This is a genomic window from Aquimarina litoralis, from assembly GCF_019295435.1.
In the GTDB taxonomy this organism is placed as follows: Bacteria; Bacteroidota; Bacteroidia; order Flavobacteriales; family Flavobacteriaceae; genus Aquimarina; species Aquimarina litoralis_A.
In genome coordinates, this window is the sequence record NZ_WEKL01000005.1 from 1 (window position 1) to 115,343 (window position 115,343).

The following is a 115,343-nucleotide window of genomic DNA, read 5'->3' on the forward strand; positions in this document are numbered from 1 at the left end:
GTTCCTTACTCAGATACTGATAAAATTATCTGGTCTATATTATATTTTGAAGAAATGATCAAAAAAATGAGACTAGGTAAGGACGGAAATATATAAAGCAATAAAACTATCGATTAAAAACAAAAAAATACGATAAATTTTATTTTACAAAACTTTTTTATCTCATATTTAAAATAAAACACTCTTATAAATACGGGAAAATTGTAAAACTCCCTAAAATTTAAAAATATCACAAAAACCTGATTATCAGTTTTTTAAATAATTATCGATATATCGTAAATAAAAAAAATCTAAATAAAAACAGTTTTGTTTATATTTTTGCAAAAAAAAGTAAACAAAACATAAATAACTGATAATCAGTGTCATTTTTTTAATAAAAGTAGGAAATTTACTCTTAATATTTTCATAAATAAATACATTTTGACGACGAACGTACAAATATTACGGTAAACACGTAACCGACTTTAGCAAAAGTGTATTACTTTAGTATCGCTAAAAAAGAAGAAAGAAATTTCTTCTAAATCGATAACCCCAAAATAAGCTTTTATGAAACTAAGATGCGCCCTAATTACGTCTACGTTATTTTGTTTTTTATCTTTCAATTCAAACGCTCAAGATTTTAATACCAACGATAGTAAATGGATAAAAAGTTGGGCTAACTTCACACCGAATTCAACAGAATACCCAGAAGCAGATGAAATTATTCCAAACATAATCACGGAAGACACTTATTTAAGTAATGATTCTGTATATCTTTTATCTGGAGATGTATATGTTACTGCAAACGCCATCCTAACGATTCAAGAAGGAACAATAATTAGAGGAGATCATGAAAACCCAGCTAATCTTATCATTRCGAAAGGTGCCAAATTAATAGCTGTGGGATCTGAAGCATATCCAATTGTATTTACTTCCAATAAGGCTTCTAAGTCAAGAGCTAGTGGTGACTGGGGTGGAATTATCATTGCCGGTTCTGGTAAAGTCAATTCAGTATCTGGAAATTCATTAATTAAAGGAAAATTTAATCCACAATACACTGTTTATGGTGGCAACAAAGAAGATGAACAAACCGCAGTAATGAGATACGTTCGTATTGAATTTCCTGGTAATAAGAATCACGGTACTGAAAGTATCAATGGTTTATCTTTATTTGGCATTGGAGCGGCTACGATAATAGATCATATTATGGTGAGTTATTCTGCTCAAGATTCTTATAGTTTCGCTGGTGGAAAAAGTAATATCACAAACATACTTTCGTATAAAGCCGAAGATGATGATTTTCAAATTTCAGAAGGTTTTAAAGGTGATTTAGATCATTTTATGGCAATACGTCATCCTTATATCAATAGTCCTAAAGGATCTTACGCTCTAGAAATAGATGGATATAATAAAGAGCAAGGTTTCTTAAAGCCAAGTGCTATTACAGATGTTACCATTACCAACTCAACATTTGTAAATTTATCTGATAATACTAACTATATCCATACTTCTTCAGCAATTTCCGCTACGAATTCTGCAATGATATATTTACATAATTCTAAAATATCTGGATTTTCTAATGTGGTAAAATTTGATGAATCTTATACCTCTTTAGCAGTTCTTGAAAGAGCTTTCAAAATGGATAACAGCTTCTTTAATATTCACGGAGAAGGTGTAGAAGTTAGTTATAGACCAAACACCGGAGTTTTAAATATCCTTAAATATAACAGATTTACAAAAGATTTTGTAAGTGTTGATAAACTGTTTGAAGATCCAACAAGTAAAACAATTCCAAGATTTCAACTTAAGAAAGCAATGAATAATTATATGGTAATGCAATAAAATATTTACCACTTTAATAAAATACCCTTTTTTTGAGCCCTTAATCAGCCCCAAACCTGATAACTGAACAAATACGATCATTTAAATTATGCTAAAATCACAATTTCTAATAGGCTTTATCTTTTTTCTATTCATTCAATATTCTTATGGCCAGAAAAAAGATGAAGCCATTTTTTTTAACAAGAAAGATCAAATCACTAGATTTCATACTATTAGTGATCTAGAAAATCTAAAGAAAGGACAACTCATTAAGCTTTACCAAGATAGAATAAAGGAGATCGTAACAGTTCTCCCTTTTCTATCTTTAACAAACGAACCTGATGTACGGCTTTCAGATTTAGGAATCAAAGAAGATTCTAATCATATAAAATCTCTCAAAAAAAGCACAGAAGCTTCTCAAGAAGCCATTACTGCATTCCAAACCTCTGTAGAAGAACTTGTTCCTTATGCAGATACAGAAAAAATTATCTTAACTATATTATATTTTGAAGATATAATCAAAAAAATGCGAATAGGAGTTACTAGAAGTCTTTAAAACTATTATATTTTCCAAAAGGTCTCTTATGATAAGTCTCCTTATGGGAAGAAAGTCTGGAAAATTACAAGGACTTATATGTAAGGGTGAAATAGAATTTACTACTAACGAGACATGATTACTTTCTATCTTATTCTCGGAATTTTGATTTCTACAATTGGTGCACTTCCACTTGGAGCGGTTAATATTGCAGTTATTAATACCACCATCAAAGAAAACACCCAAAAAGCATTTCGTATTGCATTAGCAGCAGGTATTGCAGAAGTATTGCTAGCTCTTTTTGCACTTCACTGTAGCATGGAATTGACTGGTTTTTTTGAAAAAAACCAATGGATCCAGATGATTACGATTATTGCATTTCTAACTATTGGGCTTTATTTTCTGATATATAAAAAAGATAGTCGTCCTTCTAAAAAACAAACTAAAATTAAGTTAGGAAAATCGAAGTTTCTTACCGGTTTTTCACTAGCATTTTTAAATCCACCTGTAATTCTTTACTGGATTATTGCAATTTCACTTGTTAACAAACATTTCTTTGAACTTTCTTTACAAACCTCATTAGCTGCGCTATTTTTATTCTTTTTTGGAATATATCTAGGTAAAATCAGCACATTATATTTATACAGTAGATGGGGAAATCGAATGGCAAATAAATCTGGAGATTCCAAATCCAAGTTATTTCGCATTATAGGAATTGCATTAATTGTTATTTCATTGGTTCAAGGATTAAAATTAGTCGTTTCTTAATAAAAGATTAGTTTAAATACTTTTTTTATAACCAAATTTACTAGTACGAACAATTAAAAACCTAATACCTTTGCAATTGATTTCTATAAAAAATAAATATGAAAGAAAAGGATCTCAATGCTAAGTTGCAATTATCTAAAGAAGATATGAAACAATATGGTTATACTATTATAGATCATATTGTAGAACATTTTGAGAATCAAAATTCTAAAAAACCCGTTGCAATTGCCTCCAGAGAGGAGATGGATCATTTACTTACTGAAAACATTCCGCATACATCTTCAAAACCTCAAGATGTACTTAATTTTGTAATGGAACAAGTAATACCTCAGAGTACTATTGTTACCCATCCAAAATCATTTTCTTTTGTGCCAGGACCAAGTAATTACATAAGTACAATGGCAGATACCATAGCTACCGGATTTAATATTTTTTCTGGTGGTTGGGCTGCATCTCCTGGCGCAGCAGAATTAGAAATCCTTACCATGAATTGGTTACTTGAAATCTTTGGTTTTGGAAAAAAAAGAGGTGGAGGAATCTTCACCAGTGGTGGATCCATGGCTAATTTAACAGCATTAGTAACTGCAAGAAGAATAAAATGTGGAGATGATTTCTCTAAAGCCGTAATTTATTTATCGGATCAAGCTCATTCTTCAAATATAAAAGCAATTAAAGTAATCGGTTTTAAGAAGAGTCAAATAAGAATCATACCTACAGATTTAGAGTTTAAAATTTCATTAAACAAATTAAAAAACGCTATCGCCAAAGATCGTCTTCAAGGCTTAGAACCTTTCTGTATTATTGCGTCTGCCGGAACTACTAATACTGGTACGGTAGATCCATTAAATGAAATTGCCAAAATTTGTAAAGACGAAAAACTATGGTTTCATATTGATGGAGCTTACGGTGGCGCAGCGATATTAGCAAATAATGGAAAAAAACTTCTAAAAGGTATTGAAAAAGCAGATTCTTTAACCGTTGATCCCCACAAATGGTTTTTCCAGCCTTATGAGATGGGCTGCCTGTTGGTTAAAAATCATAATTGGCTAAGCGGTACGTTTAGAGAAAAACCCGAATATTTAAGAGATGTAGAAGGAAACCAATCGGAAATCAACTTTTATGATCATGGAATTCAACTAACGCGTCGTTTCAGAGCATTAAAATTTTACATGTCGCTAAAAACATTTGGTTTAGACTCATTTAAAAAAGCGATTCAATATAATATTGAATTAGCAGAAAAAACAGAAGCCATTTTGCGTAAAAGCTCTAAATGGGAGGTAGTTTCACCTGCAACACTTGCTGTAATCAACTTTAGATATAATCCTATAGAAAAGAATCTTTCTGAAAAAGAAATTGATGTAATTAATCAGCAAATTTCTGAAAAAATGATGCAATCTAGAGAAGCCCTATTAGTCACTACTGTCCTCTTAGGGCAAGTTGTTTTAAGAATGTGTTTGATTAATCCAAGAACTACTTTAGATCATATTAAAGAAACCATTACTCAATGCGAAAAATATGGGCAAGAATTATTGAAATAAGACTTTTTAGTTAGACATTGTTAATTGAACGACATAGCCTTCATTATTTCTAACATTAAAAACAGTATTATCTTCGAATATTAGATATTGACCTTTAATACCTTTTAAAACACCAGTATATTCTGGTGTTTTTTCTAGATTTAAACTTTTCAGTTTATTTGGGTATTCTAATACAGGAAAAGTTAGTTCAGTTTCAGTATTATTCTCAATAAAATATTCCTTCGCCTCATCAGGAATATAGTGCTTTAATCTTTCTCTATACTCAACTAAATTTTCATCTTCAATCTCATTTTTAAGCATTTTCCTCCAATTGGTTTTATCTGCTATATGCTCTTTTAATGCTACTTCTGTTATACCTGCAAGATATCTGTTTGGTACTTCTACTATTTCAATAGCTTCATGAGCTCCTTGATCTATCCATCTGGTTGGAACTTGTGATTTACGAGTGACTCCTACTTTTACATTACTGGAATTCGCTAAATAAACAATATGAGGTTGTAATTGTACTTTCTTTTCAAAATCCAAATCCCTATCCTCTATTCCTAAATGCGCTTTACTTAACTCAGGTCGCATTACCCAATCACCGACTTGAGGTTGACTATAAAAATGTTCGTAACAATACCCTTGTCGATAAATTTTAATGTTTTCTCCACATGCTAAACACTGATATCCTACAAATTTTATGGTAAGGGTTTTATTTAGTAGTTGATTCACGTGTATAAAATCAGAATCAAACACCAAATAGTACTGAATTGGGTCTCCAATCTCCGTTTGCATCTTCGTAAGAACACCTTGATATTGCATGAAAAGTTTAGTTATAAAGTTAAATCTATAAAAAAAATGTAATTATTTTTATTATTTTAGTTTCCAACGAAAAGTAATTACACAATCATTTTATATTAATTAAAGCTCAAAGATACATCAAAAAATGCCAATCCCTTTAGTCAATTCTATAGCTAGCTGGTTTCTGAAAAAGCGTTTTCACCAGATGGAGCTTTTTTTGAAATATCCAAATGAAGTACAATTGGAATTGTTGCACGTTTTACTTGAAACGGCAAGAAATACCGAATTTGGAAAACGTTACGACTTCTCCTCTATTCATAATTATGAAACGTTCAAAGAACGTATACCGATTAGATCCTATGAAGATTATGAAGAAATGATTGAACGAAGTAGACTTGGAGAACACAATATTTTCTGGCCTACTCCTATCAAATGGTTTGCAAAATCTAGCGGAACCACTAATGCTAAAAGCAAATTTATTCCTGTAAGCCAAGAATCATTGGAAGATTGTCATTATGCAGCTGGAAAAGACCTGTTGTGTATGTATCTAAATAATAATGAGAATTCAAAGTTATTTACAGGGAAGAGCCTTCGTTTAGGAGGAAGCAAAGAGTTATATAAAGAAAATGGCACTTCATTTGGCGATTTATCTGCTATTATTATAGACAATATGCCTTTTTGGGCCGAATATAGCTCTACGCCTAGCAATGAGGTTTCTTTAATGAGTGACTGGGAAACCAAAATGATCGCCATAGTTAATGAGACAATACAAGAAAACGTTACTAGTTTAGCAGGTGTGCCCTCTTGGATGCTTGTTCTATTAAATCAAGTATTGGAAACAACAGGTAATGAAAATTTATTTCAGATCTGGAATAATATAGAAGTATACTTTCATGGAGGTGTAAGTTTTGAACCTTATCGGGATCAGTATAAAAAAATATTTCCTCGTGATTCTTTTAGATATTATGAGATTTATAATGCTTCTGAAGGCTTTTTCGCCATTCAAGATCAAAATGACTCTTCTGAGTTATTATTAATGCTTGATTATGGAATTTTCTATGAATTCATCCCAATGGACACCTATGGTACCAATGATCAAAAAGTAATTCCGTTAAGTGAAGTTGAAATTGGTATAAATTATGCTGTTATTATTACTACAAACGCAGGTTTATGGAGATACAAAATAGGTGATACTGTAAGATTTACTTCTACAAATCCGTACCGAATCAAAGTTTCAGGAAGGACCAAACACCATATCAATGTTTTTGGTGAAGAGTTGATTATAGAAAACGCAGAAGAGGCATTACGTAAGACAACTAAAGAAACCAATTGTGAAATCGTTGATTATACCGTAGCGCCAATTTTTATGAAAGACAAGGAAAAAGGAGCCCATGAATGGATTATAGAATTTAACAAGCATCCTGAAGACCTTGAACTATTCACTAATTTGTTAGATCAAAATTTGCAAAATATCAATAGCGACTATGAAGCCAAACGATATAACAATACTACATTAAATATATTGCGAATTAATAAAGCAAGACCTCATCTCTTTTATGATTGGCTTAAAAAGAATGGAAAATTAGGAGGTCAACATAAAATACCTAGACTTTCCAATTCTAGAAAATATATGGATGAATTACTGGAGTTAAATAAGATAAAATCATATACGTTATAACTTTTTTTATAAGAAAAATCTTGTCGAAAAAACAATAAATCCCCCCAGTTTAAAATTTAAATTTTACGGTAAAACCGTAAATCTATTACGTAAGAATTTCTTTTTTTACTCAAAAAATGAGTATTTCATCGATTAAAAAAAACGATTTATCTAAAAGTTTAAAAATAACTTTCTTGAGGGTCTTTTTCATATTAAATTTGTTACCAGATAGTTACAACTTCTAAATGTCCCAAAATATGAAAAAGTTTATACTAAGCGTTGTTTTTATTTGTTTCTTTGGAGCAATTTATGCTCAGGAAACAACTTCAAATTCCATTCATGAAAAACAAAACAATTCTTCAGCTGAAGTTGTATCAAAAAACACTAAAAATTTACAAAGTAATACTAGCAACCGATTAATCAATGAAGCAAAAGTTTGTTATAGCGAAACTTCTAAAACAGCTTTTTATGAAGTATTGATTTCTAATAATGGTTTTAATATTGATCTCAAGAATAGCACTGACCTTGTTATCAAAAACACAGAAGAAATAATCTCGAAGAAAAGGGATGAAGTATTATATTCAGAAAAAGACGAATAAAACTTCTGTACAACTAAAGAAGGCATTCGCAATATGCTTTTTTAACCATTAACTCTAAAATAAAAAGCTCATTAGAAAATACTAATGAGCTTTTTACTTATATATAGGTTCTTCGATTACGAAACTGCTTTTAACTTATTTATTGTTGCTTTATTAAGCTTTTTCTCAGCATAATCTTTAGTAACTCTTAATTCAGTTTCTTCACTCTCTGGCAATTCATACATAGCATCTGTAAGTATAGCTTCACATAAAGAACGTAGTCCTCTCGCTCCTAGCTTATACTCTACTGCTCTTTCTACAATATAATCCAAAGCTCCAGGTGTAATCGTAAATTCGATATTATCCATCTCGAACAACTTCTTATACTGCTTTATAATTGCATTTTTTGGCTCTGTTAAAATTGCTCTTAATGTATGATTATCTAGCGGATTCATATGCGAAAGAACTGGAAGACGACCAATTATCTCAGGAATCAACCCAAAATCCTTCAAGTCTTTTGGTATGATATATTGCAATAAGTTATCTTTTTCAATAGTATCTTCTGTTTTAGAAGCACTAAAGCCCATTGCTTGCATATTAAGTCTTTTCTGAATAGAACTTTCAATTCCATCAAAAGCTCCTCCAGCAATAAAAAGAATATTCTCAGTATTAACTTCAATAAATTTTTGGTCAGGATGCTTTCGTCCTCCTTTAGGAGGTACATTAACTATAGTTCCTTCTAATAATTTTAATAAAGCCTGTTGCACTCCTTCTCCAGAAACATCTCTGGTAATACTTGGGTTATCGCTTTTTCGAGCTATTTTATCAATCTCATCAATAAATACAATACCTCTTTGCGCCTTTTCCAAATTATAGTCCGCAGCTTGCAAAAGACGTGTCAAAATACTCTCCACATCTTCACCAACATATCCAGCTTCAGTAAGTACTGTAGCATCAACAATAGCTAAGGGCACATTAAGCATTTTAGCAATAGTTTTTGCAATCAATGTCTTACCAGTACCAGTCTGACCAACCATAATGATATTACTCTTTTGAATTTCGATATCATCATCTGTACTCGGTTGTAAAAGTCGCTTATAATGGTTATAAACGGCTACAGACATTACTTTCTTCGTAAACTCCTGACCGATTACATATTCGTCCAAGAATTTCTTGATTGCCATAGGCTTACGAAGCATCAATTCAGAGCTTAACTCTCCCGTTTCTTCATCTCTCGCTTCTTCAACAACAATTCCGTGCGCCTGAACAATACAACGATCACAAATATGAGCATCTAAACCTGCTATAAGCAGATTAGTTTCCGATTTTTTTCTTCCACAAAACGAGCATTCTAATTCTTCTTTCGGCATAATTATCTATTTCAAAAATTAGTCTATTTTTTTTTACAAAAACAGACATTCTAGGGGGCGCAAATTTACTATTTGCTATTATTACTTTACTAAAATTATTCTCTTGTTAATATTTCATCAATCATCCCATATTCTAAAGCTTTATCTGCCTTCATCCAATAATCTCTATCACTATCTTCATACACTTTATCATAGGTTTGCCCAGAATGCTTTGCGATAATTTGATACAATTCTTCTTTTAAGGTTAAGATTTCTCTCGCAGTAATTTCAATATCGCTTGCTTGTCCTTGCGCTCCACCAAGAGGTTGATGAATCATAACTCTACTATGTGGTAATCCTGAACGCTTCCCTTTTTCTCCAGCACATAATAATACCGCACCCATTGATGCAGCCATACCTGTACATATAGTAGCAACATCTGGCTTTATAAACTGCATGGTATCGTAAATTCCAAGGCCAGCATAAACACTACCACCTGGAGAGTTTATATAGATCTGTATATCTTTTGAAGAATCCACACTTTCTAAAAATAATAATTGTGCTTGTATAATATTGGCTACCTGATCATTAATACCAGTACCTAAAAAGATAATACGATCCATCATAAGACGAGAGAATACATCAAAAATAGCAACGTTCATCTGTCGCTCTTCGATAATATTTGGTGTCATTCCTACTGGATACATACTACTAATAATTTTATCATAGTAGTTACTATTGATACCATGATGCTGTGTAGCGTATTTTTCGAATTCTTTTCCGTAGTTCATATGTTCTTCTTCTGAAATTTTATTTTTATAAAAAAAGGCGTTAACCAAACCTTGGTTTAACGCCCTAAATATAAGTATAAATTCCTTATAAGTTTGTGTTGATTATTTGTAAACTTCTTTTACAAAATCATCAAAACTCACTTCTTTTTCCTTTAATTTAACATTCTCTTTGTAATAACCAAGTAATTTCTGACTCATTAGTTGTTCAGAAATTCTTTTTACCTCATCTTGATTAGATAAAATTCTAGCAGCAATCTCTTCTAACTCCTTATCTTCAGGGGACATTTGTCCAAACTGTGCCATTTGACCTTTGATTAGATCCTTTGAAAAATCTTTCAACTCTTCAAAAGTCACTTGTAAATTATTATCACTAATAATTTTACCTTCGATCAACTGAAAACGCAATCCTTTTTCACTTTTTTCGTATTCATCTTTAGCTTCATCCTCAGTTAATGGCTTCTCTCCAGTAGCTTGAATCCATTTCTGCAAAAACTCAGCTGGTAAATCAAACTTAGTATTTTCTAAAACACTTTCAGTAACATCATTAAGCAACTGCTGATCAGATTGTTGTACAAATTGACGATCTGCATCCTGTTTGATTTTTTCTTTAAGCTCAGTAACAGTCTTTACTGCATCTTTTCCGTACAACTTATCAAACAATTCCTGATCTAAATCAGCTAATTCCTGCGTATTGATTTCAGAGATCGTAAAAGTTACTTCGATCTCTAAACCATCAGCATCTTCTTCGCTAATTTTTAAAGCACTTATCAGATCACGTTCTTCAGAGAACAATCCTTTTGTTTTCAATGTAAGTACATCTCCAACCTTAGCTCCAATAAATTTATCTAAATTTCTTTTACCTTTTATTTTATCTAAAGAAATAGTAGTTTGATTATCTATCTCTTTTTCTTCGTTAACAAAAGAACCACTGATCAAATCATCCTTTTCAGCACTTTCTTTAGCTACTAATTTACCATATTGCTTCTGTATAGTTTTGATCTGATTATCAATCATCTCATCACTAGCTACAATCTTATAATGTGTAATAGCTTTTTTACCATTCAATTTAATCTCAAACTTTGGTGCTAAACCAAGTTCGAATTCAAAAGAATAGTTATCAGCATCCCAATCAAAATTTTCCTGTTCCTTTGGTAATGGATTTCCAAGAACATCTAATTTCTCTTCAGTTAAATACTTATTAAGAGCCTCTTGTAACAGTTTATTTACTTCATCCACTAAAACTGCTTTTCCATATTGCTTTTTAACCAATCCCATTGGCACATGACCTTTTCTAAAACCAGGAATATTAGCGTTTTTGCGATAATCCTTAAGAATAGTATCTACCTTATCACTGTAATCTTCTTTTGCAATATCTACTGTTACTACAGCATTTAAATCGTCTAATTGCTCTTTTGAAATATTCATTATCTCTACTTTTTTGTACTAAAAATCGGGTTGCAAAAGTAATACTTTTTTACAACTCAACAAAGTTTTAACTCACTGAAAAACAGTTAGCTTTTATCTTTCTTCAAAATAGAGTATAATATAGATTGAAACACCGATAATAAAATACTAAAAATTAATGCCCATAACCATCCGTTTACTCCAAAACCGGATACAAAATGATCTGCAATCAAAATAATTGCGGCATTGATAACCAACAAAAACAATCCTAAAGTAATAATAGTAACTGGCAACGTTAATATCACTAATAAAGGTTTAACTACAGCATTCAAAATAGCCAAAAGCACTGCTACAATAAGTGCGCTTATATAACTATCCACACTAACTCCTGGTAGAATCTCAGCCAATACTAACACTGCAATGGCACTGAGAATCATTTTAATTAAGAATTTCATTATAAATTGGTTTAGGTAGTCTTGAAATTACTAAAAACAAAGCAATAAAAAAACCTGCTATTCAAATAATAGCAGGTTTTTTAAATAGTATCTAAAAAATCTTAGTTTACTTCGTTACTAAATGTTACCGTTCCATAATCACCAGGATTTACAGAAGGCAATGTTGCACCATACTTACTTTCTATAGCTTCTAGAACTGCATTAGTTACAATAGCATGTGCTCTTGGAGAAGGATGCACCCCATCCAGTGAAAATCCTCCACCTGTTACAAAATCTGAAGTTACTAATCCTGCATCAAATGGAATTCCTCCATTCGCTGCTTGTTGTAAAAGTGATTTAACATCTACAAATGCTAAATCATTGGCAAATGCTAACTGACCGATAGTTGTATTAAAAGCTGCTTGCGCATTTGCTACTGCCGTTTGCTCAGCTACTGTTAACACATCTGCATCACCTAAAGGTACAGAAACACCAGTAATTAACGTTCCGTCTCCTGTTAGATCAACACCTATATTCCCTAAAGAAGTTAATGGAATCAGATCTGAAGAAGTAGCTTGTCTCAACTGCCCTAAAAGCCCAGCTGTTTGAGGGTCTAAGTTAAATGGAGGCCCTTGGATTATTGCAGTAACATCTGTTAAATCTTCGTCTACAATAGTTACAAAATTTTGACCTGCCACAAAATTAATTTGTCTTTGTGCTGCTTCTGCAGCAGTAATAACACTTGCCTGAACTAATCCAGGAAGTACTAAATTATTATAAGCAGCGAACTGAGTATTTAAAACATTAGCCGTAGGAGCATCTAAAGGCACTGCATTTGTTGGTACCGTTGTAAAGAAAGGTAGCGATGTAACACTTGGCAAGTTTAATAATACACCTTTAGCTCCATTTGCTGTAAGTGCTGCCACTAGATTACTGTAAACTGATGCAAAAGTGTTACTATTTGTAATATCAGTACTTCCATAAGTTGAAGGATCGATATTACCTGTAATATTATGATCTTCACCAACTCCACCTGAAGTTGCATAACTAAGAATATCATTATTTCCTATCCACAAACTGAAGAACGTTGGGTTTTGAGCCACTGCATCTCCAATTACTGTTGCTTCAGCTGCAGAAGCAAATCTTGCAAAGTAAGGATTTGCTAAACCTGCTGCTACGCCAGCAACATTTCCATATCCAGGTGCTGCTAAATGATAACTTTTCGCTCCAGGAACTCCCATATTATTAAAAGAACCTCCTAGATTATTAGAAATCTCAGTCGTTGGCATAGCCCCAGTATAGGTAGCTGGTCCAGGATTACCATCAGCATCAACAGCCAAAACCAAACGATTACCTAAAATCTGCGTACCACCCAATAAAGCTCCACCAGCATTATCCGCCATAAGAGGTTGTGTAAAATCTCCACCTCCAGCTAATTCAAACTGTTGGGATAAAATATTAGGATAAGAATTTTCTTGTCCTGTAATATACAAGGCATTATCTGCAAAACCAGCTGTTAGAGAATTCCCTAAAGCAACATAGTTAGAAAAATCTGCCTCACCACTAGTATATACTCCTGCTTCATCAATTGGATTATCAAATTCTGGCTCACATGCCACTAAGCCTAATGCCAGAACTGCTAAATATTTTATATTGTTTTTCATCTTCAAATTATAATTTATAAGTTAAACCAAGTCCTGGCGCAAATGCGCTTGATTTATAAGTCCCTCCAAAAGAGGTAACAGCTCCTGTTGCTGGATCCACAGCAAAATCATAAGAAGCATCAACTTCTTCGAATCTTAGATAGAAGAAAGAAGCATCGATTGCCAATTTTGGAGTAATTGCAAAGCTTAAACCACCTGAAAATCCATGGGAATCATTACGTGGTGTCTCTGGTGCAAAAAATCCAGGTTGCACGGGAGATTCATCAAAATAATAACCAGCTCTAAGCGATATTTTAGAAGTAGCATCATATTGTAAACCAAAACGGTATACAGAAGAATTCTTATAATTTCGAGGATTGATAGAAGTAGTACCAYTTCCGAATTGAATATCTAGAGATTCATACACATCCCAGAATTGTCTGTTATAATCAAATGCAAACAACCACTTTTCATGAAATTGGTATGAAAGTCCTAGTGTTAACTCCGCTGGCAACGGTAATTCAGCATCAAAGGTAGTAGTTTGATTAGCCGGTGTTAAAGGAGAATTTGGGAAATTAGCAAAAGTCGCTTCTCCTCCTTCAGCTTCTAATATAATTTCGCTTCGGTAACTAAATCCTAGTCTAAAGTTTTCAGTAGGATTAAACATAGCACTAACACTCCATCCCCAATTAGTAACTCCAGAATCATCGACTGTAATATTTGAACGATTTCCATCAATATCAGTCAATGTTCTATTCAAGTTTCTATTAAAGTTAACAGAACCCGTTACAAAAATAGGTCCACCACCAATACTAAATTGGTCTGATAATTTGATGGAAACAACAGGCTGGATGTATATTGCTGCTAATTCTATATTATTTACTAAATGTGAACCAGCCCAATCTGTAGGCCAAGTCACTTCACTACCATAAGGAGTATATACTCCAAGACCAAGAGCTAACCAATCATTAACTTTATAAGAACCATACAAGTTAAGAGGAGTACCTACAGAACTATCGGTTTCAGAAGAAATTCCAAGGTCAGAATTTTGATAAATTACATCTGTAAAAATACCACTTGCTCCGGCACTTACATTCAATTTATTTTCCAGATATACCAGACCCGCTGGATTAAAGAATACTAGCTCTGCACTATTTACCACAGCCACACCCGTGTGCCCCATAGCCATTGCTCTCTGTCCTTGCACACTAACTCTATATCCACCGGCATAGGTGACAAAAGTCACTGTGGCGAATAGAACTAATAATAGTAGTTTTTTCATAATAAATTAAAATTGTTTTTGTTTTTATTAGAATTTTGTAAAAATCAAGCTTCAAATTTAGCAGAAAATACCAATTATCCAACTAAATCATTAAAATATTATGCATACATAACATTTTTTCTTCATTTTTTAAGAAATTCCAACAAAACTGAAAAAAACTCAGCTGGATTTTCTGCATGCAGCCAATGTCCAGAATTGGAAATTTCCCTAATTTCAGCATTTGGAAATTGCATCAAAATTGATTTCTCATCTTCTTCTAGAATATAATTTGATTTATCACCTTTCATGAAGAGTGTATTTCCTTCATACACAAAATCTTCAGGAAGCTCTACTCCTATTTCAGAAGAATTTGCTATCAAACTATCCAAGTTCATCCGTAAACCTAATTTTCCTTTTTCTTTCCAGAATAAGTTCTTCATCAAAAACATCCGGACTCCTGGATCTTTTACATAATCACTTAAAGATTGATCCACTTCTGATCTGCCTTTTAAAATCTCAAAATCCAAAGCACCTAGCCCATCCAAAATATCTTGATGGTGAAGAGGATAATATTTTGGCCCAATATCAACAATTATTAATTTATCTATCATTTCTGGATAGTTCATTGCAAAAAACATAGCTGTTTTACCACCCATTGAATGACCAAGTAGAATAATTTTTACAAGATTATTATCCTTACAATAATTGTATACATCTGAAGCTAATAGTCCATAATTGAAATCATCGCTATGTGGGCTTCTACCATGATTCCTTTGATCTACTAGATGCATTTGATATCCTTGCTCCGAAATCTTCTTAGCCAGCGTTTTCCAATTGTCCCCCATACCTAAGAAACCATGCAGAACAATAATAGGGGTTCCTTCTCCAAAAACATTTGCGTGTAATTTCATAATCAAAACTATTTAAGTCTGTGTAAATACATATTCACCACATTTTCCAAACCAAGATATATGGATTCACTAATAAGTGCATGTCCTATGGACACCTCTAGCAATCCCGGAATATTTTCCTTAAAAAACTGAATATTATCTAGCGAAAGATCATGACCTGCGTTTACTCCTATTCCTAGATCGATTGCAAGTTGTGCGCACTCGGCATAAGGTTTAATAGATGCTGTATTGCCTTTTACATATTCGGAAGCAAAAGTTTCTGTGTATAATTCAATGCGATCCGCTCCGGTATCTTTAGCACCCTCTATCATTTTTTCGATTGGATCCACAAAAATTGAAGTTCTAATGCCATTGCTTGCAAACTCCGAAATTACCTCTTTCAAAAAGCTTTTATGTGTTATCGTATCCCAACCCGCATCACTAGTAATAGCATCCACTGCATCTGGAACCAAAGTAACCTGCGTTGGTTTAACAGCTTGAACTAATTCTATAAAATTAGGTATTGGATTTCCTTCTATATTATATTCAGTGTGTACAATACTTTTTAAATCATATGCATCTTTATATTTAATATGTCTTTCATCAGGTCTTGGATGGATAGTAATCCCTTCTCCTCCAAATTTTTGAATATCTGAAGCTACTTTTAACAGATCAGGAGTATTTCCACCTCTCGAATTACGTAAAGTTGCAATTTTGTTGATATTTACACTTAACTTTGTCATAGTTTTTGATATAACTTTTAATAAATAACAAAAATACGAACTTGATAGAGCCTCGGTTACATATTTTTGATTAATTTGCATAAAAAGCCCCGGGAATTATGAAGACAAGCTTATACATTATAAACGAAATAGAGCCGCTTACCACCTCGGCAAAAGTTGGGGAGGCACAGCTTTTATTTAACGAACTTACGTATACACATTTTCCAGTTTTGAATGGCAAAACCTATATTGGGTGTATTGCCGAAGCCGATGTTAGATGCTTTGAAACTGAAAAAAACCTGGAATCTTATTTATATGCAATGGAAGGTTTTTTTGTGAGGGACGATGCCAATTGGTTAGATATATTAGAGTCTTTTGCACAAAATCATTCGAACATAATGCCTGTTTTAGATGATTCTAATAATTATCAAGGGTATTTTGAACTAAGAGATATCATGAATCTCTTCAATGAAACGCCTTTTCTTAGTGAGCCTGGTAATATTCTAATTGTAGAAAAAGGAGTCTTAGATTATTCTTTTAGTGAAGTCTCACAAATTGTAGAATCAAATAATGCTAAGTTACTTGGACTCTTTATATCGAATATGGAAAATGATGTAGCTCAAATTACTTTAAAAGTAAATGATAGCGACATCAACAATATCGTACAGACTTTTAGAAGATATAGTTATAATATTGTATCCAAACATCATGAAGATTCGTTTTTAAACAACTTAAAGGAAAGATCTCAGTATTTAGAAAAGTATCTAAATATCTAGCTTACCCTAATTTATAATTAATACAAAATAACCGAAGTCATAATGAAGATAGGTATTTACGGCCAGTTCTATCATGAAAATTCTGGAGTATATATTCAGCAGTTGTTAGAAGCACTGGACAAAAATAATATCGAAGTAGTTATAGAAAAGAACTTTCTTGAACTCATAGAACTTCATGAAGATATCGATAAGAGCTACTCTCATTTTAGCACTTTTGAAGAGCTAGATCACTCTTATGATCTCTTTTTTAGTATTGGAGGAGATGGAACAATCTTAAGAACCATTACTTATGTAAGAGACCTAGGGATTCCTATAGCTGGAATTAATACAGGTCGTTTAGGTTTTTTAGCAACCATTCAAAAAGAAGAAATCAAAGACACTATCGATCTTATTTTAGACAAAAAGTATTACATTTCTCCTAGAACAATTGTAACTATTGATACAGCACCACCTTCTAATGAATTTGGTGTTCTCAATTTTGCAATGAACGAAATTGCTGTAAGTCGAAGAAATTCCACATCGATGATCACTGTGCATACTAGTCTTAACGAAGAATTTCTCACTTCATACTGGGCAGATGGATTGATTGTATCTTCACCAACGGGTTCTACAGGTTATTCATTAAGTTGTGGAGGACCTGTTATGATGCCTGATGCGGAAAGTATGGTATTAACACCTATCGCTCCTCATAACCTGAATGCAAGACCACTAGTCATTCCGGATAGCAAGGAAATTAAGTTGCAAGTTTCCGGAAGAGAAGATTCATATTTAGTATCTCTAGATTCACGAGTACACACCTTACCCAATGAAACCACCGTGGTGATTAAAAAAGCTCCTTTTAAAATTAACATGGTAGTTTTGGAGGGAGATAGTTTCTTAAAAACCCTAAGAAAAAAGATGCTTTGGGGTGAAGATAAGCGTAATTAAACAATAAAAACTGCTAAAAAGTGTTTTTTAAACCATACTATTTTACTCAAATTCTTGTGTAGTAAAGTTAATTGTTATATTTGCAAACTTTTGAAAATCTATGAGATACTTAGCATCCTTTGTATTAATTTTGTTTTTTGGGCAATTTATGAACTCCCAAACCTATGAGGTTGGATTAATGGTTGGTGGCTCTAACTATATTGGAGATGTAGGATCTACCTACTATATATCGCCAAATGCTTTGGCAATTGGTGCCATTGGAAAGTGGAATAGAAGTAAGCGACATGCTTTTAGAGCTTCTTTTCTATACGCTAACCTTAAATCAAATGATTTAAATGGAGATGATAGAAGAGTTCAAAGAGGTTTTAGTTTTAACAACTCTGTAAAAGAATTATCTTTAGGATTAGAATATAATTTCTGGGAATGGTATTTGTATGATGGACAGCCACAATTTACCCCATACCTTTATACAGGTTTAACCGGTTTTAATTATAGTGCTAAAGCGGTAGATCCAAATAATGGTAATCAAATTAGCTCATATAGTGAAAAATGGAGTGTAGCCATACCAATGGTTGTTGGTATTAAAAAAACCATCGGAAGACATTGGGTTTTGGGTGCTGAAATTGGTGCAAGATATACATTCACTGATAATTTGGACGGAAGTGATCCAGACAGTGCATTTGGAACTGGATTTGGAAATTTAAACAATAATGACTGGTATGTATTTACTGGGATAACATTATCTTATACATGGGGTCGAATTCCATGTTATTGTGCATTTTAAAAAAATGATTAATAAAGAACAACTAAATTCTAACATTCCGGAACACCTTGCCATTATTATGGATGGCAACGGAAGGTGGGCAAAAAAGAAAGGATTCTTTAGAGCCGTTGGTCATGAAAATGGTACTAAAGCTGTTAGAGAAGCTGTAGAAGCATCAGCAGAAATTGGCATAAAATACCTTACGTTATATGCTTTTTCTACAGAAAACTGGAACAGACCTAAGTTAGAAGTTGAGACTTTAATGAGACTTTTAGTCAATTCTCTCAAAAAAGAAATTAAAACTCTTCAAAAAAATAATATTCGATTAAACGCTATCGGAAACCTTCAAGCACTACCAGAAAAAGCAAGAAAGGAATTGCTGGAAGTTATTGAAAAAACTAAGGATAACACGCATATGACCCTTTCATTAGCACTTAGTTATGGCAGTCGTGAGGAGCTTATAAAAACTATTCAAGAAATAAGTAATAAAGTTAAAAATAATGTACTTTCGCCACATCTTATAAATGAAGCAGTCATTAATGAGCATTTGTATACCAACAACCTGCCTGATGTAGACTTATTAATACGTACTAGTGGAGAACAACGTATTAGTAATTTTTTGTTATGGCAGATTGCGTATGCAGAATTATATTTTACTGAAATATTATGGCCTGATTTTAAAAAAGCAGATTTATTTGAGGCCATTTTAAATTATCAACAAAGAGAAAGAAGATTTGGAAAAACTAGTGAGCAGCTTAGTTAAAGAGATGACAAAAAAATTACCTATTACGTATTTTGCATTCCTTGCATTTTTATTAAATACAGTATTACTTTCGGCGCAAAATTTACCTGGCACTTCTGGAAAAGAATATATTATTGCGGATATCAAAGTAACTGGGATATCTACCTACAATGAAAATACAATTATAACTTTTACAGGGCTTAAAAACGGTCAACGTATTGCTTTGCCTGGGGATCGAATTAGCCAAATAATTAAGAAGCTATGGGATCTAGAATTATTTAGTGATATCAACTTTTATATCACTAAAGTGGAAGGAGACAAAGCATATCTTGAAATAAACATTCAAGAAGTTCCTGAGCTAAGTCAAGCAAGAATCGAAGGTGTAAGAAAACGGAAAGCCGAAGATTTAATAAAAGATAACAGTCTTAATCCCGGAACTAAAGTTACCGAAAACCTTATTACCACTACTCGAAATTTTATTACGAACAAGTATCGTAAAGATGGTTTTTTGAATACCAAAGTTATTATCAACACTACTCCCGTAAAAGATACAGTTCCTACAAATAAGGTCAATATGTTGGTGCGTATTGATAAAGGTGACCGTGTAAAAGTTGATAAAATCAGAATTAACGGGAATGAACAGTTTTCTGATGGTAAGGTAAGATCCGCCATGAAAAACACTAAACAGAAAAAATTCTGGAGATTCTGGAAACGTTCGAAGTATATCAAAAACGATTATCAAGAAGATAAAGAAAGTATCATTAGTAAATACAAAGAAAAAGGATATAGAGATGCAAGAATTACATCTGATTCCTTAATCGTTGAAGATGATAACAGTGTTTCTCTTAACCTTTCTATTGAAGAAGGAAACAAATATTATTTTGGAGATATTAACTTTTTAGGTAATAGCGTTTACTCTGACAACCAATTAGCACGACAATTGGTTATTAAAAAAGGTGATGTATACAACGGTGTTTTATTAGAAAAGCAAATTGCTGATAATACCAAGCCTGATGCGAATGACCTAACAAATCTATATCAAAATAACGGATATTTATTTTCTACAATAGATGCTGTAGAGACTGATGTAAAAAATGATACCATAGATTTTGAAATAAGAATTCGTGAAGGAAAGTTGGTACGATTTGATCACATTACTGTATCTGGAAATGATAAAACAAATGATCATGTGGTTTATAGAATTCTAAGAACCCAACCTGGTCAAATATATAGTAAAGATCTTGTAGTAAGAACAGTGAGAGAAATAGGTCAGTTAGGATTTTTCGATCCAGAACAATTAGAACCTCAATTCAAGAATGCTGATCCACAAGCAGGAACCATTGATATCAATTATCCAGTAGTAGAAAAAGGTGCAAGTCAGATAGAACTACAAGGAGGTTTTGGARGCGGTGGTTTCGTTGGAACGCTTGGTTTAGCTTTTAGTAACTTCTCCATTCGAAATATTTTCAAAAAAGAAGCTTACAGCCCACTTCCAATGGGAGATGGACAAACCTTAAGAATTCGTGCACAAGCAAGTCAATTCTTTCAAACCTATAGTCTTTCGTTTGTAGAACCTTGGTTGGGCGGAAAAAGACCGTTCCAGCTTTCTACATCATTCTCGCATACCATTCAATTTTTATTTAACAATAGAACACGTGACGTAGATAGAGACAGTAAGTTCTTAATTACTGGTGGTTCTATAGGAATTGCTAAAAGATTAAACTGGCCAGATAATTACTTCACATTATCTCAGGCAATAAGCATACAGCATTATAATCTTAAGAACTATAATACTCGATTATTTACCTTTGGTAATGGATCATCCAACAACCTTGCATATACCATTGGTATTAATAGAAATAATACTGCAGTAAATCCGATTTTCCCAACTTCTGGATCAGAATTCAACTTGGTTGCAAAGTTATCTTTACCATACTCGTTATGGGATGGTACAGACTATGGAGCTTTAGCTGATCAACGAGCAAACTTATTAGCAGAACAAGAGGACTTAGTAAACACGGATCCTACTAATGATAGAATTGGAGAAATAAGTACTGAAATAGGAGAAATAGACCAAGAACGTTTTGATTGGTTAGAATATTACAAACTTAAATTTGATGCTACTTGGTACACTACTCTTACGAAAATCGGTAAACAACCATTAGTTTTACGTACAAGAGGAGAATATGGTTTTCTAGGTGCCTATAATAACAATAGAGGAAATATTCCATTCGAAAGATTTTTTGTAGGAGGAGATGGATTAGGAGCCACTGCACTTGATGGAAGAGAAGTTGTAGCCCTTAGAGGATACCCAAATCAGTCAATAATTCCACTAAGTAGAGCAAATGATCCAGATTTTGTTGAAGATGGGGCAACAATTTATAATAAATATTCGTTAGAACTTCGTTATCCAATAACTCTAAAACCATCGGCATCTATATATATGCTAGCGTTTTTAGAAGGAGGAGCTTCTTATGATAGCTTTAGAGGATTCAATCCTTTTCAATTAAATCGTTCTGCTGGAGCAGGTTTACGTATCTTTATGCCAGCCTTTGGACTGCTGGGTATTGATTTTGGGTATGGTTTTGACCCAATTCCGGGTACGACAGGAAATAATGGATGGGAAACTCACTTTATCATTGGACAACAATTTTAATTTTGGCACGATTATTTCTATAAACAACACAGAATCATGAAAACAAGAGTTCTTTTAGTATTAGCAGCTATTCTTTGGGCATCTTTCTCCAATACAGCTGAAGCTCAAAAAGGTATTAGAATTGGTTACATTGATATGGATTATATCCTAGAAAATGTACCAGAATATAATGAGGCTTCCGCAGATTTAGAGAAAAAAGTTCAAAAATGGAAAGTAGAGATAGAGGCTGAATTAAAAGAGGTTGAACAAATGAGAAAAGATCTCAACAATGAACGTGTTTTGCTTACAAAAGAATTGATCGAAGAAAGAGAAGAAGACATTTTCTTTAAAGAAAAAGAGATTCTTGAATATCAGCAAAAAAGATTTGGACCTAATGGAGATTTGTTTATCCAAAAAAAGAGATTAGTTCAACCGGTACAAGATCAAGTTTTCGTTGCAGTACAGGAAGTAGCTAAAAATAAAAAATATGATTTCATCTTTGACAAGTCAGCAGATCTCGTGATGCTTTATTCAGCTGATAGACATGACATCAGTGATCAAATATTATTAAGGATCAATCGAGCTTCCAAAAGAAAACAAGTTAATAGCAGAAAAGAAAAGAAAGCGCTTGAAAGAGCTGAAAAAAGAAATGCTGAACAAGAAAAAGAAGTAACCGATAGAGAAAAGGCTAATGCAAAAAAACAATCGGAAAGAGATCGATTATTAGCCGAAAGAAAAGCAGCTAGAGATTCAATAAGAGCTGCTAAGAAAAAAGAATTTGAAGAAAGAAGAGCTAAATTATTAGCCGCTCAAAAGAGAAGAAAAGACTCTATAAAAGCATTAAAAGAACAATTGAAAAATGATACTCAGTCTAACGAAAATGAAAACAAAGACGGAGAGACTGAAGAAAACGGAAATAACTAGAGAAATTAATTTTTAAATTTATAACACACTTAATATTATTAAAATGAAAAAGTTTAGAACCCTATTAGTAGCTTGTGCATTAGTTTTAGGAGCATCAAGTTTCGTAAATGCGCAATCTAAAGTTGCTCATATCGCGTCTCAGGAGCTAGTAGAAGCAATGCCTGCTTTTAAAGCTGCCAAGAGCGAAATTGAGAAACTAAACAAGACATATGAAGCTGAAATCAGAAATATGGTATTAGAATTACAAAATACCATGAAAAAATACCAAGCAGAGGCACCTTCTAAAACTGAGGAAGAAAATGCAAAAAGAGCGCAAGAAGTTCAAGCTACTGAGAAAAGCATAGGTGATTATAGACAGAACGCTTTACAAGATCTTCAGAAAAAAGAAATTGAATTATTAAAGCCTATCTATGAAAGTGCTCGTGTATCTATCCAAAAAGTTGCAAGAGCGCAAGGTTTCCAATATGTATTAGATTCTACTACAGGTACAGGAGTAATTTTAGCAGATGGAAAAGATCTAATGGCAGATGTAAAAAAGGATTTAGGTATCTAAAAAATTACCTTTATATAATTTAAAAAAGCAATGAACTCTAATAAGTTTTCATTGCTTTTTTTATTTTTGATCACCGTATTTTCGTATTAATGAATAATCAAGCTATAGGTATTTTTGATTCTGGTATTGGAGGAACTTCAATTTGGAAAGAAATTGCCACTACCCTTCCAAATGAAGACACCATCTATTTAGCCGATAGTAAATATGCCCCTTACGGAAAACGAAGCAAGGAGGAAATTATAGCCCTAAGCATTAAGAACACAGAAAAACTATTAGAACTACAATGTAAAATAATTGTAGTCGCATGTAATACCGCTACTACTAATGCTGTAAAAGAGCTTAGAAAAAGATATAAGATTCCATTTATTGGTATTGAACCTGCTATAAAACCAGCTGCATTACAAACAAAAACTAAAAAGGTTGGTGTACTTGCAACTAAAGGAACATTAACCAGTGAGCTTTTTACAAAAACTTCAGATCTTTACGCTCAAAATATAGAGGTTATTGAAGTGATTGGTACGGGATTAGTAGAACTCATTGAAGAAGGAAAAATTTATACTCCTGAAATGACTACCTTACTTACCTCTTATATACAACCTATGCTCGAAAAAGATATTGATTATCTGGTTTTAGGTTGCACGCATTATCCTTACTTAGTACCTATTTTAAAACAAATACTCCCTAAGCATATTATAATTATAGATTCTGGTGAGGCTGTTGCTAGACAAACAAAAGTTATCCTAACAAAAAACAATCTACTTACAAAGAATATACAAACAGGAACTCACCATTTCTTCACCAATGGTAAACTATCTATCTTACAAGATATCCTTAAAGCTAGTAATATTCCTACTGTTTCAAAATTGCTAGACTTTTGATTTTGTAAGAATAAAGCTTCTAGTTTATTAAATTCTGTTAAAAAAAATACGTTTTGTAGTTTTTTTAACACCACTCAGCCATTTTGTAATAGTTTTTTGCCTTTATTTGATAACTATTTGATTACAAAACACTTAAAATCAAATAGTATTAATAATCCTAATTACCCCTAATATTGATAATTATGAAAAAAAGCTTTATTGCGCTTTTTGGATTGTTTTGTATAACCTTTTCTTCGGCTCAAAATGATGTTAAAATAGATGGTAGATTAAAACCTCATTTAGACAAGTTTTTTGAGTACTGTAAGCAATATGATATTGAGTATCACGACAAACTTTTTAAACTTAAAAATATAGACATCGTAGATACATTAACCATTTCTCAGAAAGGATCTACTTTGGGGATGCTTACAAGAGATAAAAACAATAAAGTAGAAAATATAGTAATTAATTGGATTGTATTATTGGATCAGGAAATACTCAAAGTAGTAGCATTTCATGAATTTGCTCATTATTTCTTAGAATACAAAAAACATATCTGCCATGATTGTGGTCAGATTATGGCAGTTGTAAATAGTAGTTATTTTGACATTATAAAAGATTGGGATCATCAAGTTAAAACTTTGTTTGTTGACTCTCCAGCATATAAAAAACAAAAAAACCTTTTCTTGCCATAATCACCAAAATTTAAGTACACTAATAGACTGATGTTTTATTATTTAAAATAATCTAATAAAGTTCCTTTTTTAGAGGAAGAAACCATAAGCTCCTTGCCAGAAGTCAATTGCACACTACCCCCTTTTCCCTTTTTATATCTAACGATCATATTCACATTTACTAAATAGCTTTTATGAATTCTAACAAAGCCTTGATCCTTTAATGAATCTTCAAAATACTTTAAAGTTTTACTAACTAATTTTTGACCTTGATTGAGAAAAATTTTCGTGTAATTATCATCCGCTTGACAATACAAAATTTCGGAAATTTTTAATACTTCAAAACCATCTTGTTGTGGTATTGTAATTTTACCATCTATTGTTGCCGAAATTTTTGGTGTAAGCACTTTATCTTGTAATTCTTTTTCCCGCTCCTTAATATGACTTACATGATCTACGGCTTTAATCAAATCATCTATAGCAATTGGTTTCAAAAGATAATAGGTCGCTTGTGCATTTAACGCATCTACAGCATAATGATCGTATGCAGTAACAAATACCGTTTCGAATGTTCTATCAGGTACCTGTTCCAACAAATCAAAAGCATTCCCGTAAGGCATTTCTACATCCAAAAATAWCATATCTGGATTTGTAGACTCCAAAATTTTCAGAGTTTCCTGAACGCTAGCAGCCTCTCCTAGTACTTCTACTGTTGGACAATATTTTTGTAAATAATTTTTTAGAATCGCTCGGCTATTCGCCTCGTCATCTACTACAATTGCAGTTAATTTCACAGTCTTGAATTAATTTAATTTATTAGTAAGTTTACTTTATCGTATAGCAATTACTATGTATCTTTTTTAAGTAATAACTTCACTTGAGTTCCAGTTGCCTCATCATCATTAGTAAGATCAGAAATAAAAACATCAACTTTATCTTTATACATTGTATTAAGTATCTGAATTCTTTTCTTAATATTACTCATCCCTTGAGACTTCTGCTTTTTCTGGTTTAATGTTTTTAAAGCCTTTGACTTTTCCCTTCCAATACCATTATCCGAGATAGCTATTTCAATGGTACCGTCGGTCGTTTTTAAAAATTTTATAGAAAGTAATCCTTTTTCAGATTTATAACGTAATCCATGCCAAACAGCATTTTCAACATATGGTTGCAATAACATTGGTGGAATCATATACTGTTTTACATCAATTTCAGGATCTACTTCTATCTTATATTCGAATTTATCCTGAAACCTAAAATGCTCTAATTGTACATATAGTTCTAAAAGCTCTATTTCTTTTTCTAAAGGGATAAAATCTTCTTCACTATTTTCTAAAACTGCTCTCATAAGCAATGAAAAATCTGTAAGATATCTATTGGCGGCTCTTTCATCACTAGTGGCAATAAAGGTATTTACCGAATTTAAAGCATTGAAAATAAAATGAGGATTCATCTGGGAACGCAATGATTTTAAGGCTAATAAATTATTAGCAAATCGTTGTTGCTTTATATTCCGAAACATCAAGTACGCAACCAGTAACAATAGGACAGACAACCCGATCAAAGAGTAAATAATAATTTTTTGCTGACCCGCAAGTTCTTGAGAAGCAAATGCTAATTTATACCTGCTTTCATTCAACTTTCTATCTTGTTCTAAAGAAGTAATACGGTTAGCTCTTAACGCAAGTTCTCTACTAAGTCTCTTTGCCTGAGAGATTTCCTGTTCTTTTTGAATATATAATTTGTCGATTATTACTTCGTACTCTTCGAAAGCTTCGGATGCCTTTTTTAATTCTCCTTTCTCTCGGTATACTTCTCCTAATTTCCGAGTAGCATCTTTTTGTACTACCAAGTCATTCTCTGAGGCTGCTTTTTTAATACTTTCTTCTAAATATGGTATTGCTGCATCATATTCTGATTGCGCTGCAAATGCATTCGCTATTTTATAGTTTTGTACCTGAGACGTTATTGCTCTATCTTCGATACTATTCAAAACTCCAACGCTATCCGATACTATGGGTCTAGGACTCATCGCTTCATTTTCTTCTATCTCCTGAATATCTTCCAACGCTTCTTTCCGCAATTGTATCTCCTTATCAAAACTATTATTCTTATTGTAAAAATCCGCTGCCTTAGCACGCTGTCGCGCCGATGACTTTTTGCTCCTTCTACTCGCTAGTTGTACTGAATTATCTAAGTATTGTTCGGCGTCATTAAGATTTCCTTGAATCTGGAATATCTCTGCTAATTTAGAGTTTAACTCTATAACGATATCCTCTGATTTGTTTTTTTGGGCAAATGATAATGCTATATTATAGTTCTTACTGGCATTCTCGAAATCATTTTGACCTTTATAACTATCTCCTAAACCTTCATAGACCTGTATCCGTTGAACAGCATTCAACTTTGATTTTTTAAGTTGATTGAATGTTAAAAATGAGGATTGATAATCTTTATTTTGTAATTGAGCATTTCCTAATTTAATTTTTACATCAGTGCTATATTTATTAATTATACTAGTTTTATAATTACTTTCTGCTAAATCAGGTTGATCGTGATATGCATAAATATCTCCTAAAGTTTCAAAAAGCTCGGCTTTTTTTTCATCTGCAAAAGTGTCATCCTCTTCGACAGTTTCTAAGGCCTTAGTAACATAATCAATACTTATAGCTGCATCCTTTTTCATTGTATTTCTGGCTGCTTTCAGATTTTCTCCATATGCCGCAGATAGTTTCTTTTGCTTCCTATCTTTTTTTGAAATAAATCCTTCTGTATCTTCTTGGACTTTTACATCAATCCGATCACTACCCGTAATTGTATGATAAATAGTATTAAAATCATCATGACTGATAATAATCTCATCACCGATTCTGGCTCTTATTCTGAAATCTCCTAAACGATCTGTTTTATAAGTCTGACCTCCAACAACACGGATTTCTACATTTCGTACTGGTTTAAGGGTATTATCTTCCTTTACAGTACCACGTATTTCAATAAGCTTACTACGCTTATCTGTCCTACCTTTTTCTAATTCTCTTGAATCTTGTTGCCCGAAAAACAAATTCGGCAAGAGCAACAATACCAATAGCAGACAATATTTATTCATTATATAATCCATAAGTCAAGGTAAACTTAATCCATTTATATGGGATAATAAAATTGGAATTTACTGGTAACCTCGATTTTAGAGGTTTTCTACTCCTCTAAATGCAACTTACCTAAATGAAAAGCCATTTTCACTCATTCATGAACGTTCATTCCTCATTTCAAGTTTTTACACAAAAAAGTTCATCATAGTTTTATGTAAAATTTAAAATTGTAATACTTATGAAAACAATATATGCATATATAATTATGGTCTGTTTTTTAATAGTTCCTCTTTCCTGTAAAGCGAAAAATGATAGAAATGGACAATTAGCTATTCAAACAGAGGAAACTTTGGAAATTTACACTTCTAGAACGGATCCTGACACCAAAAATATTCAGGTAGCATTATTATTAGACACTAGTAATAGTATGGATGGTCTTATTGATCAAGCAAAAGCGCAACTCTGGGAGATCGTTAATGAATTATCCTATGCAAAATGTGGTCATTATAGTATAAAGTTACAAATTGCATTGTATGAATATGGTAATGATCGTTTACCATCTCAAGAAGGGTATATCAGACAAGTTCTACCATTTTCAGATGACTTAGATGAAATATCAAAAGAACTATTTGCATTGACCACCAATGGAGGAAACGAATATTGTGGTAAGGTTATCAATACCTCTATCAATCAATTAGATTGGAAAAAAAATAATGAGCATCTAAAACTAATTTTCATAGCTGGTAATGAACCTTTCACTCAAGGTCCATTAGATTATAAAGATGCAGCCATCGATGCGAAAGAGAAAGACATCACGATTAACACAATATTTTGTGGCAATTATAAGCAAGGTATTTCTACAAAGTGGAAAGATGGTGCAGATTTAACAAATGGAGAATACAGTGCTATTGATCATAATAGGGAAACAATTCATATCGCTACACCTTATGACGACATCATTTTACAACTAAATAGAAAATTGAACAACACCTATATCTATTACGGAAACGAAGGTTCTAAAAAAATTAGTTTACAAGCAGAGCAAGATCGCAATGCAAGATCATACAGTGAAGCGAATGCCGTAAGCAGAGTAGTTAGCAAAAGTTCTGGTTTCTACAAAAACAAAAGCTGGGATCTTGTTGATGCCATAGAAGATAAAGACTTTGAATTAGAGGAAGTAGTAAAGGAAGAATTACCAATAGAATTAAAAGAAAAATCTAACACTGAATTAAAGCAATACATCACTGAGAAAAGTAATGAAAGAAAGAAGATTCAAAATGAAATTCAAGAGTTAAATAAAAAACGTCTGGCATATATTAAAAATAATAGCAAAAAAGATGACGCTAATCTAGAAGCAGCACTAATTAAAGCAATTAAGACTCAAGGACAGAAAAAATCTTTTAACTGGGAAAAATAATACTGAAATCCTTGATACATTATAAAACAATAAGAGAACCGATGAAAACATATTTAATTTTAATAATACTACCAATAACGATGTTTGCTCAACAACATAAAGAATTACCTAAATCAAAAGTAGATTATAATGCGTTTGCTGATATTACAGAAGAAGTCTTAGCATATCGACAACCAAGATTGATTTCTTTAGAGACCTTTTTAGAATTTGCTAAAGACTCTAATACGATATTATTAGACACAAGATCAAAATCAGCTTATGATAAAAAGCACTTAAAAGGCGCTACACATCTTAATTTTTCAGATTTTACTGAAAAGAAATTAGTCAAATTGATTCCTGATAAGAAAACCAGAATTCTTATTTATTGTAATAATAACATTGACGGAGATGCTTTAAACTTTCCAACAAAGAGTCTTCCGTTGGCTTTAAATATACCAACGTTTATAAACCTATATGGATATGGATATAAAAATGTATATGAGTTAGAATCTTTAGTTCCAGTAAAAGATAAACGTCTTCGATTTAAAGGAACTGCAGTGAAGTAATTAAAAAAATGGCAAGCTCAAAAGAGCTTGCCAATCGTTTATATTAAAAATTATAAAATTTCTTTAATTATTTACGGCAGGACAATGACAGTTCCAACGTTCTTTTCGTTTTCCAAAGTCATAACCTACTGTTAATTGATGAAAACCTCCATTACTTAATACTACCGAATTAGATTGATAGCTGTAAGTGTATCCTACCATCCATTTTTTGTAATTAATTCCTAAAAACGGAGTTATATACTGTAATTTTTGGCTTTCAATTTCTAAACCTGTTTGAGAAAATTCTGCACCATCAAAACTTCTTCTGTAGGATAGACCACCCCATAAAGTAACTCGCTCTCCAAAACGTCTATACACTTTTAGGTTTGCATCTACGGAACTTTCTTTAGTTTGATCTGTAGCTTGGTACAATATAGAAGGTTCAAGACTCCATGGCCCATTACCTAGCCCAAACACATACCCTGTTGAAAAAATGTATCTTCTTTGGTTATTAGAATCACGTATAGTTGCTCCAATATCCGTATTATCAAAAATGTCACGTGCAGTCGGCAAAACATTTTTAACAGTAAAATGAGCATACCAATCCAAATAGTTATAAGACATTCCAATATCTACGTTAAAATAAGCGTCCTTTTGTAAGTTACCTCTTAAAACCGGATCTGGATCTGCAGGATCATCCAATCCTCTTCCATCCACATTAGATTGTATAAATGCTCCACTCATACCAAATGACAACATATTAAGATCTGTTCGATCACGCGAAAACAATAAATGATATGCAAAGGTTAGAAAAGCTCCTGTTTGAGTAAAACGTCCATTCTCATCTCTATACACAATTGCTCCTAAACCTACCTTATCACCAGTTCTGAAATTTATATTAGCAGATTGCGTACTTGGTGCATTGTCCACATCAAACCATTGCTTTCTTGCCGTAAGCCTTATTTTATTAGCATTCGAAGCTCCTGCCATTGATGGATGCACCAAATATAGATTATCGGAAAGATAATCTGCAAAAACCGGAATTCCTTCCTGAGAAAAAATAAATTGTGAGGTCAGTATAGCAAGCAACAAATAATATTTCTTCAAATTCATTAGAGGCTTTATGTTAAAAAAAGGAAAAACTAGGTTACTTATTTCAATATAAACTCTTTAATTCAGCTTATATTGTGGGGCTTTCATATTTCTTTCCCAAACTAAAATATTACTTCGTGCCAGCTCCAAATATATAAATTTTTACAAAAACATACGTTTTATCCTACATATTAAAACAATCTTAATGTTAAAGGACAAGTATCAGTTGGATTTACTTTTTAGTAAATTTGCAAAAAATCTGATTATGGAAAAGAAATTTGAAATAAAAATAGAGCCCACTTCAAACCCTAGCATCATTAAATTTGAAGCTAACTTTTTTTTGACACAACATACAAGTTATGAATTTGAGAATATAGATCATGCTAAAAACTCACCATTAGCACAACAACTCTTTTATCTTCCTTTTGTAAAAAGAGTATTCATTGCCCAAAATTTTGTTGCCATAGATAAATTTGAAATTGTTGAATGGAGTGATGTTCAAGATGAAGTTGCTGAACAAATTAAGGAGTACCTTAATAGTGGCCAACCAGTAATTAACGAAACTGCCACTGTCAAAAAGACCGCAATAACTATTTATGCAGAAAGTACACCAAATCCTTCAGTACTTAAATTTGTTGCAAATAAAAAATTAGTAACTGCTGGTCATGAGTTTAAAACTATTGATGATACTAAAGAAGCACCTTTGGTTGAAAAACTATTTAATTTTCCGTTTGTAAAAGAAGTATATATAGACGAGAATTATATTTCCATTCACAAATATGATATAGCAGAATGGCAAGATATTACTTTGGAATTGAGAGAGTTTTTAAGGAATTACTTAGAAGAAGGGAAAGAAGTTTTATCTGCAAATGCAACAGTTTCAAAAAGTCAAGTTGAAAAACAAGCTGACGTTGATTTCGAAAAACTGGATGATACTTCAAAGGATATTGTAAATATTATTGAGGAATATATCAAACCCGCGGTGGCAAGTGATGGTGGAAATATCATGTTTGATTCGTATGATCCTGAAAGTAAAGGTGTAAAAGTTATTTTACAAGGAGCTTGTAGTGGTTGTCCTTCTTCTACATTTACACTTAAAAATGGCATTGAAAATATGCTAAAGGAAATGCTAAAAGATAAAGTAGCATTTGTGGAAGCTGTAAATGGGTAGTTTGTCGATTTTTTTTTGATCATATCGAAAACCCATTAAAATAGCATTGGTGAATATTAAAAACGACCTAAGTATCTCGTATCTTAGAGAATAAGATAAAATATTAACCAAAAAATTATTAAAATGGCAATCGTTAAAGTAATAGAAGTAATCGCAGCTTCAGAAAAAGGTTGGGAAGATGCAGCTAAAAATGGAGTGAAAGAAGCATCAAAAACCCTAAAGAACATTAAATCTGCTTGGATTTCAGATCAAAAGTTAATCATTGATGATGGCGAGATAAAAGAATACAGAGTGATTCTTAAGATATCTTTCGAAATAAGTTAAAACGCTTCTAACTTACATAAAGCAAAAACATCTCATAAAATTGAGATGTTTTTGCTTTATGTAAGTATTTTAAAAATTTTATTTATTTAGAATAAAAGGGTTCTTAACATCTGTTTTACAATAATATAGTTTTCAATTAGTTTGGTACTAAACCAAGGATATAACAAATAACAGGTGCCCCAAAATATTTGTTGATACAAAAAATGTTAGAAAAAAGAAAATCAGAGTTTTACAGTACTTTATGAAGTTTTTTCTTACAAATTATATCGTTTTCGATAATATATTTACGGTTTTACCATAAATATATTATGTCGATATATCAACAAAAAACATCATTTCTCATTAATACTTTGTAAAAAAGCCACAAGTTTTGAGGAATAAATAAAAATAATACATTAAAACATGATTTTTTGCATTTAAAACTGCATTTTATTAAATTTAATACACCTAAATCAACATGTCGTGAGAAAAATACTACAATTACTATTCTTATTATTTTCGCCCTTATTATTTGCACAACTTCCGCAATCTTTAATTCAACCTGCTGAAGAAACGCATATGTTCGATGAATATGATGGGTCCATCTATAAGAGTATACGATACAAAGATGCAAGTGTTATAGATGAAAAATCTGGAACCTTTGATGCTAAACTAAGATATAATGTATATTCAGACGCCTTAGAGTTTAAAAAAGGTGAAGATCTATTTATGCTTTCAAAAAATCCCACATCCCATGCTAGGATTGATGGAGATTATTTTTATTACTGTAATTTTAAAACGCAACGAGGTTTAAAAAGACATGGTTATTATGTGCTTGTTGAGTTACATGAGAAATATAGAATCTATAAGAAATATCATTTAAAGGTAAAAGAACCTAGTAAAACGGGAGCTGCAAATGGAAATAATACTGCGGGAAGAGTTCAGATTAAGACAAAATACTATCTAGAAGAGCGTGGTACTATCATGGAACTCCCAATGAACAAAAAAGAGCTTTTGGCTACGCTAAGTGACAAAGAAGAAGAATTAAAAAAATACATAAAAAAAGAACGTATTAAAGTTAAGAAAGAAGAAGACCTAATTCGCCTCGTATCTAGATATAATGCTTTGAAAAGTACGGATGGAAATAGATCTAGAAGCCTACTAACTAGAAGAAATTAATAGCACTGATTACTAATAGTATAATAAAAAAACATCTTAAGAAACGTTTCTTAAGATGTTTTTTTATTCCTGGTGAAGTTTTATATAATACATCTAAAAGTATTAAATAAAGCTTCTAAATCCGTTTATTTCAAACAAACATATGTATTTCATATATTGATGATGTTCTTCATTAAATTTCATAACACCAATAAAGAATATTCAGAATTTATAGAACATTCTAAACTCTTCAATCCATAATCTAAAAATTCCCCTAATTATAATGCATTAAGTTATTGAACTTCTTTATCGTAACAAAATCAGTTTACTAAGTAATAATTTGAAGTTATTTCCTACAAATTAAAACGTTTTCGAACCGTATTTTACTGTTTTACCACAAAAAAATGATGCTATATTTTCAGTGAAATATAATATTTGCCATTAATAAATTGACAATCATTACAATGTATTGACAAATCGATAAAAATATAGTATTAAAACCTAAATTTTTGTATTTAATCCTGTGTTTTATTAAATTTATTTCACCTAAATCAATATGCCGTGAGAAAATTATTACAATTATTATTTTTATTGATATCACCTCTTTTATTTGCACAACTTCCGCAATCTTTGCTGAAACCAACTAAAAGAATTACTAGTTTTGATGAATATGATGGATCTATTCATAAAAGCTTAAGATATAAGGACGCAAGTGTTATAGATGAAAAATCTGGGACATTTGACACCAAACTACGCTACAATGCTTATACAGATGCATTAGAATTCAAAAAAGGAAGTGATTTATTCGAACTTCGAAAGAGTCCTACAGCACATGCAAGAATAGATGGAGATTATTATTACTATTGTAATTTTAAGACACAACGTGGTTTAAAAAGACCTGGGTATTATGTACTGGTAGAGCTGAATGAAAAATATAGAATCTACAAAAAATACGCGGTGAAAATCACAAAACCTGATCCTAAAGGTTCGGTAAGTGGTACAGCTACACCTGGTAAAGTACAAATCAAAACAAAATACTTCCTTGAAGAGCGTGGTACGATCATGGAGCTTCCTATGAACAAAAAGGAAATTCTAGCAACTTTAAGCGATAAAGAGGATGAATTGAAAGCTTACATAAAAAAGGAGCGTATTAAGGTTAGAAAAGAAGAAGATTTAATTCGTTTAGTTTCTAGATATAATGCTTTAAAAAGCACTGATGGAAGTAGATCAAGAAGCTTATTAAGCACCAGAAGTAGAAGGGACTAAATTTTACAATACCTCAAGAAAAAATTTTCCACAAAACAAAAAAGTCATCTCCATTTAAAGATGACTTTTTTATGTTTTACTATAATTCTGATATTGATTTTGATTACGATAAAAACACTCTCACAAAAACAAATACTGTCGTATTAACCAGCAATAAAATCCTTTAAATAATAAGGCTCAAAATAACTTACATCCTCAAAATCACTGGTTATATATTTCTGATAGCTTAACATAGCCATTTCTTTCGATGATGGTAATTTTTCTAGGACGAATACCGCATTTTCATGTTCACAAATTTCCTTGAACTTATCTACTCCATTACCTATAAAATAAACTTTGTTATTCTTTAAATATGTATCATAAGATTCACTGGTCAAAATCTCTGCATCAATAGCTCTTTCTTGAATATAATCATTGGAAAAAATTGTTGAATACACTTCCATTCTTCTGGCATCTATCATAGGAACTATGTACCCTTTGTTGCATTCTAATTGTAATGCTAGTGCATGCAATGTACTTATAGAAATTAGTGGTATTCCTAGGCCATAGCAGAGTCCCTTTGCCGAAGAAACCCCAATTCTTAAACCGGTATATGAACCAGGACCTTTACTAACCGCAACAGCATCCAATTCTTCGAATGCTATTTTAGCATCTTCTAAAACCAATTTTATAAATTGATGTAGGCGCTCTGCATGGGAGTATTTGACATCATAGTCTTCTTTTAAACTAATTACTTCTCCACTTTTACATAACGCAACTGAACAGTTCGTTGTTGAAGTTTCCAAACAAAGAATATAGGCCATCCCTAAAAATTTATGCAAAGATACCCCTTAATATCTTATTCTTCGTCTGCTTTCTCTTTCTTTTTAGAAGTAACCCTATCTCCTGTTTTCAATGTTTTCGTAACGATGTTGTATGGCCCAGTAATTACATCCTCTCCTACTTCTAGTCCTTCTGTAATTTCGATATTACTATCATCTTGGATACCTGTTTTGATAACTCTTAATTTTGCTGACCCTCCATCGTTAATAAATACACATTCAAATTTTTCGTCAGATTCTTTTATTTTCTCCTTTGTATATGTTCTCTTAGCTTTACTAGAAGTATCACTTTTTATCACAATAGCGCTAATTGGCACTCCAATCACACTTTCTCTTTTATTAGTGATAACATCTACTGTTGCTGTCATTCCAGGTCTAAAAGGCGAATAACTTTCCGGTTTACCTTCCGTTAGATCTTTATAAGAATCTTCTAATATTCGTACTTTAACCTTGAAATTCGTTACCTGATCAGCACTTAAAGTACTTTCTGCAGAATTAGCAATCTCGGTAACTAATCCTTTAAATTCCTTTTTAAGATAAGCATCTACCTCAACCAGTGTAGAATCGCCTAAAGAAACCTTAACAATATCATTTTCATTGACATCTACCTCAACTTCCATATTACTTAAATTAGCAACTCTAACAATTTCAGTACCTGCCATTTGTTGAGTTCCAACAACTCGCTCACCTAATTCAACTGATAATTTAGAGATTGTACCGCTCATTGGTGCATAAATGGTTGTTCTGCTAAGATTATCTTTTGCCTCGTTTACCGTTGCCTGAGCACTTTTAACATTATAAAATGCTGATTGTTTTGCAGCTTCAGCAACTTCATATGCAGATACTGAGGTATCCCATTCTGCTTTAGAAATAACGCCTTTATCGAACAGCTCTTTGTTACGTTCATAGCTCAATTTAGCTTCTTTAAGACTTGCTTCTGCTTGTTGTAATCCCGCTCTAACATTTTGTAATGCCGCTTCGGATCTATTTAATCCAGATTGTATAATATCAGGGTTTATTCTAACTAGAAGATCTCCTTTTTTTACTTGTTGTCCTTCTTTTATTGGTAAGTCAATAATCTCTCCGGAAACTTCAGAAGAAAGTTTAACTTCAACTTCTGGCTGGATTTTTCCTGTAGCGGAAACAGTTTCTATAATATCAAGTTTTTCAATTTTTGATATCTCTACTTCCTTTAAATTAGCGTCTTTACCAAACCATCCCGCCTTTTTACCAAAGACTAGTCCGACAACTAAAATACCTACAAAGATTAAAATGATTAGTAAAGTTTTTCTACTCATGACTTACTTTAAAAATTAGTTCTATAAAATGAAATTACAATTTCACTGGCTTACAGTTCAATTAGAATGTAACTAAAATTATAATTTAATATCAGCTATTTTTATTCCAAAAAAAAGTTCTAACACTTTAATCTTGAAAATATAATCAAATTTTGCCTGCACCTCATTACTTTGTGCATTTTCTAGTCTAAATTTAGATTGACTAAAATCAAACGCATTTGTTCTTCCCACATCATATCTATCCTTAGCATATGCATAAGCTCTTTCTTGTGCTTTGACAGCCACTAATGAGGCTTCATATGCTTCGGCAGCTCCTTTAGCATCCACATATGCTTGATATACGTTACTATCCAAATCTAATTCTGCTTGCTCTAACTGAAACTGTGTTCTCTTGACATTAATTTTATTACGTTTCACATTATTTCTAGTAGCGAAACCATTAAAAATCGGTACTGAAAGAGATAAACCATAAGAAAGAGCATCATTGTTGTATAACTGTTCAATAAATGGTGTTGGCCCTGCTTCTTGTATCAAAAAGTTTGGCTGCGTTTGAAATACTTCTTCACCAGTAGTTCCTACAAAACCAATTGGCAAATCTACCGTTGGGTTATCTGGATCAAGTGTTCTATTGAATGTATTATTCCCAACTTCACTTGTATTATACCCAAAAGATCCACTTAGTGTAGGATAATAAGCTCCTTTAGCAATTTCCAAATCTTTCTCTGCGATTAACTTATTTTGTTCTGCGATTTGAACTTCATATCTAGCTTGCCTTGCACTTGCTCTAATCTCATCTACTGATTTATTTAATATGGAAGATGAAGGCACTAAATAATCTTGTTCAGCAATGTCAAAATTTTCATAATCCTTGATTAGTAATGTTTGTGCCAATCCTACGCGAGCAATTAAAACTGCATTTTCTGCTTGCACAATTCTGGTTAGTTCATCTGCCGATGTCGCTTCGATTTCCAAAAGATCTCCTTGAGGCAAAACTCCTGCATCCACTAAATCTTTTGTTCTTTTTAATTGTTCAAGCGTAATTTCATGTTGCTTTTCTATTACTTTTAAAGACTCCTTATTCAGTAAAACCTGTAAATAACTATTTGCTATGAATAATGCAATATCATCTTTTGATTTTCCTAGATTGTATTGACTTAATAACTTATTTAGTTTTGCTCTTTGAAACTGTTTTACATTTCTTAAACCATCAAATAAAGTAATCCCAACGTTGATACCATATGAGGAACTTCTAAAAGTCGCTGTACTGTTGGTATTTGTAATTGGATCTGTTGCCAGACCTGATCTCCAGAAATTCGAAGCTTGTGCATTTAAGGAAGGTAAAAAGTTACCCAAAGCATCTTTTTTATCTATTGCTGCATTTTCTACGTTAAGAGCTGACTGCTTTATAGTTATATTATTTTCTAAAGCATATTCCACGCACTCTCTTAATGTCCATTTTTTTTCCTGCGCTTGCATGGATAGCATCCCAAAAAGGATACAACAAATAATTGAAATTTTAACTTTCATCCGTTTTTCATTATTTAAGAGGTCAGTTGGAAACTTACTAAACACCTTCATTATTTTATAAAAATGTTATTTGATTTGTTTCACAATACCTATTTGTATACTATTGATTATTGTTGTTACACTTTTTTTGAAAAAAAATTAATTACTGAACTCTGATTTCTTAATTTGATTCCAAACTTTTATTTTATCTTCTTTTGTAATTCCACTTTTTATTTCAACATTGATCCCATCACTAACACCCAATTCTACATCTCTATTTTCGAACTGCTGATCTCCTATAGCAACCTCTACAAAAGGTTTTTGTGTTTTTGAATCGTATTGAATAAGTGATTCTTTTAAAGCCATTACATTATCTACTTTTGCTAAAATAATCGATGCATTAGCACTAAGACCAGCTCTAATGAAAGTGGTGTCTTTTTTATTTAATGTTCCTTTAATTTCAAATTGGATGGCACCATTTTCTTCTTTTCCTTTTGGAGCAATATAGTCTAAAACAGCATCAAATTTCTTGTTTTCGATAGCTCCAACCGTAATTTCCAATGGAAGATTTTCTTTAATCTTTCCCACTTCACTTTCATCTACATTCCCTTCAAAAATCATTTGTCCCACGTCTGCTACTGCAGCAATCGTAGTTCCATCATTAAAATTATTAGATTCGATTACCTGATTTCCCTCTTTTACCGGAACTTCTAATACCATTCCGGAAACTGTAGAACGAATCAATGTATTTGCTGCACTCCCCAATCCTCTAGTAGTTCCTGTTTTCACAATCTGATAATTTTGTTGTGCAGCTTCGTAGTTTTGTTTTGATTGTTTGTAAGTCACATCAGAACCGTCAAACTCATTTGCAGATATTACTCCTTTATCAAACAATTCTTTTTGTCTTCTAAAGACTTTTTCCTGATTATCCAAATCAATTTTAGCCGTTTGAACTGCATTTTTAGCACTCTGCAATGAAGATACATTTGGTATTACCCTAATTTTAGCAATTAAATCTCCGGACTTGATCTGATCTCCTGCTTCAATGTAAATTTCTTCTATAATTCCGGAAATATTTGGTTTGATTAAGACCTCTTCTTTAGGCACAATGCTTCCTGTGGCAACCGTCTTTTTAATAATTGTTTCTACCGTACTTTGTTCAGTCTTATAAGTAACTGGATCTTCTTGATTTTTTTGATACAAATAATACAATGCTCCTCCAAATATCATTACTATTAGAAGTAGGATAATAACTGTGATTGTTTTTTTCATTTTCCGTATTTATTGATTTTTTACTATTAAAAACAGTAAGTTTTGATTGATTTTATGTTATTCTGCTCGCAAAGCATCTATAGGTTTGGTTTTTATTGCAACTTGTGCGGGTATTAAACCAGCTAAAAGCCCACTGGTAATTAAAATAAATAAAGCTACAAAAACCACGGTAAGATCCACACTTGGATTCGCAAACATGGTTTCATTATCAGCTGGAATACCATCCAAAATTTTATTTACTAATAATATAACTCCCGTAGATACCGCTATACCTGTCATACCTGAAATTATGGTAAGAAAAATAGATTCTAATAGAATCTGACCTCTTATGGACCATGGTGAAGCTCCAAGTGCCCTTCTAATTCCGATTTCTTTGGTTCTTTCTTTCACCACTATAAGCATGATATTACTAATTCCGATAATACCAGATAGTAATACCAAAACTCCTACAAAATATGCAACACCTCTCAATGCTATAAAAAGTCCATTGATTTTGCTAAACTCTTGATATAAATCGAAATTTCCTATTGCTCTATTATCTTCTGGATGTATCGTGTGATTAGTTTTCATCACATCTATGATATTCTTCTTTAACTTGGTAATAGATTGATCATCTTGGGCTGTTATAGCCATCCAACCTACATTATCTGCCTGATTAAAAGCTTGAGAAAAAGAAGTAAAAGGAACAAAAATTTCATTCTGACCTTGCTCTCGATCTCCATTATTAGATTTTTTCATGTAAGTACCTATTACCATAAAATTTACCCCTTTAATTTTTATGTATTCTCCAATAGGTTCTTCTCCAATCTTGAATAATTCTTTTTTAACGCCTTCTCCAATTACAGCAACTTTTCGACTATTATCAATATCCCCATAATTAATAAATCTACCGGAAGTAATTGTAATAGGATCCTGATTAATAATCTCGGGATAGTCTCCATAGACATTGAAAGCTCCTGTATTTAATCCTCTTACTACATTATCCGTTCCTCCAAAACCTCCAAGCTGATTTCTAGGTGATATATATAATAATCCAGGAACCTTTTCTCTTATAGAAGTTACATCATCAATTTTAAAGTTAAATCTTCTTCCTTTAGGTAATCCTTTATATGGTTTTGAAGCCACTTGCGTCCACATGAACATGGTATTTGTTGCAATATCTCCAAAACCCTGTTTAACGCCATTTTCCAAACCTTTTCCAGCGGCTAATAATATTACTAAAATAAAAATCCCCCAACATACTCCAAAAGCAGTTAGTAATGTTCTAAACCAATTGGCAGTAAGTGCCTCTATTATTTCGTTCCATCGATCTCTACTAAACATACTATTCGTCTCTAAGTGCTACAATAGGTTTAATTTTTGCAGCTCTCCAGGCAGGAAAGAAACCTGCAAGTGCTCCTGCAATAATCAAAATAAATACAGTGGTAATCGCTATATTAAAATTCACTGAAGGATTTGATATAAAATCTGTTTTAACCATTGGACCTACGATTTCCAATAAAACCAATCCAAAAATCAATCCTGTAAACCCAGCTATTGCAGTTACAAATATAGCTTCATGTAATATCATTCCAATAATAGAAGATGGTAATGCGCCAATGGCTTTTCGAATACCAATTTCTTTCGTTCGCTCTTTAACAATGATGAGCATAATATTACTTACTCCAACAACTCCTGCAATAATTGTACACACTCCAACCCACCAGAAAAAGGCCTTGATCATAAAGATTAGGTTATAAAATCTTTTTGCCTGCTCCAGAGAATTTCCAATTCCTATAGCCCTTTCATCTGTTGGAGCGATTACATGCTTATTTTTTAAATATCTTGTTATAGATGCTACAAACTCTTCAGATTTCGCAACTGCCGTTTCAAAGTCTTTTTCTGGCTTTAGCGTATAAGATAGATTATTAATATTTTGCCCTCTATTAAACACCTGTTGAGCTGTAGTAGCGGGAACAGATACTTGCTCTTCTTCTCGATCCCCTCCTTTATCCTTATAAACACCTACTACCTTAAAAGGAATACCTCTAAGTTTAATATACTTCCCTATCGGGTCTTCATCATTTTTAAATAAAGCTTCTTTTACTTTATTACCAATAGCTACAATTTTCCCTTTTTCATTAATATCCTGTTGATTAATAAACCTCCCTGATACCATTGACTGATTTTCAATAAACTGAAATCCTGGAAAAACACCTTCTATCCTATAATTACCTGACTCTTTTTTATAGGTAATGACTGCGCCCCATATTCTTACTCTAGAAGACTCGTACTCAATTGCATCTTCATTAGTTTTATGAATGAAGTCAAAATCTTCATTCGTCATGCTAAAAAATCTACCTGGATTTAACCCTTTATACTCTACAGAAGTTGGTCTGGTCCAAACCCATATGCTATTGGATGCATCGCCTTCAAACTCTTGGGATATTCCATTTTGCATTCCCTGCCCTACTCCAAGAAGTATTACAAGTATAAATATCCCAGAAGCAACAGATAATCCTGTTAGAAACGTTCGTAATTTATTTTTACGAATCGTTTCAAATATTTCTTGCCATCTCTCAATATTAAACATACGATTTCGCTCTAACTTGTTCTACAATGCCATCATCTATAATAAGACCATCTTTAAGATTTACAATTCGTTTGGTCATATGTGCAATATCTTCTTCATGAGTAACAATAAGTATCGTTTTACCTTCGTCATTAATCCCTTGAATTAATTCCATTACTTCATAAGAAGTTTTAGTATCCAGCGCTCCTGTGGGTTCATCTGCCAATAACACTTTCGGTTCTGAAGCCAAAGCTCTGGCAATAGCTACACGTTGTTTTTGTCCTCCAGACAATTCATTTGGTAAGTGAGTAGCCCAATCTGCCAATCCAACTTTTTCAAGATAATGTAACGCTTTATCGGTTCTTTCTTTTCTTTTAATACCTTGATAATACAACGGCATGGCTACATTATCTAAAGCGTTCTTATAATTGATAAGATTAAAAGATTGAAATATAAATCCGAGAAACTTATTCCTATATCTGGCTGCAATTTTTTCATTAAGGTTTTTAATCGGAATATTATCTAGAAAATAACTTCCTGAATCGGCCTCATCTAACATTCCAAGAATATTAAGCAATGTAGATTTTCCAGAACCAGAAGATCCCATGATAGCTACCAATTCACCTTCATTAACATTAAAATTTATTCCTTTTAAAACATGTAGGGAGTTACTCCCCATCTGGTAAGATTTATGCAAGTCTTTGATTTCAATCATACTACTTAGATTAAGATGATGAGACACGATATAATGTCTACATTACTAAAACTAAGACTTACACTCTAATACAATAATTCTATAAGTTGTTTTCTAGTTTCCCCTCTAGAAATAAATTCGATCGGTTAGTGTAGTCTTATTACATAAGACTTATCCTACAGCAGTTTCGTTACACTTCAATGTGTTATGAAAATGTTAAACCTTAAATTATTAAGACAAAGGTGTTTAATGGCTTTTGGAGGCTTTCTTCTTATTGCGGTAAATAAAATACCCTACAGTTCCTATGAGAATATATGGAATGATCATTAAATATACGATACCATTATTAATTCCTTTAGCGGTTTGTTGCCCTTCTTCGCTCTCAAGAACAGCTCTACACATTGCACATTGCGCTTCAATTGGAAGCGTAAAGAGCAACATTAAAACTAAAATCCATACATATCTTAATTTCATAAACAAGCTATTAATGTTTGTAACTACTAAAACTAATAATAAGGAGAAATCATCAAATAAACGACAACACCAGTTACTGCCACATAAAGCCAGATAGGAAAGGTAACTCTTGCGATTTTACGATGTCTATCAAAACTTTTTGATAATGCTCTAACATAGGTAATTAAAACAAAAGGAATAACAACAATAGACAACACAATATGTGTGATTAAAATAAAATAATACACATAACGTATCATTCCTTCTCCTCCAAATTTAGTAGAATCACTGGTCATATGATAAGCTACGTACATCACCAAAAATAAAACTGAACAAGCAATAGCAGTTTTCATGAGGTTTTCATGTAATTTCACTTTTTTATTTTTTATCGCCCAAAATGCTACGATAAGAATTGCGGCTGTTATCCCATTTATGGTTGCATAAATCGGAGGTAAAAAAGTTAATGGCTCTACATCAAAACCCAACTTTCGAAGATTTACTCCAAACAGTGCTGCAACAGCTAATGGAATAGCTATAGACAATATAACGATCCATTTATTATATTTACTTTCGGTCTCTGTAATAGTCTTATTCATCCTCTTCTAATAATTTCTTGATATCTTTTAATAAGATCGTAATCTGTTCTTTCTCTCCATTTTCATCTTCCTTTTCTTCTACACCGATAGTTCCTCTATAATATATAATTGGATTTCCTGAAGCATCATATCGCGACCGAACATATCCTTCCTGATCTATCAGCGCGAAATAACCATTATGCTCAAATCCACCAGGAACATCTGGATTCTCTGCTGCATATATATTAAATCCTTCATTTGCTAAATCATACAAATCTTCACGCTCTCCGGTTAGTAAATGCCAATCAGGATTTGTTATTCCATAGTTTTCTGCATATTTCTTAAGCATACTTGGTGTATCACGTCTTGGATTAATGGTAAAAGATGCAACACCAAAATTTTCATAATCCTTCAACTTATTTTGTAAATACACCAAATTCTTGGTCATCTTTGGGCAAATGGTTGGACAACTTGTAAAGAAAAAATCCACAACATACACCTTGCCTTTAAAATCATGATTTGTTATCAATAAACTATCTTGATTTAAGAAGGCAAAATCTGGAACTTTCTTAGGCTTTCCATCAATTTTCATATAAGAAAGCTTTTGATTTACTACAGGGTTACTAGCGCTCATTCTATCATTCTCGACTATAGAAGCATTTTTTATTCTATTAACTATTCTTGGAATAAAAATTATTCCAAAAATCAGAATAACAAACGATATACCTACATATGAATATTTCTTCATCTCTTATTTTTCTTTTCGGTCTGCTTTATATTTTTTCAACGCCAAACGATATTCCGCAAGAATGACTTTTACATCATCCACCATCACATTATTCAGATCAGCCACAGAACTCGTATCATACCCATACACTTTAATTTCGTTTTTCTCTCTATTCTCTTCCCTTCCTCTTAGATTAACCTGCTTATCGATTATAAATACAAAATCAGTAGCGTTCTTTTCATCTAAATTATATGGTGTTTTAAGATCATTAAAAAAGCTTTTAATGCTTTCTGGAGTACCAAAAACAAAATTCCATCCAGATACATCTGTTAACTTACTAAGCTCTTGCAAAAGCTTTTTAGCTTCGTTTTCACTTCCATAAGGGCAAACTATTACAAACTGGAAATCTCGAAACTCATGGTTCTTTTTATAGATCTTTTGATTGAGATTAAATGCATTACCTCTCTTACTAAGAATGTCTTCTCCAAAAAAGCCTAAGATGGTAATCTTATCTTGCAACTTTATCCCTTTTTTAGAAAGACTTTCGAACTTATTAAGACTGCCCACCGATTCTACTAAGACAGGAAGTTTGGAAAAATTATCGACTGCAGAAGCGAAGAAAAGATATGCTACTATCGGCAGAATAAATAGTATTCCTAGAACTAAAAACTTTTTCATTAAATTGACAACTTAACTTATTTGCAAAAATAAAAAAGACGGTTGAAAACAACCGCCTTTTACTATATTTTATTACGCTTTTAACGTGGGCATAAGCTTATTAAAAGTCCCAGCTTTTGTGACCTGCTTTAAACACTTCATAAATATAGTCTCCTTCGGTTAGCAAAATAAAAATTAAATAACTAATAAGGAAAACTGCTGTCCAAACAACCGCTCTTCGAAGACCTTTGGTCTCTCCTTCCATATGCATAAACGCCCAAGTGATATAATATGCTTTGTATATCGTTAAAATAATAAAGATCCAGTTTAGTAATTTCATACTAATTACTGTGGTCTCCATTAAAAATGCAGGTTTTATAATACCTAGAATCACTTCTACTATCGTAACAACTGATAATAAAACAAATACATACCATATTCTTTTGGTATTTGATTCGTGATGTGCTGTATCGTGTCCCATATCTATTCTAAATTCTTTTTAATAATTAAACTAGGTAGAAGAATGTAAATACAAATACCCAAACTAAATCTACAAAGTGCCAGTAAAGACCAACTTTTTCCACCATCTCGTAATTCTTTCTTCTTTCATAAGTTCCTAATATCACATTAAAAAATATGATGATATTAATTACTACACCAGATAATACGTGAAATCCGTGAAATCCAGTAATGAAGAAAAAGAAATTAGCAAATAATGGTGTTCCATATTCGTTATGGATCAAGTTTGCTCCTTCTACAATACCTATAGCATCTGTATTTAATCTCTTTAAAGACTCTTCTCTAGACAAAATAGTTTTCTCTCCTTTTTCTGTAAGTATCTGAGTTCTTATTAAGAGATTACCTTTTTTAGCAAAACCTTCTCTTATTTCTTCGATAGTATATGTAGGCAAAGCTTTTTCTGACTCATACCAAACTCCATTTTTACTTTGGTGTTGTGCTCTATCTTTATGCGTATTGACTATAGCTATATCATGTAATGCAACTCTATGACCTTCTTGGTCTACAAATTGTAATATCTGACCACCTTTAGTTTCTACCGCCCCATATTCTCCTTTTATAAAGTTTTTCCATTCCCAAGCTTGAGAACCAACGAATATTGCTCCTCCAATAATCGTAAGAAACATGTAAAGGATAACTTTCTTCTGCTTCATTTGATGTCCTGCATCTACCGCAAGCACCATAGTTACTGAAGAAAATATTAATATAAATGTCATCAATGCCACATAGTACATTGGTGCATCTACACCATGAAGAAACGGAAAGTGATTAAACACTTCATCCGCGATTGGCCATGAATCTATAAATTTAAATCTTGAAAAACCGTAAGCAGCAAGAAAACCAGAGAATGTAAGTGCATCAGATAGGATAAAAAACCACATCATCATCTTACCATAACTCACTTTCAGTGGTTTGTTACCTCCACCCCAAGTTTTACCTTCTGTACCTGTATTAGCAACAGTTGTTTCCATATAAAGAATTTGGTATTGTTAAATTTTCCACAAAAGTAATCAATTTTATTATCTAACGAAATATAAAAATAAAAAGAGATAAACCCACAAAACATCTACAAAATGCCAATACATAGCACCGAGTTCTAAACCAAGGGTTTGCCCTCTTTTATACTTTTGTTTAAAATGATTATAAATTACGACTAAAAGTACGATCAGCCCAACAATTACGTGGACTATATGTAATACTACTATGATATATAAAAATGTAGGAACAATATTTGCAGACGGTCCTGTAAAATTATACCCTTGATCCATGATATCCGCAAACCCTTGAAATTGCATAAAAACAAAAAGACCTCCTAATGCCAATGTTGTCAACAATAACAAAGTAGCCAAGCTTCTATTCTCGTTTTCGATCGCTCTTTTAACCAAATAAAAAGAAGCACTACTAGCAATTATAATAAACAAACTAATTAAAAATGCATTTGGAAACACTAGGTCTGTTAACCAATCTTCTCTAGTTTTACTTACTACGTAAGCACTAGTTAAACCAGCAAAAGTCATGGTCATACTTACCATAGCAAACCACATCATGGTTTTTTTTGCTCTTCTTTGTTTTTCAATTGTTGTTCCTTGTGTTAAATCCATGCACGAATAAATTTATCTGCCACATAAATGATTTGCAATAAAGTAATATAAGAAACACTTGCCAGCATTAATTGCTTTGCTGTTTTAGCATCTTTGATCTTATATAAACGAATTGCATATCTAAGTAAAAACACACCTAGCACAAGAATAAGAATTCCTGAAACAGGTGTAATATATAATTGCCCAGTAACTCCAAAAACTGGTATTAGTGATGTAACTACTGTCCATACGGTATAAATCACTACTTGAGTTGCTGTACTTTTATCTCTTTTTCCTGTAGGTAGCATAAAAAAACCACCTTTCTTATAATCATCAAACAAGAACCATCCAATTGCCCAGAAGTGAGGAAATTGCCAAAAAAACTGAATCATGAATAATGTTCCAGGTTCAATACCAAAGTCATTTGTTGCTGCTACCCAACCTAACATAAACGGAATAGCACCAGGAATAGCACCAACAAAAACCGCTAAAGGTGTTTTTGTTTTTAATGGGGTATACAAACTCACATAAATAAAAATGGAAATTGCACCAAACATAGCAGTTTGCGGATTGATCACATACAATACTGCAATACCTAATATTGTAAATAGAGTAGCAATAATGAATGCTGTACTCACCGACATTCTTCCAGAAGGTATAGGTCTATTCTTCGTACGATCCATTAGTACATCCAGATCTCTTTCTATTATCTGATTAAAGGCATTCGATGCTCCAACCATAAAATACCCTCCAATAGAGAGAAGAAACAAGGTAGTCCAAGAAATCGTTTCGACTCCCAGCAAATAACCTGCTACTGAAGAAAATACTACGCTTAATGCTAAACGCATTTTAGTAATTTCTTTAAAATCCTGAATAACAGAAGTTTTGACAGTATCTACTTGGGTTAAACTCAAATTTTGCACGTTTACTAAATTGCTTTTTAAAAAAGTTGTGCAAAGATATGCCTTAAAAGCATTATAGGCAACTTATAACTATTTATAATTCACCTTTTAACAACTGTTCTACAAATTAAGCGTCATTTAGCTGAACTAAAAGCATGTCTTAACACTTACGAATCATTCCAAAAAATATTAAAAAAGTCTATCCACTTATGAGGATAGACTTTTATCACTATTCTTAGCTATTATTCTTGTATTTTAAATTTAATTGGTAAGAAATATTTCACATTTACAGCGTCCTTACCAATCTTTCCTGGTGTCATCCTTGAAAATTTTCTTACGACTCGTCTGGTTTCTTTTTCCAAAGCCGGATGTGGCGCTCTTACTTTAACATCATTTATTGACCCATCTTTACTTACCTGAAACTGAACATGAATTCTTTGTATTCCTTTAAGACCATACTCAGCACCTAAATCAGTATTGAATTTATAAGAAACTATTTTCTTAATCTTACTGGATAAACAAGCAATTCTTTCATCATTACTGGATAATCCTTCACATCCTGGATAAATTGGAGCCACTGTAACTTTGCTAATATCATAAGTAATATTTTCAGTTTCAACAATGTCTAAAATTGAATCCACAGGAACAGATTTAGCTTTCCCTTTTTTGCTTATTGCACCAAGTTCTTTTGTCAGCTTATCAACAACCGACTTTTCTTCAACTTTTTTTAGCTCCACCAACACCTGTTTCTTTACTTTTCTAACCTCAACTAACTGCTTTTCAATTTTTGGTTTCTCTACTCTAAAAACATCCATTGTAAAGCTAACATCCTCTATATTATCAACCTCTTCATCYGGTGGTGCGATTACCGAAATAGAAGTATAGGTTTCAAACATCACAAAAGTGAATAATAGGCTTGCTATTAGCCCAATCTGAAAGTTTACCAATGTACTTTTTCGTACATTAGCATCGTGCTTGTTACTCATATTATTTAGTTTTAACGTTACAATTAAAATTTAAATCAACAAGCATACCAAAAAGGAATCCCGTTTACGATCATCGTAACGGGATTCTTATATTTAAACAAACGATTATTTTCTAATCCTGAACTTTATACACTATAGGAAGTTGATACTTTACTGTTACAGGTGTTTTACGTTGTTTTCCAGGTGTCATGGTTGGAAATAAACCAATTACTCTTTCCGCTTCTTTTTTAAGTTTTGGATGTGGTGCTCGGACTTGCACATTCTGAATGGTTCCATCTGAACTAACATCAAATATTGTATAGATTCGTTGAATACCACTTAGACCATAATCACTTCCGATACTTGTATCAAACTTTCTGGAAATAATCTTACCAATCTTTTCAGAAAAGCAAGCCGCTCTTTCTTTATTAGTTTTCAACTTTTCACAACCTGGAAAAATAGGAACATCTTCTACCAATGTAAAAGGAACATTTTCTGGTATCTCCTCTTCTTCATCATCTGCTATAGCATCTGGATTGAATGGAGCAGTTTCAATAACAGGTTCTTTACTCTCATACTCTTCCTTCATATCATCCAGAACAGCATCATCTTCCACTACTTCAAAATCTGTAGGATCCGGAATTGGCGCTGGTTGTTTTTGTGCTACCACTTTTTGTTCTGGTTCCTGATACACTTCAAAGGTTCCATCCCAAACCAAGGGTTCATCGTCAATGACCACAGGTTTATCTGCGATCTTTTTAATCGGTTCTGAAGTATACACTTCGAACATTGCATAGGTAAATAAAAGACTTGCAATAAGCCCAATCTGAAAGTTTACTAATGTTCCTTTTCGAACATTAGCATCATGCTTGTTACTCATATTACTTAGTTTAAACGTTACAAATAACTAAGCACAACAAGCATACCAAAAAAAATCCCGTTACATTGTTGTAACGGGATTTTATATAAAATAATATTATTTTGTTCTAGTCCTGAACCTGGAATACAATTGGTAAAGAATATAATACACCTACTGCCTTACCTCTTTGTTTACCTGGAGTCATTTTAGGTAACATTTTCACTACTCTCTGTGCTTCTTTTTCTAATCTTGGGTGTGGCCCTCTTGCTTGCACACCTACAATATTTCCGTTTCTATCAATTTTAAAACGAACATAGATTCTATTTACACCAGAAAGACCAAGCTCACTACCTAATTCAGTATTAAATTTACGGTTCACAAATTTCTTAACCTTATCACTCATACACTTCTTTTTTGCAGCATTACCAGCTTCTTTTTCACAACCTGGAAAAACAGGCACGTTTTCAATTACTGCAAACGGTACATCGGCGATCTCTTCCTCTTCTTCAACATCTTCTACTTCTTCAACCTCAACGATCTCTTCTTCCTGATTTGTTTCAGTAGATTCAATTATTGTTTCCTCAACTTCTTCTTCATCCTCAACAACATCGATAATTTCCGGAGCTGGTGGTGGAGGTGGTGGAGGTGGTGGAGTATTTAAGTTCTGTGTAATTGGAACTTCTTCTTCTTCCAATTCATCAAGATTTACCTGACCTATATCAATATTACTACGATCATAGGTTTTATACTCGATTGCTTGCCATGTTACAAAAAGCACTAATATTAACCCAAGTTGTAAAAACAACGCACTTTTTTTGGTTAAATCTGCTTTTGGATTTTTCTTTGGTTCCATACTACAATGTTATTATATGATTGCTAAAATAGCTAATTTCTTTTGTAATTTCCAACTAAACCATAAAATGTGAAACAAAAAACACCATTTTTAACTTTTGTAATCATACCTAAGTGGTGCTATTAGAAAAAAAAAAGCTACTTTGTTTTACTTTAATTTATAGTTTAACTTTATATCTAACTAACTTGTTTTTAAGTATTATCAGCAAAAATACCGCCAAAATGATTCCACTTGTATTCGCTAAAGCATCTTGCCAATCAGGACTCCTATAGCTAGTCAAGATTGCTTGTAAAAATTCCATCAAATTCCCAAACAAAAATCCAAAAGTAGCTGCCCAAGTCCAACTTGTAATAAACTTCCTAGATTGTTTTTTGGAATAAAAGAAAAATGCGAACCATACAATCGTAAAAACAAAATAAGCCAGAAGATGCCCTATTTTATCGCTTCCTTCAACCTTTACATTTATCGGAATAAAAACTTTTGCCAGCGAAAGCCAAGTAATAATACTTGTATACAAAACTGCAAAAGCCAATAGGGTTTTATGCCCCAATAAGCTCTTTATAATCATCTGCAGATAAAAGTCCTTCTACTTGAGAAGCATCAGCTATTTTTATTTTTACCATCCATCCTTCTCCATAAGGATCATTATTCACTAACTCTGGATCACCTTCCAAAGTCTCATTAAATTCAGTAATTTCTCCTGTTAAAGGCAAAAATAAATCCGAAACCGTTTTTACAGCTTCTACTGTACCAAAAACTTCTTCTTGCTCTAATTCTTCTCCAACGGTTTCAACCTCTACATAAACGATATCACCTAATTCACTTTGAGCAAAATCAGTAATTCCCACCGTTGCTACGTCACCATCTATTTTAATCCACTCGTGATCCTTTGTATATTTTAATTCTGAAGGAATATTCATTCGAAATAGTATTTATGAGTTCTTATTAATTTAGAAGACGAAAATAAATTTATTTTATCAAATTTTAGAAAAACAACCATAAAATTTATCAAAAATTAATTCTAACTCAAACTAATTAAAAAACGTTAATACCTATACGATTACTTACTAGTTCCCAAAATTATAACGAAGGGTAAATCCTCCTCGTATCGTTGTTTGCGGAAAGGCTGTAGAAATTGAGTACTGCGAGAACGTATGATCATAAAACAATAACGCAGTCAAGTTTTTACTTAAGGCATAATCTGTAGTAAATTTAATACCATAAATATCTTGCCCAGCAGTTACCTGTGTATTATCGATATCAAGGTATCTAATGATTGTTTCATTTTGACGTAATGATAAATCTGCTCTAAAATTCAGATCACTCTTAAGCGTTGTTTTCTTACCTGCAATTCGGGTAACAAATGTTAAGTCCTGGATTCTATACCCTAATCCGATAATATATTCATTTCCTTGAATTTCTGTAAGAAGGTTGTTATCAAAACTCAACGATAAAGCTCGGTCTTTTTTCCATTCTGCTAAAATCTTAATAGAGTTTTTCATTTCCATATCCAATCTTATCAAAGGACTAAACTGTTCCGTAAGATTAACGTTTGCATATAGCTCTGGATTTTTGAAATTATCTCCTTGATCTAATTCATCAGGGTTATTAGGATTAAACTCCAGATTCGTTTGGAATTGATTTATCGTATAGTTTGCACGATACCCATGTGCCATCGAGAATCTTTTAAAACGCTTCTTAAACCATTTCAGATTCATTAAACCGGTATATTTGATATCCCAATTTGGTAAAGGAACATCTCTAAAAGCACCTTTTTGTACACTTTGCGGATCCGCCCCAGTATATGCTGCAAGAAATGCTGGTAAAAGTACGGCTTGATTTGTAGGACCTAAACCAACTGGAAATTCATCTCCAGTACCAGGATCTATTCCACGCTCTAGAGCAAGACGCCTTGCAATAATCAGTCTGTTTTCTCTAAATTTATCGAAGGTTTCTGACGTAAACTCATCACTTTTCTTAAAAGCTGTCTTAATTAATAATGTAGAAATTGTATAATTACCAAAAGTATTTGGTGATAATGAAAAATACGGCTGATCAATATTTATTCCTAAATCGTTAAGATCTCCTGGATCTCCATCTGTATTTACTCTAAAATTCTCGTTATACGTTTCAGAATAGTTTCGATTAGCACTGATATCTATTTTTAAATCTTTCAGTAAATCTACAGAAGCCTGAACATTCAACTGTCTACCTTCTACCTCTCTATATTGTTGATTGAAATCATCATATAATGTCAACCAACCGTTTCTAGCAGCCAAATCTCTTATTTCGGACTGACTTCCGAAGGTAAAACCAACGGYTGGTTTTAATGTTCCTACGAATCCAGGCTCACGCACATAACCTGGTAAGAAAATACCATTATCCTGCTGATAATTAATATTCACCTTTTTTACAGCCGTCACCAGACCTATCGCAGTATTCAAGATTTTATCTCCAACTGTAAGCTTACTAGATCTCTTTTTTGTTTTCTTTTTAGCATCTGCTACGGCAGTCTTGTCTCCTCCTTTTTCATCTCCTTCTTTTGCTCTTTTCTTTTTAGCTACTTTTCTTCTACCTGGTTTTTTCTTTGTTAATCCTATATATTTATATAGCGTTCCCATATCCAAAGAACCATTTACGGTATGGACATTTGCATTCTGCACTGTATTTCCTAAATCCGGAATACCTTCTAAGTTCTTTAAAGCCTCACTTCCTTTTGTCCACTGAAAGTCCGCAGAATACGAATACGTGGCTCTCATAAATTTAAACAAAGGAACCTTATTAAATGGAATTTCATAGTTTACTTGTAATTGTTGACTATGAAAGTTAGGATCACCCACATCAAAGATACCACTCCACACACCAATTGACTCATCAACAACTCCTTGATTATCGATAAAATTCTTTACAATTCTATTATTAGCTGTATTGAAACTAAAATTAAGTGACTTTGTTAAATTGTAAYTGATACCAAACTGCCAATCGAATAAGAAATTACGTTGGGTAAGTGCTGGCAGAATACTTCCTGATTCTAACGTAATATCCCTGAATATTTGTTCACTGAACTGCCTATTGATATTTGAATTAACCGAAATACTTGTTGGTAATAGATTAAAATTAAAATCTTTTACTAAGTCGAAGTATTTACTTCTTCCTAAGAACTTAATCTTTTTAAAAGGTTCTATTTCTTTAGGCTGGAAACTAAAATCATAAGTACCTCCTAAACGCACTGTTTGTTCTAAAGATTTTTCTATTTCAAAATCACGATGATCCGTTTGATTATAAGTTCCAGAAAATGCAAAATTCTCCACATCATAAGGCATAGGTTTTGAATCACCAGTTCTATCTTTTCTTAGCCCAATTACATTAAAGCTTTGTCTTTTAGTATAATCTGTAGATTGTTTTAATATCCTATCTTTTTCATCTGAATCTGTTTCTCGATCTAATCGATCCTGAAGTTCCAAATCCAAAAATTCCGGATCATATTGAGGAGTAATTAACTCTTCTCCTCTACTATAGTTAAACGGCACCTGAATACCCCATTTTTTAGGCAATAATTGCCCTAAATTCACATTGGTGGTTAAATCATATTGTTTAACATCTTCAATACTTCTTTCATTTGGACCTTGTTCGATTCCTCCAAAACCAATAGTACTTATTCTACCTGAAGCACTGAATGTTGCAAAGTCGGCAATATTAGCATCCATACTACCTACTGCTGCCCAACCACCTTGGTTTTTAAGATCACTTAATCGCATTTCATTGAACCAAACGGTACCTGATTCATTAGAACCGCTAGCATTCTTGATTCCTACCATCATAATCTGCACATCTCCAAAGTTTGGATTTCCTTTAATACCCACTCGTAGATTATTAGGTCCATCGAAGAAATTAAGATCTGTGCTGTTCAAAGCGTTATTACCAATAACCGATGCTTTTATTTCTTGTAAAAAACTTAATGGTAAATTCAATCTATTTGCAACTGGCCAAACCACTTCAGGATCTATGCTATTATTTGGAGAAACAACAAGCGGTAATTCGATTTGATAGAAATTATTGGTAAAGTCATTCCCCATTCGAATAAAAGCAACTAACTCATCATCTGTTAAACTTGTTTGTTGTGGAAGATTTTCTGCATGCAAGAACATCTCTAGATTCTCGTATTGACGCATATCCACGTTAAAATTCTTATACACACCACGGCCATCACCAGGTTGTAACTGATTAACTGTTAACGCTAATGATCTTTCATCTTCTCTTATGGTAGTATTATTGTTGATTAACTCTTCCCTTCTAACTCCTGGAGGTGTTACATAAAATGGAGTCTCTTCTTCACTAACTGAAGTAACTATTACTTCATTTCCATTAAGGTTTAACCCACTTGTAGGGTCATTTGTAGCATTACCTTCTTGTATATATCTTCTATAATCTCCTCTTACCAAATCTAATGTAGCAAACCTTAAAACTACTGGTTGATCAAAATCCGTAACAATCATTCTCATAAAACGAATGGATCTAAAATCATTTTCACCAATATTCTGTCTTCCTGTTGGTTCATAAATAGGAACTTTAAATCGAAGCCAACGTGTTCTTCTAGTTACTCCATTTAAAATAGTAGATTCTGTTACTGGCGGTGCATCTGACACATACCCAGTACCCCCATCATTTCCTACATCCATACCAGGAAAAATAGGTATTTCATACTCGTAATAACTATCTATAGTATTCATCGTATTATCACGATTCACATCTTCCGCAGTTGGAAAAGTTGTATTCCCTCTATCCTCATTAGAAACGCTTGTTGGAGAATTTCCTTGAGTACCATTATAATCTCGATAGCGTTCTACAATATTACCTTCGCCTTGTAAAAAGTAGCGATAATTATCATTTGCCGGATCTTCAGTACCAAAATCAGCTGAAAAAGCCGCTACTTCCTGTTCATCATTTAGACCATCATATCCAGCATCTTGATTAACTCTTGCCTGACCTTCTGAATCAAATGCATATATTAAAGATTGATTTACAGGGACTCTTGCATCACCATAACCTGTAGTAATGGTACCATCAACGGAACCATCTGCTGGAAGACCATTCTCATATTGCTTTCTTCCATCTTTTAGGACATCTTCACTTATATTTCCTAAATTAAAAATAATCGTTCCACTTGTTGCATTTGTCAATGGCTCTTGTCCGTCTCCTGGGTCAAAAAATGGATCCATTAGCCAAAACTCTATAAACTCAACATTAGACTGTTCAAAATTAGTAGATGTTAATTGCCTGGTAATTCCTGCGAAATTATCTTCTGCCTGTGGTGGGGTTCCACCTGTTGCATATCCAGGATTAAAATTATAAGGCCCACGTTCATTAGGTCTATAATGAAGATCTAACGGAAACAATGACAAGGTTTGTCCAGGAGGTCTATCCGTTACCGGGAATATTTCATCAAGAAAAACTCTCCTCGCTGCGTTAAAATTGATATCCTCATCAGATACACCACTTGGCCTACCATTTGTATAAAATATCGGATCTACTGTGTACCAAGATAAATCTGCTCTTCTATATCCAGATTCTATTCCCGATTGAACAGAGCTTTCATTATCATTATTTGATCCAAAACCTATAGGCACACTTGACAACTCCCAAGACAAAGGAGAGCTTACATCAATTTGGGTTTGTGCTCCTTCAAAATCATCAATATAAGTAGTTACTTCTCCTCCAAAATCAGCACCTCTAGGAGCTCCAGCAATTAAATATGCTCCTTCTGCTCTTACTGAAACATTAGACGGTACATCTGTGTCAATATTAGGCAATTTATTCACCATTCTTGTAAGAAACGGCACCTCAGTAGAGTAATTCAGATTAAATCCTAAAAGCGTATTATTTATTGGTTCAAAATCATAACTGGATTTCTGAGTTATAGGTCTTTCATTCAAGTTTAAATATGTTCCACCAATAATGAAATCATCACTAAATTTATGTTCAACATTTAATCCACTAAATCGCTTGGTTTGCTGTCCAAATACTGCATTATTTTCTGTAGATACCTGGATTGGTGTATTGGACGCTAATAATGATTCATCCAAAATATTTACTCTACCTAATTGATAATTTACAGTATAATCAACACCTTCTTGTAAGGTTCGTCCACCTGCAGTAACAGTTACAGATCCTTGTGGAACATTGAACGCTCCCAGAGGAATCCCATCCTGTCCTGAAGACTTATACCGACCTCGAAGTTGAAAAAACTGGTTTTCTGCTGCTTGCTGACCCGCAATTACTTTCGTTTGCGTATAGAGTTCTCTAAATACATAACGACTTTGGTTACCATTATAGGCTGCTGGGTTTAAATAATCGTTTGGATTAGGTGCTCCATCGTTATCCAGTTTATTAAATAAATGTTGCCCAAAAGGCTCTACGGTAGTGAAAATAATTCTTCCATTCTCCGGATCGATAGTCAAACCAGGAACATAATCAAAAAAACCATCTCCTGCTCCATCTGCTCCTTGTACCGGATCATTATTTGGATTTAATCGATCCATATTAAATACAGTAAGCAGTCTTGTTTGCTCTACATCACCTGGTAATGGTGTTGCACTTCCTTCCGCCTGTGTAATATAATTTACTGGTGAGGGATTTGCGTATACAATATTTAATCTAAAATCTTCTGAATTTAATCGAAAAGCACCTGTATTATAGATATTTTTCATCATCAAATCCCATATAGGAAGCTCTACATTAATAATAGGGCTTTTCAACATTTTCACTACCAAACTATTACTAGAACCGGCATCAACACCAGTTCCCGTTGTATCACCACCAACAGTAGCGTTTACACCATCGTTGGCAAATTCACCCACCTGAAACACTTCTCCTCCAACAGTATATTGGAATGCAACGGCCAGAACTTCATCATTATTTAATTTCTGATTTAAAGAGATATACCCCAGCTGTGTATTTAACGTATATTCATTTTGATTTAATTGTCTTGCATTTTCAAGAATCGCATAGTCAAAACCTTCATTAAAATTTGAAATTGCTCCTGTAAATCCTTGTTGCACGGTAGCTATTTGCCTTACTGCATCTGTAATTGGACCAGCAGGACCAATTGCACCAGGATCTAGATCATTATTACCATTATCAGGAAAAGAACCTGCAGGTTGATTAAATAATGATGCTGGGATTGTAACATTCCCAGCAACTGGTGATTCTCCAAGATCCTGTAAGGCTACAATATTTCTCGCATCTGTTAAGGTTTGTGCACTTGTAGCTCTATTTGTTAACCAAACTTCTATTCTAGTTATTTGGATATTATTATTGATAAAAGGATAGTTCGTTAAAGCCTCATCATATGTATCTCTAAAGTAATGTGATAAGAAATAGTGTCTATTATCATCGTAATCAACTGCTTTAATCTCAAAATTTTCAACGGTTCCTCCTCCTTGTACATTTACAGATCTGGTTTCTGATCTTTGTTCTGAATATACGGCGGTTACCGTTGTACGTCCAAATTGAAGGCCAAGTTTAGCTCCAAATAAACTTTGTGATCCTTGAATTAAAGAATTATTAATTGGCATCGTTACATTACCAATTTCTATACTTCGTATAATATCATCCTCTGTTGGGGTATATTCTAATTTGATTTGATTCTGAAAATCAAAGGTAGATTCTGTATCATAGTTGGCTGTGATTTGCAACCTTTTTCCAACTTTACCTAATAAACTTAAACTAATTCTCTGATCAAAATCAAAGGTAAAATTACTTCTATTTCTAGGAGAGAATGCAGGATTATCTTGTTTGGTATACAAAATTCCTAAATCCATTTCTACAGACCCTTGAGGAATTATTTCAATTTCGTTTCCTCCAAAAATGGTTTCAAAGAAATTAGAGTTCACATAAAATATAGGAAGCAGGTTTTTACGTTTTTCTTCACTACCATCAGTTTTCCCACTAAAAGCACTAATTTTTTCTTTAAAATAATCTCTTCTTTGTTCTTCTTCGACTAAAGCTTCAAACTCTTCTGGAGTTAGAAATAAAGGATATCTAACATTAAAAGACCCTAGCATTTCTCGATAGATATATCGATTTGTTACTGGATCATATTCATATTTTGTAACAATACTATTCGGATCTGGTAAAGAAATTTCACCTAATGAAAACGTAGTACTTGTAGAATCTCGTACGGTTTCATTCTCCTGACCATGTAGCACACCACTACAAAGTACAATTAAACAAACTAGTCTTTTTAAAAATTTAAAATATAAGGAATGTAATGAACTCAATGTTTTTATAAATTTTTTAGTGCTTGTTTGATAATATTTTCTACAGTTTCTGTCGGACTCGTTTTTAGAATTCTATCTACAACTTTTTCCGCCTGCTTTCTATTAAATCCAAGGGTTTCTAAAGCAGATAACGCTTCATCCTTATTAGTATTGTTTTGGGATACAGAAAGTTCATCAATATTATAAACTTTAAGAATTTTATCTTTTAATTCAATGATCACACGTTGTGCTGTTTTGGCACCAATTCCTTTAATAGATTGTATTGTCGCCACGTCATTTGAAGCGATTGCTTCTTTAATTTGATCAGGATGTAATGAGGAAAGCATTGTTCTAGCAGTACTTGCCCCAATTCCGGAAACAGAAATTAAAAGTCTGAAGATCTCCCGTTCTGATTTTTCAGCAAAACCAAATAACGTATGTGAATCTTCTTTTACTTGAAGATGTGTATATAATTGTAAAAATTCTTGATCCGGTATTAATGAAAATGTATGCAATGAAACATGTAATTGATATCCCACACCATTACAATCTATTACTACATCCGTCGGATTTTTTTCTACAAGGCGCCCTTTGATTTGTGTAATCATTCTTTAGATGAGTGTTAAGCACCCAAAAGTAAGAAAATTATCCTACAAAACCGGTTAAAAAAATAAGCTTCAAAAAGTTATGATTTTGAAGCTTATTATACTTGTAAATTTTATTTAAAAAACGAGTTACGCTTCACTTGAAACTAAAGAAAACATTTCTTTTTCTCTCTTTTCCTTTTCTTGCGCATCAATTACAGCTACAGCAGCCACATTGATTATTTCTTCTACACTTGCTCCTAATTGCAAAATATGAACTGGTTTTCTCATTCCCATCATAATTGGACCTATAGATTCAAAGTTATTTAATTCCTTAAGCATTTTATAAGTACTGTTTGCAGAATCTAAACTTGGAAAAACTAAGGTATTCACCTTACGCCCATTAAGTTTTGAAAAGGGGAATTTATCTTTCCGCATATCTCTATTTAAAGCAAAATCCATCTGTAATTCTCCATCAACAACTAGGTTTGGATAATATCTATGTAAATAAGAAACAGCATCTTTTACTTTTGATGCATTTGGATGTTTTGAAGACCCAAAATTAGCGTACGATATCATTGCAATTACAGGATCAACACCAAACATCTCTACGGTTCTAGCTGTCATCTGAGCGATTTTTGCTAATTCTTTTGAAGTAGGATCGATATTAATAGAAGTATCACTAATAAATAAAGGTCCTTTATTAGTCATCATTACATTCATCGTAGCTACTCGTGTGGCTCCTTTTGCTAAACCAATAAGTTCTAGCATCGGTTTTAATACGGTAGGATAACTTCTAGAATACCCAGATAATAGCGCATCTGCATCGCCTTCATTTACCATCATTGCGGCAAAATAGTTTCGCTCTCGCATTAGGCGTTGTGCACCATATAGTGTAATTCCTTTTCTACTATTTTCTTGCCAATATTTTTCTGCATATCTATTCTTTCGATCAATTTCTTCATCCGCTTTAGGATCAATAATAGTTACGCCTGAAGGATCAAAATCGATTTCTTTCATCAACTCGATAATGATATCCTTTCTACCGAGTAATATTGGGAAAGCAATTCCCTCTTCTTTTACAGTTTGCGCAGCTTTTAAAACATCTAAATGATCGCCTTCAGCAAAAACCACTCTTTTAGGACTTAACTTAGCTCGATCCATTAGCAATCTTACCAGCTTATTATCATTACCCATTCGCTCTAATAGTTCGCTCTCATACTTATCCCAATCTTCTATTGGAGCTGTTGCAATACCACTTTCTATAGCTGCCTTTGCGACTGCTGGTGGTACTTTAGCAATTAAGCGAGGATCAAACGGCTTTGGAATAATATAATCTCTTCCAAAATTAAGTCTTGTTTCGCCATAAGCAATATTAACTTGCTCAGGAACTGGCTCTTTTGCTAATTCTGCAAGTGCTTTTACCGCTGCCATTTTCATTTCTTCATTAATCCCTGTAGCTCTTACATCTAATGCTCCTCTGAATATAAATGGAAATCCAAGAACGTTATTCACTTGATTAGGATGATCACTACGACCTGTGGCCATGATAATATCTTTACGAGTTTCTACAGCTAGGTCATATCGTATTTCAGGATCTGGGTTCGCCATCGCAAAGACAATAGGAGTATCTGCCATAGACAATAACATTTCTGGATCTACCAAATTAGCCATTGATAACCCAATAAAAACATCTGCATCTTTCATAGCATCTGCTAATGTATYTAAATCTCGACTAGTTGCAAATTCCGCTTTTTCTTTAGTAAGATTATCTCGATCGCTTCTAATGACACCTTTACTATCGGTCATTACAATATTTTCTGCTTTGGCGCCAAAAGCTTTATAAAGTCGAGTACACGAAACTGCAGCAGCTCCAGCTCCACTTACTACTATTTTAACTTTATCAATATCTTTTTCTGCAATTTCCAGAGCATTTAACAATGCAGCGGCAGAGATAATAGCGGTTCCATGCTGATCATCATGCATGACCGGTATATTCAATTCTTCTTTAAGGCGTCTTTCAATTTCAAATGCTTCTGGAGCCTTGATATCTTCCAAATTAATACCTCCAAAAGTAGGCGCGATATTTTTTACTGTTTCAATAAATGCGTCTACATCTTTCGTGTCCACTTCAATATCAAACACATCAATATCTGCAAAAATTTTGAACAACAGTCCTTTTCCCTCCATTACAGGTTTTGACGCTTCAGGTCCAATATCTCCTAACCCTAAAACTGCGGTACCATTGGAAATAACAGCTACCAAATTTCCTTTGGCTGTGTACTTATACACATTTGCCGTATTTTTTTCGATTTCTAAACAAGGTTCTGCTACTCCTGGAGAATATGCTAACGATAAATCTCGTTGCGTTGCATATTTTTTCGTAGGTACAACTTTGATTTTACCCGGAGAAGGTTTCGCGTGATATACTAATGCTTCTCTTCGTTTACTTTCGATACTCATACTAAATCCATAAAAATTGTGTGCTATACAAAGGTACAAGTCTGGACGAGATGCAAAAGGTAAAACCAAGTTATCTTTGAAAAAATCAACACTTCAGAAAACTTGATATTTTTTTATGAAATTAATTACGAATTAATCAATTATAAGTTGCTTTTTTTGAATATTTCATCAGGATCTACCAACTGATCTAATTGTGATTTTAGTTTTTCATTTAATATACTCAATCCTAGTTGATACGAAGCATTCATCCATCCAAAACCGCTAGGAGTTATATAGTCAAATTCAGTACCCACATTACCATACTCTGCATATACTTTATGCGTACAATTGATCACATCATATTTTTCTGGAATAGTTCCATTATAATTTACCGCATTTTTAGTAATCATCCATAACCATCGATAAACCAATTGCTGTGCTTCTTCCTGATAACCATAATTTATCAATCCTCTCCATATCATCATTTGATGAGGCGCCCAACCATTTGGATAATCCCACTGACGTTGTGGGGCATTCGGATCTTCTTTATTTGCTATATCTGTAGTGGCAGCTACTCCTCCTTTTTGAACCAAATTATCAAACAAATTTTTCACTAATGAATCAGCTTGTTCTTTAGAACATAATCCTGCCCAAAGTGGATAATAATTTGTAGCTGATTCAATTTTTTGTTTGGTTTTGGCAACAAAATTATAATCATAATAGGCTTGTTTTTCTTTATCCCATAACAAATCATTTATCAACTTCTTTCTTTCTTCAGCTTTAGCAAACCAATCAGTAGATGTATATTCTTTATCATTTATGGTAAACTTATCTGCAAATACTTCTTTGATTAAATATGCAATGTCTTTCTCATACTTATATAACAGGCTATTGATACCTACAGTATTTAAATGAACACAAACATCATCTAATCGATTTGAGGTATCATGCCCACTTTCACGCATAGAACGGTCATGTGTAAAATACAAATCGAGCTCTTGATCTTTGATTTCTCCAGAATCATACTTCTCAGTAAAATCCTTTAGGGAGAGTTTATATTTTTTGGCAAACTTGTTTAATATAAAATCAAAATGACCTTCTTCAGTTTCTGGAGGAATTCCAATACCTTCTCCATAAAAACGACTTAAACCAGTTTCGGTTAACCGAATTCCTTTTTCCATCCAAATAGTTTCATACTCTTTGATAACCATCTTTAGATTATCTGACAACCAATCTCTGGACACCTTAGGATCTTGTTGGTATATTTCTCTTACCAAAGAACTAAAAAAAGGCGGTTGTGTTCTAGTAAGGTAATAACTTCTATTAGCATTAAGAATTTTTCCATAATGTTCTATTTGATATCCAAAGTTATCTGCCATTGACATGGCCAAATCCGGACGACCGTCTATCAAAAGACCTATGGATTCAAAATAACTATCCCAACCATACATCTCATTAAACCTTCCTCCAGGAACTACAAATGGCTTTGCTATATAATTCCCTTTCTCATCTATAGTATGATCTAGATTAAGAATCCCTGGAACGTTATTTAGAGTTTTTACATATGCTGGTGTTATTTCTTCTGGCAATGTGATCACCTTTAACTTAGGTATTTCTGACTTTATAGTCTCAAAATATGCAATTGCTTCTTTGTCATTAAATGGCACATACAATCTAAAAGTATCGGTTTCTGATTTTGTATCTTCTAGTACAATTGCTAATCCTTTTTTATCTACTGATCTTGTAAGATTGTCCCAATAACGAGTTTTGATCAATCTTGAAATTCGGTTACTAGGCGACTCCGTGATTCGTTCTAAAGATATCGTATCATTCTTATCAGCGATCGCCAATTCTTGAAGCAAATTAGACAAATGATAAGTACCTTCGATCAAGGTGGTTTCTCCATTAGCATTTATAAACTCAAACTTTTTAGCCCCTTTATCGTCTACAGTGATTTTTTTATCTCCATCCGTATCTTCCTGTGAAATAAGTTGATTCAATAGTACTTCATGACCTAAATACTCTTTCTTTTGTTCATTCTTACAGTTTACTAAAATCACTGAAACCAAAAGAAAGACACAATATTTTATTCCAAACTTTGACATAATTACTTTTTGTTTACATTACCAGAAAAAACCAACTACAATAATCGTTACTACTAAAAGAATTACAGATAATATTCTATAATTTTTATACCATGGCAATCCAACAAGTTCTTTAGACTCTTGACTAAACATTTCCTTCTTATATGTATATTCTTCAATTTGTTCAGCGGATTGTGGCTTTGTAATCAAACTTACTATAATGTGTACAATTAAACTAATTACAAAAAGTGTATTTGCTTTTGCTAAAAAATGTAACTCATTAAGCTCAGGAACAATCTCATATTTCATTGATAAAATCATAAACAATGCAAAAGCACCACCAACCAATAAACTAACAAAAGCACCGTTACCATTTGCTCTTTTCCAAAACATTCCTAATAAAAACGCAGCAACCACAGGTGGGCAAGTAAACGCGATTACTAATTGTAGATATCCCCAAAGAGAATCACTTACTCTCTCTATAACTGGTACCCATAGTGAGGCCAAAACCACTAAAATCAACGTAGCAACCTGTCCTGCTCTTACTAGTTGTTTACTTGTCATATTTGGTTTTAATTGCTTCACAAAATCCATTGTTATTAATGTCGATGCTGAATTAAATGTTGCTGAAACCGATGACATCATTGCAGCCATTAATCCCGCTACAACTAATCCCAAAACCCCTACTGGTAGTAACTGAAATAATAAAACTGGATAGGTTAAATTAGGACAATCAGAAAGGTTCTTACACATACTGCCATCTGCTAGAGGATAATTCAGACCAGAGATATCCAATGTACTAAATAGCAACAACGCCAGGACTCCTGGAACAATCATAATAAAGATCACAGGTAATTTTAGTAGTCCTGCAAATAAAGCTCCCCAGCGTCCGTGATTAAGATCCTTAGCACCAAGCACCCGTTGCACCATAAATTGATTATTTGCCCAAAAATAGAAACCAAGTAGTGGCACACCTGTGAGTAATCCCCACCAAGGCATAAACTCATCGTTATCTGGTCGAACTAAACTAAAAACTTCATCAGCATTGGAGGGAATATATTTTCCTTCTTCCAATCGATTTCCAAAATTCACTTCTCCAGCGGATAACATCGTATCTAATTTTGCCATCATTCCAGACCAACCGCCTCCTAATTGATCAAAAGCAAAATAGGTAAGCAAACAAGACCCTATAATTAGTAAAATTGCTTGTATTACCTCTGTTTGTATTACAGAATTCAATCCTCCAGGAATTGTATAGGCTGCTGCTGCAATTGCCAATCCGATAATTATGATGGTAGAAGAAGTGTCTGGGAATAATAGTTTGAGAACAATACTACCAACATATAAACCCGCAGCAGTATCCACCATAACATTACCAACTACAGTTATTAAGGAAAAATAATATCTTGATCTTTTATCATAACGCCGTTCTAAAAATTCGGGCATGGTATACACTCCGGATCTTAGGTAAAATGGTAAAAAGAATATCGCAAAAAAGATCAGCACTACTACTGCATACCATTCATAGTTATATACATTAATATTCGTTTGATATGCATCTGATGCTAGCCCTACTAGGGTAGAACTGGAAATATTTGCAGAAAACAAAGCGATTCCCACTATTGGCCAAGTCATCGTTCTACCTCCTAAAAAATAGTCTTCAGAGCTTCCTCGTTTTGATTTTGAAATCCCATAAATAATAATTCCAATGAGATATACTACGATTACCGTAATATCGATATAAGATAATTCATTCATGTGTGAAATGTTTAATGCCTTTTATTACTTCTAGTCTATTAGATATCTATTCTTAATGACTTAGAATGCTAAAATCTTATTATTTTTAGATAAACCCTGATGAAGATACAAGTTTCTTATAAAATTATTAGGTTTTTAGCACCAAAAACAGTTAAAACGATATATACAACCGTTTGTATTATGAATTTTTCATGAAAAAAATCCTTTCAATATTATAATCCCTTACTTCCGTTATCCGTAAATAAAAAACAAAAAACCAGGATTGCTCCTGGTTTATATCTAATAAAGTGGATTTTTATCAATCACAAGTATTAGCAATAGGACAAGGTGTATGAATACTATCCACCCAACCATTACATGTACCATCTCTACACCATTCACAACAAAACATTCCAGAAGCAAACACTCCTCCTTTAATGGATTGTTGCTCTACTTTGTTTAATCTTTTGGCGCCTTTTAAAATAAGTAATTTTTTCATGTTGTTATATTTTTATTCGTTATTCCGAAAAATTGATTTTATCTTTTGATTACCTACAATTTGACAAGTCATCCTCTGCTAATACGCAATTAAATGGATCTGACCCACAACAGTATCCAGTAGGACAACAATGGTTTTGACAACGTTTTGGCTTATAAAGGCAAATCTTTCTTGCACCCCCGTTAATAGACAATTGTTCTTTTTTACTAAGTTGTTGAGCACCTTCTGCTCTTAAAATGTTATTTAACATGTTATAATTTTTAAATAATTAATTAAAAAAATGTAATTGAATTGTTGAGGAATAAATTATTCTACCCGTCAATAACAAAACAGTTTGTTCCTAGTGGTCCGTTTGGATCTACGCAACGAAATATTCCATTGCCCACATTACAGCATTGGAGGTCACCTCTACAAAGCGCTCCGTTAATACAACTTTTAAGTTGCTGGACACCTTGCCCTTTAATGGATTGCAGTTCTTTTTTGCTCACCTGTATAGCACCTTCTAGCTTTAATAAATTTTTCATCGTTTAAAAATTTTATATTCTGATTTTGTTAAATCATTGATATTAAAACCTATGCTGCAGAACAATTTCCATTTGGACAACAAATAGTTCCTGTTGGACATTCATGATTACTCACACAAACTGCTATCTGAGGTACTGAATTACCACAACGTCTATGACTACCTCTTCCTCCACTGATAGACACTTGTTCTTGTTTACTTAATTTTTCTGATCCTTTTAGACTTAATAAATTGTTCATGTTTAAAATTTTATATTAGTATTATAATTATGAATTACTTTATGTTGTTTAAATAGCGATACAAACCCCTGCTTTTCCAAATCCAAAATATCCGGTATCACATGTATAATTACAACCAGGGATATTGTTATTACAATCAAATGTTGTTAAACATCTAGCGAAGAAATTACAACTGAATTTTGATTGACCCCCGTTAATAAATCGTTGCTCTTGTTTAAGTAAAACATTTCCGAGCTTTTTTAATTTTTCCATATTTAATGTATTTAAAATTTAAGTTATAGTGAGTTTTAGAGACGTTCACTTTTATGTCTTATATGGCATAGAAATGTTATCATTAGGATACTAAGGCAACACTTTGAACCTGCATTGATGCTATAAAATCATCAATGAAGTAGATAAGATCTGTTCGATCATATTCTTGAGGAAACAGCATGTTATTTTGGTATAAAGCTGGTGTAAAGTTAATGGCATTGATTTGGCACCATTGATGCTGATTTGACAACAACCTATCAAAGGATCTAATATTCTCAGTATTCTGATTATCCAACCATTTTTGTAGATTGATATCTTCTTGATACACTTCGTGCAATGCCTTGAGCGCATTATGTTCTCCCTCAATGTTATAGATTGTATGTAATCTCGTAGCTAATCGATATAGTAGCGCATCTTTATTCGTTATATCCACATTAAAGCGTATAATAACTTTGATCTTATTTTTTAATTTATCCAGCAAATACTCGATATCACTATGTGCTTTTTTACAAAAAAAGCATAATGGGCTTGTGACTAAGACCAATTCTACTGTTGCATTTTTATTACCAAACACTAATTCTTCCGAAAAGTGATTGCTTTCTAGCAAGGTATCACTCTCTTCATAGAGTGATTTAAATATGGAAAACTTACGTTTAAAGGTATAATGATCAACCGTTGTTTTTTGAAAAGATTCTTTCTTCTTTATTAATGATTTTAGAACGTTCCAAATACTTATTGTCGTTACTATACTCAAAATAAAAAGTAGGATTCCTTTATTACTAAAAGCTGAAATTAATGTGAAAAAATCATTTACTATTAAGGTTCCAAACTGAAACATTAAAACCGCTACTATACCCAGACATAAAGGACACCACTTTTTAATAACACTATATTGATAGTATAGTGAATACAAGGAAAAGGGAATGGCTAATACAGTAAACATTGATATGATTGCCGAACCGTTGGCTTCGCCTATAAAAAATAGTATCCAGGACAAACAATAGATAGCAAAAACTGTCAAGCTAATATCACTTAGTTTAAAAATCTTAAAAATAGTTGATCCTTTAGAACGCAAAACCGCATCACAACTGGTTTTTTCTGTGAGGTTACAAAACTGATTTGTAGCACTAGATTGTAATCCTAACTCATGTTTAACAACAAATACACTTATAATTAAACCAACACAACTAAGTATAAAGTGAACTTGGGCAAAAAAATCAGCTTGTACAACCAAAAAATAAGTAATACACAATCCTACTATTACCGAAGAAATCCAATTAAATATAGCGTTATCATACCAACTCTTTTCAACCTCTTTTATATGGTGAGATTTTTCTATAGCGAGTATAATTCCATTCCAACGAGATAAGAATTCTTCTTCTTTAACCAATTCAGTATGATTAGCGGTAGTGGTTATTTTAATTTTTCCTTTTTTCTTTTCAACCAACACCAAATCCTCAACAGTATCCACCACCAGATTTGCGATAAAATAAGGTGGTAATTTTTTTAACATCTCTGAGTTTACTGATACCCGTAATGCCAGATTTGGGATATTAAAATGATCTAATACACCTGTCAATGCGTGTAAACTGGGATACGATGGGTGACTAGATAACTGAAGTTGTAACTCTTCTTTATTAACACGAATATTATTCTTTACGATTAACTTTTTGAGAATGGTATGCAATTGTTCTTTCATGACTACTAACCTTTAGTTTAAGACTACAACAGCCTTATTACTTGGTTAAATTTGGGAGTAATCAAAAAAGTTCGCAATAGCTATTTCATAAGTGCTATGAACTATTTCAAATTTGTAATCATTCTCTCCTATGTATTTACAAAAGCATAAAGCCTTAAGAGTGTTTCTTAAGGCTTTATAATAATAATGATTTTTAATCCTAGTACTTCAAAATAATAAGGTTTCCTCTATGGGTAGGAGTTACATTAACACTATGTGCATCACAGCGATCTATATGGATATATCCCTGTGCATCTTCTACTGATATCCCCAAGGAATATGCTGATGAGGTGATTTGATTACCAGTAGTACTTCTAGTATATCCATTAGGTAGATATAACTCAAATTCGAATTCTTCAGGATCATTTAGAAGCGACCACACGTATACATCTTCTATTTCCATCATAGTATGAGGAGGTGGTTTATTAGAATTTGTTGGTACACCATCTGGATCATCATCATTAAGCCTACATATATTACTATAGTAATACAAAAACTCTGATTTAAACGCGTCTACAAAAGCAGTATTATTAATAAAATTTCCTCCCAACAAATCACTTAAAGCAATAACGTTAGTCTTTGAACTATTAGTTAACGTATTTATAAAAATTTCTTCTGCCTCAGGGTGTCTCAATAACGTTTGTGCAATTAAAAAAGAAGCCCATTGCATTCTTGTTTCCCGTCGATATTCTATTTCATTGAAGGTTCCTTGTTGTTGAAAACTTTTATTGTTCTCAAAAATACCATCGTCAGATACAGCTTCTTTATCACAAGAATAAAAACCAAGAAACAGGAATATTAAAAAAAATCTCATTAATAATTTCATAATATTTAGTGTTTTCCAATTTTTTAAATTTAGTAAATTATTTGTGTCTAAAATTGCTATTTCATATTCGAATCCACCTAATTCATATTAGTAAAGAATGATTTCAAATTTGTTACTTAAAAAATTTTTCCAATAACATACTCTTTACGTCTGCTCGATACAGGAACTTTTATATTCGGTTCTATAATCAGTACTCCCTGCTTATTGTAACGGGAAACATAATTTTTATTGACAATATACGATTGATGACACCTGATAAAAATATCTTCTGATAATAAATCAATCACTTTTTTGATAGGTTTTGAAACCACTATATTATTTGTTTTTTTTGTATAAAATGTAGTATAATTGCCTTCTGACTTACAATACAAAACATCATCTTCGTATACCACATACACATTATCCAAGGTTTTTAAAATAATACGCTTCTTTTTAACTCCTTGAAAATATTCTTTAGATATCTCAACTAATTTTTCTATATCGTTTTCTTTGTTCGAATTTCCTATAGCTTTTAACACAGCTTCTTTAAATTCAATACTATCTATTGGTTTTAAAACATAATCCAATGCGCCCACTTTAATCGCTTTTATGGCATGTTCATCAAAACCTGTTACAAATATGATGTCAAAATTTTTATTTTTTATTTGTTCTAGCAGGTCAAAACTTGTCCCATCGGTGAGTTGAATATCCAAAAAAAGCAAGTCTGGTTTTTTTTCCTTTATTTTTTTGATTGCACTAGCTACACTTTCAGCCTCATCAACAATCTTTATATCATCACTAAAATATTGTTCAACATTAGCTTTTATCTTATTTCTAATATAAGCTTCGTCATCTACTACTATTGCTTTAATCATCTTCAGAAAATTTATACGGGATTAAAAACTCCACTAATACCCCTGATTTATTAGCTTCTTTATTATTTTTATCCACAATTCGAATCCTTTGTTTTGTAGCTTTTATTACAAATTTTGAAATCAACCTCATAGACACAGAGTTTTTATACTCTTTATTAGATACATCAAGACCTATTCCATTATCTTCAATAATGCAATGAAGATATTTATTCTGAAGTCGCAAAGTAATATTTATCTGTCCCTTATATTGCAATCCTAAAAATCCGTGCTCAATACTATTTTCTACAAAAGGTTGAATTAACATAGGTGGAATAAACAACAGATCGTCTTCTTCAAAACTTTCTAAACAGATATTGTAATCAAACTTATCTGGAAAGCGCAATAACTGTAGATCCATATACTTGCGTAACAACTCTAATTCATTTTCTACTTGAACATAATTATGCAAAGAGTTTTCCAAAATCAAACGTAACAATCTAGAAAAGCGAAGTAAATAATCTGTAGCTCCTTCTTTATTATTTTCTATTTGGTTTTGAATAACTGATAAGGTATTGAATGTAAAATGAGGGTTCATCTGTGCGCGCAACAAACGCTGTTGCATCTGGATTTCTTGTTTTTGGAACCTGTAGCGTCTTTGTCTATAATATAAATACCCAATCAACAACAATAGACCAGAAAAAATTAACAACCCAAGGAGCTTAACATTTTTAAGTTCAGAGTCATTTTTGGCTTTTATAGCTATTTTTTCCTTTTCATTAGCAGATTGTAATGCAAATAGCTCTTCATCAATCTTTTTTTGATGTTCTCTATTATTTTCTTCTATTAAATTATTATACTCATCTATTAGTTCATCCTCATTCTGCTTTGTTCTATAATTATGCCTAAAACGATACTTACGATAACTAGCAATATGGCGCGCCTCCGAAATAGAAGTTATCATTGCTTTGGTAGAATCCAGATATTTTCCTGCAATATCGTATTCTTCAATTGACAAGTATATGTTGGTGATGTTATTATATGATTCTAGTATATTATTGTTTTGACGCTTTTTAATTTCTTTAGCAAGCTCGAGTACCATTTTATAATATTTTAGTGCCTCCGTATAATTTTGTTCATAAAATTGTAAGCGACCATATGTTCTATACAATTGTCTTCTGGCATCCTTACCACATTTTATCGCACCTAGACTATCCAACAAAGAGAATGCTTGCTTTTTTTTGTTCGCATTACGATATAGTTTAGTTGCCTTTGAACTGCCTGTAATCACATACATATCAACATTTGAAGATTGTTTTGCTGCTTCTAATGTTTTTGAATTATAAAACAATGATTTTTCAATATCTCCCAATTTTAGGTTAGCTCTTTCCAAAAAATTGTATGCATTGACTAAATCCGATATATATTCTTTATTATTGGAAATCTCAATAAATTTTTGCGCTACACTAATACCATTAGCTAAGTTATTGTTTTGTTCATCGGTTTCCCACGCATTCCAGAAATAGGCAAGGTTTCTTTTTCTGGTATTTGGACCGTTCACCAAATCAATAGTTTTATGAAAATAAAACATCGCAGAGTCAAACTGCTCGACTTTTTTATAATAATACCCTTTTCTAAACAGATTTTCTATAAGAAGGGTGTCCGGTAAACTTTTATCATTATCAATAAGATATCTAGCAGCTGCAATATACACCAACGTAGAGTCGTTTACTGTGCTCTTTGCCAAACTATGTAAATTATCAATATCTGCAATCTTACTCAAAATATCCCGCTCTGAACTTGTCCTATTACAGGCATAGTATAGAAAGGCTAAGGCTATTAAAAATATCGAATGAGGTTTTCGCATATTTTTTTTATGGTAAAAAAATGATTTTAAATGTACTAAAATATGGTATTTTGGTGGAAACGATGTTTTTACTTCTTCAAAAACCGAATATTCCTTTTGAGACCAGAAAATTTAGTCCTCTTTACTGCAGATTTTTGAAACACTTTTGAAAACACCTCTTGTGTTATTTCTTCCCAGTCTTTTTTAGTCATATCCAGTAATTCTGGTTTGGGGTTAAAAAGAGGTTCACTGTGCGATTTAGAAAAACGATTCCAAGGACATACATCCTGACATACATCGCAACCAAACATCCAATCATCAAACTTGCCTTTAAAATCAGATGGAATTTCTTCTTTTAATTCAATTGTAAAATATGAGATACATTTACTCCCATCGACTACATAAGGATCTACAATTGCCTGTGTAGGGCAAGCATCTATACAAGCTGTACAAGTTCCGCAATGGTCTGTTACTGGTGTATCATACTCTAATTCTAAGTCTATAATCAGTTCTGCAATAAAATAGAAAGAGCCTACCTTTTGAGTAAGCAGATTACTATTCTTACCAATCCATCCTAAACCACTTTTTGCAGCCCAAGCTTTATCTAATACAGGTGCGGAATCTACAAAAGCTCTTCCATGAACTTCTCCTATATGTTCGGAAATAAATCCTTGAAGTTCTTTTAACTTCTTTTTAATTACATGATGATAATCCTGACCATATGCATACTTAGAAATCTTAGGAGCTTCAGGATCTTTTTGTATTTCTGAAGGAAAATAATTCAATAATAATGATATCACACTCTTAGAGTCCGGAACTAATATTGTTGGATCAAGTCGTTTATCGAAATGATTTTCCATATACGACATCTTACCATGCATATTTTGATTTAACCATTTCTCCAATCTAGGAGCTTCCTGTTCCAAAAACTCAGCTTTACTTATACCACAAGATAAAAACCCTAGACGTTTAGCCTCTTCTTTAATCAATCGAGTATATTCAGCTTTATTATTCAAGAAAACTTACCTTTCTTCAAATTTTATAATGGCATTTACTGGTTTAAGTGTAATGAGTGGTTTTATTTCTATTTCAGAGATAGAAGTAGTTATTTTATACTTCTTTACCAATTCACTTACCGTATATATCATTTCATACATTGCAAAATTACTTCCAACACACATTCTAGGTCCTGCTCCAAAAGGGAAGTACCAATCAGAATACTGTTTTTTATTATCAGAATGAAACCTATCCGGATCAAAAGCTAGAGGATCCTCCCAAAAATCTTTATGTCTATGTATTTCAAAAAATGAAATTAACACCGTAGTACCTTTGGGGAGATGTATATTTTGATATTGATCATCTTCTATATTTACACGATCTGAAAAGTATGCAGGAGGATATAATCGCATAGATTCTTCGATACACTGAGCGGTATATTTACTTTTCTCAAACTGTTCCATTAAAGACAACTCTTCAGCATCTGAAGCAATAATTTCACTATATACTTTGTCTTGAATATTTGGATGCAAAGCCAACAAACTCAAACAAAATGAAAGTGCATTTGAGGTAGTTTCATGACCTGCAACAAACAATATCAATATTTCATCAATCAACCTTTCGTTATCCATATAACTACCATCTTCATATGTCGAGTTTAACAACATATCCAACAGGTCATCAAAGTTCTTTTCAGATTTACGTCTATCTTCGATAATAGTATTAAGAATATCTCGAGCTTCTTGAGTTAAGGTAAGAGTGCTTTTAATTTGTCCGCTCAAATGAAACCACCATCGCTTATAAGGTTGTCTTATTTCCCGTATCAAGGATTGCTGAGCCGCTTCGGTTATATGTTGCAGTCTAGCCATTGTGTTTCCCGTATCGGTATAACTAAATAGTGATTTTGCAACTACCCTAAAGGCCAAATCATTCATTAAAGGATATATATCCATCATTTGATTTGGTTCAATTCTCGTAAGCTCTTCATTAATGGTATGCCTTATTGTTTTGGCTATAATATCAATCTTCTTTTTATAAAAAGCCGGCTGTATTAATCTGCGCTGTTTTAACCAATGCTCTCCATTAGATGTCAACAGACCATTTCCTATATATTTACCTAAATCTTTCGTTTGAAGAGGCGATTTATAATATTTACGATGTTGATTCTGCAACATGTGTTTTGCAAAACCGGCGTCTCTTGTAAATATAACCGAGTTTCCAAATCCCAAACTAACTTGAAAAATATTTCCAAATTTTTTAAAATTTCTTCTATGAAAGGGTAATGGATTACTTAGAATCTGTTTTGCATTTTTAAGTACTTTAAAAAAAGATACTTTTGGAATTGAAGTACTTTCCATCATCTTATCATATGATTAAAACAAACCACCTTGAATACCTCCTTTTATACGTCCTAAGTGTTTATAAGCTGCTTCTGTAACCTCTCTTCCTCTAGGAGTTCTCATAATAAAACCTTGCTGAATCAAAAAAGGCTCATAAACTTCCTCAATAGTCTCGGCACTTTCACTAACTGCAGTTGCTAAGGTAGTAATACCCACCGGACCACCTTTAAATTTATCAATTAGGGTAGTAAGAATCTTATTATCCATTTCATCTAAACCATGAGCATCTACATTAAGTGCTTTTAATGCAAATTTCGAGATTTCTATATCTATCTTTCCGTTTCCTTTTATTTGAGCAAAATCTCGTACTCTTCTAAGCAATGCATTCGCAATTCTTGGCGTTCCTCTACTTCGACCAGCTATTTCTATGGCAGCTTCCATTGAAATAGGGACATTGAGAATATGTGCGCTTCTTTCTACTATCGTTGCCAACAATTCAGTAGTATAATATTGCAATCTAGATTGAATCCCAAAACGTGCACGCATTGGAGCTGTTAAAAGACCTGATCTTGTGGTGGCACCAACTAAAGTAAATGGATTTAAATTAATTTGCACTGTACGCGCATTAGGACCACTTTCAATCATAATGTCAATCTTATAATCCTCCATAGCAGAATACAAATATTCTTCTACAATTGGACTCAAGCGATGAATTTCATCTATAAACAAAACATCCCTATCATCCAAATTGGTAAGTAAACCTGCTAAATCACCAGGCTTATCTAACACAGGACCTGAAGTAACTTTAATACCGACATTAAGTTCATTAGCAAGAATATGAGCTAAGGTTGTTTTTCCTAAACCTGGAGGGCCATGAAATAAGGTATGATCCAGCGCTTCATTTCTAAGATTGGCAGCTTTTACAAAAATCTCAAGGTTTTCTAGTACCTGATCCTGTCCTGAAAAATCCTCAAAAGCTAACGGTCGTAATGCTCTTTCTATATCTAGATCTTCGTTGGAATAATTTTCGTTTGATGGATTTAGGTTTTCATTCATTCTTACAATACATTTTAACCTCATTTAGAAATCGTAGCTTGATTCCTAAACAGCTGTAACAAATATACTAGAAAAAAAAAGCCTTCTCGTAAAACAAGAAGGCTTTATATTATATTTTAAAAACACTTTTAGTGATGTAATTCTTCTTCTCCATCCTGTAAAGGAGTGATTTGAGATACCCAATCTTGACCTGGTATGACATACTCTCCATCTTCTCTAGTCTTACTATAATCATAAGGCCATCTATAAACATGAGGAATTGCTCCTGGCCAGTTACCATGCATATGTTCTACTGGAGTAGTCCATTCCATAGTATTTGAATTCCAAGGATTCTGTGTTGCTTTCTTTCCGTAGAAAATTGAATGTATAAAGTTATACAAGAATACTAACTGAGCTGCTGCTGTAATTAAAGCAAATACAGTTATTAAAACATTCGTATCAGCTAAGTCATCAAAGTATGGAAAATAACTGTTCGTATAATAACGACGAGGTAAACCTGCCATACCAATAAAATGCATAGGGAAGAATACTCCATAAGCACCTACCGCAGTAACCCAGAAATGTACATATCCTAAATTCTTATTCATCATTTTACCATACATCTTAGGGAACCAATGATATACTCCAGCAAATAAACCGTATAATGCAGAGATACCCATTACAAGGTGGAAATGTGCTACCACAAAATACGTATCATGCACATTAATATCTAATGTACTATCTCCTAAAATGATTCCTGTAAGACCTCCAGTGATAAACGTAGATACCAATCCTATAGAAAATAACATTGCAGGATTCAATTGCAGATTACCTTTCCATAAGGTAGTTATATAATTAAATGCTTTTACTGCCGAAGGGATTGCAATTAATAATGTTGTAAATGTAAATACAGATCCTAAGAATGGGTTCATTCCTGAAATAAACATGTGATGACCCCAAACAATAGTAGATAGGAAAGCAATTGCCAATATAGAAGCAACCATCGCCCTATATCCAAATATAGGTTTACGTGCATTTGTTGCAATAATTTCGGAAGTAATTCCCAATGCAGGTAATAATACAATATATACTTCTGGATGTCCTAAGAACCAAAATAAATGTTCAAACAAAACAGGAGATCCTCCTTGGTTATGTAATACTTCACCAGCAATGTAAATATCACTTAAGTAGAAAGAAGTTCCAAAACCTCTATCCATTATTAGTAATAATGCAGCAGATAATAATACTGGGAATGATACAATACCAATTATAGCTGTTACAAAGAATGCCCAAATAGTTAAAGGCATACGAGTCATTGACATTCCTTTAGTACGAAGGTTGATAACAGTTACTACATAATTCAAAGATCCTAATAATGAAGAAGCAATGAATATTGCCATTGAAACTAACCATAATGTCATACCTGTAGCGGAACCACCGATTGCTTGTGGCAATGCACTTAATGGTGGATAAATTGTCCAACCAGCAGATGCAGGACCAGCCTCAGCAAACAATGACAATACCATTATGACACTACTTAAGAAAAACAACCAGTAGGAAACCATATTAAGAAATCCTGAGGCCATATCTCTTGCTCCAATTTGTAGTGGAATTAAAAGGTTACTAAATGTACCACTTAAACCAGCGGTTAGTACAAAGAAAACCATTATCGTACCATGGATCGTTACCAATGCCAAATACATACTTGGATCCATTACACCATCCTCACCAAATTTACCTAACAATACTTCGAAAACAGTAAACTTGTGATCAGGCCAAGCCAATTGCATTCTAAACAATAGGGACATTGCTATACCAATAATACCCATAATCAAACCAGTAATCAAATACTGTTTTGAGATCATCTTATGATCTTGACTAAAAATATATTTAGTAATAAAGGTTTCTTTATGGTGATGTCCGTGATCGTGATCTTCTGCGTGATCATCTACGTGTGCTATTGCTGACATACGCTTATTATTTTAAAATATATTAATTTTTCTTTTTCTCTTTCTTAATTACTAGCTTGAGCTGATATTTCTTCCTTGAAAGTCTTTTGAGTCTTTAACCACTCGTTATAATCTTCCTCAGATTCTACAACTATTTTCATTTGCATGTTGTAATGAGAAGCTCCACAAATTTTATTACATAATAAATAGTAATCAAATTCATAATTTTCTAAAGCTTCTTCACCAGCAGCAACTAGCTTTTTACTTTTCTCTCTTCTGATCTTGTTAATGGTAGCAACTTTTTCTACCATAAACTCACTATTACGCATTTCTTCAGAAGTTAATATTGGAGTATAAGAGAACTCTGTAATCATACCTGGAACAACATTCATTTGTGCTCTAAAAAATGGCATATATGCTGAATGAAGTACGTCTTGAGAACGCATTTTGAATATTATCTTTCTATTCACAGGAAGATGTAATTCATTAACTATCTTATCATCCATCCCGTATGAATCGGAAACATCTAGTCCAAGAGTATTTACACCTTCTATAAAACGAACATTAGCTTTACCAAGCACATTATCTTCTCCTGAATATCTTGCTCTCCAATCAAACTGATATGCATAAAGCTCAATTATTAAAGGATCTCCTTCTTCCTCATCGATATTCATAATATCGGTCCAAGTAAATAATCCATAAATAATCAATCCTGCTAATACGATAACCGGTATGATCGTCCAAATGAATTCCAACTTATCATTATCTGCAAAAAACAATGCTTTGTTGTTCTTATTACCTCTATACTTATATGAAAAGAAATGCAATAATCCCTGAGTGATGATCTGTACAAACATAATCAACACCATGGAAATTAACATTAATCTATCATATTCAATTCCATGCTCTGAAGCTGATTCAGGAAGGAAAAAACTATTATATTTTACGAAACAAAAGATTGTTAAGATATATATAAACACCACAAATGCAAGCATTAACTTACCTTGAAGGTTATTATCCTTATCATTCGCTACTTGAGAATTATCAGCACCTTTAACTTGTGATAACTTTAATATTTTTGACATCTGCCATAAGGAGATTCCAATAAGTGCTATAATTACTATGGTTAAGAATACAGTCATTTTTATCTATCTTCTTTTTTACAATCTAATTTTTAATAATGAAAGTGTTTACTTTCTTCAATATAAGGGTTACCCTTTGCTAATAACGGTGCTTTGGTTAGTGCTTTAAATACTATGAACAAGAATAATCCTAAAAACAATAGTACTGCACTTATTTCTGATATACCAATAAACCAAGATGCTCCAACCGATGCCGGCATTACCATATTAAATACGTCAATATAGTGTCCACAAAGTATAATAATACCTGCCATCACTACAAACCAATTAATACGTTTGTAATCACTATTCATTAACACCAATAACGGGAATATAAAGTTCATTGCTAACATGCCAAAGAATGGTAATTTATAATCTTCTATACGTGTAATGAAATAAGTCACCTCTTCTGGAATGTTAGAATACCAGATTAACATAAACTGAGAGAACCATAAATATGTCCAAAATATACTAACTCCGAACATGAATTTTGCTAAATCATGTATATGACTATTATTTACAAACTCTAAATATCCTTTTGATTTAAGATAAATCGTAATTAATGCTATTGTTGTAATTCCAGAAACAAATAATCCAGCAAATACATACCATCCAAATAGGGTACTAAACCAGTGTGGATCAAAACTCATTATCCAATCCCAAGAAGCCATTGACTCTGTGTAAATAAAGAACACAAGAAAACCTGCCGAGATTTTAAAACTTTTCTTATACCATTTATTACCTGTAGCATCTTCGTCTTGCTTTCTAGAATACTTCACTGCAAAATGACGATATAAAAACCATCCACCTAAGAAAAATGCAGCTCTAATTAAGAAAAATGGCACATTCAACCAACCTTTTTTACCTGCAATTAAAGCATCATAATGCTCATTAGCCGGATCTACCAAATCAGTATCCATCCAATGGAAAATATGATTCATATGGAATCCTGATAAAGCCAGAATAACGAAAAGAATAATTCCACCTGGTACAAGATAAGCCGTAATAGCTTCCATCACTCTAAATAACACTGGAGACCAACCTGCTTGTGCAGCAAACTGAATAGCATAAAATGCCAATACTCCCAATGCAATCATAAAGAAGAAAAACGCCGCAACATATAATGCTGCCCAAGGCTTATTTTGTAATTGATGTAATACATGCTCATAATGAGAATCACCTCCATGTGCATCTTCTTTTCCATGCCCATCAGATGAATGTGCATCAGCTTTTGCGTGCGTATCACCATGACCACCTCCATGAGCATCGTGTGCTGCCATCATTTCTTTAACGTCTTCGACGGTGTTTGGAGTACTTAAAAAACCTGTTGTTAATCCTACTAATCCAACAACCATCAAAATGATAGAAAATAATCTTAATTTACTTGATAGCGTATACATATTTATATAATATCGTTATTCTTAACTTTTAAAAATGCACTAGTGTGCGTTGTCATTCTGTTTTTCTGATTCTTCAGCAATATCCTGAACCTTTGTAGCGACTACATCCGTATCTATACGAACTGGCTTTCCTTCCAAATCTGCCTTCAGTTTTTGTACATACTGTACAATTTGCCAACGCTCATGCTCACTAGTCTGAGATGCATATGATCCCATTGAATTAATACCATAATACATTACATGGTAAATACTTCCTTCAGTAATAGCTCTACCGGCGTCGTCATAACTAGGAACCCCTAAAATCTTCTCTCTTTTCACCAAAGTTCCTTTTCCATCACCTTTAGCTCCATGACATATTGCACAATAAATATCATACAAAGCCTTTCCAGCTTCTTCATTTTCTTTAGTATAACGTATTGGATTTTTCAAAGAATCCTTTGCCATTTGATAACCTTCTGGAGCATTCTTAAAATCATACGGCATCCAACCTCTAGGAATAGATCCTTCTACTGGTAACATTGCCTCTTGACCTCCTGGAAAAACTTCATATTGACCATAAGTTTCATAACCTACAGGTTCATACATATTAGGCATATACTGATAATTCGGTCTTGAATCTTTTTTACAAGAAACAATACTAATCATCATTATCGCGACTACTATTATATTTAAACTATTCTTCATTATAACTAATGGTTATCTTCTTGCTTATCTATTACTTTAATTTCTACAGCACCTGTACTACTTAAGAAACTAGTCATCTTATCTACATCTTGATGACTTGCGTCTACTTCCATCAAAAAGTGATCGTCTGTCGTTCTTACATCAGGATTTTCAGCTTCTTTAAATGGCCAAAGTTTACTTCTCATATAAAACGTAATAACCATCAAATGCGCAGCAAAGAATACCGTAAGCTCGAACATGATTGGAACGAAAGCTGGCATGTTTTCTAAGTAACTAAAACTTGGTTTACCTCCAATATTTTGTGGCCAATCTTCAATCATGATATAATTCATCATTGTAATTGCAACCGTAAGACCAACACATCCGTACATAAAAGATGTAATCGCTAATCTTGTTGGAGCCAATCCCATTGCTTTATCTAGACCGTGTACAGGAAAAGGAGTATATACCTCTTCAATATGATAATGCTCAGAACGAACCTGCTTTACTGCGTCCATTAGGACATCATCATCTGTATATAATGCATGTATAACTTTAGATGCCATACTTCTAATTGTTTTTTAATTTTTCAGCTTGTCCAGCCCAATCATCACGTTGCGCTCTTCCTGGGAAAGAACCTGTAATACTATCTAATAAATTGTATTCTGTTTCTGTCATCTTACTTACTTGATCAAAAGTAAATATTCCGATTTCGTTCAACTTCTTCTCCATTACTGGACCGATACCATTTACTTTCTTAAGATCATCTGCAGTTTGAGTACTCGCATCAAAAGTTCCTAAGTTTCCTAAAAGGTTATCAATATCTTCTTGACTAGCTTCTTTTACTTCCTCAACCTTTTCTTCCACTTTTTCAGCAGTAATTTTGGCCTCCACTTTAGGAAGTTCATCTCTATGATCGATACCAGCCTCTCTTAACTTCTTATATTTTTCACCAGAAGATTTCAATATTGTTTTCACCTCTGCCTGCGCTATAACAGGGAAAGTACGAGCATACAATAAGAACAACACGAAAAAGAATCCTATCGTACCTATAAATATTCCTATATCTACAAATGTAGGAGAGAACATTGTCCAAGAAGATGGTAAATAATCTCTATGAAGTGAAGTAACAATAATTACAAAACGTTCGAACCACATTCCTATGTTTACAACAATAGAAATGATAAAAGAGAACATAATACTTCTTCTAAGCTTAGGGAACCACATAAACTGAGGTGAGAATACGTTACAAGTCATCATCGCCCAATATGCCCACCAGTATGGTCCTGTTGCTCTATTTAAGAAAGCGTACTGCTCATATTCTACTCCAGAGTACCATGCTACAAAAAGCTCGGTTATATATGCAACACCAACTATAGAACCTGTAATCATAATTACAATATTCATTAATTCTATGTGCTGAATTGTAATGTAATTCTCTAGATTAGACACTTTTCTCATGATGATCAAAAGTGTATTTACCATTGCAAATCCTGAGAAAATCGCTCCTGCAACGAAGTAAGGAGGGAAAATCGTGGTGTGCCATCCAGGAATTACGGATGTAGCAAAGTCAAAGGATACAATAGTATGTACGGAAAGTACTAATGGCGTCGCTAAACCTGCAAGTACTAATGAAACTTCTTCAAAACGTTGCCAGTCTTTTGCTCTACCACTCCATCCGAAGGATAGTATTCCATATATCTTTTTATTAAAAGGTGTAATAGCTCTATCACGAATCATTGCAAAATCTGGTAATAAACCTGTCCACCAGAATACTAATGATACTGAAAGATATGTAGAGATCGCAAATACATCCCAAAGAAGTGGCGAGTTAAAGTTCACCCATAAAGAACCAAACTGATTAGGAATTGGCAGTACCCAATACGCTAGCCAAGGACGTCCCATGTGAATAATTGGGAATAAACCTGCCTGAATAACCGAGAATATGGTCATTGCTTCCGCAGATCTGTTAATCGCCATTCTCCATTTCTGACGGAATAATAATAGTACAGCGGAAATAAGTGTTCCTGCATGACCGATACCTACCCACCATACGAAATTGGTGATATCCCAGGCCCATCCAACTGTTTTATTTAGTCCCCAGGTTCCTATACCTGTGGAAATTGTATAAATTATACAACCTATTCCCCAAAGGAAAGCAACAAGGGCAATTGAAAACACAATCCACCAAGATTTGTTTGCTTTTCCTTCAACTGGTGCTGCCACATCCACAGTTACATCGTGGTACGTTTTATCGCCAGTTACTAAAGGTTTTCTTATAGGTGCTTCGTAATGAGACATAATCCTTTATAATTGAATTGATTCTTTATTTAGTTAATTAGGCTTCTGTAGTATTTCTTACTTTCGTTTGATACATAACATTTGGTTTTGTACCTACATGCTCAAGTAAATGATACATTCTATTATCCTCTTTTAATTTAGCTACTTTACTATCCTTGTCATTTATATCACCAAATGTCATAGCTCCAGAAGAACAAGCAGCTGAACAAGCTGTTTGGAATTCTCCATCTTTAATAGCTCTACCATCTCTCTTAGCATCAAGAATAGTCTTCTGAGTCATTTGGATACACATAGAACATTTCTCCATAACTCCTCTTGATCTAACCGTAACATCAGGATTCAACACCATACGTCCTAGATCGTTGTTCATATGATAATCGAACTCATCGTTTTCGTTATATAAGAACCAGTTAAACCTTCTCACTTTGTAAGGACAGTTATTTGCACAGTATCTAGTACCTACACAACGGTTATATGCCATATGGTTCTGACCTTGTCTACCATGAGATGTTGCTGCAACTGGACAAACAGTTTCACAAGGAGCATGATTACAATGTTGACACATTACCGGTTGGAATGCTACTTCTGGATTATCAGAARGCACTTCCATCTCACCAAACTCAGATAGTGAACTACCTAATCCTGAAATTGCATTCTTTTTAGCGTTATCACCTTCAAAACTTTCTTCTGAAGAATAATATCTATCAATACGCAACCAATGCATATCACGTGATCTACGCATCTCTGATTTACCTACAACTGGAACGTTATTCTCTGCATGACAAGCAATCACACAAGCTCCACATCCAGTACACGCATTTAAATCAATGGATAAATTAAAATGATGCCCAACAGAGCGATCAAACTCATCCCAAAGGTCTACTTCAGGTGAAGTAACTTCATATTCGATATGATTTTTACTAACTTCAGGAACTGCATTCCATACATGCTTATCCTTTGTATTAAAAATCTCTAAAGTAGTTTCTTTTATAATATCGCCTCGTCCCATTAGTGTGTTGTGCAACTGTACACAAGCAAACTCATGAGTACCTTCAGCTTTTGCCAAAGTTACGGACTGTACTGCGTTCTGATTTTGATATAATGCAAAAGCATTTACACCAACCTGCATTTCTTCTTTAAGCCCAGCTTTTTTACCATATCCTAGTGCTAACCCTACAGAACCTTTTGCCTGACCAGGCTGAATAATCACTGGAGCAGTAACTTCAGTACCATTCACAGTAACCTTTGCATAGCTACCATTTAAAGCACCATTCGCTACATTCTCGTTCATAAGTCCTAAAGACTCTGCATCTGCTCTTGATACTGTTAAATAGTTATCCCATGAAGCTCTAGTTATTGGATCCGGCATTTCTTGCAACCAAGGATTATTTGCTTGCTGACCGTCACCTAATGCTGTTTTTGTATATAAAGTAAGCTCTAAACCGTTAGATTTTGCAGTTGCTAATCTTCTAGCTGCAGCTCCTACATTAGGTCCTGCTGGAGTTTCTTCTTCTACAACTTCTCCTTCTGGAGTATTTATAGCTTCTTCTAAAGATTCCTTTGCCAATACTGGTTTTACCAACACTCCATCATGTAATGCTTGACTCCAAGAAGTTCCTCCAAGAACGCCTGTCCAAGCATCTTTTATATAATCATTGTATGAAGCTGAGTTTCCAGTCCACTTTAATAAGGTTTCCTGAAATTGTCTTGTATCAAATAAAGGACGAATTGTAGGTTGTGTTAAGCTATAGTTTCCTTTCTTCAACTCTACATCTCCCCATGACTCTAGGTAATGTGGTGTCGTAGCAACATAAGTACATTGCGAAGCAGTTTTATCATTATGCATACCAAAAGCAACTGAAAGATCTACTTTCTTAAGACCCTCTTCAAATTCACTTGCATTCGGTAATGAATATGCTGGATTTACACCAGCAATCAACAATGCTCCAACGCGACCTGCGTTCATATCTTTCACCAATTGTGCTACCGCCTTAGCATTACCTTGACGTATCTTACGAGGTGTATTTTCATTAAAAGCTTTACTACTGATGTGCTTATTAATTGCTAGAACCAATAGTTGAGCATCCACATCCTGAATACCCGAAACAACTACTGCATTACTACCAGCTTTCTGAATTTGCTTAGCAGCTTTTACTACTTCAGCATCCAATTCTGCATCTAAAGCTCCTTTAGCACCAGCACCTGTTACATATTTGTATAAGGCAGCCAACACCTGCTTTTGCTGTGTTGGAGTTGCTTTTACTCTTTTATCTGCATTTGCACCAGAAAGAGACATATTTGCCTCGAACTGAATATGCTTAGACATTTTTCCATTCTTTGGTATACGACCTTGTGCATAACCACTATCATAACCGCCACCTTGCCAATCTCCAAGGAAATCCGCAGCAACACTAACAACAGTATTTACTTTTGAAAAATCGTAATCCGCTAAAGCTCTTTCACCATACATCATTTCATAAGCATCTAAAGCTTCACTATAAGAAACCGAATCATAAACTACTTGTGAAACGTTAGAATATTTTGCTTTGAACTCGGAAATTAATTTTGAAGTAGATGGGCTTGCAAAAGTCTGTGTTAGCAACACAATTTTCTTACCTCCAAGGCTATTTAATTTAGCTCCAACTTCTTTATCAAGTTGCTCCCAACTAATATCTTCAGCACCTTTCTTAGGTCCTTGTAAACGAGAACTATCATATAAAGACAATACAGAAGCATGCACTCTTGCATTTGCTTCTCCATTTGAAGTCGCTAGATTATTATTTTCTACTTTAATTGGACGACCTTCTCTTGTTTTAATTAAAACACTTGCAAAATCAAAACCATCCGCAATTGTTGTTGCATAGTAGTTAGCTACTCCAGGCACTATTCTGTCTGGCTGAACTACATACGGTATTGATTTAATCACTGGGCCTTCACAAGCTGCTAAAGAGGCAGCTGCTGTACTAAAACCTACATATTTAAGAAAATCACGACGTGATGTCGAAGAATTTTCCAGAGATGATTTATCTCCTAAAAACTCATCCGTTGGAATTTCCTGAACGAATTCATTTTGTTGTAGCGTCTCAACAATAGAGCTATTTTCATTTAGCTCTTCAACACTTTTCCAGTATTTCTTGTTTGATGACATATAATTGATATTAGCTTCTTACTTATTTTTTCGTTTTAACGAATAAATCATTAATTAGTAGTGGCACTTACCACATTCCAGCCCACCCATCTGAGCAGCTGTCAATTTATCCACTCCATACTTCTTAGACAACTCCTTGTGTATCTTATCATAATATTCATTCCCTTCCATCTTCACATTCGTTTCTCTATGACAATTAATACACCATCCCATTGTTAGTGGAGCGTGTTGATACATAATCTCCATCTCTTCTACAGGCCCATGACATTTCTGACATTCAATACCTGCCACGCTTACGTGTTGTGAGTGATTGAAATATGCAAAATCAGGAAGATTATGAATTCGAACCCATTTTACTGGTTCTGTTTTACCTGTATATTCTTGAGCAGCTTCATCCCAACCAACAGCTTTGTATAGTTTTTTGATCTCTCCATCATAAAACTCTTTAGAATACTCCGCTGTCGCAGTAGTTTCTGCAACCTCACTAATTGATTTGTGACAGTTCATACAAACATTCAATGAAGGAATTCCAGAGTGTTTCGAAACTCTTGCTGATGAGTGACAGTATTTACACTCTATTTTATTATCTCCTGCATGAATCTTATGTGAATAATGAATTGGTTGGATTGGCATATACCCCTGATCAACACCTACCTGCATAAAGTATCCATACACAAAATACCCACTTGCTAGCAATACAAATATTGCAGATACAAGCACTAAGAATTGATTCTGTACAAAAGCCTTCCATATTGGAGTTCTAGCTTCTTCTTCAGCAAATTCAACACCATTTGCTTCTGCAAAACTTCTCAACGTTTTGTTCACTAAAAATAGCACAACAACTAACATCAAGAACACCAACACTAGTGCTCCAAGAATCAATTCTGTAGAAACACCTGAACCACCTGTTTGACCCTCTGGCTCTAAACCTGGAGGAGGTGTAGGCTTTACATAAGGCACAGAAACATATGCCAAGATATTATCAATATCCGTATTCGTTAATTGCGGAAATGCATTCATTGGAGTTCTCTTGTACTCTTCAAACAAAGCAACCGCATCTGCATCACCAGAAGCGATCATCGCAGCACTATTTTTGATCCAAGAATACAACCACTCTTTGTCTCGTCTTTCAGTAACTCCAAAAAGCGCAGGACCTGTCATTTTTTTGTATCGTTTATGACAAGCAGCACAAAGCGACTTAAACAAAGCTTCTCCTTTCGCTACATCTCCACCAGCGGCAGATTCAACAGCAGCAGCTTCAGTAGTTGTTGCTTCTCCCTGAGCAAAAACTGGATTCATTAAAGAGAATAAAAAAACAGTTCCTAGGAATAGGAGTTTTGAGGCTGAATTTCGGTATTTCACCTGTTTCATATTATTAAGTAGAATTATCGTCTTAATTTTGGTATGGTTTTTTCATTATTCTTAAAAAAAATGATGGAAAAACCACATCCGTTTAATTCGACAGCAAAAGTACTACAATAAGTCCATTTTCGAAATGTTAGCGAACTGTTAAGTGCTAATTTATAATAATTCTAAATAATATTTTTAAAGGAATTTGAGTTATTAAACTTTACCTTTGTATCAAATCTATTTGTAATGAGAATTTTAAACAAAAAAAGCAGCTTTTTAGCATTAGGTTTTTGTTTTACAGGAATCACAATTTTAAGTGCTCAGGATACAATAAATTCTGACAATCCAAGTGTTTTTACAACCGTAGAAATTGCTCCACCTGCAGAACCAACGATCACAATCAATCAAGATCCTAGAATAAATCAACTCCTAAGCATTAAAACAAAAATGGATAAAGAAGGTGTTTTGAGTGAAAATTATCGAGTACAATTATTCACTGGTGATCTTAAAGAGGCGAATGAGGTTCAAAAGAAAGCAGAAACCGCTTTTCCACAATGGAGTTCAGAAATAGTTTACGAAACTCCTAACCACAAGGTATGGATAGGTAACTACAGAAGTAAATTAGAAATGGATAGAGCACTAAAAGAAATTAAAAAAGAATTCCCAACAGCTTTCCCTTTTAAATTAGGAAGAGATTAATCACAATAACGATCTAACAAACAAAAAGCCCGATCAAAATGATCAGGCTTTTTACTTATATAATTATTAAATTCTATAACTTTTTCTTCACTGCAACTTCTTGGAATGATTCGATAATATCGCCAATCTTTATATCATTATAATTTTTGATTTGCAATCCACAATCATACCCTTTAGAAACTTCTTTCACATCATCCTTAAATCGTTTCAACGATGCTAATTCTCCTGTGTACACAACCACACCTTCTCTAATAAGTCTGATTCCAGCATTTCGGATAATTTTTCCAGTTTGCACCATACAACCTGCAATAGTACCAACCTTAGATATCTTAAAGGTCTCTCTAATCTCTGCAGTACCTGTAATTTCTTCTTTCATTACTGGAGACAACATTCCTTCCATTGCATCTTTAAGATCATTGATAGCATCATAAATAATCGAATATGTTCTGATATCAATTTCTTCTTTATCTGCAACCTGACGAGCATTACCTGCAGGTCTTACATTAAATCCAATAATAATTGCATCAGAAGCAGATGCTAACAATACATCACTTTCTGTAATCGCACCAACTGCTTTATGTATAATATTTACATGGATCTCTTCGGTAGACAATTTCTGGAAAGAATCCGTTAATGCTTCAACTGAACCATCCACATCACCCTTAAGGATAATATTTAATTCTTTAAAGTCTCCAAGAGCAATACGACGTCCAATTTCATCTAAAGTAATATGTCGTTGTGTACGTACAGATTGTTCTCTATGCAATTGTGCTCTTTTCGCAGCAATATCTTTCGCTTCTCTTTCATCTTCAAGAACACTAAACTTATCTCCAGCCTGAGGAGCTCCATCAAGCCCTAGTATAGATACTGGTGTAGAAGGACCCGCTTCTTTTACGTTCTTACCACGTTCATCCTGCATTGCTTTCACCTTACCACTATTCTTACCAGCTAATACATAGTCACCTACTCGAAGTGTACCTGTCTGCACAAGAATAGTAGAAACATACCCTCTACCTTTATCTAAAAATGCCTCAACAACAGTTCCTGAAGCCAATCTATCTGGATTAGCCTTAAGCTCTAAAATCTCTGCTTCTAAAAGAACTTTTTCTAAAAGCTCTTTAACTCCTTGACCTGTTTTAGCAGAAATATCATGCGATTGGATTTTTCCACCCCAATCTTCTACTAAAAGATTCATTGAAGCCAGTCTTTCTTTAATTTTATCAGGATTAGCCTCTGGTCTATCAACCTTATTGATAGCAAATACTATTGGCACACCAGCAGCTTGCGCATGACTGATCGCCTCCTTAGTTTGTGGCATCACATCATCATCTGCAGCAATAACTATAATTGCCAAATCTGTAACCTGAGCACCACGAGCACGCATCGCAGTAAATGCTTCGTGACCTGGAGTATCTAAAAATGCAATCTTCTGACCATTTTCTAACTGAACTCCATAAGCACCAATATGCTGTGTAATCCCTCCACTTTCGCCAGCGATTACATTTTCTTCACGGATATAATCTAACAAAGAAGTTTTACCATGGTCAACATGTCCCATTACAGTGACGATAGGCGCTCTTAACACTAGATCTTCTGGTGCATCTACAATTTCTTCAATAGCATCTTCAACATCAGAAGTCACAAAATCAACCTCATATCCAAATTCATCCGCTACTATAGACAATGTTTCTGCATCTAAACGCTGATTCATAGTCACCATAATTCCTAAAGACATACAAGCAGAAATCACTTGAGTCGTAGGCACATCCATCATTGTAGCAACTTCGGATACTGTAACAAATTCAGTAACCTTAAGAACCTTACTTTCTTGTTCTTGTTGTGCCACATCATCCTCCACTTTCTGACGGTGCTGATCACGCTTATCTCTACGGTATTTTGCCGCTTTAGACTTTTTAGACTTCCCTTGAAGTTTTTCAAGAGTTTCTCTTACCTGCTTTTGTACTTCTTCTTCACTTGGCTCCTCTTTTACTATAGCAGGACGTTTCCCTTTATGATTTCTATTTCCAGGTCCACGATTACCTCCTTGCCTGTTTCCAGGTCCACGATTACCTCCTTGTCTATTTCCAGGTCCACCAGATTTAGCACCACCGTCTTTACTAATTCTTCTACGACGCTTTTTAGCATCTCCATCTGAAGACTTATCTGACTTATCCTCTTTTTTCTTTGGTGGTTTTTGAAACTTAGTTAAGTCAATTTTTTGTCCAGTAAAATTCGGACCATCTAATTTTTTATATTGCGTTTCAACCTTAACCGGTTCTGCTGGAGTTTCAGGCTCCTGAGACACCGGAGTTTCCTTCTTAGGAGTTTGCTGTTTTACTGGTTTTGAAGCTTTTCTTTGCTCTAAATCTATAGAAGCTACTTTAGCAATCTTTATACCTTTCTTCTCTGGTCTATTAGAAACAACTTCTGGTTGTTTTGGTTTCTCCTCCACAACCTTTTCTTCTTTTGGCGGCTCAGTTACTGTTTTTTCTTCGGGCTTTTCAACAGCTTTTTCTTTTTTATCCAATTCAATCTTTCCTACTTGTTTCGGACCGCTTAATTGGGCTTTAGCTTTTACAACTTCACGAGCTTCAGCACGCTTGCGCTTTTCTTCCTGCTCCGTTTCAATCTGTACTCGAAGCGCTTCTTTCTCTTTTCTTTTTTCCTCACCAACCTCTTTTGAAGCCACCTTTTTACTTTTATCTGTTTGGAATTCATCAAACAAAAGCTGATAGATCTCTGAAGAAATCTTAGTGGTAGGACGCGAGTCTATCTCGTGACCTTTTGAACTCAAAAAGTCAACAGCCCGATCTAGCGAGATATTGAATTCGCGTAATACCTTATTTAATCTCATTGTTTTTGCTTCAGCCATAAATGCCTTTTATTTTATGCTCAAATATAAATTAATTGAAGTTATTAATCTTCAAATTCTGATTTTAATATTCTAATAACTTCACCAACAGTCTCTTCTTCGAGATCTGTTCGTTTTACTAAATCCTTAATGTCTTGTTCCAAAATACTCTTGGCAGTATCCAATCCTATTTTTGCAAACTCTTCAATAATCCAAGAATCGATTTCATCAGAAAACTCTGATAACTCCACATCTTCTTCCACACCTTCTCTAAACACATCGATCTCAAAACCAGTCAATTGACCTGCTAATCTAATATTATGCCCACCACGTCCAATGGCCTTTGAAACCTCTTCTGGCTTCAACATTACCTCAGCTCTTGAACCTTCTTCATCTAACTTGATAGAAGTTACTCTTGCTGGACTTAAAGCTCTTGTTATGAACAGCTGTAAATTATTAGTGTAATTAATTACATCAATATTTTCATTCCCCAATTCTCTAACAATTCCATGTATCCTAGATCCTTTCATACCCACACAAGCTCCAACAGGATCAATTCTATCATCATAAGAATCTACAGCTACTTTTGCCTTTTCTCCAGGAATCCTTACTACTTTCTTAACAGTTATTAAACCATCAAACACTTCTGGTATTTCAGATTCGAACAATTTCTCTAGGAATAGCGGAGATGTTCTTGACATAATAATAGCTGGCTTATTACCTTTTAGCTCTACGGATTCTATTACTCCTCTTACATTTTCTCCTTTTCTAAAGAAATCAGAAGGTATTTGTCTATCTTTAGGTAGGATAATCTCATTCCCTTCGTCATCCAACAAAATAATCGCTCTATGACGAATATGATGGACTTCTGCCGTATAAATCTCTCCTTCTAACTCTTTAAATTGTTTATAGATATTAGTATTATCATGTTCATGAATTTTAGAAATCAGATTCTGACGTAATGCCAAAATTGATCTTCTTCCTAAATCTATTAATTTCACTTCTTGAGAAACATCTTCTCCGATTTCAAAATCAGGTTCAATTTTTTGCGCTTCAGAAAGCGATATTTCCTGATTACCATCTTCTACCTCTCCATCTGCAACTACAACTCGATTTCGCCAAATCTCTAAATCACCCTTATCAGGATTTATAATGATATCGAAATTATCATCACTACCAAATTTCTTTTTTAATGCATTTCTAAACACATCTTCTAAGATCGCCATTAGTGTAACACGATCGATTAATTTGTCATCTTTAAATTCTGAAAATGATTCGATTAATGCGATATTTTCCATATCAATATTGTAATTAAAATGTTATCATAACTTTTGCTTCCTTTATTTCATTATATAAAAAAGAAGCTTCTTTTGTTACCGTTATTTTTCCTTTACCCACTGGTTTTGATTCTCTAGCCTTCCATTTCAGTGTTATACTATCATCTGTTACAGAAATTAGCTCTCCTTCTACAGTGTTCTCTTCTGTTTTTACTTTAAGTTTTCTACCAATATTCTTTTTATACTGGCGTTGATTTATCAAACCTTCAGAAACACCAGCAGACATCACTTGCAAAGAAAAGTCTTCCTCTTCTCGGTCTAAATTGTGTTCTATAGCCCTACTTATTGCGATACAATCTTCCACCTTAACACCCTCATCTCCATCAATAATAATTTCGATACTATTATCTGGATGTATTTTCTGCTCTATTAAAAAAAGAGAAGGTCTTTCTTCTAAAGCTTCTTCTAATAAATTTTGAACTTTATCTTTTAATGACATAAGTAGATAAAAAGAGGGGACTTTTCGTCCCCTCATCCTGGTTTTTTAATTTCAACGGTGCAAAGATAATAATAATATCTTAGATTCAAAATCCATCCAACAATGAATTTATTCGTAAATTTAATTGAGTGTTAAGCTTTTACCAAAATAGCCATCTCTATACCTTAAATTCTAGTACAAAATCAACAATTGATTGTTTTCCTTTGGTAAAAACCTAACCAGCAATACATTCAATTTTTCGATTCACATAAAACACACGCTTCATCATGGTTAAAAAAATCCTTGTACCGACCGATTTTTCGTCTCAAGCAGAAAGCGCACTAAAAGTAGCCGCACAATTAGCGAAAAAAAACAATTCCGAAATTTATCTATTACATATTCTAGAAATGCCGGTTCATCTAACCGATTTAATGTCCTCAGGAGCATCTGCGCCAGCACCTGAAGCAGTTTTTTTCATGAAACAAACTCACAAAAAATTTGAAGAAGTCTTAGAAAATAGTTACTTGGATGGAATTGAAGTAATAGAGACTGTAAGTTTTGAAGATGTTTTGAATGGAATCATAGACGCTACCAAGAAAAATGATATTGATATTATCGTTATGGGATCTCATGGTTCCTCTGGCTTTGAAGAATTATTTATTGGCTCTAATGCAGAAAAAGTAGTTAGAACATCTGAAAAACCAGTACTTGTTATCAAAGAAGATTGCAATATCTTTGAAGTACAAGATTTTGTATATGCTACTAATTTTGACGATGAAGACAAACCTTCTCTAGTAGCTGCACACCAATTCGCTAAACAATTACAAGCCAAACTACATTTAGTTTGGATCAATACCGCCAATAGTTTTAAAACGACTAGTGAAACAGAAGAGAAGATGAATCTTATGATTTCTGATTTGCCAATTGACAATTACACTTTGAATATTTACAATGATATTAACGTAGAAAAAGGTATATTAAATTTTGCAAAATCGGTGAATGCAGGACTCATTGGAATTAGCACACATGGACGAAAAGGATTGTCTCACTTTATCAATGGAAGTCTAGGTGAAGACGTTGTAAATCACGCAAAAAGACCCGTACTAACTTTTAAGATTTAAAAGTTAAACTTAAAGAAACACAGCATAAACAATTAACATAAAACACAACCGTAATTGAGTTAAAACATCACCCAATTACGGTTGATAATTTACATACTGCGGATCAATTCAGCTTAGCATGGCTGAAAGCCATACTGCTGATCCGGAGCAATTAATTGCCAATATACCGTATCACCATCGTTAAGATAATAATCCGCAAAACTCATCCCCTCTTTCCCATTAGTACCTCCATAATTTGGTGTTCCATTAATTGAGTAAAACCAAAAAACAAAATCTGCATTAGGATTAGACTTAAGATCGTAACACGAATTACTCAAGTCTGCCTCAATAGCATTGCTGTCAATTGTCATTTCAGATACATAAGGTCTTTGATTTTCTCCTAAAACAGTTTCATAACTTATATTATTTGGAAAAGCTTGAGATGCTCCTAATAACAATCTTTGTACAGTAGTATAACCGGATCCAAACACGATCTGAAAATAACGATAATTCGCATAAGGACCTCCATTAGCATTCACATCACTATTTTGCTTACAGGTATATTCACCAGAACCGCCACTAGGGTAATACACATACATATGAAACACACCTCCATTTGAACTAACTCCTGTTTTTGCCTGACTTGATTCAACATCAGAGTCTGCGCGTAATACATTTGTATGTGTTTTGGATATTGCATTATGCAATACATTTTGTAACAATCTTAAAGAACGCCGGTAAGAGATTTGTGTCCTTGCTCCAAATCCACTCTTCGAAGTAGCTGGCATATGTTGCACAACTCTACGAAGTACCGCTCGTTCAGCTTTCGTAAGACCATAATTTGATTCAGAAGCGATCGGGTTTTTAATAAATTGCTCTAGAGCTTGATTATCGGACATTAAATGTTGGATGTAATGATCTAGATTTGATTTAGATTTCTCCATTTGTATTAAATTGATTTTAATAGGTATAATTACTCCTACTCTTTTTAAAGGCTTTTCAGATTCCGCCTTGTAATCAAAAAAAAACAAATGGCAGCTACCAGATTAAATGATTTATGAGGATTACTACACGAATATAGCATAGCACTTAACTTATCACACAAAGTATAAATACTTATTATTATGGGGAAAAATCCCTATTTTTATCTTTTATACTGATCATTTTAGATATTGGTAATAGATAGATTTATTTTTAAAAACTAAAACTTATTAAATGCTATTTAGTACAACTATTGTTATCTTAGAACTTATTGCTTCGATTGCAGGAACTATTTATATAGTAAAATGTTCTACAAACAAATCTATTCGACTTCTTACATATTTTTTATGGTTTACATTTTTTATGGAGAGCACAATAGGACATTTACCTTATTACATAGATCAATTTGATTTCCTAGAAAACCTAAAAAAATACGCACTATTCGATAATAGTATTTGGGTATATAATATTTATGGTATTATAAGTGGTTTGTTCTATTTATATTTTTTTGAGCAACAAATTCGTCTTCCATGGTTTAAGAAGATCCTTCGCGTATTTATATTTTTCCATCTAAGTTTTTATTGCTTTTCTCTAATTTCGAATGGAACGTTTTTAGAAAAATTAGAAATCCCTCCAATTTTATTAGATTTTTTCTTTATAACAACAGCTATTTTCTTGTATTTTCTCGACCAAATTTATGATGACTCCATAACATTAACTATTAAATTACCAGCTTTCATTGGTATTGGAATGTTATTATTCAATGTCTTAGATCTACCAATATTACTACTTCAAGAAAACATAAACTCCCAAAATACTATAGTACTATTACGCTGTTTCCTATTAATTGGCTGTTTATTTTTATACATATCCATTACTATAGGATTCCTGCTACATCTTAAAAACCAATCAAAAAAGATGAAGAAAAAAGGGTATTCTTTCTGGAAACAAAAGCAGAAATTTCTAAGAGAAAAAACTGCCGTGACATTAAAAAATAAATTAAAACATAAAATAAACACCTATGCTTCCTTTATAAATCAGTCAATCATCTTGACCAAACAAAACGGATAAATTTTAAATCATTTTTCTTCATCAAAGCATTTAAAATTTCACTGTTCACATAAAATTAACACCCAATCCCTGAAAACAGTGTATTAAAACAATTGGGGAAATAATAGTTTTGAGCATAACCAAAAACAATATGTATTATGCAAAATTCAATTTTATCGATCGAAGGTGTTCGTGTCCTTTCTAAAGAAGGACAAAAAGCAATTAAAGGAGCAGCTTCGGAAGACCCATCACTTTGTGGATGTTCTTGCAGTGGAGCCGTTACAGGCCCCTTATACTGTAGAAAGTATGTTTATTGTCCACAGATATACACTTGTGAAGAAACTTTTTAAAGCTCACACATCTGTATTCCAAATCTAACAAAATCCGAATTCTGAAGAGATAATCTTTAGGATTCGGATTTTATTTTTTCAGATAACTCTACCTTATCTCACTAAAGCATGCCGCAAAATAAAAGTGTATATAATTGAAAATACCAATAACCAAGAAAGTGATTTAAAATAAAAAAGGAACTGAAAATTTCAGTTCCTTTTTATGTTGGTCTACTAGGGCTCGAACCTAGACTCTTCTGGACCAAAACCAGACGTGTTGCCAGTTACACCATAGACCAATGCGTCATTGCGGGTGCAAATTTAAAACATTCTTTTGGCTCTGCAAACATTTTTTTAAAAAAAATACGATTATCCACACATTTAATAAAAAATAAGTTCAATTTACGTGTACTATCATCAAAATATAAACTTCTGTTAAGCGTTTGCTAAAAAAACTAATAGAGAAGTATTTTTATTACTAAATTCGCCACACGTTATATAACAGCAATCTTATGAGTACATTCAACTTTAAAAAGTGGAATAAAATATTAGGATGGGTAGTTTTCACCATTGCCCTTCTTGTTTATTATCTAACTGTAGAGCCGACAGCCAGTTTTTGGGATGCCGGTGAATACATTGCAACTTCTTCTAAATTACAAGTTGGACATCCACCAGGAGCACCTTTATTTCAGATGATTGGAGCTTTTGCCTCTATTTTTGCATCCGACCCTACTCAGATTGCATTTGTAGTAAACATGACTTCTGCATTTGCTAGTGCTTTTGCTATTCTATTTATGTTTTGGTCGATAACCATATTGGTACAAAAGTTAATAATTAAGGATGAAAAATTCACTGATGGAAAAGCATTCGCTACACTTGGAAGTGGTTTAGTTGGATCCTTAGCATTTGCATTTACAGATAGTTTTTGGTTTAATGCGGTAGAAGCAGAAGTATATGCTATGGCAACTTGTATTCTATCTGTTATGTTCTATCTAGGATTATTATGGGAACGAGATATGCACCAACCTCGTGGAAATCGCTGGTTGATTTTAATAGCATTTATTACTGGGTTATCCTTTGGAGTTCACTTCATGGGATTGCTTTCTATACCTGCAATTGGATTACTCTATTATTTTAAAAACTACAAGGTAACTGTAAAAAACTTTATTATAGCTAACATCTTTGTTGTTGCCATATTATTATTTATTTTCAAACTCCTTTTACCATCAACATTGAAATTATTCGGTTGGTTTGAGGTAACATTTGTGAATAGTTTCGGAATGCCATTCAATTCAGGGACAGTGTTCTTAGGCTTGATAATTGGAGCTGCATTTTACTTTATTCTAAAGTATACCAAAACAAAAAAATTCCCTCTGATTAATTCTGCTGTCTTATGCGTGCTATTCATTTTTATTGGTTTTTCTTGCTGGATCATGTTACCAATTAGAGCAAACGCAGGAACCGTAATTAATGAAAACAACCCAAATAATGCTCGTGAATTATTAGCTTATTACAATCTCGAACAATATCCTGAGACTCATTTATTCTATGGACCTCAATTTACTGAAATCTATGCCGGATTGGATGAAGACAATCCCTATGAAGATGACAAACCTAAATATGAAAAAAATCTAAAAACGGGCAAATATGATATCGTAAATGATTGGAAAAATGCCAGACAGAACATTGATGATGATCACAAAGCATTTTTACCAAGAATGTGGAGTACAGAGCATATAGGCAATTACATGGATTTTACAGGTCCTATTAGCTTTACCATAAAACCTGAATATCAGGACGAATCAGAATTGCTAGAGGCTGTTACACAATTTAGAAGAGAATATGCAGTTGGAAAACTGGACAATGATGACTACAATAAATTTTTACGTTCTTTTGGCGATTACTTGAATGTAGAAAAACCTTCTTTTGCTTCTAATGTATTTTATATGTTGGAATATCAAGTTGGATATATGTATTGGAGATATTTCATGTGGAATTTTGTTGGAAGACAAGATGATAATCAAGGGAAATATGGTAATTTAGAAGGTAATTGGCTTAGTGGAATTAATTTTATCGACGAATGGCATTTAGGATCTCAAGATAATTTACCTACAGACACTCTTAAAAACAAAGCCAGAAACACCTATTATTTCCTACCGATGATTTTGGGTCTTTTAGGCTTCTTTTTTCAAGCACAGAAAGACAAGAAAAATTTCTGGATTTTACTAATTTTCTTCCTATTTACAGGTTTAGCGCTGAAGGTATATCTTAATGAAAGACCTTTTGAACCTCGAGAACGTGATTATGCTCTAGTAGGATCTTTTTATGTTTTTGCCATATGGATTGGTTTTGGTGTATATGCTTTATTTGATATTTTAAAAAATACTTTGAAACCAAAATTGCTTGCACCTATTGTAACGGCAGTCTGTCTACTTGCCGCACCTATTTTGCTTGCTGCACAGAACTGGGATGATCATGATCGATCAAATAGATATACTGCTCAAGCCATGGCTAAAATGTATCTACAATCTTGTCAGAAAGATGCTATTTTATTTACTATTGGAGACAATGATACTTTTGCACTATGGTATGCTCAAGATATTGAAGAATACAGGACAGATGTTAGAACTGTAAACACAAGTCTATTTGCTACAGATTGGTATATAGATCAAATGAAAAAAGCAGCCTATGATGGCAAGCCTATTCCTTCGCAGTTAACACACGATTTTTATCGTTTCGGTAATAATGATGCTATTTATTACAAACCAGTTACCAATGACACTATGCTTATTAAAAACTGGATGCGATGGATAGAAACTGACGATCCAAGGACGAAAGGAGATTTACAAAATGGAAAACAAGTAAATACGTTCCCGACAAAGCATATACGAATTCCGGTAAACAAAGAAGCCGTTCTTAAAAATGGAATCGTATCACAAAAAGATGCTGATTTAATTGTACCCTATATTGATATCCACTTAAAAGGAGATCTATTATTCAAAAATCGTCTATTGATGTTAGACATTATTGCAAATAATAACTGGGAAAGACCTATCTACTTTACTGGCGGAAGTTTTGGAGATGATGACTATTTATGGATGAAAGACTACTTGCAGTTAGATGGTGTAACCTATAAACTAGTACCTATTAGAACACCAGTTGATAAACGTAATCCTTATGACTTAGGTCGTATCGACACCGATGTAATGTACAATAATGTAACTAGCTGGGATTGGGGTAACAGTGAAGATCCGAATATATATCACGATCCAGAAACCAGAAAAAATGCAATTACCTATAGAAGTAATTTAGCACGTCTGGTAGAAGCTTTAATCAATGAAGACAAAAAAGATAAGGCGAAAGAAATTTTGGATCTAGGTATGGAAAAAATGCCAATTGAATTCTATGAGTATTACACCTTATTAGAACCATATGTAAGCGGTTATTATGAGGTAGGAGAAAAAGAAAAAGCACGTGAGTTATGGAATAAAATCGCTAAAAAGTATCAAGAACAACTCACTTATTTTGGTAGCCTAACTTTAGAAAACCAATACCAATATGCCAGCGAAATCGTAAGTAATGTAGAACGATATCGTAGTGTAGTTGATTTATTACTCATTAATCAAGACCGTGAAATGATTGAAGAAAAAGCAGAAGAATTCAATCGATATTTACGATTATTTACAAAACTTTATTCTGAAGACGAAGAATACGACAATCAAGATGTTTTAGAAAATGAGGAAAGAGAATTACAGAAAGAGCTTCAGGATAGTCAAAAAGTAATAGACACTCTAGAAGATTTATCAAATTCATAATATTAATGGAGCCTTTTTTTAAAGGCTCTTTTTTTTTTAGCCTATTTTGAATATCATACCCAGTAAAACACCAAACAATATTAAGTTATTGTTTCCCAATTATATTTGGGATTTTTACAATCGAAAGGAAAAAAAAATATATTTGACTTTTGATGATGGGCCTATTCCGGAAATAACAGAATTTGTATTAGAACAATTACAACTATATAATGCTAAAGCCACCTTTTTCTGCATTGGTGACAACATTCGAAAACATCCAGATGTATTTAAAAAAATTATTCATAATGGCCATGGTATAGGAAATCATACAATGCATCATGTAAAGGCAAGAAAAACAAGCTTTTCGGATTACATTGAGGATGTATTGCTTTGTGAAGACGAGATTTCCAAACATTTTCCCTTTGAAAACAAACTTTTCAGACCCCCATATGGACAACTTAGTAAATCGAAATTAACTGAATTAAAAAGATTAGGATATCAGATTATTTTATGGGATATTTTAGCTAAAGACTGGATGAAAAGTATGACTCCCGAAGAATGTTTTAAAATAGTGACTAAGAATTCTAAAGAAGGAAGTATTATCATTTTTCATGACAGCATTAAAGCCTCAAAAAATCTTATAGAAACATTACCCAGGGTATTGGCACATTTTATAGAAAAAGGATTTATTCTGGATAAGATATAGTAATAATTTAAGCCTTTTAACTAAGCTTTAAACATATTCCTTTATTAATCCAATAAGCGTATTGGCATCTTGTTCACCGCTTTGTCTCCAAACCATCTCACCACCTTTGTAAATCATTAATGTAGGAAGACCTTTTATCCTCAAAGCAGTAGCAAGTTCTTCATTTTTATCTACATCTATTTTAATCACTTTAGCTTTGTCCCCAAGAGCAGCAGCAACATCTTTTAAAACCGGATGCATGGAAACCGATGGCTCATTCCATTCTGTATAAAAATCCAATAAAACTGGAACTTCAATACCTATTAAATCTCCAAACTTTGACATGTTTTATAAATTTTATTATCCAACTCTTCAATACTAACGCACAAAGCAGATATCTAATTGTAAATATAACACTTTCTACGAATTAAGCTGGTTTCGTTCCTTTTCTCAATTCAATTACAGTTATTTCTGGCCAAATACCAACTCTACCGGGAAATGCATGAAAACCAAATCCTCTATTCACATTAAGATAACGCCCCATTTCGTTATACATACCAGCCCATTGTTTATAAACATATTGAACCGGACTCCATCTTAAAAATCCTGGGACTTCAATCCCAAATTGAAATCCATGAGTATGCCCACTAAGCGTAAGATGATAATGATGTTCATGCTTTTTTACTTCATACTCCCAATGAGAAGGATCATGGCTTAATAAAATCTTGAAATCTTCTTTGGCAACTCCATTGGATGCTTTCGTTAAATCCCCTGCCTTTTTAAAATTATGCCCCCAATTCTCAACACCTACTATAGCCATACGCTCTCCATCTTTTTCTATAAAAGCATTATCATTCAGCAATAGATTAAAATTAATTTTAGAATGTATTCCTTTTATAGCTTCAAAATTTGCTTCTTTAGCCGCTTCTGTTTCCCAAGTAACATACTCTCCATAATCATGATTTCCTAAAATCGAATATTTACCATAACTAGGCGTTTTTATTTTTTTAAAAATATCAATCCAATCATCCATTTCACTAGCCATTGTATTGACGATATCACCAGTAAAAACTAATAAATCCGTTTGCTGCTCATTAATCAAATCTACAGCATATTCAATTTTTTCTACCTCATCAAAACTTCCGGAGTGTATGTCCGAAATTTGAGTTAAACGAAATCCATCAAAAGCTTTTGGTAAATCATCATAATACAACACATGACTGATTACTTTAAAATTATACTTCCCTCTAAAGATTCCGTGCACCAAGCCCACAAAAGGAATCGCTGCAACACCCAACGCCAATTGGCTGATAAATTTTCTTCGATCTGGTAAATATTGTGTCGCTTTACCTTCAAAAAACGTGTTTGTAAGATATGTATAACCAGCAACACACAATCTAATAATATCTTCACCGAACATAAACAATACTAAAATCAACTTGGGAACCAACGTAACCAATAATAACCCGCTAGCCCTAAGTGAATATTTTGTAGGTCCTACACTACGATCATAATTAGCAAATACATAAATCACATACCCGATAACGAATAAAGAAAACAATAAATAAACAATTTGAATCCATTGATTCTTTGAAAGAGTTCGTATTACTTGATAGGCATATATTTCAATTAAACTAAAAAGTATTAAAGGTATAATCCAGCGCATATAAATAAAAAGAAATTGTAAACAAACAAAACTATCTTACCTTTTAACAAACACAATTATATTTAAGTAAAAATTAACTGTTTATCAGTAAATCATAACAGAATATTAGGTTTATAAATGATCCCCAATACTTAACATTATAAATCTTAGAATTTTCTTTCATATGTATAATTTTTATTCGTACCTTCGTTTCACTGTAGGAACATGGGGATGTACAAAAAAAATCTATTTTATTTATAAAAAATTACTATCGTATTTATAGCAATTGATAACATTGTTATCAATTTTATTTTGGGGCGAAATGCCGTCATTTATTGGCGGCATTTCTTATTTAGTACAATTTTGAAATCATTTTCATCAATCTTATTTTTATCTTGCGTTCCTAAAACAGAATTCTCACTATGTCACAAAAACGTCTTTTTTTATTAGATGCTTACGCACTAATTTTTCGTGGATATTATGCCTTAATAAAAAACCCAAGAATTAATTCGAAAGGGCAAGATACCTCTGCTATCATGGGGTTTGTAAATTCTCTATTTGATGTTATTAAAAGAGAAAAGCCTGATCATATAGCAGTAGCTTTTGATAAAGCAGGAAGTAAAGACCGTTTGGAAATATTTCCAGAATATAAGGCAAACAGAGACGAAACTCCTGAGGCGATAAAAATCGCTGTCCCGATTATACAAGACATATTGAAGGCTATGCACATCCCTATTATAGAAAAAGCGGGAGTGGAAGCTGATGATCTTATAGGAACTATTGCTAAACAAGCTGAAAAAGAAGGATACCAGACATATATGGTAACACCAGATAAAGATTATGCACAACTAGTTTCTGAAAATATTTTCATGTACCGACCTGCACGAATGGGTAACGGTATTGAGATATGGGGAATTCCTGAAGTGCAGAAAAAATTTGAAGTAGAACGTCCAGAACAGGTGATTGATTATTTGGGTATGATGGGTGATGCAGTAGATAACATTCCTGGATTACCAGGTGTTGGAGATAAAACAGCCAAAAAATTTATTGCTGCTTATGGATCGATGGAAGGCTTATTCGAAAACATAGACCAATTAAAAGGAAAAATGAAAGAGAAGGTGGAAGCTAACCAAGAATTAGGACTGCTTTCTAAAAAATTAGCTACTATCATTTTAGATTGCGATGTTACATTTGATGCGAAAGATTATGAAATTTCTACTCCAGATGAAAAGAAAGTAAAAGAAATATTTTCAGAGTTAGAATTTAGAAGATTAACGGATCAATTCACTAAAATTTTCTTCCCTTCAGAGGAAACTTCTAATACCACCACAACTGCCAAAAAAACATCTGGAACTGCTGGTGCTGGGCAATTTTCATTATTTGGCAATAATGAAGAAACATCTTCTTCAGATTCTTTTTCTTCTAGAAAAAACATATCCAATACGGAGCATTTTTATCAAAGTATTGCTCCTGGTATGGCTATGAAATTATTCTTGCAAAATCTATTAAAACAAGATAGCGTTTGTTTCGATACTGAAACTACTGGCTTAGATCCTCTTACTGCAGAGTTAGTAGGTATTGCTTTTTCCTGGGAAGCAGGAAAAGGATTCTATATCCCATTCCCTGAAGATAGAAATGAGGCACAAGAATTAATTGAGAATTTTAGACCTTTCTTTGAAGCCGAACATATTGTAAAAATTGGTCAGAATCTGAAGTATGATATTAAAGTTTTAGCAAAATATGACATTGAAGTAAAAGGTAAACTTTTTGACACCATGTTAGCACATTATCTGATTAATCCAGATATGAGACATAACATGGATGTGCTTTCCGAAACATACCTTAATTATACTCCTGTATCTATAACAGAGTTAATTGGCAAAAAAGGAAAAAATCAACTGTCTTTCAGACAAGTTCCTCAAGAACAACAAACAGAATACGCTGTGGAAGATGCTGATATTACTTATCAGTTAAAAGAACACTTTACTCCAGAACTCAATGAAGCAAATATATTATCGCTATTTGAAGATATTGAAGTTCCATTATTGCGCGTACTAGCGGATATGGAAATTGAAGGTATTAATTTAGACAAAGAGTTTTTACAAGCTTTATCAGAAGAACTTGATAATGATATCAAAACTTTAGAATCTAATATTTATACAGAAGCTGGCGAAGAATTTAATATCGCCTCTCCAAAGCAATTAGGAATTGTTCTTTTTGAAAAAATGAAATTGGTTGATAAGCCCAAAAAAACCAAAACAGGTCAATATTCTACTGCAGAAGATGTACTTTCTTATTTAGCAAAAGATCATAAAATCATTCAAAACATATTAGATTTTCGAGGATTATCTAAACTTAAAAGCACCTATGTAGATGCGTTACCAAATCAGGTTAATGAAACAACCGGTAGAGTTCATACGGATTATATGCAAACCGTAGCGGCTACAGGACGTCTAAGTTCTAACAACCCAAATCTACAGAACATACCAATAAGAACAGAACGTGGGAGACAGGTAAGAAAAGCATTTGTACCGCGTAATGAAGAATACACCTTGTTAGCCGCCGATTATTCACAAATAGAATTACGAATTATTGCCGCTTTAAGTGAAGAGGAGACGATGATCAGTGCTTTTAAAAGTGGAGAAGATATTCACGCCTCTACAGCCGCCAAGGTATTCAACGTTCCTATTGAAGAAGTTACCAGAGAACAACGTAGTAATGCAAAAACAGTAAACTTTGGTATTATCTATGGTGTTTCGGCCTTTGGATTAAGTAATCAAACAGACCTTTCTCGTAGCGAAGCTAAAGAACTAATTGATACTTATTATAAAACCTATCCAAAACTCCGAAATTACATGAGCGAACAAGTGGATTTTGCAAGAGAAAATGGATATGTACAAACCGTATTAGGAAGACGTCGTTATTTAAAAGATATTAATTCTGCAAATGCAGTTGTAAGAGGAGCCGCAGAACGAAATGCAGTAAACGCTCCTATTCAAGGAAGTGCTGCAGATATTATTAAAATAGCAATGATTAATATTCATAAAAAACTAAAAGAAGGTGATTACAAAACTAAAATGTTACTCCAAGTGCATGATGAATTGGTTTTTGATGTTTACAAACCTGAATTAGACACCATTAAATCCTTAATTAAATCTGAAATGGAAAATGCATATAAACTTGCAGTTCCCTTAGATGTGGATTTAGGTTTAGGCACCAACTGGCTTGAAGCTCATTAATTTGTAACTACTTTTCATAATCTCATACCAATAGATAAAAACAAAAACCAATCAAATCACTTATATGGAGCAATTATTTACCGTAGAAAGTCTCGTAACACTATTAATGTTAGTATTACTTCAAGCTGTTTTAGGCTTTGATAATCTTTTATATATTTCATTAGAATCTAAAAAAGCACCCCCAGAAAAACAGAGTTTTGTTAGAAAAATGGGAGTAGGATTAGCTATTATCTTGCGTATAGTGTTGCTTTTTGTTTTAATGTCGCTCATTCAATACTTCCAAGAACCGTTTTTAAGCCTTCATGATAATGGCATTCTTGAATTTAATCTTAATGTACATAGTCTTATTGTGCTTGCAGGAGGCGTATTCATTATATACACTGCTATAAAAGAGATTTGGCATATGATGCTATTAAAAGAACATGAACAAACTGAAAGTGAAGATAAAAAAGGGTCTATAAACAAAGTGATTTTATGGATCGTTATCATGAATTTGGTTTTTTCGTTCGATTCAATCTTAAGTGCAATGGCTTTGACAAGTGATATGGAATACGTTCCTCAATTGATCTTAATGTCTATTGCTATTATTCTTGGTGGTATTCTTATGATTGTATTAGCTGATAAAGTCTCGAATTTCCTTCAGAAAAACAGAATGTATGAAGTCCTTGGATTGTTTATACTATTTATTGTCGGAATTATGCTATTATCAGAAGGAGGCCATCTAGCGCATCTGCATATTTTTAATAATGAGATTACCCAAATGAGTAAAACCACCTTCTATTTTGTAATTGTTGTACTTGTTATTGTAGATATTGTGCAAGGACGTTATCAGAAAAAACTTTTAGCAGAAAAAGAACATCGAGAAGCACTTGCCGAAAAAGAACACCAAGATATGCTTGCCGAAAAGGCAGAAAAATAAAACCTAACACATATCATAAACAAAAGGAGCTTCTCGGTGAGAGAAGCTCCTTTTGTTTGTAAAGAGACATCAAACTACTGTCTAGTAAACACCAGATCAATTTGCCCTAAGTCTTCTACTGTATCTGTAAAAGACAGTGTGGTTTGCGTTAATATAACCGTTACCATTGTTGGATCCATTCCTGTAGGTGTAAACGTTAATTGATCTCCATCCAAACTCCAAGCACCAGTTTCCATAAGGGTATTCCCTGTACAATCTGCTGTTATAACTGGAGGTATACCTGGTTCTACATCTACTGTTATTTCGGTCACATCCTGTGTATATGTACTATCATCATTTACCACAATAGTATCTTCAAAACAAGAAAGTTCTTCCAGAAGATTCGTAGATGCATTCCCGTCCATATCTAAATCAACAGGTAATGCTCCGGTAGCAGAGGTAAGCTCCCAAGTTCCTACCAAAGACACCATATCAGAACCACCTCCATCATCATCATTACTACAAGATGTGAAAATGAATACAAAACAAATTGCAAAAAGAAAAAAATTGGTTTTCATAGTTTTTGAGTTTTAAAAATTAATAACGATTCATTGCTTATTATTTCTATAAACAAAAGAACCACTTATTTATTTTAAAAGCTATACGATAAAAGCTAATTATCCATAGTTGCAGTAAAAAAATCATAGTAATTCAAAAATGTTGGTATTACGGGACCATTAAAAGGATTTGGACCGTTAAACAACACACAAACTCCTATTCCATTTTCTGGATCAATCATTAATTGTGTTTTGTATTGATTTACATTTCCTCCATGATATACAACTCTTCTATTTCGAYAATCCAGAATTCTCCAACCTTTTGCATAATAGGAATTCGTAACCCCATCCCATAGGTTTACATAAGTATCCTTATCACTAGTACAAATCATCGGATTAAAAATTTCAGACAAACTTTTCTTAGAAATGATATCTGGTCGATAACCTAATAACACCTTTAAATATTCTCCCATATCAGAAATAGAAGCATTAATCCCACCAGCGGCAGCTACATTATAATAGTTCTGATGCAAATTTGTTAATGAATATTTTTTAGAGTAATGATTCCATTTGTGTGGTAATGCTACATTTCTGTTATTTTTAATATCCTTGTAGCTACTAGATGCATTCTTCATTCCTGCAGGCACAAACAGACGCTCTTTTAACAATATATCAAACGATTTCTCGGTATTATTTTCCATCACCTTTTCAACCACAGAGAAAACTGCATTTTGATAATCATAAGTAGTTCCTTCCTTAGCTACAACTCCATTATACCTAAAATTAGAAATTATATTACTCAAAGACATCCCTTTATGGATCAATTTCGAATTAGTGTATTTGTATAGACCTGAAGTATGAGAAAGCAAATGATTAACCGTAAGCCTTTCTGCTTGCGCTTTATCTTTTAAACTAAAATTATTTACAGTTTTTTTGACATTCTGCTCCCATTCCAGCTCATTGCGATCTACCAAATTACCAGCAAGAACAGAAGTGACCCCTTTAGACAAACTTGCAATCCTAAAAACTGTATTTACATCAACAGAATCCGTAGTATGAATTTCTTTTACCCCAAAACCCTTTTTATAAATAACAGTAGAGTCTTTAACAATAACAATAGCAGCACCAGGACATTCGGAAATATTAAAATTAGTAGCAAAGAACTTTTCATAATGTTCTAGAAAAAACGACAAAGAATCTGTCTTTTCCACTAATGGCTCTTGTGTAACTTTAACCTCTTCTCTTGGTTCTTTTTGGGCGGTACAACTAATAGCAAAAAGAGCTATAATAATTCCGAAAAAACGCTTCATATGGCAACAATCTTAATTATTGCAATAATACGTGGAAAAAACCTCTATCTAAAAACTTTCTTAGAACCTTTTTCAATTTTTTATAACACAAATCGGTAAGTAGCTTTTATTAAAAAAGTATTCTCCGGTTGCTGCCCAAAAATTTGATTATCCAAACTTCTAAATAGATGATCTGTCGGATCTCCAGAACCCGTAATCCCTTGTGACCATACCAGAAAAATTTCTGATCCAGGAATATATTCCCAACGCAATACCAAATTAGACCTAAACTGAACAAATGCAAAATCGGGATCTCCAAATGAATAATCTACACCTCCTCCATCTTCATCAATAGAATATGTACCATCAGCAAAGGAAATTTGATTTTGATCATACAAAGTAACTCGCTCATTTAAGTCAGAAGCGATGGAATTATTCACATAGTTAAAATCTGTATAAGTTCCTCTTGAAATAAAAGGTTGCCCATAATACTGAATAGTAAGATTTGGATTTATATTATAATTAAGTCGAATACTTGCACTTAACGTTTGCTGATCTATTCTGGCAGTAATATATCTTGGAGTTCCATTAAAATCCACTTCGGTTACATATTGGGTTTTATTTGGATTTCTTTCAAATTCAGGATTCAAAGAAACACTCAAAGCATTGAAAGGCTGATAACGCAATCTCAACACATACCGTTGAAGTGAAAAATTATTCTGTCTTGCCCCCGAATTCACATATCCCATGGTAAAATTAAATTTCTTTCTGCTATCTGAACCAAAAAACAAAAAGGCAAAATTTTCTTCAGAAAAACGCCATCTTGGACCTCCTCTTAATACTGTATTGGTAAAAATCCTAGGTTTATGAGCAGCACCTACTTCAGTCCACCAATTATTTTGATAATTGATAAATCCATTAAACTCATATTGGATTCTATTAAAGTTTCCCTCGAAATCAAAAGCTGAAGTCTGTTCAAAATTCACATTAGCCCTTCGGTAGAATTTTGTTGGTTTCAAAAACAAATATCTAACATTCGCAAATTGTCTGATATCATCTGCCTGTCTCAAAAAACCAATATCATTTAGTTCTAATTCAGGAGATCTCCAGAAAACTCCGGCAGTGTACCTCCAATTTCCACCACCGGATTTTCCTCCAATTAGTTTCCCTCCTGTTCCTGTTAAAGATGTTCTATTAGGATCTACTTCAACATGATCAGCATCCACTCGCTGAAAAAGATGTGTAAGTTCGTTTTGCGTAGCTTCAATAGCTTCTTTAGAACCTTCAACATGACTAGTTACAAAGTTTCCTTCAATAAAGTACTTTCTATCTTTCCAGTTATGTCTAAAATCTATACCTCCTGAATATGCTGCCTTTCTTAGAAAATTAAGATTATTTTCTCTTAAATCTGTCAATTCCGAAGTTTCATCAGTGTCCGGATTATCGTAATCAATATTTAGAATATCACCAAGATTACGATTAGTGGCTGTAAAAATCCCACCTATATAGGTATTCCGGTCATTAAAGTCTTTCTGAGCTCTACCTACAAAATAATTAGTTAACGGTTCTACTATTGTCTCTCTTCTATTACCATCAGCATCCTCTATTTTTGCAATTTCCCGTTGTGTTACACTTTCTAATATACCAATCGACCAACCATCTTTTGTTTTTCCACTAAACTTAGCAGCTCCTAGTATTGTTGTATTATTTGGCCTATCCACAAATTCTGTATTTACAGGACTAGACCCTATGGAACCTTGTGGACTCCTACCTATTCTTCTGGAATAAAACACATTATCGAATCCATTAGCAAAACGATAGTCGAAAATATTTTTGTTTTCTACGAAAAAAGGTCGCTGTTCTCGGAAGAAAATTTGAAATCCGTCTAAAGCTATAGCAGCAGGATCCGCTTCAACTTGTCCAAAGTCAGGATTTACAGTTAAATCTATAGTAAGGTCGTTTGTAATTCCAATTTTAGCATCCAGCCCACCATTTAATTTAAAATCATCTCCATCTCTAAAAGGATTTCCATCCTCCGCTGGAAAGGTATCGTACTGAGCTACTGCAAAAGGCTGTATTTCTAGTTGCTTTTGCGGTTCTATATCAATTAAACCGTGTAACTCTCCAAATTCACTTACCCATCCTGGTGCATCTTGTGGGATTCGCTGCCATACAGAACGCTCTTCTTTTCTAAAAAATCTTCGATTCACCTGAAGTCCCCATATCTGTTCTTTGCTTTTTCCAAACTTTAACTGACTTAATGGAATTTTCACTTCTGCTGTCCATCCTTCATCATCAATATTTGTTGCAGTATACCAGATTGGATTCCAGCTGCCATCCCAATTATTTCCATTATTAGAAATAAATTCATCCCCTTTTACGCCAGCAGCAGTAATTGTAAATGAAAAACCAGTTCTTTTATCATGATAACTATCTAGATTAATCTCAACCCAATCACCAGCAAAACCATCTCTTCTAGACAATCTTTTTTCAATTTTATCTGGTTCGGTATCATAACATCTATATGCTATATAAAGATATTTTTGATCATATAAAATTTTGAATTTTGTTTGCTGGCTTGGTGGTGTATTCTCATCTGGTTCATTTTCAATAAAATCTCCAGACCACTCTACTAGATCCCAACTAGATTCATCGATTAAACCATTTATAGTTGGCGCTTCTGAACCATTGAGAGGTTTAGTAGTATAAATTCTTTTTTTAACTGTTGTAGAATCTTGGGCGTTCGAAAACAGTGTAAAAAGAAGTAATACTAACACTTGGATAGTGCACTTCATGTTGATTAGTTTTGTTGATTGATGTTTTTTAAAGGACTTAAGTTATACATCTTTGTCACAGTTTTTGTTAGTTTTTAGTAAAAAATTAACATCATACTGTATATTTTACGCATTCATAAACCCAAAAAACAATAAGATAATTGATCTATCTGAAAACCAACGACTAATAGTTACGAAATAATATCTATTTGCTATTTGCTATCTAAATATATAATTGTACATTTGCACCCCTATTTTATATAGGAAAGGAATGTTTAATTAGTAAAATTAGTTAGTGTGGACACATTAAGTTACAAAACAGTATCTGCCAACAAGGCAACCGTTTCTAAGGAATGGATACATGTAGATGCTGAAGGACAGACTTTAGGACGCCTATCTTCAGTAGTTGCAAAACTATTAAGAGGAAAGCACAAACCTAGCTTTACCCCACATGTTGATTGCGGTGACAATGTAATTATTACAAACGCAGAAAAGATCAACTTAACAGGAAAAAAGTGGACTGATAAATCTTATATCCGTCACACAGGATATCCTGGAGGGCAAAGAAGTCTTACTGCTCAGGAGTTATATGACAAAAACCCAGAGCGTTTAATCGAAAAAGCGGTAAAAGGAATGTTACCTAAAAACAAATTAGGAGCAGCTTTATTCCGTAATTTAAAGGTATATGCCGGAGCTGAACACAATCAGGAAGCTCAGCAGCCTAAAACTATTAACTTAAAAGAATTTAAGTAATGGAAGTTATTCACAAAATTGGTCGTAGAAAAACGGCTGTAGCTCGAATTTACCTTAAAGAAGGTTMAGGAAAAGTTACGATCAACAAAAAAGATCTTAACGATTACTTTCCTACTGCTACATTACAATACAAAGTGAACCAACCTTTTGCTTTAACTGGCAATGAGGAAAAGTACGATGTAAATGTAAATGTATACGGTGGTGGTATTACTGGACAGGCTGAAGCTGTTAGACTTGCTATATCAAGAGCAGTATGTGAGCTAGATCAGGAAAACAGAGCTATCCTTAAACCAGAAGGTTTATTGACCAGAGATCCAAGAATGGTAGAGCGTAAGAAATTCGGACAGAAGAAAGCTCGTAAGAAATTCCAGTTCTCTAAACGTTAATTTATTAAAATGTATTTGTTGTTACTCGAAAAATGCTCTCGTTATAAAACGATGAGATCCTGAAACAAGTTCAGGACGAGGTTAGTTTAGCATCTAAATACTTAAGGTCGTATCAACAAGATAGCCACTTAAGTATTGCTAATTCAACAGAACGTAAACTATTACAAAAATGGCAAACAATATCGAAGTAAAAGACTTACTTGATGCAGGTGTACATTTCGGTCACCTGACAAGAAGATGGGATCCAAATATGGCACCATATATCTATATGGAGCGTAACGGAATCCACATCATCAACCTATACAAAACTGCTGCTAAGATTGACGAAGCTAGTGAAGCTTTAAAGAAAATCGCAGCTTCTGGTAGAAAAATTCTTTTTGTAGCTACCAAAAAACAAGCAAAAGAAATCGTTGCTGAAAAGGCATCTAAAGCAAATCAACCTTACATCACTGAAAGATGGCCAGGTGGAATGCTAACTAACTTTGTTACTATTCGTAAAGCAGTTAAAAAAATGGCTGCTATCGATAGAATGAAAAAAGATGGAACTTTCAACACATTATCTAAAAAAGAACGTTTACAAGTAGATCGTTTAAGAGCTAAATTAGAAAAGAACTTAGGTTCTATTTCTGATATGACTCGTCTACCTGGTGCACTATTCGTTGTAGATATCACTCGTGAACACATCGCAGTTAAAGAAGCTCAAAAATTAAACATTCCTATTTTCGCAATGGTAGATACTAATTCTGACCCTCGTCAGGTGCAGTATGTTATCCCTGCAAATGATGATGCTTCTAAATCAATTGATAAAGTAATGACTTATGTAAGTGATGCGATTATCGAAGGATTAAACGAAAGAAAAGCTTCTAAAGAAGCTCCAAAAGCAGAAAAAGCAGCTGCTCCAGCAGAAAAAGCTCCTGCTCCTGTAGCAGAGGCAGCTCCTAAAGCTGAAGAAGCACCTGCAGTTGTTGAAGCTGCTAAGCAAGAAGAAGAATAAACATTCATTGATTGCTTTTAATCATTAAAAATTATACATATTAAAGTTATTATTTAAAACTTAACTTTAATATAAAATTAATGAGTCGTTTAGTTCTTTACTTTCGTAGTAATCTTGACTAAACGACTCATTTTTTTTACACAAACACATTAAATATTAAACGTTATGGCAAAAATTACAGCCGCAGAAGTAAGTAAATTACGTAAAGCTACAGGTGCCGGAATGATGGATTGCAAAAAAGCACTTGTTGAAGCTGATGGAGATTTTGACAAAGCAATAAAAATCCTTAGAGAAAAAGGACAAAAAATAGCAGATAAAAGAGCTGACAGAGAGTCTTCTGAAGGTGCTGTTATCGCAAAAGTTAACGACGCTAAAAACAAAGGTGTGATTGTTTCTCTTAACTGTGAAACAGATTTCGTAGGAAAAAATGAATCTTTTGTTTCTTTAGCTAAAGAATTAGCAGCGTTGGCACTTAACAGCTCTAATAAAGAAGAATTTTTAACCGCTGATTTCAACGGAATGACTGTTCAAGAGAAGCTTATTGAACAAACAGGAGTTATTGGAGAGAAAATAGAAATCGGTGATTTTAAAATTTTAGAAGCTCCTTTCGTTGGATCTTATATTCACGGTAATAAGATTGGTGCTCTTACCGGTTTATCTACTAGTATAGATGATGCTGAAGCACTTGCTAAAGATATATCTATGCAAGTTGCATCTATGGGAGCAACAACTCTATCTTATAAAGATTTTGATCCTGAGTATGTAGCTTCAGAAACCCAAGCTAGAATTGCAGCTATAGAAAAAGAAAATGAAGAACTAGTAAGATTAGGAAAAACATTGAAAAATGTTCCTCAATTTATCTCTAGATCTCAATTAACAGATGAAGTAATTGCTGAAGCTGAAGAAAGACTAAAAGCTGAGTTAAAAGCTGAAGGTAAGCCAGAGCAAATCTGGGATAGAATTCTTCCTGGTAAAATAGAAAGATTTATTTCGGATAACACGACTCTTGATCAAGAACAATGTCTTCTTGACCAGAACTTCATCAAAGATGAGAAGAAGACTGTTGGAGACTATGTGAAAACATTAGGAGATGTTTCTGTTGTAGGATTTGAAAGAATTTCTTTATAACAAAGAACATATATAAAAC

96 protein-coding genes and 1 tRNA gene are annotated in these 115,343 nt (G+C 33.2%); 33 read left to right on the forward strand and 64 right to left on the reverse strand.

The features are described from left to right. Positions 1–546 precede the first annotated feature (546 nt). From GBO31_RS03785 to GBO31_RS03800, 4 genes are all read left to right on the forward strand, one after another. Positions 547–1,821, forward strand: coding sequence for a hypothetical protein (locus GBO31_RS03785; RefSeq protein WP_219006987.1), 1,275 nt, complete (start codon positions 547–549; stop codon positions 1,819–1,821). A gap of 88 nt (positions 1,822–1,909) precedes the next feature. After that, positions 1,910–2,356, forward strand: a complete 447-nt coding sequence (locus GBO31_RS03790) for a hypothetical protein (RefSeq protein ID WP_219006988.1) — start codon at positions 1,910–1,912, stop codon at positions 2,354–2,356. A 114-nt stretch (positions 2,357–2,470) separates the two neighbouring features. Then, on the forward strand, positions 2,471–3,103 hold the full coding sequence (locus tag GBO31_RS03795) for a LysE family transporter (protein WP_219006989.1): 633 nt from the start codon (positions 2,471–2,473) through the stop codon (positions 3,101–3,103). A 98-nt stretch (positions 3,104–3,201) separates the two neighbouring features. Next, complete coding sequence (locus tag GBO31_RS03800; RefSeq protein WP_219006990.1) at positions 3,202–4,641, forward strand: pyridoxal phosphate-dependent decarboxylase family protein; 1,440 nt, start codon at positions 3,202–3,204, stop codon at positions 4,639–4,641. A gap of 6 nt (positions 4,642–4,647) precedes the next feature. Here GBO31_RS03800 and GBO31_RS03805 read toward each other — a convergent pair whose 3' ends face one another. Continuing rightward, positions 4,648–5,445, reverse strand: coding sequence for a DUF2797 domain-containing protein (locus tag GBO31_RS03805; protein ID WP_219006991.1), 798 nt, complete (start codon positions 5,443–5,445; stop codon positions 4,648–4,650). Positions 5,446–5,569: 124 nt separating this feature from the next. Here GBO31_RS03805 and GBO31_RS03810 point away from each other — a divergent pair, with 124 nt between their 5' ends. Beyond that, complete coding sequence (locus GBO31_RS03810; protein WP_219006992.1) at positions 5,570–7,102, forward strand: GH3 auxin-responsive promoter family protein; 1,533 nt, start codon at positions 5,570–5,572, stop codon at positions 7,100–7,102. Positions 7,103–7,338: 236 nt separating this feature from the next. Next, complete coding sequence (locus tag GBO31_RS03815; protein ID WP_219006993.1) at positions 7,339–7,680, forward strand: hypothetical protein; 342 nt, start codon at positions 7,339–7,341, stop codon at positions 7,678–7,680. 116 nt (positions 7,681–7,796) lie between these two features. Here the strand turns inward: GBO31_RS03815 and clpX are convergent, their stop codons facing one another. From clpX to GBO31_RS03855, 8 genes are all read right to left on the reverse strand, one after another. Then, the gene (clpX, locus tag GBO31_RS03820) at positions 7,797–9,029 is read right to left on the reverse strand and encodes an ATP-dependent Clp protease ATP-binding subunit ClpX (protein ID WP_219006994.1); all 1,233 of its coding nucleotides are present in this window, start codon (positions 9,027–9,029) and stop codon (positions 7,797–7,799) included. Positions 9,030–9,124: 95 nt separating this feature from the next. Beyond that, the gene (gene clpP, locus GBO31_RS03825; RefSeq protein WP_219006995.1) at positions 9,125–9,799 is read right to left on the reverse strand and encodes an ATP-dependent Clp endopeptidase proteolytic subunit ClpP; all 675 of its coding nucleotides are present in this window, start codon (positions 9,797–9,799) and stop codon (positions 9,125–9,127) included. A gap of 102 nt (positions 9,800–9,901) precedes the next feature. Further along, the gene (tig, locus tag GBO31_RS03830; protein ID WP_219006996.1) at positions 9,902–11,224 is read right to left on the reverse strand and encodes a trigger factor; all 1,323 of its coding nucleotides are present in this window, start codon (positions 11,222–11,224) and stop codon (positions 9,902–9,904) included. Positions 11,225–11,310: 86 nt separating this feature from the next. Further along, positions 11,311–11,658, reverse strand: coding sequence for a phage holin family protein (locus tag GBO31_RS03835; protein ID WP_219006997.1), 348 nt, complete (start codon positions 11,656–11,658; stop codon positions 11,311–11,313). A gap of 101 nt (positions 11,659–11,759) precedes the next feature. Beyond that, on the reverse strand, positions 11,760–13,301 hold the full coding sequence (locus tag GBO31_RS03840) for a G-D-S-L family lipolytic protein (protein WP_219006998.1): 1,542 nt from the start codon (positions 13,299–13,301) through the stop codon (positions 11,760–11,762). 7 nt (positions 13,302–13,308) lie between these two features. Beyond that, positions 13,309–14,562 (reverse strand): OmpP1/FadL family transporter, encoded by a 1,254-nt coding sequence (locus GBO31_RS03845; protein ID WP_219006999.1) that lies wholly within the window; start codon positions 14,560–14,562, stop codon positions 13,309–13,311. Positions 14,563–14,684: 122 nt separating this feature from the next. Further along, on the reverse strand, positions 14,685–15,452 hold the full coding sequence (locus tag GBO31_RS03850) for an alpha/beta fold hydrolase (protein WP_219007000.1): 768 nt from the start codon (positions 15,450–15,452) through the stop codon (positions 14,685–14,687). Between the two features lie 8 nt (positions 15,453–15,460). After that, positions 15,461–16,174, reverse strand: coding sequence for a pyridoxine 5'-phosphate synthase (locus tag GBO31_RS03855; RefSeq protein ID WP_219007001.1), 714 nt, complete (start codon positions 16,172–16,174; stop codon positions 15,461–15,463). Between the two features lie 98 nt (positions 16,175–16,272). On the opposite strand from GBO31_RS03855, the gene GBO31_RS03860 reads away from it, so the two are divergent. The 9 genes from GBO31_RS03860 (at position 16,273) to GBO31_RS03900 (ending at position 25,025) form a co-directional block, all read left to right on the forward strand. Continuing rightward, the gene (locus GBO31_RS03860; RefSeq protein ID WP_219007002.1) at positions 16,273–16,929 is read left to right on the forward strand and encodes a CBS domain-containing protein; all 657 of its coding nucleotides are present in this window, start codon (positions 16,273–16,275) and stop codon (positions 16,927–16,929) included. A gap of 42 nt (positions 16,930–16,971) precedes the next feature. Beyond that, the gene (locus tag GBO31_RS03865) at positions 16,972–17,856 is read left to right on the forward strand and encodes an NAD kinase (protein WP_219007003.1); all 885 of its coding nucleotides are present in this window, start codon (positions 16,972–16,974) and stop codon (positions 17,854–17,856) included. A 100-nt stretch (positions 17,857–17,956) separates the two neighbouring features. Continuing rightward, positions 17,957–18,640, forward strand: a complete 684-nt coding sequence (locus tag GBO31_RS03870; RefSeq protein ID WP_219007004.1) for a DUF6089 family protein — start codon at positions 17,957–17,959, stop codon at positions 18,638–18,640. A 4-nt stretch (positions 18,641–18,644) separates the two neighbouring features. Further along, positions 18,645–19,382 carry an isoprenyl transferase gene (locus tag GBO31_RS03875; RefSeq protein WP_219007005.1) on the forward strand — a complete coding sequence of 246 codons (738 nt, stop codon included), beginning with the start codon at positions 18,645–18,647 and terminating at the stop codon, positions 19,380–19,382. Between the two features lie 4 nt (positions 19,383–19,386). Continuing rightward, on the forward strand, positions 19,387–22,017 hold the full coding sequence (locus GBO31_RS03880) for a BamA/OMP85 family outer membrane protein (RefSeq protein WP_219007006.1): 2,631 nt from the start codon (positions 19,387–19,389) through the stop codon (positions 22,015–22,017). A 36-nt stretch (positions 22,018–22,053) separates the two neighbouring features. Next, entirely contained in the window at positions 22,054–22,920 is an 867-nt protein-coding gene (locus GBO31_RS03885) for an OmpH family outer membrane protein (protein WP_219007007.1), read from the forward strand. 43 nt (positions 22,921–22,963) lie between these two features. After that, complete coding sequence (locus tag GBO31_RS03890; RefSeq protein ID WP_219007008.1) at positions 22,964–23,473, forward strand: OmpH family outer membrane protein; 510 nt, start codon at positions 22,964–22,966, stop codon at positions 23,471–23,473. A gap of 89 nt (positions 23,474–23,562) precedes the next feature. Further along, a complete protein-coding gene (gene murI, locus GBO31_RS03895; RefSeq protein WP_219007009.1) occupies positions 23,563–24,351 on the forward strand; it encodes a glutamate racemase in 789 nt (262 codons plus the stop codon). A 182-nt stretch (positions 24,352–24,533) separates the two neighbouring features. After that, positions 24,534–25,025 (forward strand): hypothetical protein, encoded by a 492-nt coding sequence (locus GBO31_RS03900; protein ID WP_219007010.1) that lies wholly within the window; start codon positions 24,534–24,536, stop codon positions 25,023–25,025. A 38-nt stretch (positions 25,026–25,063) separates the two neighbouring features. Here GBO31_RS03900 and GBO31_RS03905 read toward each other — a convergent pair whose 3' ends face one another. Beyond that, positions 25,064–25,798, reverse strand: a complete 735-nt coding sequence (locus GBO31_RS03905; RefSeq protein ID WP_219007011.1) for a LytR/AlgR family response regulator transcription factor — start codon at positions 25,796–25,798, stop codon at positions 25,064–25,066. A gap of 53 nt (positions 25,799–25,851) precedes the next feature. Then, on the reverse strand, positions 25,852–28,110 hold the full coding sequence (locus GBO31_RS03910; RefSeq protein WP_219007012.1) for a tetratricopeptide repeat-containing sensor histidine kinase: 2,259 nt from the start codon (positions 28,108–28,110) through the stop codon (positions 25,852–25,854). A gap of 221 nt (positions 28,111–28,331) precedes the next feature. On the opposite strand from GBO31_RS03910, the gene GBO31_RS03915 reads away from it, so the two are divergent. Next, positions 28,332–29,510: a vWA domain-containing protein gene (locus GBO31_RS03915; RefSeq protein WP_219007013.1), complete on the forward strand. Its 1,179-nt coding sequence runs from the start codon at positions 28,332–28,334 to the stop codon at positions 29,508–29,510. A 41-nt stretch (positions 29,511–29,551) separates the two neighbouring features. Then, complete coding sequence (locus tag GBO31_RS03920; RefSeq protein ID WP_219007014.1) at positions 29,552–30,055, forward strand: rhodanese-like domain-containing protein; 504 nt, start codon at positions 29,552–29,554, stop codon at positions 30,053–30,055. Between the two features lie 63 nt (positions 30,056–30,118). On the opposite strand, the gene GBO31_RS03925 is transcribed toward GBO31_RS03920, so the two are convergent. Then, positions 30,119–31,147, reverse strand: coding sequence for a PorP/SprF family type IX secretion system membrane protein (locus GBO31_RS03925; protein ID WP_219007015.1), 1,029 nt, complete (start codon positions 31,145–31,147; stop codon positions 30,119–30,121). A gap of 244 nt (positions 31,148–31,391) precedes the next feature. On the opposite strand from GBO31_RS03925, the gene GBO31_RS03930 reads away from it, so the two are divergent. The 4 genes from GBO31_RS03930 to GBO31_RS03945 all read left to right on the forward strand — a co-directional run bounded on the left by GBO31_RS03930 (position 31,392) and on the right by GBO31_RS03945 (position 35,024). After that, on the forward strand, positions 31,392–32,297 hold the full coding sequence (locus GBO31_RS03930) for a NifU family protein (protein WP_219007016.1): 906 nt from the start codon (positions 31,392–31,394) through the stop codon (positions 32,295–32,297). A gap of 123 nt (positions 32,298–32,420) precedes the next feature. Continuing rightward, positions 32,421–32,621: a dodecin family protein gene (locus GBO31_RS03935; RefSeq protein ID WP_219007017.1), complete on the forward strand. Its 201-nt coding sequence runs from the start codon at positions 32,421–32,423 to the stop codon at positions 32,619–32,621. A 462-nt stretch (positions 32,622–33,083) separates the two neighbouring features. Beyond that, the gene (locus GBO31_RS03940) at positions 33,084–33,779 is read left to right on the forward strand and encodes a hypothetical protein (RefSeq protein ID WP_219007018.1); all 696 of its coding nucleotides are present in this window, start codon (positions 33,084–33,086) and stop codon (positions 33,777–33,779) included. A gap of 540 nt (positions 33,780–34,319) precedes the next feature. Next, on the forward strand, positions 34,320–35,024 hold the full coding sequence (locus GBO31_RS03945) for a hypothetical protein (RefSeq protein ID WP_219007019.1): 705 nt from the start codon (positions 34,320–34,322) through the stop codon (positions 35,022–35,024). 143 nt (positions 35,025–35,167) lie between these two features. Here the strand turns inward: GBO31_RS03945 and tsaB are convergent, their stop codons facing one another. From tsaB to GBO31_RS04155, 42 genes are all read right to left on the reverse strand, one after another. Next, entirely contained in the window at positions 35,168–35,827 is a 660-nt protein-coding gene (gene tsaB / locus GBO31_RS03950) for a tRNA (adenosine(37)-N6)-threonylcarbamoyltransferase complex dimerization subunit type 1 TsaB (protein WP_219007020.1), read from the reverse strand. 35 nt (positions 35,828–35,862) lie between these two features. Beyond that, positions 35,863–37,143 (reverse strand): efflux RND transporter periplasmic adaptor subunit, encoded by a 1,281-nt coding sequence (locus tag GBO31_RS03955; RefSeq protein WP_219007021.1) that lies wholly within the window; start codon positions 37,141–37,143, stop codon positions 35,863–35,865. Between the two features lie 78 nt (positions 37,144–37,221). Then, positions 37,222–38,670, reverse strand: coding sequence for a TolC family protein (locus GBO31_RS03960; protein ID WP_219007022.1), 1,449 nt, complete (start codon positions 38,668–38,670; stop codon positions 37,222–37,224). Positions 38,671–38,808: 138 nt separating this feature from the next. Further along, positions 38,809–39,921, reverse strand: a complete 1,113-nt coding sequence (locus tag GBO31_RS03965; RefSeq protein WP_219007023.1) for an efflux RND transporter periplasmic adaptor subunit — start codon at positions 39,919–39,921, stop codon at positions 38,809–38,811. 57 nt (positions 39,922–39,978) lie between these two features. Beyond that, a complete protein-coding gene (locus GBO31_RS03970; protein ID WP_219007024.1) occupies positions 39,979–41,244 on the reverse strand; it encodes an ABC transporter permease in 1,266 nt (421 codons plus the stop codon). A 1-nt stretch (position 41,245) separates the two neighbouring features. Then, positions 41,246–42,493 carry an ABC transporter permease gene (locus tag GBO31_RS03975; RefSeq protein WP_219007025.1) on the reverse strand — a complete coding sequence of 416 codons (1,248 nt, stop codon included), beginning with the start codon at positions 42,491–42,493 and terminating at the stop codon, positions 41,246–41,248. Then, positions 42,486–43,187 carry an ABC transporter ATP-binding protein gene (locus tag GBO31_RS03980; RefSeq protein WP_219007026.1) on the reverse strand — a complete coding sequence of 234 codons (702 nt, stop codon included), beginning with the start codon at positions 43,185–43,187 and terminating at the stop codon, positions 42,486–42,488. The genes GBO31_RS03975 and GBO31_RS03980 overlap by 8 nt, the downstream gene beginning before the upstream one ends. Positions 43,188–43,412: 225 nt before the next feature. After that, on the reverse strand, positions 43,413–43,640 hold the full coding sequence (locus GBO31_RS03985) for a hypothetical protein (protein ID WP_219007027.1): 228 nt from the start codon (positions 43,638–43,640) through the stop codon (positions 43,413–43,415). A gap of 32 nt (positions 43,641–43,672) precedes the next feature. Further along, the gene (locus tag GBO31_RS03990; protein WP_219007028.1) at positions 43,673–44,215 is read right to left on the reverse strand and encodes a DUF420 domain-containing protein; all 543 of its coding nucleotides are present in this window, start codon (positions 44,213–44,215) and stop codon (positions 43,673–43,675) included. Next, positions 44,208–44,942 carry an SCO family protein gene (locus GBO31_RS03995; protein WP_219007029.1) on the reverse strand — a complete coding sequence of 245 codons (735 nt, stop codon included), beginning with the start codon at positions 44,940–44,942 and terminating at the stop codon, positions 44,208–44,210. The genes GBO31_RS03990 and GBO31_RS03995 overlap by 8 nt, the downstream gene beginning before the upstream one ends. 3 nt (positions 44,943–44,945) lie before the next feature. Then, positions 44,946–45,599 carry a hypothetical protein gene (locus GBO31_RS04000; protein ID WP_219007030.1) on the reverse strand — a complete coding sequence of 218 codons (654 nt, stop codon included), beginning with the start codon at positions 45,597–45,599 and terminating at the stop codon, positions 44,946–44,948. Between the two features lie 100 nt (positions 45,600–45,699). Further along, the gene (locus GBO31_RS04005) at positions 45,700–46,059 is read right to left on the reverse strand and encodes a cytochrome C oxidase subunit IV family protein (RefSeq protein WP_219007031.1); all 360 of its coding nucleotides are present in this window, start codon (positions 46,057–46,059) and stop codon (positions 45,700–45,702) included. Positions 46,060–46,084: 25 nt separating this feature from the next. Beyond that, entirely contained in the window at positions 46,085–47,068 is a 984-nt protein-coding gene (locus GBO31_RS04010; RefSeq protein ID WP_219007032.1) for a cytochrome c oxidase subunit 3, read from the reverse strand. Positions 47,069–47,116: 48 nt separating this feature from the next. Further along, on the reverse strand, positions 47,117–47,698 hold the full coding sequence (locus GBO31_RS04015) for a cytochrome c oxidase subunit 3 (protein WP_219007033.1): 582 nt from the start codon (positions 47,696–47,698) through the stop codon (positions 47,117–47,119). Beyond that, complete coding sequence (cyoE, locus tag GBO31_RS04020; RefSeq protein WP_219007034.1) at positions 47,689–48,591, reverse strand: heme o synthase; 903 nt, start codon at positions 48,589–48,591, stop codon at positions 47,689–47,691. Before cyoE ends, GBO31_RS04015 begins: the two co-directional genes overlap by 10 nt. A gap of 230 nt (positions 48,592–48,821) precedes the next feature. Further along, positions 48,822–49,565 carry an energy transducer TonB gene (locus tag GBO31_RS04025; protein ID WP_219007035.1) on the reverse strand — a complete coding sequence of 248 codons (744 nt, stop codon included), beginning with the start codon at positions 49,563–49,565 and terminating at the stop codon, positions 48,822–48,824. 112 nt (positions 49,566–49,677) lie between these two features. Continuing rightward, entirely contained in the window at positions 49,678–50,424 is a 747-nt protein-coding gene (locus GBO31_RS04030) for an energy transducer TonB (RefSeq protein ID WP_219007036.1), read from the reverse strand. Positions 50,425–50,530: 106 nt separating this feature from the next. Continuing rightward, a complete protein-coding gene (locus tag GBO31_RS04035) occupies positions 50,531–51,256 on the reverse strand; it encodes an energy transducer TonB (RefSeq protein WP_219007037.1) in 726 nt (241 codons plus the stop codon). A gap of 157 nt (positions 51,257–51,413) precedes the next feature. Beyond that, positions 51,414–51,806 carry a VanZ family protein gene (locus GBO31_RS04040; RefSeq protein WP_219007038.1) on the reverse strand — a complete coding sequence of 131 codons (393 nt, stop codon included), beginning with the start codon at positions 51,804–51,806 and terminating at the stop codon, positions 51,414–51,416. Further along, the gene (gene gcvH, locus GBO31_RS04045) at positions 51,796–52,176 is read right to left on the reverse strand and encodes a glycine cleavage system protein GcvH (protein ID WP_219007039.1); all 381 of its coding nucleotides are present in this window, start codon (positions 52,174–52,176) and stop codon (positions 51,796–51,798) included. Before gcvH ends, GBO31_RS04040 begins: the two co-directional genes overlap by 11 nt. Before the next feature lie 147 nt (positions 52,177–52,323). Next, a complete protein-coding gene (gene sprA / locus GBO31_RS04050) occupies positions 52,324–59,535 on the reverse strand; it encodes a cell surface protein SprA (protein WP_246615760.1) in 7,212 nt (2,403 codons plus the stop codon). Positions 59,536–59,540: 5 nt separating this feature from the next. Beyond that, positions 59,541–60,122: a Holliday junction branch migration protein RuvA gene (gene ruvA / locus GBO31_RS04055; RefSeq protein ID WP_219007040.1), complete on the reverse strand. Its 582-nt coding sequence runs from the start codon at positions 60,120–60,122 to the stop codon at positions 59,541–59,543. 126 nt (positions 60,123–60,248) lie between these two features. Continuing rightward, positions 60,249–62,561, reverse strand: a complete 2,313-nt coding sequence (locus GBO31_RS04060) for an NADP-dependent malic enzyme (protein ID WP_219007041.1) — start codon at positions 62,559–62,561, stop codon at positions 60,249–60,251. A 140-nt stretch (positions 62,562–62,701) separates the two neighbouring features. Then, positions 62,702–64,645, reverse strand: a complete 1,944-nt coding sequence (locus GBO31_RS04065) for a trehalase family glycosidase (RefSeq protein WP_219007042.1) — start codon at positions 64,643–64,645, stop codon at positions 62,702–62,704. 18 nt (positions 64,646–64,663) lie between these two features. Then, on the reverse strand, positions 64,664–66,382 hold the full coding sequence (locus GBO31_RS04070) for a sodium:solute symporter (RefSeq protein WP_219007043.1): 1,719 nt from the start codon (positions 66,380–66,382) through the stop codon (positions 64,664–64,666). Between the two features lie 298 nt (positions 66,383–66,680). After that, positions 66,681–66,860, reverse strand: coding sequence for a hypothetical protein (locus tag GBO31_RS04075; RefSeq protein ID WP_219007044.1), 180 nt, complete (start codon positions 66,858–66,860; stop codon positions 66,681–66,683). A gap of 573 nt (positions 66,861–67,433) precedes the next feature. Continuing rightward, on the reverse strand, positions 67,434–67,622 hold the full coding sequence (locus tag GBO31_RS04080) for a hypothetical protein (RefSeq protein ID WP_219007045.1): 189 nt from the start codon (positions 67,620–67,622) through the stop codon (positions 67,434–67,436). 334 nt (positions 67,623–67,956) lie between these two features. After that, positions 67,957–69,573 carry a vitamin K epoxide reductase family protein gene (locus tag GBO31_RS04085; RefSeq protein WP_219007046.1) on the reverse strand — a complete coding sequence of 539 codons (1,617 nt, stop codon included), beginning with the start codon at positions 69,571–69,573 and terminating at the stop codon, positions 67,957–67,959. Positions 69,574–69,772: 199 nt separating this feature from the next. After that, on the reverse strand, positions 69,773–70,426 hold the full coding sequence (locus tag GBO31_RS04090) for a hypothetical protein (protein WP_219007047.1): 654 nt from the start codon (positions 70,424–70,426) through the stop codon (positions 69,773–69,775). Between the two features lie 128 nt (positions 70,427–70,554). Next, positions 70,555–71,292: a LytR/AlgR family response regulator transcription factor gene (locus GBO31_RS04095; protein WP_219007048.1), complete on the reverse strand. Its 738-nt coding sequence runs from the start codon at positions 71,290–71,292 to the stop codon at positions 70,555–70,557. Next, entirely contained in the window at positions 71,285–73,135 is a 1,851-nt protein-coding gene (locus tag GBO31_RS04100) for a histidine kinase (protein ID WP_219007049.1), read from the reverse strand. Before GBO31_RS04100 ends, GBO31_RS04095 begins: the two co-directional genes overlap by 8 nt. Before the next feature lie 68 nt (positions 73,136–73,203). Then, positions 73,204–74,130: a tRNA epoxyqueuosine(34) reductase QueG gene (gene queG / locus GBO31_RS04105; protein WP_219007050.1), complete on the reverse strand. Its 927-nt coding sequence runs from the start codon at positions 74,128–74,130 to the stop codon at positions 73,204–73,206. A gap of 6 nt (positions 74,131–74,136) precedes the next feature. Continuing rightward, positions 74,137–75,471: a cytochrome P450 gene (locus GBO31_RS04110; RefSeq protein ID WP_343211286.1), complete on the reverse strand. Its 1,335-nt coding sequence runs from the start codon at positions 75,469–75,471 to the stop codon at positions 74,137–74,139. Positions 75,472–75,483: 12 nt separating this feature from the next. Further along, entirely contained in the window at positions 75,484–76,506 is a 1,023-nt protein-coding gene (gene ruvB / locus GBO31_RS04115) for a Holliday junction branch migration DNA helicase RuvB (protein WP_219007051.1), read from the reverse strand. Between the two features lie 128 nt (positions 76,507–76,634). Further along, a complete protein-coding gene (locus tag GBO31_RS04120; RefSeq protein WP_219007052.1) occupies positions 76,635–78,455 on the reverse strand; it encodes a cytochrome c oxidase subunit I in 1,821 nt (606 codons plus the stop codon). Positions 78,456–78,499: 44 nt separating this feature from the next. Next, positions 78,500–79,576: a cytochrome c oxidase subunit II gene (locus GBO31_RS04125; RefSeq protein WP_219007053.1), complete on the reverse strand. Its 1,077-nt coding sequence runs from the start codon at positions 79,574–79,576 to the stop codon at positions 78,500–78,502. A gap of 32 nt (positions 79,577–79,608) precedes the next feature. Next, positions 79,609–80,955: a quinol:cytochrome C oxidoreductase gene (locus GBO31_RS04130; protein ID WP_219007054.1), complete on the reverse strand. Its 1,347-nt coding sequence runs from the start codon at positions 80,953–80,955 to the stop codon at positions 79,609–79,611. A gap of 39 nt (positions 80,956–80,994) precedes the next feature. Next, positions 80,995–81,639, reverse strand: coding sequence for a c-type cytochrome (locus tag GBO31_RS04135; RefSeq protein ID WP_219007055.1), 645 nt, complete (start codon positions 81,637–81,639; stop codon positions 80,995–80,997). Between the two features lie 5 nt (positions 81,640–81,644). After that, entirely contained in the window at positions 81,645–82,184 is a 540-nt protein-coding gene (locus GBO31_RS04140; RefSeq protein ID WP_219007056.1) for a DUF3341 domain-containing protein, read from the reverse strand. Between the two features lie 4 nt (positions 82,185–82,188). Then, a complete protein-coding gene (gene nrfD, locus GBO31_RS04145) occupies positions 82,189–83,922 on the reverse strand; it encodes an NrfD/PsrC family molybdoenzyme membrane anchor subunit (protein ID WP_219007119.1) in 1,734 nt (577 codons plus the stop codon). 34 nt (positions 83,923–83,956) lie between these two features. Next, entirely contained in the window at positions 83,957–87,067 is a 3,111-nt protein-coding gene (locus tag GBO31_RS04150; protein WP_219007057.1) for a TAT-variant-translocated molybdopterin oxidoreductase, read from the reverse strand. Positions 87,068–87,121: 54 nt separating this feature from the next. After that, a complete protein-coding gene (locus GBO31_RS04155) occupies positions 87,122–88,438 on the reverse strand; it encodes a c-type cytochrome (protein WP_219007058.1) in 1,317 nt (438 codons plus the stop codon). A 225-nt stretch (positions 88,439–88,663) separates the two neighbouring features. Between GBO31_RS04155 and GBO31_RS04160 the strand changes: the two genes are divergently transcribed. Next, the gene (locus GBO31_RS04160; protein ID WP_219007059.1) at positions 88,664–89,116 is read left to right on the forward strand and encodes an SPOR domain-containing protein; all 453 of its coding nucleotides are present in this window, start codon (positions 88,664–88,666) and stop codon (positions 89,114–89,116) included. A gap of 73 nt (positions 89,117–89,189) precedes the next feature. Here GBO31_RS04160 and infB read toward each other — a convergent pair whose 3' ends face one another. The 3 genes from infB to rimP are packed head-to-tail and all read right to left on the reverse strand — an operon-like array spanning position 89,190 to position 93,779. Then, positions 89,190–91,988 (reverse strand): translation initiation factor IF-2, encoded by a 2,799-nt coding sequence (gene infB / locus GBO31_RS04165; RefSeq protein ID WP_219007060.1) that lies wholly within the window; start codon positions 91,986–91,988, stop codon positions 89,190–89,192. Positions 91,989–92,032: 44 nt separating this feature from the next. Next, positions 92,033–93,265, reverse strand: coding sequence for a transcription termination factor NusA (gene nusA, locus GBO31_RS04170; RefSeq protein ID WP_219007061.1), 1,233 nt, complete (start codon positions 93,263–93,265; stop codon positions 92,033–92,035). A gap of 13 nt (positions 93,266–93,278) precedes the next feature. Beyond that, positions 93,279–93,779, reverse strand: a complete 501-nt coding sequence (rimP, locus tag GBO31_RS04175; protein WP_246615762.1) for a ribosome assembly cofactor RimP — start codon at positions 93,777–93,779, stop codon at positions 93,279–93,281. A 230-nt stretch (positions 93,780–94,009) separates the two neighbouring features. On the opposite strand from rimP, the gene GBO31_RS04180 reads away from it, so the two are divergent. Then, complete coding sequence (locus GBO31_RS04180; protein ID WP_219007062.1) at positions 94,010–94,843, forward strand: universal stress protein; 834 nt, start codon at positions 94,010–94,012, stop codon at positions 94,841–94,843. Positions 94,844–94,956: 113 nt separating this feature from the next. Here the strand turns inward: GBO31_RS04180 and GBO31_RS04185 are convergent, their stop codons facing one another. Further along, positions 94,957–95,766 (reverse strand): hypothetical protein, encoded by an 810-nt coding sequence (locus tag GBO31_RS04185; protein ID WP_219007063.1) that lies wholly within the window; start codon positions 95,764–95,766, stop codon positions 94,957–94,959. Between the two features lie 271 nt (positions 95,767–96,037). On the opposite strand from GBO31_RS04185, the gene GBO31_RS04190 reads away from it, so the two are divergent. Continuing rightward, positions 96,038–96,874, forward strand: coding sequence for a hypothetical protein (locus GBO31_RS04190; protein WP_219007064.1), 837 nt, complete (start codon positions 96,038–96,040; stop codon positions 96,872–96,874). Positions 96,875–97,011: 137 nt separating this feature from the next. Beyond that, on the forward strand, positions 97,012–97,203 hold the full coding sequence (locus GBO31_RS04195) for a hypothetical protein (protein ID WP_219007065.1): 192 nt from the start codon (positions 97,012–97,014) through the stop codon (positions 97,201–97,203). A 205-nt stretch (positions 97,204–97,408) separates the two neighbouring features. Here GBO31_RS04195 and GBO31_RS04200 read toward each other — a convergent pair. Next, positions 97,409–97,481 (reverse strand) — tRNA-Gln (locus GBO31_RS04200). A gap of 213 nt (positions 97,482–97,694) precedes the next feature. On the opposite strand from GBO31_RS04200, the gene GBO31_RS04205 reads away from it, so the two are divergent. Together GBO31_RS04205 and GBO31_RS04210 are read left to right on the forward strand one after the other, a co-directional pair. Next, a complete protein-coding gene (locus GBO31_RS04205) occupies positions 97,695–100,997 on the forward strand; it encodes a glycosyltransferase family 117 protein (RefSeq protein WP_219007066.1) in 3,303 nt (1,100 codons plus the stop codon). A gap of 88 nt (positions 100,998–101,085) precedes the next feature. Next, entirely contained in the window at positions 101,086–101,682 is a 597-nt protein-coding gene (locus GBO31_RS04210; protein ID WP_343211287.1) for a polysaccharide deacetylase family protein, read from the forward strand. Positions 101,683–101,709: 27 nt separating this feature from the next. On the opposite strand, the gene GBO31_RS04215 is transcribed toward GBO31_RS04210, so the two are convergent. Beyond that, complete coding sequence (locus GBO31_RS04215; protein WP_219007068.1) at positions 101,710–102,006, reverse strand: thioredoxin family protein; 297 nt, start codon at positions 102,004–102,006, stop codon at positions 101,710–101,712. An 82-nt stretch (positions 102,007–102,088) separates the two neighbouring features. After that, complete coding sequence (locus tag GBO31_RS04220; RefSeq protein ID WP_219007069.1) at positions 102,089–103,327, reverse strand: metallophosphoesterase; 1,239 nt, start codon at positions 103,325–103,327, stop codon at positions 102,089–102,091. Positions 103,328–103,728: 401 nt separating this feature from the next. Between GBO31_RS04220 and polA the strand changes: the two genes are divergently transcribed. Then, a complete protein-coding gene (gene polA / locus GBO31_RS04225; RefSeq protein WP_219007070.1) occupies positions 103,729–106,545 on the forward strand; it encodes a DNA polymerase I in 2,817 nt (938 codons plus the stop codon). 64 nt (positions 106,546–106,609) lie between these two features. Then, positions 106,610–107,464, forward strand: coding sequence for a TerC family protein (locus GBO31_RS04230; RefSeq protein WP_219007071.1), 855 nt, complete (start codon positions 106,610–106,612; stop codon positions 107,462–107,464). Between the two features lie 74 nt (positions 107,465–107,538). On the opposite strand, the gene GBO31_RS04235 is transcribed toward GBO31_RS04230, so the two are convergent. The 3 genes from GBO31_RS04235 to GBO31_RS04245 all read right to left on the reverse strand — a co-directional run bounded on the left by GBO31_RS04235 (position 107,539) and on the right by GBO31_RS04245 (position 112,084). Continuing rightward, entirely contained in the window at positions 107,539–108,021 is a 483-nt protein-coding gene (locus GBO31_RS04235; protein ID WP_219007072.1) for a lipocalin family protein, read from the reverse strand. 95 nt (positions 108,022–108,116) lie between these two features. Beyond that, the gene (locus tag GBO31_RS04240; protein WP_219007073.1) at positions 108,117–109,310 is read right to left on the reverse strand and encodes a serine hydrolase domain-containing protein; all 1,194 of its coding nucleotides are present in this window, start codon (positions 109,308–109,310) and stop codon (positions 108,117–108,119) included. 80 nt (positions 109,311–109,390) lie between these two features. Then, a complete protein-coding gene (locus tag GBO31_RS04245; protein ID WP_219007074.1) occupies positions 109,391–112,084 on the reverse strand; it encodes a DUF5916 domain-containing protein in 2,694 nt (897 codons plus the stop codon). 276 nt (positions 112,085–112,360) lie between these two features. Between GBO31_RS04245 and rplM the strand changes: the two genes are divergently transcribed. From rplM to tsf, 4 genes are all read left to right on the forward strand, one after another. Continuing rightward, positions 112,361–112,816, forward strand: a complete 456-nt coding sequence (gene rplM, locus GBO31_RS04250) for a 50S ribosomal protein L13 (protein WP_219007075.1) — start codon at positions 112,361–112,363, stop codon at positions 112,814–112,816. After that, positions 112,816–113,202: a 30S ribosomal protein S9 gene (rpsI, locus tag GBO31_RS04255; protein WP_219007076.1), complete on the forward strand. Its 387-nt coding sequence runs from the start codon at positions 112,816–112,818 to the stop codon at positions 113,200–113,202. The genes rplM and rpsI overlap by 1 nt, the downstream gene beginning before the upstream one ends. Positions 113,203–113,371: 169 nt before the next feature. Continuing rightward, positions 113,372–114,196 carry a 30S ribosomal protein S2 gene (gene rpsB / locus GBO31_RS04260; protein ID WP_219007077.1) on the forward strand — a complete coding sequence of 275 codons (825 nt, stop codon included), beginning with the start codon at positions 113,372–113,374 and terminating at the stop codon, positions 114,194–114,196. A 165-nt stretch (positions 114,197–114,361) separates the two neighbouring features. Further along, positions 114,362–115,324, forward strand: a complete 963-nt coding sequence (gene tsf / locus GBO31_RS04265; RefSeq protein WP_219007078.1) for a translation elongation factor Ts — start codon at positions 114,362–114,364, stop codon at positions 115,322–115,324. Positions 115,325–115,343: the final 19 nt, after the last annotated feature.

Excerpts from the sequence above, each read along its gene's own strand:
- GBO31_RS03790 (WP_219006988.1), top strand. The coding sequence starts at position 1,910 with ATGCTAAAATCACAATTTCTAATAGGCTTTATCTTTTTTCTATTCATT.
- GBO31_RS03795 (WP_219006989.1), top strand. The coding sequence starts at position 2,471 with ATGATTACTTTCTATCTTATTCTCGGAATTTTGATTTCTACAATTGGT.
- GBO31_RS03800 (WP_219006990.1), top strand. The coding sequence starts at position 3,202 with ATGAAAGAAAAGGATCTCAATGCTAAGTTGCAATTATCTAAAGAAGAT.
- GBO31_RS03805 (WP_219006991.1), bottom strand. The coding sequence starts at position 5,445 with ATGCAATATCAAGGTGTTCTTACGAAGATGCAAACGGAGATTGGAGAC.
- GBO31_RS03810 (WP_219006992.1), top strand. The coding sequence starts at position 5,570 with ATGCCAATCCCTTTAGTCAATTCTATAGCTAGCTGGTTTCTGAAAAAG.
- GBO31_RS03815 (WP_219006993.1), top strand. The coding sequence starts at position 7,339 with ATGAAAAAGTTTATACTAAGCGTTGTTTTTATTTGTTTCTTTGGAGCA.
- clpX (WP_219006994.1), bottom strand. The coding sequence starts at position 9,029 with ATGCCGAAAGAAGAATTAGAATGCTCGTTTTGTGGAAGAAAAAAATCG.
- clpP (WP_219006995.1), bottom strand. The coding sequence starts at position 9,799 with ATGAACTACGGAAAAGAATTCGAAAAATACGCTACACAGCATCATGGT.
- tig (WP_219006996.1), bottom strand. The coding sequence starts at position 11,224 with ATGAATATTTCAAAAGAGCAATTAGACGATTTAAATGCTGTAGTAACA.
- GBO31_RS03835 (WP_219006997.1), bottom strand. The coding sequence starts at position 11,658 with ATGAAATTCTTAATTAAAATGATTCTCAGTGCCATTGCAGTGTTAGTA.
- GBO31_RS03840 (WP_219006998.1), bottom strand. The coding sequence starts at position 13,301 with ATGAAAAACAATATAAAATATTTAGCAGTTCTGGCATTAGGCTTAGTG.
- GBO31_RS03850 (WP_219007000.1), bottom strand. The coding sequence starts at position 15,452 with ATGAAATTACACGCAAATGTTTTTGGAGAAGGAACCCCTATTATTGTT.
- GBO31_RS03855 (WP_219007001.1), bottom strand. The coding sequence starts at position 16,174 with ATGACAAAGTTAAGTGTAAATATCAACAAAATTGCAACTTTACGTAAT.
- GBO31_RS03860 (WP_219007002.1), top strand. The coding sequence starts at position 16,273 with ATGAAGACAAGCTTATACATTATAAACGAAATAGAGCCGCTTACCACC.
- GBO31_RS03865 (WP_219007003.1), top strand. The coding sequence starts at position 16,972 with ATGAAGATAGGTATTTACGGCCAGTTCTATCATGAAAATTCTGGAGTA.
- GBO31_RS03870 (WP_219007004.1), top strand. The coding sequence starts at position 17,957 with ATGAGATACTTAGCATCCTTTGTATTAATTTTGTTTTTTGGGCAATTT.
- GBO31_RS03875 (WP_219007005.1), top strand. The coding sequence starts at position 18,645 with ATGATTAATAAAGAACAACTAAATTCTAACATTCCGGAACACCTTGCC.
- GBO31_RS03885 (WP_219007007.1), top strand. The coding sequence starts at position 22,054 with ATGAAAACAAGAGTTCTTTTAGTATTAGCAGCTATTCTTTGGGCATCT.
- GBO31_RS03890 (WP_219007008.1), top strand. The coding sequence starts at position 22,964 with ATGAAAAAGTTTAGAACCCTATTAGTAGCTTGTGCATTAGTTTTAGGA.
- murI (WP_219007009.1), top strand. The coding sequence starts at position 23,563 with ATGAATAATCAAGCTATAGGTATTTTTGATTCTGGTATTGGAGGAACT.
- GBO31_RS03900 (WP_219007010.1), top strand. The coding sequence starts at position 24,534 with ATGAAAAAAAGCTTTATTGCGCTTTTTGGATTGTTTTGTATAACCTTT.
- GBO31_RS03910 (WP_219007012.1), bottom strand. The coding sequence starts at position 28,110 with ATGAATAAATATTGTCTGCTATTGGTATTGTTGCTCTTGCCGAATTTG.
- GBO31_RS03915 (WP_219007013.1), top strand. The coding sequence starts at position 28,332 with ATGAAAACAATATATGCATATATAATTATGGTCTGTTTTTTAATAGTT.
- GBO31_RS03920 (WP_219007014.1), top strand. The coding sequence starts at position 29,552 with ATGAAAACATATTTAATTTTAATAATACTACCAATAACGATGTTTGCT.
- GBO31_RS03925 (WP_219007015.1), bottom strand. The coding sequence starts at position 31,147 with ATGAATTTGAAGAAATATTATTTGTTGCTTGCTATACTGACCTCACAA.
- GBO31_RS03930 (WP_219007016.1), top strand. The coding sequence starts at position 31,392 with ATGGAAAAGAAATTTGAAATAAAAATAGAGCCCACTTCAAACCCTAGC.
- GBO31_RS03935 (WP_219007017.1), top strand. The coding sequence starts at position 32,421 with ATGGCAATCGTTAAAGTAATAGAAGTAATCGCAGCTTCAGAAAAAGGT.
- tsaB (WP_219007020.1), bottom strand. The coding sequence starts at position 35,827 with ATGGCCTATATTCTTTGTTTGGAAACTTCAACAACGAACTGTTCAGTT.
- GBO31_RS03955 (WP_219007021.1), bottom strand. The coding sequence starts at position 37,143 with ATGAGTAGAAAAACTTTACTAATCATTTTAATCTTTGTAGGTATTTTA.
- GBO31_RS03960 (WP_219007022.1), bottom strand. The coding sequence starts at position 38,670 with ATGAAAGTTAAAATTTCAATTATTTGTTGTATCCTTTTTGGGATGCTA.
- GBO31_RS03965 (WP_219007023.1), bottom strand. The coding sequence starts at position 39,921 with ATGAAAAAAACAATCACAGTTATTATCCTACTTCTAATAGTAATGATA.
- GBO31_RS03970 (WP_219007024.1), bottom strand. The coding sequence starts at position 41,244 with ATGTTTAGTAGAGATCGATGGAACGAAATAATAGAGGCACTTACTGCC.
- GBO31_RS03975 (WP_219007025.1), bottom strand. The coding sequence starts at position 42,493 with ATGTTTAATATTGAGAGATGGCAAGAAATATTTGAAACGATTCGTAAA.
- GBO31_RS03980 (WP_219007026.1), bottom strand. The coding sequence starts at position 43,187 with ATGATTGAAATCAAAGACTTGCATAAATCTTACCAGATGGGGAGTAAC.
- GBO31_RS03985 (WP_219007027.1), bottom strand. The coding sequence starts at position 43,640 with ATGAAATTAAGATATGTATGGATTTTAGTTTTAATGTTGCTCTTTACG.
- GBO31_RS03990 (WP_219007028.1), bottom strand. The coding sequence starts at position 44,215 with ATGAATAAGACTATTACAGAGACCGAAAGTAAATATAATAAATGGATC.
- GBO31_RS03995 (WP_219007029.1), bottom strand. The coding sequence starts at position 44,942 with ATGAAGAAATATTCATATGTAGGTATATCGTTTGTTATTCTGATTTTT.
- GBO31_RS04000 (WP_219007030.1), bottom strand. The coding sequence starts at position 45,599 with ATGAAAAAGTTTTTAGTTCTAGGAATACTATTTATTCTGCCGATAGTA.
- GBO31_RS04005 (WP_219007031.1), bottom strand. The coding sequence starts at position 46,059 with ATGGGACACGATACAGCACATCACGAATCAAATACCAAAAGAATATGG.
- GBO31_RS04010 (WP_219007032.1), bottom strand. The coding sequence starts at position 47,068 with ATGGAAACAACTGTTGCTAATACAGGTACAGAAGGTAAAACTTGGGGT.
- GBO31_RS04015 (WP_219007033.1), bottom strand. The coding sequence starts at position 47,698 with ATGGATTTAACACAAGGAACAACAATTGAAAAACAAAGAAGAGCAAAA.
- GBO31_RS04030 (WP_219007036.1), bottom strand. The coding sequence starts at position 50,424 with ATGAGTAACAAGCATGATGCTAATGTTCGAAAAGGAACATTAGTAAAC.
- GBO31_RS04035 (WP_219007037.1), bottom strand. The coding sequence starts at position 51,256 with ATGGAACCAAAGAAAAATCCAAAAGCAGATTTAACCAAAAAAAGTGCG.
- gcvH (WP_219007039.1), bottom strand. The coding sequence starts at position 52,176 with ATGAATATTCCTTCAGAATTAAAATATACAAAGGATCACGAGTGGATT.
- ruvA (WP_219007040.1), bottom strand. The coding sequence starts at position 60,122 with ATGATTACACAAATCAAAGGGCGCCTTGTAGAAAAAAATCCGACGGAT.
- GBO31_RS04065 (WP_219007042.1), bottom strand. The coding sequence starts at position 64,645 with ATGTCAAAGTTTGGAATAAAATATTGTGTCTTTCTTTTGGTTTCAGTG.
- GBO31_RS04070 (WP_219007043.1), bottom strand. The coding sequence starts at position 66,382 with ATGAATGAATTATCTTATATCGATATTACGGTAATCGTAGTATATCTC.
- GBO31_RS04075 (WP_219007044.1), bottom strand. The coding sequence starts at position 66,860 with ATGAAAAAATTACTTATTTTAAAAGGCGCCAAAAGATTAAACAAAGTA.
- GBO31_RS04080 (WP_219007045.1), bottom strand. The coding sequence starts at position 67,622 with ATGAACAATTTATTAAGTCTAAAAGGATCAGAAAAATTAAGTAAACAA.
- GBO31_RS04085 (WP_219007046.1), bottom strand. The coding sequence starts at position 69,573 with ATGAAAGAACAATTGCATACCATTCTCAAAAAGTTAATCGTAAAGAAT.
- GBO31_RS04090 (WP_219007047.1), bottom strand. The coding sequence starts at position 70,426 with ATGAGATTTTTTTTAATATTCCTGTTTCTTGGTTTTTATTCTTGTGAT.
- GBO31_RS04095 (WP_219007048.1), bottom strand. The coding sequence starts at position 71,292 with ATGATTAAAGCAATAGTAGTAGATGACGAAGCTTATATTAGAAATAAG.
- GBO31_RS04100 (WP_219007049.1), bottom strand. The coding sequence starts at position 73,135 with ATGCGAAAACCTCATTCGATATTTTTAATAGCCTTAGCCTTTCTATAC.
- GBO31_RS04110 (WP_343211286.1), bottom strand. The coding sequence starts at position 75,471 with ATGATGGAAAGTACTTCAATTCCAAAAGTATCTTTTTTTAAAGTACTT.
- ruvB (WP_219007051.1), bottom strand. The coding sequence starts at position 76,506 with ATGAATGAAAACCTAAATCCATCAAACGAAAATTATTCCAACGAAGAT.
- GBO31_RS04120 (WP_219007052.1), bottom strand. The coding sequence starts at position 78,455 with ATGTCAGCAATAGCACACGTAGATGATCACGCAGAAGATCACGATCAC.
- GBO31_RS04125 (WP_219007053.1), bottom strand. The coding sequence starts at position 79,576 with ATGACTGTATTCTTAACCATAGTAATTATAGCACTTATTGGAATCTCC.
- GBO31_RS04130 (WP_219007054.1), bottom strand. The coding sequence starts at position 80,955 with ATGTATACGCTATCAAGTAAATTAAGATTATTTTCTATCATTTTGATG.
- GBO31_RS04135 (WP_219007055.1), bottom strand. The coding sequence starts at position 81,639 with ATGAAGAATAGTTTAAATATAATAGTAGTCGCGATAATGATGATTAGT.
- GBO31_RS04140 (WP_219007056.1), bottom strand. The coding sequence starts at position 82,184 with ATGGCATCTAAAGTTATACATGCATTATATACAGATGATGATGTCCTA.
- GBO31_RS04155 (WP_219007058.1), bottom strand. The coding sequence starts at position 88,438 with ATGAAACAGGTGAAATACCGAAATTCAGCCTCAAAACTCCTATTCCTA.
- GBO31_RS04160 (WP_219007059.1), top strand. The coding sequence starts at position 88,664 with ATGAGAATTTTAAACAAAAAAAGCAGCTTTTTAGCATTAGGTTTTTGT.
- infB (WP_219007060.1), bottom strand. The coding sequence starts at position 91,988 with ATGGCTGAAGCAAAAACAATGAGATTAAATAAGGTATTACGCGAATTC.
- nusA (WP_219007061.1), bottom strand. The coding sequence starts at position 93,265 with ATGGAAAATATCGCATTAATCGAATCATTTTCAGAATTTAAAGATGAC.
- rimP (WP_246615762.1), bottom strand. The coding sequence starts at position 93,779 with ATGAGGGGACGAAAAGTCCCCTCTTTTTATCTACTTATGTCATTAAAA.
- GBO31_RS04180 (WP_219007062.1), top strand. The coding sequence starts at position 94,010 with ATGGTTAAAAAAATCCTTGTACCGACCGATTTTTCGTCTCAAGCAGAA.
- GBO31_RS04185 (WP_219007063.1), bottom strand. The coding sequence starts at position 95,766 with ATGGAGAAATCTAAATCAAATCTAGATCATTACATCCAACATTTAATG.
- GBO31_RS04190 (WP_219007064.1), top strand. The coding sequence starts at position 96,038 with ATGCTATTTAGTACAACTATTGTTATCTTAGAACTTATTGCTTCGATT.
- GBO31_RS04195 (WP_219007065.1), top strand. The coding sequence starts at position 97,012 with ATGCAAAATTCAATTTTATCGATCGAAGGTGTTCGTGTCCTTTCTAAA.
- GBO31_RS04205 (WP_219007066.1), top strand. The coding sequence starts at position 97,695 with ATGAGTACATTCAACTTTAAAAAGTGGAATAAAATATTAGGATGGGTA.
- GBO31_RS04215 (WP_219007068.1), bottom strand. The coding sequence starts at position 102,006 with ATGTCAAAGTTTGGAGATTTAATAGGTATTGAAGTTCCAGTTTTATTG.
- GBO31_RS04220 (WP_219007069.1), bottom strand. The coding sequence starts at position 103,327 with ATGCGCTGGATTATACCTTTAATACTTTTTAGTTTAATTGAAATATAT.
- polA (WP_219007070.1), top strand. The coding sequence starts at position 103,729 with ATGTCACAAAAACGTCTTTTTTTATTAGATGCTTACGCACTAATTTTT.
- GBO31_RS04230 (WP_219007071.1), top strand. The coding sequence starts at position 106,610 with ATGGAGCAATTATTTACCGTAGAAAGTCTCGTAACACTATTAATGTTA.
- GBO31_RS04235 (WP_219007072.1), bottom strand. The coding sequence starts at position 108,021 with ATGAAAACCAATTTTTTTCTTTTTGCAATTTGTTTTGTATTCATTTTC.
- GBO31_RS04245 (WP_219007074.1), bottom strand. The coding sequence starts at position 112,084 with ATGAAGTGCACTATCCAAGTGTTAGTATTACTTCTTTTTACACTGTTT.
- rpsB (WP_219007077.1), top strand. The coding sequence starts at position 113,372 with ATGGCAAACAATATCGAAGTAAAAGACTTACTTGATGCAGGTGTACAT.
- tsf (WP_219007078.1), top strand. The coding sequence starts at position 114,362 with ATGGCAAAAATTACAGCCGCAGAAGTAAGTAAATTACGTAAAGCTACA.